Below are 111,862 nucleotides of genomic sequence, written 5' to 3'. Positions count from 1 at the left end.
CGTCGCCGCGATGCGCGATGTTGTAGTGGTTCTGCACGCAGACGATGTCGCAGATCCGCCGGCCTTCCGTGACCTGCGCGGGCGTGACGTTGCTCAGGCCGATGTGCCGGACGAGCCCGCGCCGCTGCAGTTCGGCGAGCGTGGCCAGCGGCGCTTCGATCGATCCTTCTGCCGGCCCGTGCGTGTCGAACATGATGCGCAGGTTGACGACGTCGAGCACGTCGAGCCCCAGGTTGCGCAGGTTGTCGTGTACGGCCCGTTCGAGTTCGTCGGGCGCGAACGCGGGCAGCCACGACGCATCGTCGCCGCGTCGCGCGCCGATCTTGGTGACGATCACGAGATCGTCGCGATACGGATGCAACGCGTCGCGAATCAGTTGGTTCGTGACGTGCGGGCCGTAGAAGTCGCTGGTGTCGAGATGGTCGACGCCGGATTCGACGGCTTCGCGCAAGACGCGCAATGCGGCATCGCGATCTTTCGGCGGGCCGAATACGCCGGGGCCTGCAAGCTGCATCGCGCCGTAGCCGATTCGTTTGACGTGGCGATCGCCGAGCTTGAAGGTGGCGGTGGGACGAATGTCGGGCATGACCGTGCTCCTGTCGATGGGATGAATGCGCTCAGCATAGGGACGAGTCGTCTGCGCGATAAGCCGGCATAATTCGCACGGGTTGTACGAAAAGGCGAACGATGCAAACCGATCTGGGCGATCTGAACGCGTTCATGGCCGTGGCACGCGCCGGCGGATTCCGCGACGCCGCACGCATGACGGGCCTCAGCGCGTCGGGGCTGAGCGAGGCCGTGCGCCGGCTGGAAGCGCGGCTCGGCGTGCGGCTGCTGCACCGCACGACGCGCAGCGTCGTGCCCACCGAAGCCGGCGAGCGCCTGCTTGCGCGCCTCGGGCCCGCGCTGACCGAAGTGGCGGCGGCGCTCGACGATATCGACGAATTCCGGAACCGGCCGGCCGGCACGCTGAAGCTCAACGTGCCGGTCAGCGCATCGCGGCTCGTGTTGCCGGCGATCGTGCCGCGCTTTCTCGACGCGTATCCGGATATCCGGCTGGAAGTGATCGCCGACGAAAATTTCGTCGACGTGCTGGCAGCCGGATGCGACGCGGGTATCCGCTACGACGAACGGCTCGAACAGGACATGATCGCGGTGCCGATCGGCCCGCGCATCCAGCGCTTCGCGACCGCGGCGGCGCCCGGCTATCTCGCCCGGCACGGCCGGCCGCGGCATCCGCGCGATCTGCTCGACCATCGGTGTCTGCGCGGGCGCTTCGCCAGCGGCGCGATGCCGCCGTGGGAGTACGAGCGCGACGGCGAGGTCGTGCGGGTCGAGCCGGCCGTCGGCCCGCTGCTGGTGCAGATCGGCGGCGCGACGGAGCTGCTGGTCGATGCGGCGATCGCCGGTACCGGCATCCTGTATCTGTTCGAAGACTGGGTGCGCCCGCATTTCGACAGCGGCGCGCTCGAACCCGTGCTCGAACCGTGGTGGCGGCCGTTCTCGGGCCCCTTCTTGTACTATCCCGGGCGGCGTCTCGTGCCGCCGGCGCTGCGCGCGTTCATCGATTTCATCAAGGTATCCTGAGCGTCGTCGGTGCGCCGGCGCGTGCGCGTCGAGCCACTGCCGGTGACGCGCGTCGGTCGCATCGTCGGCGGGAAACATGCATTCCATGCGCAATTCCTGCGCGGCCGCGCTTTGCGGCGTGCCGATCGTCGTGACCAGCGAGAAGTCACGCAGCACGACGCGTTCGTGGATGAAGCCGATCGGTACGACCGGCAGCGACGGCGCAGCGGCCGGCGCCGGCAGCGTGTTCCAGTCGCGCGGAAGCGGATTGCGCAAATGATGTCTCCGGGCGACTGGCGCTGCCGGAATGGCGGCGTGCCCCCCGAAGCGTAGAAGCGGGCGTGCCGCGCGCCAATGACATGCGATGTCATCGTTCGACGCGCGGCGAACGCCCGCCGCTCCGTGAATCCGTCAGCCGCCCTGCCTGACCAGCGCCGCCAGCGTCTTCATCGCCTGCAGATACGGATACGGCCCGTGGCTGATGCGCGCCACGCCGTATTCGGCGAGCTCGGCGAGCGTCGGCGTTTCCGCGACGCGCATCACGTTTACCGGCAGCGGCGACGCGGCCGTCAGCGCGCGAATGAGCGCCGGCGAGCGCAAGCCCGGCACGAACAGGCCGTCGGCGCCGGCCGCTGCATACGCGCGGGCGCGCGCCAGCGTCGCGTCGAGCAATCGTTCGTCGTGCGTATCGGCGGCCGCGTTGAAGAACACGTCGGTACGCGCGTTGATGAAGTAGTCGGCGCCCGCGCGATCGGCTGCCTGCCGGGCTGCCGCGAGACGGGCCGCCGCGGCGTCGACGTCGCGCAGCTCGCCCGTCGACGGCACGCTGTCTTCGAGATTGCAGCCGATCGCGCCGGCCCGGATGCTCAGCGCGATCGTCTCGCCGACCTCCTCCGGCCGCTCGCCGTAGCCGCTCTCGAGATCGACGGTGACGGGCAGGTCCGTCGCGCGCACGATCCGCTCCAGCACCTCCATCATCAGTGCGCGCGGCATCTGCTCGCCGTCGACGAAACCGTTGGCGGCCGCGACGGACCAACTGCCGGTGGCCAGCGCGACGGCGCCGGCATCGGCCACCGCGCGCGCACTGCCGGCGTCCCACACGTTGAACAGCGTCAGCGGTTGGCCCGCACGGTGAAGCGACCGGAAAGTCGCGCCTTTCTCGTTGTTGCCCATGCTCGTCTCCTCGTGGATACCGGATTGGTTGTCGTGCCGAGCGATATTGCCACCGAATCGGGCGGTGCGACGGCGGCCGGCAATGTCTGCTGACAGCGCGTGGCAGGAAGTGCGCGCGACCGCCGCGGCGCGGTTCGTGCGCCGGCTCAGTCGCGCGAACCCGGATCGATCGACAGCGTGCGCAACTGGCTGCGCAACTGGTCGACTTCGCCCGGCGCGAACGGCCGCTCGATCTCGGCATGCGTGCGCTGCCACAGCGGAAACGCTTCGGCCAGCAGGTCGTGCCCGGCCGGGGTCAGTTCGAGCAGGCGGCTGCGCCGATCGTCCGGATCCTGCGCGATCGCGACGAGGCCGCGCCGCTCGAGCGGCTTGAGCGCCGCGGTGAGCGTGGTGCGGTCCATCGCAAGCAACGACGCGACCGATTTCATCGGGGCCGGTCGCGGCCGGTTCAACGACATCAGCAGCGAAAACTGGCCGTTGGTGAGATCCAGCGGGCGCAGCACATCGTCGAAGATGCGCGCCAGATTGCGCGCCGCGCGCTGCATGTGCAGGCACAGGCAGCAATCGCGCACCATCAGCGTCGTTTCGAAGGGAAGCTTTTCTTTTCGTGCCATGTTGCAATTGTGTTGATATCAACCTATCTTGTCAAGGTCGAGGCGCGGCAACCCGCTGCGTCCGTCATCGGAGGAGAAGGCATGAGTGCGCAACAACAGGTGTATCTCGCCGTATTTCTCGGGAGCCAGGATAGCCCGGCGATGAAGGCATGGCTCGCGCTGCCCGAGGAAGAGCGGCGCACGCGCGAGCGCGACGGCATCGCCGCATGGCATGCATGGGTCGAGCGCCATCGCGACGCGATCGTCGAGCTGGGCGGGCCGCTCGGCAAGACCAAGACCATCGACGCGGGCGGCATCCGCGACACGGTCAATGCGCTGACCGGCTTTACCGTCGTGCGGGCGGCGTCGCACGACGCGGCCGCCGCGCTGTTCGAAGGTCATCCGCATTTCACGCTGTTCCCGGGCGTGTCGGTCGACGTGATGCCGGTGCTGGCGATTCCCGGCGCGTGAGCGACGCGCGATGCCGGGCGCTGCGTGTCGCCCGGTTCGCTGCGCGTGGCCCGGATACGGGCTTTTTTCCGACGTTCTGGATGGAGATTGGCGATGAAGCTTTACGGATTTGCCGGCACCCGCTCGCAACGGGCGCTGTGGGGGCTGAAGGAACTGGATGCGGATTTCGAATTCGTGTCGGTCAACCTGCTCGAGGGCGAACACAAGCGGCCCGAATTCCTGCGTCTCAATCCGGCCGGCAAGGTGCCCGTGCTGGTGGACGGCGACCTCGTGATTCCCGAATCGGCCGCGATCGTGCTGTATCTCGCGGACAAATACCCGGAGAAGGCGCTGCTGCCCGTCGATCCGGTGCTGCGGGCGCAGGCCTATCGGTGGATCATGTTCGCGGTGACGGAGCTCGAGCAGCCGCTGTGGCGGATCACGCGGCATACGTTCCTCTATCCGCCGGAGAAGCGCTCGCCGGCCGATATCGAACTGGCGCGCGAGGATTTCGCCACGATGGCCGTCATTCTCGACAAGCATCTCGAAGGGCGCGAGTTCATCGTCGGCGATGCGCTGACGGTGGCCGATTGCGTGACGGCCTACCTGATCGACTGGGCGAACGAATGCCACCTGATCGAACCGTTCCCGCAATTGCGCGCGTATCTCGAACGGCTGTATGCGCGACCGAAGGCGCCGCAGCGGATCGCGGAGGCGAGGCAGGCGGCGTGATACGGGTGGCGGGTCATGCGCAGCATCGGCATGACTCGCCGCGTTCGCTTACGAGCGCGACACCGTGTCGGGCCCGCCAAGCGCACGGCACAGCATTGCCAGATCGCGCAACGTGAGATGCGGCGTCGCCGGATGCCGCGGCGCCCGTTCTCCTTCGTCCCGAGGCTCGCGCACGACCCATGCGGCCTGAAGCCCCGCATTCAATGCGCCGACGATATCGAGGTGGAAATCGTCGCCGACATGCAGCAATTCGGCCGGACGGACGTCGAGCGCGGCCGCCGCCGCATGGAAGATCTCGGGTGCCGGCTTGGCGAAGCCGAAGGCACGCGCGCTGAGCGTCGTGCGGAAGAATTCGCCGCCGCCGGTCAGCCGCAGATCCGCGTTGCCGTTGGTGACCGCGATCAACGGAAAGCGGACGCTCAACCACGCCAGCGCCGGCAGCGCGTCTTCGTAGAATTCGACGCGATTGCGCGCCGCGTAGAAGACGTCGTAAGCACGGTCGGTCAGCGAGACGTCTTCGTTCGCGCGTTCCAGCGCGAGCCGGATCGACCCGATTCTCATCGCGCGATAGTCGCCGGCGAGTTCCGGGTATAAACGTTCGTATTCCTCACGTAGCGCACTGAGTGCCTGTTGCGTCGGCAGCACGCTCGCGGTATTGGGCGCGTGCTCGATCAGCCATGCGCGAAGCGTCGCCTCGGCCCGGACGACGGACGGCCCGAACGGCCACAGGGTGTCGTCGAGGTCGAACGAGAGGGCGGAAACTTTGGCGAGACGCATGGCGGCGGAAAGCGGGAAGTCGTTTTACCAGGGCCACGGAACGGAGGTTCCGGTGCCGTGGTCGAGGGCATGCCGATACAGCAAGCGCGCGACGGTCAGATCCTGAAGCGCGAGCCCGGTCATGTCGAAGACGGTGATCTCGTGCGCGGCACGGTCGACCGACGTCGCTCCCGAGAGGATGTCGCCGATTTCCGTGCGCGGCAAATCGGGCGCCCACTGGCACTCGCCGATGCTGCGCGCCTGGTCGTGATCGTCCACGACGATGCGCGCGCGTTGCAGCACGCCCGCGGGAAGTTCGCGCTTGCCCGCGGTATCGGCGCCCACGCAGGTCAGGTGGGTGCCCGGCTGAACCGCATCCGCGTCGAACAACGCGCCGCCGCCGGGCGTGGCCGTGATCACCACGTCGCTATGGGCGACCGCCTCGTTCCGGTCGCGCGCCACGCCGATCTCGCACCGTTCGACGAAGTGCGATTCGAACGCCGGGTCCGGCTCGCCGCTGACGTTCACGTACTGCACCGTGCACCGCCGCGGCAGCAGCCCGAGCGCGTAGTCGAGCTGCACGCGCGCCTGCACGCCGGCGCCGAACACGCAGATCCGCGTGCTGTCGCGGCGCGCGAGCAACTGCAGCCCGAGGCCGCCCGCGGCGCCGGTCCGCGCGGTGGTGATCGCGTTGCCGTCCATGATGCACAGCGGCCTGCCCGTCGCCGGATCGAACAGCGCGACGGTGGCCTGATGCGGCTCGCCGCCGCGTGCCCGGTTGCCCGGCCAGAACCCGGCCGCCTTGAAGCCGAGCAGATCCTGACCGGCGACGTCGCCCGACTTGATGCCGAACACGCCGCCGGTATGCAGCTTCTCGCGCACCACCGGGAATACGCGTCCGGCCCGTTGACCGTGCAGCACGAAGGCTTCGCGGACGGCCGCCATCACTTGCCCGGCCTGCAGGGCGGGCTCGACGGCATCGCGGTCGAGGAGAAGGAGGCGGGCGTCGGTCGGCATGATGGGGGCCTGTTCGGCACGAGACGAATCGATAATTTTTAAATTTTGTCCAGAACTGGACAAACAGTCAATGCCGGATGACACGGCATGGCCGCCGGACTTCGCTCACCAGCCGTAGAAGCGCGGCCACGTCTGCGCGTCGCCGTCGTCGCCGATGGCCTGGTATTCGGGATGTTGCGCACCGGTGGCGCATGCGTGATTCGGCAGGATGCGCAGGCGCGTGCCGATCGGGAACCGCTGCGCGATACCCGTATCCGGCGCGCCCGTGCGCGACACGATCCCGTGTTCCTGGTTGGCGGCGCTCATCAGGTAGTCGCCGAGCACGTCGCCGGTTTCGGTGCAGATCTGCCCGTAGCCGAAATCGCGCGCCTGGCGCTGCGTGCCGCGGTCGCGGCTCATCGCCATCCAGCCCGCGTCGACGATCGCCCAGCCTTTCTCTTCCTGATGGCCGATGACGGTCGTCAGCACCGACAGCGCGATGTCGGACAGTGCGCACACGCCGATGTTGTGCATCACGAGGTCGAACATCACGTACACGCCGGCGCGCACTTCGGTCACGCCGTCGAGCCGTTGCGCCGCCAGCGCGGTGGGCGTCGATCCGATACTCACGACCGGGCACGGCAAGCCGGCGGCCCTCAGGCGCTCCGCGGCCCGCACGGTGCGGCTGCGCTCCTGTTCGGCGAGCGCGACCAGCGCCTCGTGCGTGTCGTATTCGTAGCTGGAGCCCGCGTGGGCCAGCACGCCGCCGAGCAGCATGCCGCCGTCGGTCAGCGTGCGGCCGACGTCGATCAGCCGGTCGGATTCGGGCGGGATGCCCGAGCGGTGGCCGTCGACGTCGACCTCGATCCACACGTCGAAACGTTCGCCGTGCTCGCGCCCGAAGGCGGCGATCGCGTGCGCGGCCGGCAGGCTGTCGGCGACGATCTTCAGGTCGCAGCCCTGCCGGCGCAGCGCAAGCGCCTGGCCGAGCCTGGCGGGCACCATGCCGACCGCATAGACGATGTCGCGGATGCCGTCGGCGAAGAACTGCTCGGCTTCCTTGAGCGTCGACACCGTGATGCCTTGCGCGCCCGCCGCGAGCTGCGCGTCGACGACGTGCCGGCATTTGGTGGTCTTGACGTGCGGCCGGAACCGGACGCCGAGTGCGTCGAGATGCGTCTGCATGCGCGCGATGTTGCGACGCATGCGGCCGACATCGATCAATGCGGCCGGGGTATTGAGCGTGTGAAGGTCCACGATAGGTCCGATTGCGAGGTTGTCGAGGTGGACACTGTAGGGCAGTCGGCCCGTATCGTGCTTAATGCAGGACTAATCTGCCATTAAGCCGGATTTAATGGGCTGAATCTCGCGGATCGCGCCCCCGGCTCACGCCTTGCCGCGCCACGGCGGCGGATCGAGAAACCGCCGCGCGGCGTCGAGAAACACGCGCTGCCGCGCGGAGCGGCCGGTACGCGACGGCAACAGCGCCGTCACCGGCGCGGGCGGCAGGTTCCAGCCGGGCAGCAACCGGACGAGCTTGCCGTTCGCGAGCAGCGGCGCGACGTCCCACTCGGAGCGTTCGACGATACCGAGCCCGGCGAGCGCCCATTCGGTGATGACGGTGCCGTCGTTCGACGACAGCGCGCCGGTGACGCGGATGACGGCGGACCGCCGCGATTCGCCCTTGACGCCGCTGCCGGGCGAGAAGCGCCAGCGCGGGATGTCTTCGTCGTTCTCGCGCAGGCACAGGCAGTCGTATCGCGCCAGATCGGACGGATGGTTCAGGTCCTCGATGCGGCGCGCGTACGCGGGGCTCGCGCACAGGAAGCGCTCGTTGGGCGCGAGCGGATAGCCGATCCACGACGACGACTTGAGGCTGCCGACATGGACGACCACGTCGGCCCCCGCCGCGCTGGTCAACGGGCTTTCCGACAGGTGGAGCGAGATGTCGAGTTTCGGATGCGCACGGTGCAGGTCGCGCACGATCCGGGCGACGTACTTGCGGCCGAAGCCGAGCGGGGCGACGACGCGCAGCGTGCCCTGCACGTCGCCGTGGTCGCCCGCGATGCCGACCGGCAGCGCCTCCACGCGCTCGAGAATGCCGACGGCTTCCTGATACAGCCGCTGCCCTTCGTCGGTGAGCGCGATGCCTTTCGGCTGCCGCACGGCGAGCCTGGCGGACAGGCGCGCCTCCATCCGCTGCAGGCGGATCGTGACCGCGGGCGGCGTGAGATCGAGCAGGCGGGCGGCGGCGGCCAGCGAGCGCGACGTGCCGATCGCGCGGACGAGTCGAAGGTCGTCGAGGTCGAGCATTTCATGGCTCTTGATGCGGATGATGGCGAGCATTAAACAGCACATCGCGCGGCGAAGCCATCGGCGTGGCACGGGACGACGCCGACGAGGACCACCCGAACGCGTCTGTCACGTTCGTCCGATACATTGAGTTTTCCGAATCGATCGTGACGCCGCGCTTACCGCACCCGCCTACGCGTCCAGCCCGAAAATCAGCGACCGGTGTGCGCCCACGCCGGCCGCCACGCCCGATGCCGAGGCGAACGTCGCATTGGTCATCAGGCTCGATGCGTCGCCGGCCGCATACACGCCGGCGACGCTCGTCTGCTTCCACGTATCGACGCGAATCGCGGGGCCGAGCGGCCCTTCGTCGAACGCGCAGCCGAGCTGTTGCGCGAGGTCGCTCGCCATGGTCGTGCGCGCGCCGATGAACAGCGCGTCGATCGGCACGACCTGACCGTCGGCGAGCCGCAGCGCGTCGATACGCGGCGCATCGCCGAGGATCTCGACGACCGGCGAGCGCTCGATGCGCACGCCGCGCGCAGCGAGCAACGCGGCCTCCTCTTCATTTGCTTCGACCACGCCCTGCGTGAACCATGTCGTCGGGCCCCAGTCCGGAATCAGGATCGCCTGATGGACCGACAGCGGATGCGTGGCGAGCACGCCGAGCCGCTGGCCGCCGACCTCGTACCCGTGGCAGTACGGGCAGTGCAGCACGCTGATGCCCCAGCGTTCGGCGAGCCCGGGCAGCGCCGGCAGTTCGTCGCGGATGCCGGTCGCGAGAATCAGCCGGTCCGCGCTCGCGTGGCGGCCGTCGGCCAGCGTCACGTCGAAGCGCCCGTCCGCGCCGCGTTCGGCGGTGCGGACCTCGCCGTCGACGCGCTGCACGGTCGGATACGCGGCGAGCTGCGCGCTTGCTTCGGCGACGATCTGTGCGGGCGGCTTGCCGTCCTGCCCGAAGAAGCCATGCGCGTGTTCCGCAAAGCGGTTGCGCGGCCGGCCGGCGTCGATCACGAGCACGCGGCGGCGTGCCCGCGCCAGTTGCATCGCGGCCGACAACCCGGCAAAGCTGCCGCCGATCACGATCACTTCATGATGGGAATGCATGCATCGACTCCTTTCTGAACTTGCGTGAATGACCACGTGCTCCGCTGGCGCGGTAACTCATGAAACACGAGAAGTTGCATGATAGGGCGATGATATCATTCACGCAACTTCAGAAGTTTCGAGAAAAGGGAGACCCGCCCGTGAGATCCGACAGCCGTTTGTCGCGCATGCTGCATGCGCTGATCCACATGGACCAGGCCGACGGCCCGCTGACGTCGGAGACGATCGCGACGATGCTGTGCACGAACCCGGTCGTCGTGCGGCGCCTGCTCGGCGGGTTGCGCGATTGCGGGTACGTGCAGTCGGAGAAGGGGCACGGCGGCGGCTGGGCGCTGAGCGTCGCGCTCGACGACATCACGCTGCTCGATGTCTATCGCGCGGTGGGCGAGCCGCCGCTGTTTTCCGACCTGGTGTCCGAGGATGCGCCCGAGTGCCTGGTCGAGCAGGCCGTCAACGCGCATCTGACGGTGACACTGAAGGAGGCCGAAGCCTCGCTGCTCGCGCGCTTCGGCGAAGTCACGCTCGGCATGCTGTCGCGCGATTTCGAAGCGAAGGCGGCCCGGCGGCGCAAGCCGCGCTGACGCGTCGCAGCATCGCGCTCGGGGCGCGCCCGACTGGCGATCCGGCGCGGCCGAAACTGCCGCGCCGCGGTGTTCTGTCCCCCGACTTCTGCCCGGTTCGCCCGCCACAGGGCAAAATACGGGTTTTCCGCACCCGCGAGGGCGCGTTCGAATCACGCGCCGGGCGGCGGCAGTGCGCATTCCGCACGTTGCCGCCGGGCGCCCAGGCAAGATCGCTCGCCGTGCTGCGAGCCCACAGGAGTCCAGACCCCATGCCCGAATCCAACCTGTCCTTCTTCGGCCGGCTGTCGCTGGCCGTCGGCACGTTCTTCTCCGTGCTCGGCAACCGCGAGTTCGCGGCCGAAGTGCTGCGCGTGCGCGACGGCGTCCCGGCGGCGGCGCCGGTTGCCCCGGCCCCGGCAGCGCCGGCACCCGCTGCTGCGCCGGCACCGGCCGCGGCGCCCGTGAAGGCGCCGGCCCCCGAGCTGCGCGAAGCGAGCCCGCAAGCCGCCCTGCAACTGCTCGGCCTGCTGCAACGCGATGCGCGCTTCATCGATTTCGTCGAGGAAGACATCGCCGGCTACGCGGACGCCGACATCGGCGCCGCCGCGCGCCTCGTACACGACGGCTGCCGCGCCGCGCTGCGCGAACACTTCACGATCGTGCCGGTGCGCGACGAAGCCGAAGGCAGCCGCGTGACGCTGCCGGCCGGTTTCGACGCGACGGCCGTGCGCGTGACGGGTAACGTGGTCGGCGCCGCGCCGTTCACCGGCACCGTCAGCCATCGCGGCTGGCGCGTGTCCGACGTGCGCCTGCCGAAGCTGACGGGCAGCCACGACGCCTCGGTGATCGCGCCGGCGGAGGTGGAACTGTGAGCGATCCGCGCTATTCGATCGGCATCGACCTCGGGACGACCCACTGCGCGCTGTCGTACGTCGACAGCAGCACGAGCGACGGCGAAAAGATCGTGCAGCAGGTGCTGCCGATCGCGCAGCTCACCGCGCCCGGCGCGCTGGAATCGCGCGACCTGCTGCCGTCGTTCCTTTACCTGCCGCATGAAAGCGAGCTGACGCAGGGCGACCTGACGCTGCCGTGGACGGCTTCGCGTGCGTTCGCGGTCGGCGAAATGGCGCGCACGCGCGGCGCCGGCACGCCGATCCGCCTCGTGTCGAGCGCGAAGAGCTGGCTGTGCCACCCGGGCGTCGACCGTCGCGCGGCGATCCTGCCGAGCGATGCGCCGCCGGAAGTGGCGCGCGTGTCGCCGCTGGAAAGCTCGATTCGCTACCTGACGCACCTGCGCGAGGCGTGGGACCACGCGCATCCCGACGCGCCGTTCGCCGACCAGGACGTGACGGTCACGATCCCCGCATCGTTCGATCCGGCCGCGCGCGAACTGACGGCGGAAGCCGCGCGGGCCGCCGGCTATTCGCGGATGACGCTGCTGGAAGAGCCGCAAGCGGCGCTCTACAGCTGGATCCAGAAGAGCGAAGGCGGCTGGCGCAAGCAGGTGCAGGTCGGCGACCTGATCCTGTGCGTCGACGTCGGCGGCGGCACGACCGACCTGTCGCTGATCGCGGTGGTCGAGCGCGACGGCAACCTCGAACTGCATCGCGTGGCCGTCGGCGAGCACATCCTGCTCGGCGGCGACAACATGGACCTCGCGCTCGCGCACGTGGTCGCGCGCAAGCTCGCGCAGCAGGGCACGCAGGCCGATCCGTGGCAACTGCGCGCGCTGACCTACGCGTGCCGCTCGGCCAAGGAAACGCTGCTGTCGGACCCGACCACCGACACGGTGCCGCTCGTCGTGCCGAGCCGCGGCTCGAAGCTGATCGGCGGCTCGATCCGCACCGAGCTGACGCGCGCGGAACTCACGCAGACGATCCTCGAAGGCTTCTTCCCGCAAGTCGACGCCGCCGCGCGCCCGGTGAGCCGCGCGCGCGTCGGCCTGACGCAGCTCGGTCTGCCGTATGCGCAGGACGCCGGCATCACGCGCCATCTCGCGGCGTTCCTCGGCCGCCAGGTCGCGGCGCTCGACACGCTCGAAGGCGTCCAGCGCACGCTGCCGCCCGGCGCGACGTTTCTGCATCCGACCGCCGTGCTGTTCAACGGCGGCGTGTTCAAGTCGACGCTGCTCACGCAGCGCGTGCTCGACACGCTCAACGGCTGGCTCGCCGCCGAAGGCGCGCCGCCCGCACGCCTGCTCGAAGGCGCCGATCTCGATCTCGCGGTCGCGCGCGGCGCGGCGTATTACGGCTACGTGAAGCGCGGCCGTGGCGTGCGCATTCGGGGCGGCACGGCGCGCGCGTACTACGTCGCGATCGAATCGGCGATGCCCGCGGTGCCGGGGCTCGAGCCGCCGGTGCAGGCGCTGTGCGTCGCGCCGTTCGGGATGGAGGAAGGCTCGGACGCGGCGCTGCCGCCGCAGGAGTTCGGCCTCGTCGTCGGCGAACCGGTGCAGTTCCGCTTCTTCGGTTCGTCGGTGCGCCGTCAGGATCAGGTCGGCACGCTGCTCGACTACTGGTCGCCGGACGAACTGCAGGAACTGGAAGAAATCCAGGCGACGCTGCCCGCCGAAGGGCGTACGGTCGGCGAAGTCGTGCCGGTGAAGCTGCATGCGCGCGTGACCGAAGCCGGCACGCTCGAACTCGAGGCGATCCCGAGCGGCACGAACGAGCGCTGGAAGGTCGAGTTCGACGTGCGCGGCGCCGCCTGAGCACGATGAAGCGTTATACGGTCGGCATCGACCTCGGTACGAGCAACACCGTCGTCGCATACGTCGAGGCCGGTTCCGACGCGATCCGCGTGTTCGACGTCGAGCAACTGGTCGGGCCGGGCGCGGTGGCCGCGCAGCCGCTGTTGCCGTCGGTGCGCTATCACCCGGCGGCCGGCGAGTTGCCGCCGGACGCGCTGCGCTTGCCGTGGCAGGCGGCCGGCGCGCGCGGCGCGCTCGCCCATTCGGGCGGCGGCCGTGACGGCGGTGCGGACGACGCGCCGCCGGCCGTGATCGGCCGTTACGCGCGCACGCTTGGTGCGCAGGTGCCGGGCCGGCTCGTGTCGAGCGCGAAGAGCTGGCTGTCGCACGCGTCGGTCGACCGGCTCGCGGCGATCCTGCCGTGGGGCGCGGCCGACGGCGTCGACAAGGTGTCGCCGGTCGATGCGAGCGCGAGCTATCTCGCGCATGTGCGCGACGCGTGGGACGCGCACTTTCCCGATGCGCCGCTCGCGAAGCAGGACGTGATCCTGACGGTGCCCGCGTCGTTCGACGACGGCGCGCGCGCGTTGACCGTCGAGGCCGCGCGACGCGCGAAGCTGCCGGCGCTGCGATTGCTGGAAGAGCCGCAGGCCGCGTTCTACGACTGGCTGTACGGCCAGCGCGACACGTTGCGCGACACCTTCGCCGCCGCGCGGCGCGTGCTGATCTGCGACGTCGGCGGCGGCACGACCGACCTCACGCTCGTCGACGTCGCGCCGGGCGACGATGGCGAGCCGACCTTCACGCGCGTCGGCGTCGGCAACCATCTGATGCTCGGCGGCGACAACATGGACCTCGCGCTCGCGCGCCTGATCGAGACGCGGCTGACCGAGCCCGGTACGCGGCTGTCGGCCGCGAGCCTGTCGCAGCTCGTCGAGCGCTGCCGCGCGGCGAAGGAGCGGCTGCTCGGCGACGACGCGCCGGCGTCCGTCACCGTCACGCTGCTCGGCGCGGGCAGCAAGCTCGTCGGCGGCGCGCGCTCGGCCGAACTGACACGGCAGGAAGTCGAGCGGATCGTCGTCGACGGGTTCTTTCCGCAGGTCGATGCCGGCGAACTGCCGCGCCGTGCTCGCGCGGCGATCGTCGAATTCGGCTTGCCGTATGCGAGCGACGCGGCCGTCACGCGTCACATCGCCGCATTCCTGACGCGTCATGCGGAAGGCCCGCTGCCGGACACGCTGCTGCTCAACGGCGGCGTGTTCCGCGCGGGCGCGCTCGCCGACCGTCTCGCGCAGACGCTCGGCGCGTGGCGCGGCGCGCCGCTCGACGTACTGCACAACGCGCATCCCGACGTGGCCGTCGCGCGCGGCGCGGTGGCCTACGGGCTCGCGCGTGCCGGTCATGCGCCGCGCATCGGCGGCGGCTCCGCGCGCAGCTATTTCCTCGTGCTCGACGATGGCGCGGACGATTCGGCCGCACGCGGCGTCTGCCTGCTGCCGCGCGGCGCGGAGGAGGGCCGCGAGATCCGGCTCGACGATCGCACGTTCGCGCTGCAGCTCGGGCAGCCGGTGCGTTTTCACCTCGTGTCGACGGTGGCCGACCCGCAATATCGACCCGGCGATCTCGTCGATCTCGACGGCGGCGATTTCGTGCGGCTGCCGCCGATCGCGACGGTCGTCGACGCGAAGGCGGGCAGCGACGCACGCGCCACGCCGGTGAAGCTCACCGCGTCGCTGACCGAGGTCGGCACGCTCGAAATGCATTGCATCGCGACCGACGACGCGGCGCGCCGCTGGCGGCTCGAATTCCAGTTGCGCGGCGATGCGCCGGTTCACGGCGACGATGCCGCGGCCACGCGGCATCCGCGTCTCGACCAGGCGATCGCGTTGATCGAGCGCTCGTTCGGCAGCAAGGCCGCAGGCGTGACGCCGAAGGACACGCGCCGGTTGCGCGCGCAACTCGAACAGGTGCTCGGCGCGCGCGAAGACTGGGACGTCGCGCTCGCACGCGAACTGTTCGACGCCTTGCTTGCGCGGGCGCGGCGGCGGCGTCGCTCGGCCGATCACGAGCGCGCCTGGCTGAATCTTGCCGGGTATTGCCTGCGTCCGGGTTTCGGCCATCCGCTCGACGCGTGGCGCATCGAGCAGCTGTGGCCGCTGTTCGACGACGGCATTCAATACGTGACCGACGCCCAGGTGTGGTCCGAGTGGTGGACGCTGTGGCGGCGCGTGGCCGGCGGCCTCGACGACGCCGCGCAGACGCAGGTGCGCGACGCGATCGCGTTCCTCGAACCGTCCGACGACAAGCGGCGCAAGCTGCCGTTCGATCCGGCCAAGGTCGGTCCGGCCGACATGACGCGGCTGTCCGCGTCGCTCGAGCGGCTGCCCGTCGAGCGCAAGGTCGAACTCGCCGAGCGCCTGATCGCGCAATTGCAGAAGCCGGCCGAACGTGCGTTGTGTGCGTGGGCGCTCGGGCGGATCGGTGCGCGTCGGCCGTTCTACGGCAGCGCGCACGGCGTCGTGCCGCCGGAAATCGTCATCGGCTGGCTCGATGCGCTGTTCGCGCTCGACTGGAAGCAGGTCGAGCCCGCGGCGTTCGCGGCGGCACAGATCGCGCGGATGACGGGCGACCGCTCGCGCGACCTGCCGGACGACACGCGTGAGGCCGTCGTCAAGCGCCTGGCGGCCGCGAATGCATCGGCGACGTGGATCGACATGGTTCGTGAAGCAATCGCGTTCGACGAAGCCGACACGGTGCGCGTATTCGGCGAGACGTTGCCGGCAGGGTTGAAGCTGCTGGCCGATTGAAAGCGCGACAGGGTGCTTCGATCTCATTCGGAGACCGAAGCATCACGTCAACCGCCAAGCGCCAAGCGCCAAGCGCCAAGCGCCAAGCGCCAACCGCCAACCGCCAACCGCCAACCGCCAACCGCCAACCGCCAACCGCCAACCGCCAACCGCCAACCGCCAACCGCGGCGCGATGCCGGAGCCTCGCTTCGTTCAGGCGTGCGGCACCGCATCGTGCCGCTTTTCCGCCGGTTCGACTGCGACGCCGTCACGCGCCGCCGTCGAACGCCGCGCCAGATGAATCCCCGCGAGCATGCAGCGCACCGACCCGCCGGCCAGTTCGATCGTCGGCACGTCGAGCGGCAGCAATCGCGCGGAGCGCTCGATCGTCGCACGCTGCGCCGGCGCGAGGCAATCGTATGCGCGCCGCGACAATGCGAGCACGCGGCCATCCTTCCCCGACAATTCCAGCGTATTGCCCGCGAAATTCGCGATCTGCGCGTGATCGAGCGCGATCACCGCGCGCCCCGTTTCGGTCAGGCGTTGCGCGATCTCGCCGCGGCGGCGGCTGTCGGCGATCAGGTCGAGGCCTACCATCGCGAACTCGGTGGCGATGCTCATCATCACGTTCGTGTGATAGATCGGCTTGCCGTTCGCATCGGCCGTGTCGAAGCAGATCGGCTCGAAGTTGAAATTCGTGCAGAAGCGTTCGAGCGCGACCGGATCGGCACGGCGCGAGCGTGCGGCGTACGCGATTCGCGCGACGTGGTCGAGCACCATCGCGCCGGTGCCTTCCAGGAACACGTCGTCGTATTCGAGGCCCGAGTAGTCGATCACGTCCTGCACGCGATACTCGGCCTTCAGCATCTCGATCACGTCCGCGCGCCGCTCGCGGCGGCGGTTCGGGCTGTGCATCGGATACAGCGCGACATGGCCGCCCGGGTGCGTCGAGAACCAGTTGTTCGGGAACACGGAGTCGGGCGTGTCGCGCTCGCCGTGGTCGTCGAACACGTGCACGCGCACGCCAGCATCGGCGAGCGTTTGCGCGGCGGCCGTGACTTCGTCGCGCGCGGCGGCCGACACCGCCGACGTGTCGCCCGCGCCGCCGCCGGCCGTGCGCTGGAACGCATTGTCGGCCGCGGTCTGCGGGTTCGGCAGGAAGCGGTGCGGCCGGATCATCACGACGGCGGACGGCGCCTGGATCGATACGAGATTCATGAAGGGCGGGAGCGAAGAGCAGGAAAACGGGCGGCGCACGGGCCGCCCGCGCGGAACGGTCAGCGCGCGAACGCGGCGACGGCTTCGGTCACGAACGCCGCGTGACCGTGCGCGATCGCGGCCGGATCGTCGATCAGCGCGAACAGGTTCTTCGGATCGACGGCCGGCGGAATCAGCGCGATCTCGACGCCCGCGTTGTGCTGCTGCGCGAGCGCATACAGGTAGCGCAGCGCCGAGTAATCCTCGAGCGCGAACCCGACCGAGTCGAACACCGTGACCTCGCTCGCGCGCTCGCGGCCGGCCGTCTCGCCTTGCAGCACGCGCCACAACTCGACGACGGGGAAGTCGCCCGGCATCTGCTGGATCTCGCCCTCGATGCGCGATTGCGGTTCGAATTCGACGAATACGCGGCCCGCGTTCAGCACGCCCGCCTCGAGCTCGGTCTTGCCCGGGCAATCGCCGCCGACGGCGTTCAGATGCATGCCGGGCTCGATCATGTCGGCCGTGACGATCGTCGCGTACGCCTTGTCGGCGGTGACGGTCGTCACGATGTCGGCGCCGCGCACGGCGTCGGCGGTCGATGCCGCGCGCACGACGCGCAACTTCGGATACGCGGCGAGGTTCTGCACGAGCTTGTCGGTCGCGCGCGGATCGACGTCGAACACGCGGATTTCGTCGATGTCGAGCAGCGTGTGGAACGCGATCGCCTGGAATTCGCTCTGCGCGCCGTTGCCGATCAGCGCCATCGTGCGCGAATCGGGCCGGGCGAGCGCCTGCGCGGCGAGGACCGACGTCGCGGCCGTGCGCAGCGCGGTGGTGAGCGTGAGTTCGGCGAGCAGCAGCGGGTAGCCGGTATCGACTTCGGCGAGCGCGCCGAACGCCATCACCGTGTGCATGCCGCGCGCCGCATTGACGGGGTGGCCGTTCACGTACTTGAACGCGAACAACGACGCGTTCGCGACGGGCATCAGTTCGATCACGCCGTCGCGCGAGTGGCACGCGACGCGCGGCGACTTGTCGAAATCGGCCCAGTGCAGGTAATCGGCGCGCAGCGTGTCGACGAGTTCGCGCAAGAACGTCGTGACGCCGGTTCGGGCGACCAGGCGGGCGGTGGCGGGAACGTCGAGGAAGCGAGTCATCGGTCTGTCTCCATGTTCGGTGCCGGTACGGGTGTCCGAGCGTTCGGGTCGGCCGGGCAGGGCGTCGGCGCGAATCCGGGCTTGCCGAAAAAAGCGGCGGCGCGGCGCGTCGGCCAGTCGATGGAGTCATTATTTCCGCGAGTCGAGCCAACAAAAAGACGGCAAAAGTGGCAGATTCCTCGGTAGACTTTGCACATTGCCAACCCATTCCGGCAGTTTGACCAGTTTGCGCGGGCCGCAACAGGCCGCCTTCGGCGCGCTGGCGGCCGGTTCACGCTCAACAGGAAGGCCGTTCATGATCACGCTCGACGACGTCGACCGTCAGCTCATCGCGCTGCTGCGCGACAACGCGCGACTGCCCGTCGTCGCGTTGGCGAAGGCATTGCGCGTGGCGCGCGCGACCGTGCAGAACCGGCTCACGCGGCTCGAGAAGAACGGCGTGATCGTCGGCTACACGGTGCGGCTCAAGCCGGCGGCCGACCGGCACCGGATCCGCGCGCTGATGTCGATCGCGGTGCAGGGCAATCGCGGCGCGGAAGTGGTGAAGGTGCTGCGCGGGCACCCGAACGTCGCGTCGATCCACAGCACGAACGGGCGCTGGGATCTCGTCGCCGAGTTGCATGCCGATTCGCTCGAGCACTTCGATCGCGTGCTCGGCGCGATCCGGTTGATCGACGGGATCGCGAATACCGAGACGAGTATTTTGTTGTCGACGCACAAGGCGTGACGCGGCCCCGGCCCGCGCCACGTCCTTCCGTGCGCTCAGCCATTGGCCGCCGGTGCCGGGAACACCGGCTCGCCGAGCGTCAGCATCAACCGGTTCGCCCACGCGAAGATCGCGATGGCGTGCGACAGGTCGAGAATCTCCTCGTGCGTCAACCCTTCGGCTTCGAGCGCCGCGATGTCGTGCTCGTCGATCGCATCGGGCCGTTCGGTCAACGCGATCGCATAGTGGACGATCGCGCGTTCGCGCGCCGTCGTGCCGGCCGTTGCCGGATCGTCGAACACCTGTTCGATCGCATCGGTGCGTTTCGCGAGCTGCGCGAAGCGCTGCGCATGCACCGACGCGCAGTACACACAGCCGTTCACGCGCGATACGGCCGTGCTCGCCAGTTCACGCTCCGCGCGCGACAACCCGCCGGGGCCGTACATGATCGCGTTGAACACGGCCGAGCGCTGCCGCAGGATCTCGGGAAGATGGACGAGCAGCAGGTAATAGTCGGACGTTTTCGCTTGCGGATGGCTCGCTTCGAGCACCGCGAGCTGATCGGGCGTCGCCGCGTCGAGCGACACCGTGTCGAGCCAGGCGCGCCAGCCGAGCGTATCGGACGTGAAGCCGTGGGCGGCAGTCGTCATGCGGCCTCCTTCGCGGTACGTGCCTGAAGCGCCCGCGCGGCAGCGGCGACGCGCAACTGATACGCGACGAACGCGACGAGCTGCGACAGCGCGACGATCGCGGGCGTCGTGAGTCCGGCCGACTTCAACGCGTCGAGGTCGGATGCGCGCGCGTCGGCCGGCGCGTGCGTCAGGCGTTTCGCGTGCAAGAGGATTGCGCCGAGGCGTCGAGGTAGCGCGTCGAACGCATCGGCATCCGCCCGTTCGATGTCGTCGAGCGTACCGCCTGCGTCGAGCAGCCGGGCGCGATAGATGTCGGCCAGCGCGTGCGCATTCGACTGCCGCGCGACATACCGCGCCGCATGCAGCCGTTCGATCGGCGAAAGATCGGGCAACGCGGGATCGAACAGCGCGGCTTCGCTCAGTTGCGTCGGCAACCGCACCTTGTCGCGGGCGCGGCGCAGCGTGGCGACGGCGTCGCCTTCGCGCAGGCCGGCTGCCGCGTCGATCGTATCCGGCACGACGGCCGGCGTGATGGAGTCAGTCATCGTTTCGGTTTTCCTTCGTCGTCAAAGTGATCGAGGGCATCGGCGTCGCGCCATTCGTCGCCCTGCAACTCCGCGTTCGCGTAGGCGACGAGTGCGTCGTAGTGGCGCTCGCGATCGGCATCGAACAAGCGGCTCGCGATGCCGCGTGCCAGCCGCTGCGCACCCGCGCTGATGGCCGGGATATCGCCGGACAGCTTGCCGTGGCTCAGGCTCGCCGCATGGTTGAAGCAATGGATTCGCGTGACGGCCGGGCAGGCGCCGCGCTCGCGCTCCTGGAACGCGAACGCGGGGCCGAGATCGGGCGACTCGGCCAGCTCGTCGAGCCACAGCGCCGGTTCCGGCCGATAGCGATCCTTCCAGCGCCGCACGTGTGCGCCGAACGACGCGAATTCCTCGCGCGTGGCCCAGTCCGAATGAAACCCCGTCGCGAAGATCAGGAAGTCGACCGTGTAGCGGCCGCGCGGTGTCGTCACTTCCAGCCCGTCCGCACGGTCGGCGAGCGTGTCGATCGGGCTGCCCGCATGGAAATGCGCATGGCCGTGGCGCGACACGCGCAGCACGCTGTCGCGCGGCGGTGGCGTTTGCGACGTCAGCGCGTAGTGCATGAAGCGCCACTTCGTCGCGTCGTCGAGATCCGCGTAGCCGTGCACGAGCCCCGGGCTGCCGATGCCCGTCAGCTTGTTGATGCGCGGAATGTCCGCGCGGCGGAAGAACAGGTCGACGCGGGCGGCGCCGGCTTCGAGCGCGGTGCCCGCGTTGTCGAACGCGGACGCGCCCGCGCCGACCACGCCGACGCGCTTGCCCGCGAGCGCGGCGAAGTCGATCGGCTCGGACGAATGGGCCCAGCGCATGCGCGGCGCGCGTTGCGCGACGGGCGGCACGTACGGACCGCCGAGCCCGTCGCGGCCGGTCGCGAGCACGACGTGCCGCGCGAGCAGCGTCCGCGCTTCGCCGTTGCCGCGCACGTCGAGCGCGAGCAGCCCGTCGTCGCGCGGGCGCAGCGCGACGAGCGCCGTGTCGTTGCGCACCTGCAGGTCGAGCACGCGCCGATACCAGCGCAGGTAGTCCATCCATTGCGGGCGCGGAATCTTGTAGAGCGCGTCCCATGCGTCGTGGCCGTATTGCGCTTCGAACCATGCGCGGAACGTCAGCGCGGGCAGGCCGAGCGCGGGGCCCGCAAGCTGCTTCGGAGAGCGAAGCGTCTCCATTCGCGCGAACGTGACCCACGGGCCTTCGTAGCCGGCCGGCGCGCGGTCGATCACGCACTGGTTGTCGATGCCGAGCAGGCGCAGCTCGGCGGAGGCCGCGAGCCCGGCCATGCCGCCGCCGACGATCGCGACGTCGAGCACGCGCGCGCCGTCCGCTTCGCGCGGCGGCACCCACGACGGCGCGGGCAGGTCGAGCCAGCGCAGGTCCTGCGCGAGCCGCGCTTCGAGTGCGTCGAGCGGGGTTGTCATGCGGCCTCCGGGCGCGCGCGGCGAGTCCGTGCCGGGCGAGGCGGGCGCGTCGCGCGATCGGTGCGCAGCCGGTCGCCGCGCAGCAGCGCGTCGTGCGCGGCGGCGTCGTGAAAGATCACGTCGTCGAGCAGCGCGCGCGTCGTGCGATGCAGCGCATCGAGCAGCGCATCGACGGCCGCCGTGCGTGCCTTGCCGGCCGGTGTTGCGACGCCGAATGCGAACGGGATGTCGACGTCGAGCGGGCGTGCGACGACGCCGTCCACCGGCAGCGCGACGCCCGTGGCCGGATCGACGATGCCGATCCCGATGCCCGCGCGCGCGGCCATGACCGCATTCAGCGACGCGTTGGTTTCGATGAATACGCGCGCTTCTACGCGCGCGGCGGCGAACGCCGCGTCGATCCGCTGGCGCAACCGGTGCCGGTTCGCGACCGTCACGATGCGGCGCCGCGCGAGGTCTCGCAGCGCGATGCGCGGCTTTGCCGCGAGCGGGTCGCCGGCGGGCAGCACGGCCACGCACGGCGTCTGCGCGATCCACTGCACGTCGAGCCCGGCATGCGCCATCGGCAGCGTGAGCACGCCGACATCGGCCGTGCCGGCCAGCACCTCGTGCACGACATGCTCGGCCGATTCGCTGCGCAATTGATAGTGCGGCGCATGCGCACCGTCGGGCAGCGCGGCGAGCGCGGCCGGTACGAGCGTGGCCGCGAGCGACGGCGTGGCCGCGATGCGCACGGGTTCGGCGCTTTCGTCGCCGAGCGCGCGCGCCCGCGCCTCGATCGCGCGCAGGCCGACCAGCGAGCGTTCGACTTCCTCGTACAGCAGGAACGCGCGTCGCGTCGGCGTGACGCGCGGGCCATGCCGGTCGAACAGCGCGTAGCCGAGATCGGCTTCGAGTTCCTGGATCTGCCGCGTGACGGCCGGTTGCGAGCGGCCGAGCAGTTCGCCCGCGCCGGTCACGCTGCCGGCCGACATGACCGCGGAAAAGGCTTCGAGTTGATGCAGCTCCATGACGCGTTCCGATGATGCAATTTGCGCATTGTAGGAGTGCGAGCATGCGCGATTCATATAATGATTTTTGCTATCGACAGCGGGAAAACTGCGAAGCGCGCGATTGCCGCGGCGGCCGGTCGGATGCGCATGCGCGCCGGTTGCACGGGGTGACGAGAACGAAACGTCAATCGAATCAACGCGATGCGGTGGGTGTTGGCACGTCGCTCGACGTGCGACGGATGGGCGGCCGTTCACGAGCGTCGCCTGCTTCGCGCCGCGTGCGATATCGATATGCGCAAAACTTCGTTGGATCGTCCTGAACCGGATGGTTACATGCCCTCACTCTTTTCGACTGACTGACGTTGGGGGACGCATGAACGTTTCGGGGAACGACGCGCGCGGCGCATGGCGACGCGTGCTGGGCACGGTGGCGGCGCTCGCTGCCGCATGGGGCTTGTCGACGGGCGGCGCGCTCGCGGCCGGCGTATCGGGCGAGCCGGTGGTGATCGGCGTGAGCGGGCCGCTCACGGGCCAGGACGCGCAATACGGCGAGCAGTGGAAGCGCGGCTTCGATCTCGCGCTCGACGAGATCAACAGCAGCGGCGGCATTCACGGCCGGCCGCTCGCGATCGACTTCCAGGACAGCCGCAGCGACCCGCGCCAGGCGGTGGCGATCGCGCAGAAGTTCGTCGCCGATCCGCGCATCGCGATCGAGCTCGGCGATTTCTCGAGCGCGACGTCGATGGCCGCGTCGCCGATCTACCAGCGCGGCCAGCTGGTGCAGTTCGGCTTCACGAATTCGCATCCGGATTTCACGAAGGGCGGCGATTATCTGTGGAGCACCGCGTTGAGCCAGGCCGAGGAGCAGCCGCTGCTCGCGCGCTACGCGGTGAAGGCGCTCGGCTTCAAGCGGATCGCGGTGCTGTATCTGAATACCGACTGGGGCCGCACCAGCAAGGACATCTTCGCGAAGGCCGTGACCGGGCTCGGCGCGCAGGTCGTGGCGGCCGAAGGCTACCAGCCGACGGAGAAGGATTTCCGCTCGACGCTCGTGCGGATCGGCGCGTCGCAGCCCGATTCGATCGTGCTGATCTCGTACTACGCGGACGGCGCGCAGATCGTGCGCCAGGCGCGCACGTCGGGCGTCGCGCTGCCGATCGCGGCGGTGGGCTCCGTGTATTCGCCGAAGTTCCTCGAACTGGGCGGCACGGCCGTCGAAGGCGTCTATACGGAATCGAACTTCTTTCCGGCCGAACCGCGCCCCGAGGTGCAGGCGTTCGTGCAGCGCTATCGTGCGAAATTCCACGCGGATCCCGATTCGTTCGTGGCGCGCGCCTACGATGCGCTGATCCTGTCGGCGGAAGTGCTGCGCCGCTACGGCACGACGCGCCAGGCCGCGCACGACGGTTTCGCGAAGGTCGCCGACGTGCCGAGCGTGATCTTCGGCAAGGTGCGCTTCGATCCGCAGACGCGCCGCGTCGCGGGCGCGCGCACCGTGTATCTGGTCGTGAAGCAGGGGCAGTGGGCGCTGTGGGACGGCGCGAAGCCGCAGCTCGCGGCGCGCTGAGCCCGACATGAACCGCCTGCACCTGACGGACGCATCGTGATGGCTTCCTGGCTCGACTACACGCTCAACGGCCTCATCGTCGGCAACATCTACGCGCTGCTCGCGGTCGGGCTCGCGCTGATCTTCGGCGTGTCGCACCTGATCAACTTCGCGCACGGCTCGGTGTACATGGTCGGCGCATTCATCGGCTGGCTCTGCCTGACGCGCTTCGGGCTGCCGCTGCCGCTTGCGCTCGCGGCGGTGGTCGTCGGCTGCGGCGCGCTCGGCATCGCGATCGAGCGGATCGGGCTGCGGCCGCTGCGCCATGCCGCGCGCATCGCGCCGCTGCTCGCGACGATCGGCATCAGCTTCATCCTCGACCAGCTCGCGCAACTCGCGTTCGGCGCGGACCCGCGCGCGGTGCCGACTCCGCTGCCCGACTGGCACGTGCGGATCGCCGGCGCGACGCTCGGCTCGCTCGACCTGCTGATCGCGGGCATCGGCCTCGCGGCGGCTGCGCTGCTGTACGGCTTCCTGCGCTTCACGCGGCTCGGCTGGGCCGTGCGCGCGACCGCGCAGGATCGCGACGCGGCGCTGCAGATGGGCGTCGACGTCGACCGCGTGAACCAGACCGTGTTCGCGATCGCGTGCGCGCTCGGCGGCGTGAGCGGGCTGCTGGTCGGCATGTACTACAACAGCATCGATCCGGCGATGGGCTTCCAGGCGACGCTGAAGGGCGTCGTCGCGCTGCTGATCGGCGGGCTCGGCAACGTGCCCGGCGCGATCGCCGGCAGCCTGCTGCTCGGTCTCGTCGAAAGCTACGGCGTCGCGCTGTTCGGCACCAGCTATCGCGACCTGTTCGCGTTCGGGCTGCTGATCGTGTTCCTCGTGTGGCGGCCGAACGGCTTGTTCAGCGCGAACCGCGCGCTGCCGCCGGAGCCGATGACCGGCACCTTCCTCGCCGCCGCGAAAGCCGTGCGCGTGCCGCGCCCGGTGCTCGTCGTGCTGATCGCGGCGGCGGCCGTGCTGCCGTGGCTCGGCGCATCGCCTTACGTGCTGCAGACGCTGACCAACGCGTGGCTGTACGGGTTGCTCGCGCTGAGCCTCACGCTCGTCGCGGGCACGGTCGGGCAGATCTCGCTCGGCCACGCCGCGCTGCTCGTGATCGGCGCGTATGCGTCGGCGCTGCTGTCGTCGGATCTCGGCTGGTCGCCCGCCGTGACGATTCCGTGCGCAGGCGCGGTCACGGCCGTGCTCGGCACGCTGCTCGTCTATCCGGCATTCCGGCTGCGCGGGCATTACGTGTCGATCGCGACGCTCGGCATCGGCGAAGTGGTGAGCCTCGTGATCCTGAACTGGGACGGCCTGACGCGCGGCCCGCTCGGCATCACCGGCATCGCGCCGCTGCCGTGGGCGACGACCGCGCGCGCCGCGTACTGGTTCACGCTCGCGGTGCTCGTCGTGTTCGCGCTCGTGCAGGTGCGGCTGCTGCGTTCGCATCTGGGCCGCACGCTGCGCGCGGTGCGCGAGGACGACGTCGCCGCGCGTGCGCACGGCATCGCGCCGAACCGCTACAAGGCGATCGCGTTCGCGGTCGGCGGCGTCGCGGCGGGCGTGAGCGGCGGGATCGCCGCGCACCTGTACAGCTACATCAATCACCAGACCTTCGATTCGCAGGTGTCGATCCTCGCGTTGACGATGGTGATCCTCGGCGGGCTCGGCAACGTGCTCGGCGGCATCGTCGGCGCGATCGCGCTGATCGGGCTGCCCGAGCTGTTCCGTTGGGCGGCCGACTACCGGATGCTGATCTACGGCCTCGTGCTGCTGCTGCTGGTCCGGTTCCGGCCGCAGGGCCTGCTCGGCACGGTGTGAGGAGGAATGCGATGACGACCACTCGACCCCTGCTCGACGTGCAAGGCCTGACACGCCGCTTCGACGGCGTGACCGCGCTCGACGGCGCGAGCCTGACCCTCGCGGACGGCGAACTGCTGAGCGTGATCGGCCCGAACGGCGCGGGCAAGTCGACGCTGTTCAACCTGATCGCGGGCGCCGACCGGCCCGATGCCGGCCGCGTGACGTTCGACGGCCGGGACATCACCGGCACCGCGCCCGAACGACTCGCGGCGCTCGGTATCGCGCGCACGTTCCAGCATGGCCGCGTGTTCGGCAACCTGAGCGTGCTGGACAACGTGCTGATCGGCGCGCATGCGCGGCTGCGTGCGGCGCGGCCGGGCTGGCCCGCGCTCGGCGCGGCTGCCGAAGTGCTGCGCGCGCTCGTGCGGCCGGCCTCGGTGCGGCGCGAGGAGGCCGAACTGCGCGAAGAGGCGCGCGCGATCGTCGCCGGGTTCGGCGAACGGCTCGCGCCGCGCATCGATCATCCGGCACACAGCCTGTCGTATGCGAACCGGCGGCGCGTGGAGATCGGCCGCGCGCTCGCGCTGCATCCGCGCCTGCTGCTGCTCGACGAGCCGACGGCCGGGATGAACGAGACGGAGACCGCCGAGATGCTGCAACTGATCCAGTCGCTGAAGGCGCGCGGCCTGACGATCCTGCTGATCGAGCACAAGCTCGAACTCGTGATGCGCGTGTCCGACCGCGTGATGGTGCTCGACAACGGCGTGAAGATCGCCGAAGGCGCGCCGCGCGACGTGCGGCACGATCCGCGCGTGATCGAGGCCTATCTCGGCCGCCGTCATGCGGGCGGCCCGTCGGCCGGTCGTGCCGTGCAGGCGGCCGCATGAGCGTATTTTCTTCGAGACCCGATACGACCATGACGGACGCACTGCTGAAACTCGAACACCTCGACACGTTCTATGGGCCCGTGCAGGTGCATTTCGACGTGAACGTCGAAGTCGGCCGCGGGCAGATCGTCAGCCTGCTCGGCGGCAACGCGAGCGGCAAGTCGACGACGATGAAGCTGATTCTCGGGTTGATGCGGCCGAAGCGCGGCGTCGTGCGTTTCGACGGCGACGACGTGACGGCGCTCGCGACGCCGCAGCGCGTGCGGCGCGGGATCGCGGCCGTGCCGGAGGCGCGGCGGCTGTTCGGCGACATGAGCGTGCGCGAGAACCTGCTGATGGGCGCTTACACGCGCGGCGATCGCGCGGCGGTGACCGACGACTACGAACGCGTGCTCGATCTGTTTCCGCGCGTACGCGAGCGGCTCGCGCAGCGCGCGGGCACGCTGTCGGGTGGCGAGCAGCAGATGCTCGCGATGGCGCGCGCATTGATGGCGCGGCCGAAACTGATCTGCATGGACGAGCCGACGATGGGGTTGTCGCCGCTCTACGTCGACAAGGTGCTCGAACTGATCGACGCGATCAACCGGCAGGGCGTGACGGTGTTCATGGTCGAGCAGAACGCGAGCCTCGCGCTGGAGATCGCGCACTACGGATACGTGCTGCAGACGGGCCGCGTCGTGCTGGAAGGGCCGGCGAAGGCGTTGCTCGACGACGAGCGCGTGCGCGATGCGTATCTCGGTGGGGAGGCGGTGGCGGTGTAGGGGGCCTTCACTTTACGCGTGATTCGCGTGCGTCTCCGCCGCGCGCGGAAACGTCAACACCACCGCGAACCCGCCCGCATCGGGAAACGCGAACCCGACGCGCCCGCCATGCGCCTTCATCACTTCCTGCACGATCGCGAGCCCGAGTCCCGACCCCGTGCGGCGCTCGCTGCCGTCCGGCGCTATCCGCACGAACGGTTGCAAGGCCGCGTCCCAGTGCTCGCGCGGCATCCCGCGCCCGTTGTCGGTGACGGTCAGCGTCACCGCCCGATCCGCGTTGCCTCGGGTTGCGACCGACACGACGATGTCGTCCGCATGGCCGTGCAGCAACGCGTTGTGTAGCACGTTCGACAGCGCTTCCTGAAGGCTGATCGCATCGCCGTCGATCCATGCCTGCGGCGCGTCGCTCGCGAACGCAACGGCCACGTCGCGCTCGCCGGCGAGCGGAATCGTGCGGCCCAGCACCTCTTTCGCGAGCGCGACGAGTTCGACGGGTTGCAGCGGCACGGCCTCGGTGCGATGAATCACCATCGCATGATTGAGCAACTGGCCGGTGAGCCGGCCGACGTCCGCACAGGTCGCGCGCAGCGCATCGAGCCGCGCCGCACGGCGCGCGGGGTCGGCCTCGCCGTCGAGCAGCTCGATCTGCGCGTCGAGCCGCGCGAGCGGCGTGCGCATCTGGTGGGCGGCGTCGGCGATGAAGCGCTGCATTGCGTTGATCCGCTCCGCGAGCCGTCGCATCAGCCCGTTGATCGACCCGATGATCGCGTCGATCTCGCTCGGCGTATCGACGGCCACAGGCCGCAGGTCGGCCGGGTCGCGCGCGGCGATGATCGTGCCGATCCGCGCGAGCGGGCGCAGGCCGCGCCGGATCGCGAGGCCGCTCGCGCCGATCGCGAGCACGCTCATCAGCAGGATCAGCGTCCACACCTTGATGCTCATGTCGTTCGTCAGCTGCTGACGCGCATTGGTTGTCTGCGCAACCGTCACGAGCGCCCAGCCCGGCGTGCTTTCCTCGGGCATGTAGCGGGCGATCGTCGCGGTGCGGATCGGGTGCCCCTGGTAGACGGCATTCGCGAACGCGGGGCCCTGCTTCGCGGCGGCGAGTGTCGCGGCGCTCGCGAGATCGTTGTAGCCGGCCACGACCACGCCGCGCGAATCGACGACCTTGTAGTAGACGAGGTCGTAGCGCGACAGCGTCGACAGCGCGGCGACCGGCGGATTCAGCGCGAGCACGCCGCCTTGCACGTAGAGGTTTTCGGCGACCTGGATCGACGCGCCCGCCAGCAACTGGTCGTACGCGCGTTCGGCCGCGACGCCCGCGTAGTAGCGCGCGATCGCCGCGAGCGCGAGCGCGCCGGTCGCGACGACGAGCGCGATGAACAGCAGCGTGCGCCCGAACAGCGTCTTCGGGAACCAGTCAATGCGCGGCAATCTGATACCCCATTCCGCGCGCGGTACGGATCTCGACGGAGCTGCCCTGCAGCTTCCGGCGCACGCGCGTCACGTATTGCTCGACCGCGTTCGCGGTCGGCTCGTTGCCGAAGCTGAACAACTGATTCAGCAGTTCTTCCTTCGAGAAGATGCGTTGCGGGCGGCTCGCGAGGATTTCGAGCAGCGCGAATTCCTGGCGCGACAGCGACAGCGGCTGGCCGTCGAGTTCCGCGAGGCGGCTGCTGCGGTCGATCACGAGGCCGCCGAGCGTCAGCACGTCGTTCGCGTGACCGCTGTTGCGGCGCAGGAGCGCCTGCACGCGCGCGTCGAGTTCGCGATAGTCGAACGGCTTCACGAGGTAGTCGTCGGCGCCGAGGCCGAGGCCGCTCACGCGGTCGTCGATCGCCGAGCGGGCGGTGACGAGCAGCACGGGCGTCGTGCTGCCGGACGCGCGCAGGTTGCGCAGCACGGTGAAGCCATCCATGCCGGGCAGGTTCGCATCGAGCACGACGAGATCGAAGCGCTCGACGCGCAGCAGCCCGTGCGCGGTCGCGCCGTCGGTTTCGAGATCGACGGCGTGGCCGAGCCGGGCCAGGCGGCTGCGGATCGCCGCGCCGATTTCCGCATCGTCCTCCACGACGAGAATGCGCATGATGCCGTTTGCAGGTAGGTGGACTAGGGGTTTTCCCGGGGCCGGGATGTCAGCATTTTCTCAGACTCGGTCGATAACCTGTGTCGAGCCGGAAGCAGGGTCAAGGACGGCATTAATACCAGAAATATTCAAGGAGACGGCAACATGCAGCATGTCACGGGCACGACGAACGCGCGCCGCGGCGCCACGCCGGCCTGCGCGTGGCCGCTGGCCGCCCGCCGCACGGCGGCGTGCGCATGACGATGTCGCCGCGCCGCCGCGCGCTGATCGCCGCCGGGCTCGGCGTGCTCGCCGCGCCGGCGCGGGTGCGGGCGACGCCGCGCACGGTGCGGATCTCGAAAGGCTATGGCGTGCTGTACCTGCCGCTGCTCGTGATGGAGAAGCAGCGACTGTTCGAGCGGCATGCGGCGCGCCACGGCGTGCGCGACGTCGCGGTCGAATGGGTGCTGCTCGACGGCGGCAATTCCGTCAACGACGCGATGATGGCCGGCACGCTCGACTTCGCGGGCGCCGGCGCGCCGGGGTTCATCGAACTGTGGGCGCGGGCGCGCGGCATTCCGAACGTCGAGGTGATCGGCATCAGCGGGCTGTCGACCACGTCGCTGTCGCTGAACGCGAACCGGCCGGGCCTCGTGTCGCTGCGCGAGTTCACGCCGTCCGACCGGATCGCGGTGCCGGGCATCCGCACGTCGCTGTCGGCAGTCGTGCTGCAGATGGTCGCGAGCCGGCAGCTCGGCGCCAGGCATTTCGCGCAGCTCGATTCGATCACCGTGAACCTGCCGCATCCGCAGGCGATGCAGGCGCTGATCCGCCGCGAGAACGGCGTGACCGCGCATTTCACGTCGCCGCCGTTCTCGACGCTCGAATTGCGGCAGCCGGGCATCCATCGCGTCGTGAGTTCGGTCGACGTGCTCGGCCCGCTGACGCTCGACGTCGTGTTCGCGCCGAAGCGGCTCGTCGATGCGCAGCCTGAGCTGGCCGTCGCGTTTCTCGGCGCGCTCGACGAAGCGAACCGCCTGATCGCGCAGGACCCGCGCGCGGCGGCCGCGCTCTACGCGTCGTCGTCGGGCGTCGGCGTGTCGCACGACGACGTGATGCGGATGCTCGCCGCGCCCGACACGCGTTTCTCGGTGCTGCCGAACCAGTTGATGGACTACGTCGAATTCCTGTATCTGGCCGGCACGATCAAGGCGAAGCCGCGCGCGTGGCACGAGATGTTCGCGCCGATGCTCGACGACTACCGGTCGGGTTGAGCCGCGTCCGCCGCGATCCGGATCCATTCACCGAACCACCTGACGCCGGCGCGTTCGTCACGCGCGGTGCCGTTTCAACCGATATGCAACCGACACGCAACCGATTCACGCAAGGAGCCTGAAGTGAACGCTACCGATACCCTGGACCCCGCGTCCGCCGAAGAACGGCGCATCATGTCGAAGATGGCGCGGCGCCTGATGCCCATCCTCGTCGTGATGTTCCTGATCGCATTCATCGACCGGCAGAACGTCGGTTTCGCGAAACTGCAGATGGTGCACAGCCTCGGCATGACGGAAGCCGCGTTCGGGCTCGCGTCGTCGCTGTTCTTCATCGGCTACCTGCTGTTCGAGGTACCGAGCACGCTCGCGCTGCATCGCTACGGCGCACGCGTGTGGCTCGCGCGGATCATGCTGACGTGGGGGCTCATCACGGTGCTGATGGGCTTCACGACGTCGATGCCCGTGTTCTGCTCGCTGCGCTTCCTGCTCGGCATCGCCGAGGCCGGCTTCTATCCGGGCGTGATCTATTACCTGACGCTGTGGTTTCCGCAGAGCTACCGCGCGAAGGTGCTCGGCATCTTCACGCTCGGCAGCGCGCTCGCGAACATGCTCGGCTCGCTGGTCGGCGGCGTGCTGCTGAGCCTGAACGGCCTGTGGGGGCTGGCGGGCTGGCAGTGGGTGTTCGTCGCGACGGGCATCCCGGCGGTGATCGTCGCGATCGTCGTGTTTCGCGTGCTGCCCGCCTCGTTCCGCGAAGCGCCGTTCCTCGACGAGCGCGAGAAGCAGATCGTCGCGGCCGCGCTGGAGCGCGAGAAGCCGGCGCAGGCCGAGCACGGCCAGCCGTGGAAGGCGCTGCTCGATCCGCGCGTGATGCTGTTCGCGGCGACCTACATGCTGATGTCGACGTCGCTGTACGGCGTCACGTACTGGCTGCCGACGCTCGTGAAATCGTTCGGCGTGTCGAGCACGACCAACGGGTTCCTGAGCATGCTGCCGTGGGCGCTCGCGGTGGTGCTGCTGCTGTGGCTGCCGGCGAAGCTGCGTCGCGCGAAGAGCATCCTGCGTACGATCGCGATCGTCGCGGCGCTGGGCGCGCTCGGCTTCCTGCTGAGCCTCGTGTTGCCGTCGACGCCGCTGCGCTTCGTCGCGCTCGTGCTCGGCGGCGCGTGCATTCCGCTGCTGTATCCGTGCTTCTGGTCGATGCCGCCGCGCTATTTCACCGGCGCGCGCGCGGCCGCGAGCGTCGCGGCGATCAACTCGATCGGCAACCTCGGCGGCTTCTTCAGCCAGAACCTGATGCCGTTCGCGGGCAAGATGACGGGCACCGCGTTCGGGCCGATGATCGTGCCGATCGTGTGCCTCGCGCTGCTCGGCATCGGCGCGCTGGTCGCGTGGACGCGCTCGGAGCGGGGGATGGTGGCGGCGCGGGCGTGATGGCGTGCGTCGCTGTCGCAGCGTCGGCCGGTTTCCGATGATGCTGAAACTGGACGACGCATGCCGGTTCGACGGCAAGTACGCCAGCGCGCTACCATGCGATGCACATGCGACGAATGGAGCAGGAAATGAAGAAAGCGACGACGATGAACATGTCTTGCGATGACGTTGCGCGCCCCGCGCCGCGCGAGTTCGTCGCACGTGGACTGGCATCGCGCGACGAGGCGCGGCGGACCGGCGAATACATCGATGCGGTAAACGTCCGCGCGGAACTCGAGCGCATGCTGAAAGCGGCGCGCTCGATGAAGGCGGTCGGCTAAGTCACCGTCGTGCGGGGGCTTTCGCCGCCCTGATCTACCGCGGCGAAGCCCCGAGCTCGCCATGCCCGACCGGCGCCGGCGACAGCGGAATCTCGACCTCGACCGTCGTGCCTTCGCCGAGCGTCGTCGCGATCCGCAGCGTGCCGCCGACCAGGTACGCACGCTCGCGCAACCCCACCAGCCCGAACGAACCCGACTTGCGCGGCACCGCGGGATCGAATCCCGCGCCGTCGTCGCGTATCGTCAGCACGATCGCTTCGCTGCCGGACACGAGTTCGACGCTCGCGTGCGACGCGGCCGCGTGCCGGGCGACGTTCGCGAGCGCTTCCTGCGCGATGCGGAACACGGCCGTCGCGTACGGCTCGTCGAGTTGCAGTTCGGGCGGCTCGACGTGCAGCGAACAGGCAATCCCGTGACGGTGCCGGAAATCCTCCACGAGCCATTGCATCGCCGCCGCGAAGCCGAGATCGTCGAGCATCAGCGGGCGCAGGTCCGACGCGATGCGGCGCGTCGCGGCCACCGCGCCGCGCGCAAGCGCATGCATCGCCGCGATCTTGCGCGCGAGCGAGGCGTCGTCCTGCGGCACGTGGTCGATCAGCCATTCGAGATCGTTCTTCAGCGTCGCGAGCGTCTGCGCCAGTTCGTCGTGCAGTTCGCGCGCGATGCGGCGCTGCTCGGCTTCGCGCGCGCTGGCGCTGATCGCGGCGATCTCGCGCAGTTCCTCGCGCGACGCCTGCAGCGCCCGTTCCGCGCGCACGCGCTCCTCGACTTCGCGCCGCAGGTCGCGGTTCGACGCGCTCAGTTGCGCGGTGCGCGCGGCGACGCGCTGTTCGAGCCGTTCGTTCGCATCGTTCAACTGCGCGCTTTTCTGCGCGACGAGCAGATGCTGGTAGCGCGCGCCGGCCAGCGCGCGCACCGTTTGCGCATGCAGCCGGCCGTTCTCGAACAGCATCGCGAACAGCACGACGCCGGACGCGACGAGACCGTACGCGCGCCCCGCATAGAAGCCGAGGTCGAAGCGGCCGTGATTCAGCATCGACGACAGCGCGATGTCGAACAGCCACGCGACGAGCACCGTCATCACCCACAGGTCGAGCACCGAATGGCGGCGCCGCTGCCGCCACATCAGCATCAGCGCGACGAGGTTCAGCCCCCAGACGACCGTGATCGCGTTCGTCATCGTCGCGGTCATCCGGTTGCCGCTCATGATGCGCGGCAGCAGGTCGTGGCCGGAGGTCGCGAACAGCGCGAGCGCGACGGTCGCGCCGACCGCGGCCGCGATGCAGAGGACGACCGGAATCGCCGCGCGCCGCTGCGGGGCCGGGGCCGGGCGCCCGCGCGACGTCGCGCGCAGCAGCGCGTACGCGGCGACCGACAGCGGAAAGCCGCCATGCCAGAACAGGTACAGCCATGCGGTGGTCTGTTCGCCGGCGCCGAGCAGGCCGGTCGGCGCGAACAGGCCGGGGAAGGTCAGCATGTGCGTGCCGGCCATGAACGCCGTGAACAGGTAGCCGCCCGCCAGCACGAGCAGCGGCTTCTCGCGCAGGATCGCGTACTGGCCGAGCAGCAGGCCGGCCGTCACCATGTCGTTGACGACGATCGCCGACTGGTACACGGGAATGAACGCGCCGCCCGGCGCGAGCGGCAGGGCCGCGAACGGCGCGAGCGCGGCGAAGATCGCGGCCGAGACGAGTACCGTCGCGAGCGCGAGCCGCCGCTCGCGCCGGCCCGGCGGCAGCGACGACATGAACAGGCGCGACGTGTCCGGATCGTCGTCGTCCGGCGGCGGCGGTGCGGGCGGGAGGCGGAAGGTGGCCGTCATGCGTCGTCGGCGTCGAAGTCGAGATCGTGCCGCACCGCGTAGCGGATCAGTGCGGCTTCGTGCGGCAGCGCCATCTTCTCGAGAATCCGCGTCTTGTACGTGCTGACCGTCTTCGCGCTCAGCGCGAGTTCGGACGCGATCTGCGTGACGGTCCGGCCCGCGACGATACGGTGCATCACGTCGAGCTCGCGCGCGGACAGTCGCTCGTGCGGCAGCGCCTGAGCCGGCTCGCGCAGCGTGTGAGCGAGGCTTTCGGCCGCGGACGGGCTCACGTAGACGCCGCCCGCCGCCACCCTGCCGACGGCCTCGACGAGCTCGGCGGTCGCACTGTCTTTCGTCAGGTAGCCGGTGGCGCCGGCCTTGAACGCGCGCGCCGCGTACTGGGTTTCCGCGTGCATCGTCAACACCAGCGTGCGCAGCGACGGCGCATGACGCCTGACCAGCCGGATCAGCTCGATGCCGGTCGGTGCGGGCATCGACAGGTCGAGCAGCAGCACGTCGGCGGCGGCGCGCTCGGCCAGCGCGAGCGTGCCCGCGCCGTCGCTCGCCTCGCCGACGATCTCGAAACCGCCGGCCTGCTCCAGGATGTGACGCAGCCCGTCCCGCATGACTGCGTGATCGTCAGCCAGAATTACCCTGATCATCTTCCAGCGATCCTCTTCGGGATGACGCCGCGAATTGCTGTTCGGGTTGTCGCCGCGGCCGTTCTTCCGATCAATATATTCCCCCGAACCCGAAAACGGTACGCGTTCGCGAAATTTTCGGGATGGTTGATCGCGGACTGTGCACCGCGGCGAAATAATTCACGGGAAAGCATACCGTGCGCAGCCCATGCGAATCAGGGTATTCCCGGTGGTCGTTGCAGCCCACGCGGGCTTGCGCGGCAGCGCCGGAACCACCCCGCGAACCGTTCCGAATCGGGACTAAACTGGTGCCCGATGCCACCCGCGCGAACCGAGGAGCCCCTGCGATGATCGACCTTGCCGATATCCTGCCGTCCGCATTGCCCGCCGCCGTCGCGTGGGCCGAAGCGGAGGCGGTGCGCGGGCTCGCGCTGGGGGCGCCGCTGACGCCGGCGCAAGCGGACGACGCGCGCACGGTGGGCGTCGTGCAACCGGACCGGATCCGCGTGGTGGCGGTCGACCGCATGCCGTTTCCCGACACGCCGACGCTCGCGGCGATCGCCCGCGACACGGGGCTGCTGTCGCCCGGGACGATCGGCCTCACGCTCGGTCACGCGGTCTACGTGCTGCGCGGGCAGGACACACGCCGCCTGCTGACGCACGAATTCCGGCATGTGCATCAATACGAGGCCGCCGGCTCGATCGGCGCGTTTCTTGCGCGCTATCTGCACGAGATCGCGACGGTCGGCTACCGCGACGCACCGCTCGAGGCCGACGCGCGGCACCACGAGTTCGATTGATCCCTGACCCCGCCACCGGCGAGCGTGCGCATGTCGCGATGAACGTATCCGATCCCCCTGCCGGCCCGCCGTTCGCGCACCGGGCCGCCCCGTCCGGGAGTGTGCGATGAGCGACACGATCCACGCGTGGATCGGCGCGATCGGCGCGCATCCGCTGCTCGTGCTGGCGATCGTGTTCGTGGCCGCCTGCGCCGAGGCGATCGCGCTGATCGGCACGATCGTGCCGGCCGGCGCCGTGATGTTCGCGGCCGGTGCGTTGATCGGCGCGGGCGCGCTCGACGCATGGGCGACGATCGGCGTCGCGGCCGTCGGCGCGGTGATCGGCGACGGGATCAGCTACGAACTCGGGCGGCGTTACCGCGGGATGATCCGCAACGCGTGGACGCGCTTCGGCTATGCGAGCGCCTACGCGCGCGGCGAGGAGTTCGTGCTGCGTCACGGGACGAAGAGCATCGTGCTCGCGCGCTTTCTCGCGCCGGTGCGTGCGGTCGTGCCGGTCGTCGTCGGCTGCGCGACGCTGCCGCGCCGGTCGTTCTATCCGGTCAACGTGATCTCGGCGCTCGTGTGGGCGCCTGTCCACATCGCACCCGGCATCCTGTTCGGCGCGTCGGCCGCGCTCGCCGCAGCGATCAGCGTGCGGGTCGCCGCGATCCTGCTGGTCGTGGCCGCGCTGGTCGCGCTCGTGTGGATCGGCGTGCGCGTCGCGCTGCGGCGCGGCTGGCCGTTGTTGCGCCGCGCGCTCGCCGAAGCCGTGCATGCATGCGCGCGCCGCTGGCCGCGGTTCGGCGCGCGGCTGCACGACGGCATCGCGTACCTGCGCGGGTTGCCGGGCGCGGTGCCCGTGCTCGCGCTGTTGTTCATCGGCTGCGTGTGGCTGTTCGCGGGGATCGTGCAGGACGTCGTCGCGAACGATCCGCTGATGCATGCGGACATCGCGCTGTATGCGTTCCTGCAGAACCTGCGCACGCCGCCCGCGGACGCCGCGATGAGTGCGCTCGCCATCCTGCATGGACACGACACGGGGCTGATCGTCGCGGCCGCGTTGCTCGTCTGGCTGATGATCCATCGCTGCTGGCTGACGGCCGCATGGTGGCTCGCGACGGTTGGCGTCGCCGTCGTGCTCGTGCCGGCATTCGGCGCGGGCGTGCCCGGCGCGACGCCCGCGAGCCTGCCGCCCGGTGCGCTGCACGTGCCGCTGCCCGATGCCGACGCCGCCTTCGCGATCCTCGCGAGCAGTGGCCTCGGCTGGCTGCTCACGCGCGACCGGCCCGCGCTGTGGCGCATTCCGGTCGTGACGGCGGTCGTGCTGTGGATCGTGCTCGGCGGCTTCGCGCGGCTGTACGTCGGCGATACCTGGCTGTCGGGCCTGCTGGGCGGATGGAGCCTCGGGCTCGCGTGGTTCGCGTTGCTCGCCGGCGCCTATGCGTACTGGCGCGTGCGCGAGCACGTGCAGCCGCGCGGCGCGCTCGTCGCGGTCGTCGTCGTGCTCGCGACGGCCGGCGTATGGACGGTGCCCGCGCAATGGCAGCGCGATCGCGCGGCGCGTCCGCATGTCGGCGATGTGGTCGCGATGACCGTCGACCAGTGGCTGCGCGGCGGGTGGCAACGCGTACCGACGCGGCGCACCGAGATCGGCGGCGATCGCGAGGAATATTTGCCGCTGCAATGGAGCGCGACGTCGGACACGCTCGTCCGTCATCTCGCGCAGGCCGGCTGGCAGCGCGCGACGCCATGGTCGCCGGCCACCGCGCTGCGCTGGCTGGCGCCGCAGGCGCCCGTCGACACGCTGCCCGTGCTGCCGCGCTACACGCATGGAGAAAGCACGCGGCGCGTGTTCGTCCGCGTCGATCCGGCCCACCCGGAAAGCCGCTTCGTGCTGCGGTTGTGGCGTTATCCGTACGTGTTGCAGGATGCGCTCGGCATGCGGCCGCTGTGGTACGGCGCGCTGTATCGCGAAACGCTGCGCCGGCCGGCGCGGCTGATGACGCTCGTGCACACGACGACGATCGACGATGCGGCGGCGATTGCGCACGCGCTGGCGGTCGAGCCGACGATCGCACATCGGCCGGCGGGGACGACGGCCGGGCCGGACGAGATGTTGCTGGTTTGGATGGTGACGCCGTGAATGGGCAGGGCGTGACGTACGCCTCTTACGCGTGCGACGGCTGCGCGGGCACGACGGACAGGCGCAGGCCGACGGTCTTGAGCACCGCGAGCAGGGTTTTCAGCGTCGGGTTGCCGCTCGGGGACAGCGTGCGATACAGCGATTCGCGGCTGATGCCGGCCTCGGCCGCGACGGCGCCGAGCCCGCCGTACGCTTCCGCGACCGTGCGCAGCGCGAGCAGGCCGGCCGCGCGGTTCTCCGGATCGTCGAGCGATTCCATCGCGACGCGCAGATAGGCGACCGCGAGCTCGCGATCGGCGCCGAGTTCGGCGACTTCCGCGTCGTGGTGCGATACCGCGCCTTTGAGCTTGTTCATGTTTGCCTCCGTTTCCAGTTCGACCAGTGTTCCTTCGCGCGCCTGATGTCGTCGGACTGACCGGCCTTGTCGCCGCCGGACAGCAGCAACACCAAGGCGCCGCCGTGCCGACCGAAATACACGCGGTAGCCGGCGCCGACATGGACGCGCAGTTCGATCACGCCTTCGCCGACCGGCTCGCAGTCGCCGAAATTGCCGGCCTGCACACGGCGCAGGCGCTCGCGGATTCGTGCCTGCGCGAGCTTGTCGCGCACGGCGTTCAGCCTTTCGGTGAAAGGCTCGCGACCGTCGTCGCGCTGATAGCGAAGCAGTTCGAACCTGGAGGGTATTGTAACTTATAAACTACAAAGAAGTAAATGGAGCGAGACGGTTCGCATCGCAATGGCTGGGTGGCCGACGCGCATGCGGCGTCGCCGTGGCTCGGGATGTCAGGGCATGGCGCTCGCTTCCCGGCCGACGATCATTTTTTCATCCGGTATGGCGTGTGACGATTCGGCCAAACGGCCGGTATCGATGGGGCGATGAAGGGGCGCGCGCCGTGGCCGAGCGGCTCGGCTTCGGCTGTCCGTCCAGCTTCTCGCAGGCGTCCACGCGTTGACGCGGCGTGCCGCAGTGCGGTGCGGCAAGCAGGCGACCCGCGACGAATCGCGGTACGATCGCTCGTTTGCCCGTCTTGCCTGTCTACATCACCGTCACGAGAGCCCCCGCATGATCACGATCCGCCCGATGACCGACGACGATTTCGCGCGCTTCTGGCCGACCTATCGCGCCATCGTCATTGCTCAGGAAACCTATGCATTCGATCCCGACCCGACGCCGGAAGCGGCGCGCGCACTGTGGCTCGACGCGCCGCTCTGCACGTGGATCGCCGAGGAGGACGGCGTGGTGCTCGGCTCGTATTACCTGAAGGCGAACGCGGCCGGCCCCGGCAAGCACGTGAGCAACTGCGGCTACATGGTGAGCGAGGCCGCGCGCGGACGCGGCGTCGCGCGCCTGATGTGCGAGCACTCGCAGCAAGTGGCGCGCGAGCGCGGTTTTCTCGCGATGCAGTTCAATTCGGTGGTCGCGACGAACGAGGTCGCGGTCGCGCTGTGGCAGAAGCTGGGATTCGAGATCGTCGGCCGGCTGCCGCACGCATACCGTCACGCGCGGCTCGGCTTCGTCGACTGCTTCGTGATGTTCAAGTGGCTCGGCGACGCGGCGGCCGCCGAAGCCTGAGCAATCCGCCGCTGCGTCAGACGGCGAACGCGCCGTCGAACACGATCCGTTCGTCGAATGCGAGCGTGCCGCGCGCGAAGATCAGGTCGAGATGGTGGCTGCCGTTTTCGCCGCCGCCGAGCCCCAGATGCAGCCCCGGATGGCGTTCCTCGAACCCCGCGTTGCGGCCGTACAGGCCGCGTATGCCGAGGTTCGTGCCGATGCCGAATTCCTCGATCCGCCGGTGATTCGCGTGCCGGTCGAGATAGGTCGAGAAATCGCGCCGGAAGCCCGCATCGTCGGTGTCGAAATCGACGATCGTGCTGTGTTCGACATGCAGCGTCGCGAGCCGCTCGGCCACCTTGTACTTGATCGCGAACGGCACGGTGCCGAGAAACGTGCCGCTGAACACGACCGAGCCGTTGAGGTCGGTCACGTGCGTCGCGATCTCGCCGGGCACGACGTCGAGGTTGCCCATGCCGTCCACGCTCGTCCATTTCTGGTCGGGCGCGAGCGAGCCCGTCAGCGCGTTGCCGGCTTCGTCGACGAAGCGGATCTGCGACGCGCGTGCGGCGGCCTCGATCAGCCGGCCGTTGCGTGCGGCGATGTCGTCGAGCGATTCGGCGAACGCCTCGTCGAGATGCGGGCCGTAATCCTTGAACAAAACCGACTTGCTCCAGTGCTCGACGATCGCGGGGCGGATCGCGGCGAGGAACGGCGGCCCGCTCGGCGACGGCGTCGGCAGGCACGACGAGTCGTACAGCAGCACGAACAGGTCGGCGTCGACGAGCGCGGCGGCGATGTCGGCGGGCGGGGTGCTTTCGAGGCAGAGGGTGGTCGCGGCGAGTGAGTCGGGCAGGGCGGAAAAGGCGCGCAACGCGACGTCGCGATTGCGGGTGTCGTAGCCGACCAGCAGTTTTCCCGATTCGCCGCGTGCCAGCTTGTCGCGCAGCGCCGGGTGAAAGCCGAGCGCGCGGTGCAGGTTCAGCATGCGTATCTCCGGAAGCGGCGGAAGGGCCGCGGCCCTTCCGCGAGAACGGGTGGCCCGCTCAGACCGGCCAGAGCGCGGTGCCGAACGGCACCACGGCGTCCTCGACCATCATGTCGACGGCCTCGGGGTGCGTGTCTTCCTGCATCCAGTCAAGCAATTCGATCTGCCGAGTTTCCTGCATGTCAATTCTCCTGTGGTGAACATGAGTGATTCAACATGAAAGCGCGGCAAAAATATTGCCGCTCCTCGTTCCGGATTTTGTGAATACCGGACGAGTGGCGTCGATATTAGTCTGGTGAATTTGCGAATGCAATGTGCTGCAATGTTTTTAGCCATGACGTGCTAAACACGAGTCAATGGCGGTTCACATATTGGAAAAACCGGATAAAACGAGCGACGGATCGCGCATCATTTTTTTATTTGAAGAAATCCGGATCGACGAAATCAATCAGGTTATTTTTAATTTGAATTCAATTGCCAGGATTGCTGCGCTTTATGTCATTCGAGAAAAACGCGTGCGCGATCGCCTCGCGCTCGAACCGGTCCGCCGATTCATGTGTCACGCAGCCGATCCGCACGTCATCCCAGCAACGCCTTTCCGATCGCCTTGGTCGGTTCGGAGCGCAGCACCAGCGAAGTCGTGACCGCGCCGAAGCGGGCAATCGCGTCGATGAGGGTTTCGAGTTGGCCCGGTGTCGGCACCAGCACCTTCAGCAGAAAGCAGTCGTCGCCGGTCATGCGATGGACTTCGATGACGTGCGGCATCTCGGCGAACGTGCGCAGCGCCGGCTTGATGTGTTCGTGAGTCGTTTTGAGCCGGACGATGGCCGTCATGCCCAACCCCAGCGCCGCCGGATCGATCCGTGCGCCGTAGCCGGCGATGATGCCGCGTTCTTCCAGCCGCTTGACGCGCTCCGAGGTCGCGGGCTGCGACAGCCCGATGCGCCTGCCCACTTCCGATAGCGGCGTTCGCGCGTTCTCCTGCAGCGCTTCGAGGATCGCAAGATCCAGGCGATCCAGTGCTTCGTCCGGCATGACGGTCCTCCGGTACCGTTGATTCATCGGCATTTTGTCTCAATAACCGATGACTTGCCATTCCGCGCCGGCCGGCGCGTGGTCACACTCGGGCTTTTCGTTGACGGAGAGCGTGATGGATCAGGCGATCGTGATCGTGCCGGGTATCGGCAATTCGGGACCGGATCATTGGCAGAGTCATTGGGAGACGATGTTTCCCGGCGCCGCGCGCATCGCGCCGGCTTCGTGGGATGCGCCCGACCTGGCCGACTGGACGGCGGCGCTGGACGCGGCCGTGGCGAGCGCGGCGACGCCCCCGCTCGTGATCGGTCATTCGCTGGGCTGCTTGTTGTTCGCGCATTGGCATGCGGTGTCGGCGCGCGCGGTGCGCGGCGCGTTTCTCGTGGCCGTGCCCGATCCGGCAGGGCCGCGCTTTCCGGTTGCCGCCGCCGCGTTCGCGAACCTGCCGAGCGGTCGGTTCGGACGCGCGCCGGTGCTGGCGATCGCAAGCGCGGACGATCCGTACGATCCGTCGGGGCGCGCGCTGGAATGGGTCGCGGAACGGGGCGCGACGCCGCTTCTGCTTGGCGCACGCGGCCATCTGAACGCGGCGTCGGGGTTGGGCGGATGACCCGAAGGGCGCGCGCTGCTCGCGGCGTTCGTGGCCGGACTCGGGCGATAGTGCGTGCCAGTGTCGGCTGACGGTTTTCTGCCGGCAGCGCGCGCCGGTTTCACGGCGGCTCAAGTATGATCGACCGACGGCGGCGAAAGCCCCGGAATCGAACAACGATGGAGACACTCCCGATGCGCGCAGTGCCGCAACCGGAGCGTGCCGGCCGCTCGCGGCCGGACGCCGGCGCAACCGATCCCGGCCGTATGGCCGCGTGGCGGCTCGCAATCCGTCTGTCGCTCGGCAGCGCGATCGCGCTCGGCCTCGCACGCTTTTCGTATGCGCTGCTGCTGCCGCCGATGAAGGCCGATCTCGGCTGGACGTTCGCGCAGGCCGGCGCGCTGAACACGGCGAACGCGGCCGGCTACCTGATCGGTGCGCTTGCCTTTCCGCTGCTGTCGCGGCGCTGGCGCGCGGGCACGCTGCTCGCGGCCGGCTGCGCGCTGACCGCCGTACTGATGGCCGCGAGCGGGCTCACGTCGGACATGCACGCGCTGCTCGCGCAGCGGCTGGCGACGGGTATCGGCAGCGCGTCGATCTTCATCAGCGGCGGCGTGCTGGCCGCGCGGCTCGCGTCCGCCGCGCCGCGCGACGCGGGGCTGCTGCTCGGCCTCTATTACGGCGGCACCGGATGGGGCATCGTCGCGTCGTCGCTGCTCGTGCCGGCGACGCTCGTGCATCGCGTACACGGCTGGCAGCCGGCTTGGTTCGCACTCGCGGTCGCGTGCGTGCTGTTCTCGGCGGTGGCCGTGTCGGCTGCGCGTCGCATCGAGCGCGTGCACGCGGCGCCGGTCGCACCGGCCGACGGCGCGAAACCGGCAGCGACCGCGAGCCCCGCCCGCTTCGCACTCGCGCTGGCCGGCTACGGCCTGTTCGGCGTCGGCTATATCGGCTACATGACGTTCATCGTCGCGCTGCTGCGCGGCGCGGGGATGAGCGGCACGGTCGTCGCCGCGTTCTACGTGATGCTCGGCGTCGCGACCGTCGTGTCGGCGCGGCTGTGGTCGGGGCTGCTCGACCGGATGCGCGGCGGCCAGGCGCTCGCCGTGCTCAACGCGCTGCTCGGCGTCGCGACGCTGATGCCCGCGCTGTTCGTGCATCCGGCTGCCGCGTTCACGTCGGGCTTGCTGTTCGGCGCGACGTTCCTGTCGGCGGTTGCCTCCACGACGGCCTTCGTGCGGCACAACCTGCCGCCCGACGGCTGGGCGAAGGGCATCAGCGCATTCACGACGGTCTTCGCGTTCGGGCAGATCGCGGGGCCGGTCGCGATCGGCTGGGTGTCGGACAGTGCGGGGCTCGCGCGCGGGCTCGTGTATTCCGCGCTGACGCTGTTCGCGGGCGCTGCACTGGCGGCCGGGCAGCGCGCACTGCGGGCGTCCGCGTAGTCCGCTCGAACGCGCATGCCGCGCCGCGTGCCGGCATCGTTACCGCACGCAAGCGGTGCGCGATACGCGATGAAACGCGCGGCTGAAGTAGATGAGGCTGTCGCCGTCGTCGCGCACGCGGATCGACGTCGCCTCGATGAACATCACCGAATGCGAGCCGACTTCCTTCATCTCCGCGATCGTGCCCTGCAGGCTCGCGAGCGCATCGCGCAGCACCGGCACGTCCCGTTCGCCGCGATCCCACACGGGTAGCTCGAAGCGCTGTTCCATCGGCAGGTCGGTGAGCCCCGCGAAGTGTCGCGCGAGCAGCTCGTGCTCGGCCGGCAGCACGTTGATGCAGACCTGACGGTTGCGCGCGAAGGCCGCATGCATCGCACTCGACCGGTTCAGGCACACGAGCAGCGTCGGCGGCGCATCGGTGACGGAGCACACGGCGCTCGCGGTGATCCCGCAGCGGCCGTGCGGCCCCGCGGTGGTGATCACGTTGACGGCCGCGCCGAGGTGGGCCATCGCCTGGCGGAAGGCCTTCTGCGCGTCGGTCGGTTCGACGCGCGCCGGGCGCGGGATATCGGTCGTGGAAGACATGGGCGCTCCTGAGTGGACGAAAGCGGCGAGCGGCGCAGCGCGGCGAGCGCAGCGACGGATCGCCGACGATGACCCAAGCGTACGTCGCGAAAATGCGGTCGACCATTCGCACGATTGACGATCGGGGGGGCGTTCCTGCCAACGCATCTAAAGGTTCTACCTAGCTGCGCGTCGCCGCGCGCGAAAAAAACCGCGATGGCGCGTTCGTGCGGCACGTGCAGGGGTTTTCAGCGGGTTTTCGGCTCGTTATGATGTGCCGCACATCCCCCACGCGAACGACGCGCGCGACACGCCGGCCACCGGCCTTCCGTGCGGCGCGTGCGATACCGATACCGATATTCAGCGAGACCCCCGCGATGACGTCACCCGCACCGATCGTATACATCGTCGACGACGACGGCGGCATGCGGACGTCGCTCGCGTGGTTGCTCGAATCGGTCGGCATCGCGTCCGAGGGCTTCGCGAACGCCGCCGACTTTCTCGCACGCTTCGACGTGAATCTGCCCGCCTGCCTCGTGCTCGACGTGCGCATGCCCGAGAAAAGCGGCTTCGACGTGCAGGCCGAACTGAATGCGCGCGGCGCGACGCTGCCGGTGATCTTCGTCAGCGGGCACGGCGACATTCCGATGTCGGTGCGCGCGCTGCAGAACGGGGCGATCGATTTCGTCGAGAAGCCGTACAACTCGCAGCAGATGCTCGAGCGCGTGCAGCGTGCGCTGCGGCTCGCGCAGCAGCGGCACGCGGTGAGCCAGCGCCACCGCGAGCTGCGTCAGCGGCTCGATGCGTTGACCGCGCGCGAGAAGGAAGTGCTGCGCGGCGTCGTGGACGGCAAGGGCAGCAAGCAGATCGCCTCGGATCTGTCGATCAGTGTGAAGACCGTCGACGTGCATCGCGCGAGCATCAAGGAGAAGCTCGGCGCGACGTCGATCGCCGCGCTGGTGCGCGACGTGATGGTCGTGTGGGGCGACGACGCGGAATCGTCGCGATGAGGTTCGGCGCGTTCAGCGCATGTACAGCCCGCCGTTGATGTCCCAGCATGCGCCGTTCGCGAAATGCGCGTCGCCCGACGCGAGCAGCACGGCGGCATCCGCGACGAAACCGGCCGACCCGAGCTTGCCGCCCGGCAGGCTCGCGAGCACCTGGCGCAGTTTGTCGGGCGCGACGCTTTCGTACACGATCGGCAGATCGAGCGGCCCCGGCGAGATCGCGTTGACGGTGACGCCGTGCGCGGCGAGATCGCGTGCGAACACCTTGGTCAGCGTCAGCGTGCCGCCTTTCGCGGCCGCATAGTGCGCACCCGTCGCCGAGCCGCCGTTCTGCCCGGCGAGCGACGCGATGTTGACGATGCGGCCCGCGCCGCGCTGCGCGAAGTACTGGCCGAACACCTGGCAGCCGAACAGCACGCTGCGCAGGTTCACGTCGATCACCTGGTCGAACTGTTCGGCGGTGATTTCCATCGCCGGCACGACCTTCGATGCGCCCGCGTTGTTGACGAGCACGTCGACCATGCCCCAGCGCGAGACGAGCGCATCGCGCGCCGCTTCGAAATCGCGTTTCGACGTGACGTCGAGCGGCCACGCGATCGCGCGTTCGCCGCTCGGATCGAGTTCGCGCGCATGCGCGTGAATGGCGTCGGCGGCGATGTCGGCCAGCGCGACGCGATAGCCGGCCGCATGGAAGCGTTCGGCGATGACGGCGCCGAGCCCGCGCGCGGCGCCGGTGACGAGGACGACTCGGTGTGACATGGTGTGGGTCCTGTGGTTCGAGGGCGCACGCCGGCGAAAGCGGCGCCCGTATCGTGGTTCATGCGGCCAGTGCCGCTTCGAAGTGTGCCGCGATCGCGCAGACCCTTTCATCCGCGCCCTTGCGCCCGACGATCTGCAAGCCGGCCTTCAACGGCGAACCGGCGAGCGGCAGCGGCAGGCTGAGCGCCGGATGGCCGCTGAGGTTGAACGGCCGGATCAGCGACGACATCGCGATGACCGATACGCCGTCGCGCGCCTGCTGCAGCGTGATCGGCAACGCGGGCAGCGTCGGCAGCACCAGCACGTCCGCGTGTTCGAGCGCGGCATCGACCTGCGCGGTGAAGCGTGCGCGCACGGCTTCGGCTTCCGCGAGCGCGGCCGGTGTCGTCGTCGCGGCCGTGCGCAGTCGCGCGTCGAGATCGGCGCCGAGCCGGCCCGTTTCGACCAGATGGCCGAACGCGCGCGACGTTTCCGCGTTGATCACGGTGAGTCCCGCCGCGAACGCGGCCGGCATTTCATCGAGCACGATCGTGTGCGAACGCAGGCCCGACGCGCGAACGGCCGCGTCGAGCGCGGCGGCGATCGCCGGATCGGCTTCGACGGCGAGTTGCGCGACCGTGCAGCCGGCTGCGCAAGCCGCCGCTTGTACACGGTCGAAGTCGGGCGTGATCGCGGCCATCGCCGCGATGAGCGTGCGGATCTCGCGGGCGAACGGTCCGACGCAATCGAGCGTCGTGTCGGCGGGCGCGACGCCGCGCCGCGAGACGCGGCCGAACGTCGGTTTCAGCCCGGCCACGCCGCAGCACGCGGCCGGCCCGCGAATCGAGCCACCGGTGTCGGTGCCGAGCGCCGCGTCGACGGCGCCGAGCCCGACGAGCGATGCGGAGCCGCTCGACGAGCCGCCCGGAATGCGCGTGGCGTCCTGCGGATTGACGGGCGTGCCCGTGTAGTCGTTGATGCCGGTCATGCCGAATGCGAGTTCGTGCATGTTCGCCTTGCCGGCGATCTGCCAGCCGGCGTCGAGCAGCAGGCGGACCACGTCCGCGTGTCGTCCGGCCGGCGGCGCGTCGGCGAGCGCGCGGCTCGCCGCGCGGGTCGGATGGCCGGCGATGTCGATCGTGTCCTTGATCGCGATCGTCGGGCCGGGGCCGCCGAGCGTGAAGGTGTCGATGAAGCCTGTCATGGTCGGTATCGTGCGAAAGCAGCGGGAAACATCAGGGCCGTGGCGCGGCGGCGAGCGGCCACGGGCCGTCGAGCACGCGTTCGGTGCGGAAATGGCGGATCAGCCAGGCGGCGCCGTCGGCGGCCGGCGCGAAATCGACGGTCAGCCGCGCGGCGATCAGTTCGGCCGAGCCGTCCGCATAGCGCGACGCCTGCAGCATGATCCAGCGGCCGCGCGCGCTTGCGTGGCCGGCGCCGATCTCGATCGACTCCGACGTCAGGAAGTGCAGGTTCGCCGCGAAATGCGGATCGGGCGGCAGATAGCGGCCGAGCATCGCGACGATCGCGGCGGGGCCTTCGACGCGGCCGAACTTCCGCGCGTACTGCGTGCCGACGCCTTCCCACACGGCGTCGGCCGTGAACAGCTCGGCCAGCGACGGGCCGGCGCCGGCCTCTTCGGGCACGTCGCACAGCGCCATGTAGCGCGCGAGCGTCGCACGCACCGCGCGCTCGGCGTCGAGCGCCGCGACGCGCCGTGCGAGCGCGTCGATCGCGGCAGGTGACGGATCGGTCATCGCGCGCCTCACGCCGCGGGCTGCGCGGCCGGCGGCACGGTCAGCGCGCGGCCCACGCGTGCCTCGATCTTGCCGTAGCGCCACAGGTTGTATTCGCCGACGGGCGTCGTGCGGTACAGGTTGCACACGGCGACCGTCGTGTCGAAATCGGCGACGTCGGCCATGATGTAGAAGGTCCACGGCGCGCCGTCGGCCTGGCCGACCACGAGGCGGTCGTCGTCCATCACGCCGAGCACGCGCACGCCGGGCATCGCTTCGACGGCCGCGAGCATCGCGCCGTACGCCTGCCACACTTCGCCGATCCGCTCGCGCGGCAGGTCGAAGAAATTCTGCGACACGCCGCAGCAGAACAGCACGCGCAGCGGCAGCGGATTCGAATCGGACATATCGGGTTCTCCAGAAGAATCGGTCGGGTGCTTGAACCGGCCGGCGACGGCGCGTCGGGTCCGGCTTCATGCGCATTCGTCAAAGGCGTCGGTCGATGCGGGTCACAGATAGCCGGGAAACGGCGTGACGCCGGTAAACACCGCGCCCGCGCCGTCGAAGTTGCCTTCGGCGAGGAACGCATGCTGCGTGACGACCATCGCATCGCGCAGCAGCCGCTGCAGCGGATGCGTGCGATAGATCGCCGCCGTGCCGCCGAGGCGGTACGCGCGCTCGACGACGCTCGCGCCTTCGCGGGCGATCTGCGTGGCCGCGAGCCGCAGCAGGCTGACCTGGTCGGGCGTCACCGGATTGCCGGCGAGGATCGATTGCCAGACCGAGTCGGTCGCGTCGTAGAAGAACGCGCGCGCCGAGCGCAGTTGCGCCTCGGCCTTCGCGAGCTCGATGCGGAAATACGCGCGATCGGCGAGACGCGGCGCGCCGGTCGTCGTCTGGCGGCCGCCGGACATGCGGTTCACGACGTCGAGCGCCGCGCGTGCGAGGCCGAGATTGACGACGGCCAGCACCTGCGCCGCATACGCGACGGTCGGGTAGCGGTACAGCGGCTCGTCGACGGTCGGCTCGCCGCCGCGCACGAAGGTCCACGCTTCGGGCACGAAGCGGTCGTTCACGCGCAGGTCGTGGCTGCCGGTGCCCTGCATGCCGACCACGCTCCAGTTCTCGATGATCTCGACGTCGGCGGCGCGGAACACGGCCGTGCGCGGCTTGTTCGGTGCGGCGTCCTGCGCGCCCGGCACGGCGATGCCGACGCCGAGCCAGTCGGCGCCCTTGCAGCCGCTCGCGAATTTCCACGTGCCGTTCACGCGCCAGCCGCCCGGCGCGGCCAGCGCGGGCTGCACCGGGAACAGGCCGCCCGCGAACACCTGGTCGGGGCCGCTCGCGTACAGCTCGGCCTGGGTCGCGAGCGGCAGCGCGGCGAGGTAGACGTTCGCGGAGCCGAAGCTCGCGACCCACGCGGCCGAGCCGTCGGCGGTCGCGATCCGTTCGATCGTGTCGAGGAACGCAGTCGGCGCGAGCGCGTCGCCGCCGAAGCGGCGCGGCGTGCCCGCGCGATAGATGCCGGCCTGCTTGAACAGCGCGATGACGTCGCGCGGCACGTGCGACAGCCGCTCGAATTCCTCGCGGCGCGCGGCGACGGTTTCGATCACCGCATCGAGCGGCGACGACTGCCCGAGCGCGGGACTTGCCGCGGGCGGCGAGGCCGGTGCGGATTCGATGGCGAGGGCGGCTTGCGGCATGAAAGTCTCCTGGGAGTGGGGCGATTTCGGGCATTCGCATGTGCGTTTCATATGCAAACAGACCCCAGTCTAGAAACGCCGAAAACACGCAGCAATTGGTGCGTTGGGCCGCGCGACTGGTGACGCTCCGTGCCGGCCTAAAGAAATCTTCAGATGCGATCGGCGCGCGCCGGTGCTATGTTGGGTTTCCGGCCGCGCGACGACGCCGCGCACCTTCCTCCGAATCCGATCATGAGTTTTCCCGACGAAGACGATTTCCACCGGCTGCTCGACGCGCTGACCACGTGCGTGCTGCTGCACGACGCGCGCACCCGGGCGATCGTGTGGGCGAATCGCGCGGCGTGCATCGCGCTCGGCTTTTCCGTCGAGGAACTGCTGCCGCTGAAGGCGCCGGACATGACGCGCCCCGAGCCGAAGTACCGGCGCGAGATCGCGGTGAGCGCATGGGATCGTGCGCGCGCGGACGGGCCGCAGGTGTACGAATGGTGCTATCGATCGCGCACGGGCGTCGACATGCTGTCCGAGGCCACCGCGACCTACGTGCCGCTGCGCGGGCGCGACGTCGTGATGGTGCAGTTTCGCGACATCAGCGCGGAGGAGGCGGTTCGCCAGCAGTTGCGCCGCTACGAGGCGCGGCTGCGCGAGTTCATGCAGGATCTCGACGAAGGCATCGCGGTCGTGACGCCGCACGGCGGCGTGCAGTTCATCAGCGAGTCGGGCCGCCGCGTGCTCGGCCTCGCGCCCGACGAGCCGCTCGGCGAGGTGCTCGACTACTGCTGCGCGGCCGATCGCGACCGGCTCGTCGCGCAGTTGCGCGATGCGCCGTCGGCGCATCCGTCCGCGCCGCAGCGCTACCGGATCGTGCGGCGCGACGGCTCGGCGTGCTGGCTGCGCATCCTGTGCCGGCAGGTCGAGATCGAAGACGATCTCGACGGGCTGCTCGTGCAGTTCCGCGACGTGAGCGACGAAGTCGCGATCGAGGACGCGCGTCGCGCCGAAGCGCGGATGCTCGAATACGCGGGCCGCTACAACGCGATGGGCGAGATGGCGACCGTGATCGCGCACGAACTGAGCCAGCCGCTCGCGGCCGTGCGTAATTTCATCGAAGGCGCGGTGCGGCGGCTGAACGGCAACGGCGCCGTCGACGACGCGATCTGGGGGCTGCGCAGCGCGGACCGGCAGGCCGAGCATGCGGCGCTGATCATCAAGAGCGTGCGCGAATTCATCGTGAAGCGCGAGCCGGTCGTCGTGCGGGCCGACCTGCGCGACATCCTCGCGGATGTCGCGTACTTCATCGAGCTGCGCGCGAAGGAGGCCGGCGTGACGGTCGCGATCGTGCAGGCCGACGCGCCGCTGCCGATCCGCTGCGAGCGCGTGCTGATCGGGCAGGTGATCCTGAATCTCGCGTTCAATGCGATCGAGGCGTTCGCCAGTTGCGAGCGTGTGCCGCGCACGCTGACGCTCGGCACCGCGAACGTGGCCGGCCACGCGGAATTGCGGGCGATCGACAATGGCCCGGGCATCGAAGCCGGCGCGCACGACCGGCTGTTCGACGGCTTCTCGTCGTCGAAGGTCGGCGGCAACGGCATCGGGTTGTCGCTGTGCAAGAGCATCGTCGCGCGCCACGGCGGGCGGATCGCCGCGAGCCCGGCCGCGGGCGGCGGGCTCGACTGCCGCGTGACGCTGCCGCTCGCCGACGCGCCCGCCTAGCGGCTGCGTCGCATCACGGCGGGGCGGCGATGCGCGGCGCATGGTCAGCGCCCCAGCGCCCGCGCGGTCTGGCCGCCGATGCCGAAGTCCGTGTTCGGAATGTCCTTGACGATCACGCGCGTCGCGTGCAGCGGCGCGTCGAGCACGGTCGCGCCCGCGTCGGACAGCGCGGCGATCAGCGCGCGTTTCTGTTCGTCGGTGCGGCCGGCGATCAGGATCGCGACGATCACCGGCAGCGATGGCGGCGCGCCGTCCGCGGCGCTGCGGCCGCCGAGGCCGATATGCGTCGCGGGCAGCTCGGTGAGCAGCACGCGCACCGATTCGATCGGTGCGCCGATTGCGTCGACGGTCGCGTTGCTGAGTCGGGCGATCAGTTCGGCCTTGCGCGCGTCGTCGTGGCCGGCCGGCAGGAAAACTTCGAGTGTGGGCATGGTCGTCCGGAAAGGTGAAGGTGACCGGTTCACCTTTGCGCGGGCGACGGCGAACCGCCGGCCGCTCACAGGTGAAGGTGACCGGCTCACCGTTGCGTCGGCGACGGCGAACCGGCCGCGGCTTACAGCAGGAAGCCGATCGCGCTGAGCGCTTCGGTCGAGTCGATCAGGCGCACGACTTTCTCGGCGATCCGCATCTCGCCGTCGGCATCGACGTGCAGCTTGTGCGTGACGTCGGCTGCGAACAGCGTCGCGACGCCGCGCTTGTACGCGACGACGACCTGCGCCGATTTCAGCTCGACGGTGTCGGCGCCGCTGCTTTCCAGCGTGAAGCGCGACACGGTGCGCACCGTGCGCGCCGCATCGGCGGCCGATGCCGAATAGCCGGACATCATCCGCTGCACGCGCTTCTCGCGCATGTCGCGGTCGTCGAACACGTAGTTCAGCGTCGCCGCGAAATCGGTCGTGTCGGGATCGATCGGCACCACGTAGTGGCCGGCCGGATCCCACAGGTCGAGCCACGCGCGGTAGTCGCGGCGGTCGAGCATCTCCGCTTCGCGCCACACGAATTCGACTGCGCGGGCGAAGGTCTGCTCGGAGAAAAGGGCGTTGCGGTCGTCCATCATTGCTGCTCCATCATGTTGCGCCATTGCCGGTAGGCCTCGCGCATGCCGGTCTCGTCGGTCGCATGCGCGGTCTTTTCGCCGTTCGCGGCGGTCGTCTCGCGGTTCAGCCCGCGATTCACGAGGATCGGCACGTCGGGGCCTGCGTGCGCGCCGCGCTGCACGCGCTCCCACGCTTCCGCATCGTCGGGGCTGCCGAAGCCGAACGGGCCCTGGAAGTGCTCGTGAATGCGCAGCCGCTCGCGGTTCGCTTCGTCGGGGCCGCCGTCCATCGCGAGCGCGACGTGGCGGATCTCGGTCTCGTGCGCGGAGATCGGCCGCAGCACGCGGAAGAACGCCATCGACAGCGCGAGATTCGGGAACAGGTTCAGGTTGAAGCCGACGCCCATCAGCGAGCGCACGATGCGACGCACTTCGTCCGGCGCATGGCGCTCGGCGAGCGTCGCGGCGAGCGATGCGAAGCGCTCGGGCAGCGGCGCGCCGTCGTCCTCGTCGAGATCGATCAGCTCGGGCATCAGCACCGCGAGGCTGTGGCCGTTGCCGAGCGCGCGGCAGAACGCGTCCTCGCTCGTCATGAAGCTCGTGATCGCGGCGGCCGTCTCGTCGTCGATCGATTTCATCCACGACTTGTGCACGACCGGGAAGTGGTAGAGGTCGGTGGTGTTCTCGAGCTGGATCTTCCAGTTGCCCTTGAACTTGAACTTGTGCTCGCCGTTCGCCTTGATCGGGTAGCCGGCGCCCTGTTTCATGAACAGGTCGATCCACGGCTTCGCGCCGCCGAGGAAATCCTCGAGCGGTTCGATCGCGTCGTTGAAGCTCGCGAAGATCAGCCCCTGGTACACGCCGACGCGCAGCTTCACGAGCGGCAGGTCGGCTTTGTCGCACACGCCTTCGTAGCCGTCGCCGTACGGCAGCGCGCGCAGCGTGCCGTCGAGCGCATACGACCAGCTGTGATACGGGCACGTGAAGCCCTTCGCGTTGCCCTTGTGCGCTTCGCACACGGTCGCGCCGCGATGGCGGCAGCGGTTCTGCAGCACGTTGATGTCGCCGGTCTTGTCGCGCACGACGATCACCGGCTGGCGGCCGATCGTCGTCGTGACGAAGTCGCCCGGATTCGGCAGCTCGCTCTCGTGGGCGACCCAGATCCAGGTGCGGTAGAAGATGCGGTCGAGTTCGGCTTCGAACAGCGCGGGGTCGTGATACATCGCGGGCGCGATGCGGTCGGGCTGCGCGAGACCATGCAACGCGCGGGTGTCGATCGTCTGGTAGGGAATGTCGCTCATCGTCGTCGTGGGGAAAGAGTCGCGAGGAAGTGCAAGGCCCGATCGGGCGGACCTCGTGCGGCTGGCAGAACCAGTTTCGTCGTCGCGATTTCATCCGTCAAATTGATCTAAAAAAGGCAATCAAATAAGCCTTATGGATAATTAGACGGGCGCGTCACGATTCGGCGTGCGCATGCATGTCATTCATGGGCGCCATTTTTGGCGGGAATTTGACCGCATCCGGCCACGCTCTTATCGTGATTCGGACGCAGTGAACAGATTCGATCGCGGACCTGCCGCCGGATACCGGACAGGCAGGACAACTGAACTTATTACCGGCTCCCCATGAACTCACCAGCGCCCCTGTCAGCGGTTACGTTGCCCGTTTCTCGCAGCACCAGTTCGGTCCGACGTGCGGTCGCGACCGCCGTGCTCGGACAGGCACTCGAATGGTACGACTTCTTCCTGTACGGGACGGCCGCCGCGCTGCTGTTCGGCAAGCTGTTCTTTCCGGTCGGCAGCGATCCGCTGACCGGCACGATCGCCGCGTTCGGCGGCTTCACGGTGGGCTTCGTCGCGCGTCCGATCGGCGGCCTGCTGTGCGGGCACATCGGCGATCGATACGGCCGCAAGACCGTGATGATGCTAACCATGTTGACGATGGGTGCGGCGACCGTCGGGATGGGGCTGTTGCCGACCTATCGCGAGATCGGCATCGCCGCGCCCGTTGCGCTCGTGCTGCTGCGCGTGCTGCAGGGGCTCGCGGCCGGCGGCGAATGGAGCGGCAGCATCCTGCTGATTCACGAGAACGCGCCGGTCGGCCGGCGCGGTGCGCTGGCCGCGTGGAGTCCGTGCGGCGCGGCGTTCGGCTTCGTGTTGTCGACCGCGGCGTTCCTGCTCGTGCAGCAGTTGCCGGCGGCGGACCTCGAACGCTGGGGCTGGCGCATCCCGTTTCTCGCGAGCGTCGTGCTGGTGGGGTTCGGCCTGTGGATGCGCCGTTCGATCGGCGAAAGCGCGGCGTTCGCCGAAGCGCGCTCGACGCAGCAGGCCAGCGCGACGCCGCTCGTCGACGTGTTGCGCGAATGCCCGCGCGCAGTGCTGACCGTATTCGGGTTGCGCTTCGGCGAAGGCGCGGTGTCGTACCTGTTCTTCGCATTCTCGCTCGCGTACGGCAAGTTCATCGGCCTCGACGCATCGTGGCTGCTGAGCGGGCTCGTGATATCGATGCTGCTGATGATCCCGGTGACGCTGCTCGCGGGCCGCCTGACCGACCGGGTCGGCCGCAAGCCCGTCTATCTGCTCGGCGCCGTCGCCGTGGTGCTGATCGCGTATCCGTATTTCACGCTGCTGCAGTCGCACACGTTCTCGCACGTGATCGTCGCGCTGATCCTGGCCAACAGCGTCGCGATCGGCATCCTCGAAGGCGCGCAGCCGGCGTTCATCAGCGAGCTGCTGCCGGTGCACCTGCGCTTTTCCGGGCTCGGCATCGGCCGCGAGATCGCGTCGGTCCTCGGCGGCGGACTGTCGCCGATGATCGCGACCGCGCTGCTCGCGCATTACCGCAGCGCGACGCCGATCGTCATCTATCTCGTGATCCTCGGCGCGATCACGGTCGTCGCGACCTGCATCGCGCCCGAAACCCATCCGAAGGCGATGCGCGATGCGGCCTGATCGCGCTGACCGCCGCCCGTCTTTGCTCCAGACCCTTCGTCCTTTCAGGAAGTCACCATGCAAGCCAATTCCGCCATCCGCGCCGTCGTGTCCGACGACGCGCCCGTTCCGTCGCAACCTGCCGACGGTGCACCGCTGCCGCTCGATGCGGTGATCGCCGAGGTCGAGCGCCGGCGCGACGAATTCGACCGGCTGTCGCACGTGCCGCGCGACGTGATCGCGATGATGAAGCGCGCGGGCATCTTTCGCGCCGGTACGCCGGCGCGCTTCGGCGGCGACGCGCTGCCGCCGCACGTATTCCTCGCGATGCTCGAACGGATCGCGATCGCCGACGGATCGGCCGCGTGGGTCGCGGCGTTCGGCTCGGCCAATACCTATCTCGCCGCGCTGCCGCTCGACACGCAGCGCACGATCTACGCGGACGGCCCCGACCAGGTGTTCGCGGGCGGGCTTTATCCGCTGCAACCGGCGCGGCGCGCGCCGGGCGGTTACCGCGTGACGGGCCGCTGGCGCTTCGCGAGCGGCTGCAAGGGCGCGGACTGGATCGGCGTCGGCATCGGCGGTGCGCCGGCCGACGGCGGCGCGCCGGGCAAGCCGTTCACGGCGGTGTTTCGGGCCGCCGACGTCGAGATCGTCGAGAACTGGCGCGTGGTCGGCATGCAGGGCACCGGCAGCCACGATCTCGCGCTCGACGACCGGTTCGTCGCCGAAGCGTGGACCTTCGTGCGCGGCGGCGAGCCGACCGTCGACGAGCCGTTGTACCGCTATCCGGCCGTCGCATACCAGGCGCAGGTGCACGCGGCCGTGAACGTCGGCATCGCGCGGGCCGCGCTCGACCTGCTCACCGCGATGTCGGGCACGACGAAGACGACCACCGGTGCGCCGCGCCTCGCCGATCGCCCGTACTACCGCGAAGGGCTCGCGAAGGCCGAGGCCGACTGGCGCAGCGCGCGCGCGTTTTTCTACGAGACGGCGGAGGCGGCGTGGGCGTCGCTGGCCGCCGGCCAGCCGGTTTCGACGCAGCAGACGAACCTGTTGCGGCTGAGCGCGACACATGCCGCGCAGGTCTGCGCGAAGGTCGTGATGCACGCGTACCAGTTGGCGGGGACGGCCGCGATCTATCGAGAGAACCGTCTGCAGCAACTGGTGCGCGATTCGATCGTGGTCACGCAGCACGCGTTTCTCGGCGAAGCGACCTACGACGGCTCCGGCGCCGTGTTCGCCGGCATCGCACCCGTCACGCCGTATCCGTGATCGGCCGCCACCCCGATTCCTTGCAGCAGGAGCATGAGATGAACGATGCAACGATTCACGACGACGTCCGCCGGGATTTTCGCGAGGCGATGTCGCGCCTGCCGGCCGGCGTCAACGTCATTACCACCGACGGCACGCATGGCCGCTGGGGCATCACCGCGAGCGCCGTCTGCTCCGTGACTGACACGCCGCCGACGATGCTGGTGTGCATCAATCGCGGCAGCCGCGCGCACGACATCATGCGCGGCAACGGGCGCGTCGCGATCAACCTGTTGCCGTCCGCGTGCCAGGAAGTCGCGACGACGTTCGCCGGCATGACGCCGGCGCCGGGCGACGCACGCTTCGACGACACGCGCTGGCGGGACGGCAAGACCGGCGTGCCGGTGCTGGCCGACGCGAACGTCAGCCTCGAAGGGCGCATCGTCGACAGCAAGTCGGTCGGCTCGCATTCGGTGATGTTCGTCGAGGTCGACCACATCGCGCTGCATGCGGCCGCCGACGGGCTGATCTATTTCGGTCGCGCGTTCCATCGGCTCGCGCATCCGCTGGCCGCGCAGGCGGGGTGACGGATGGAAGTCTGCCTGTTTCTGATCGTCGATCGTGGCGACGCCGACAATGCGGACGGACCGCTACCCCGTATCGACGAGGCGGTGGCGGTGCTGCGTCGGGCGCCCGGTCTGACGCGGCTGGTCGTGCATCGGCCGGTCGCGGCGGCGGCCGACCACGCCGATCCCGTCGCCCGCCCGCCATCTCCCGCATGCGTGCTGCAAGGCTATTTCCGCGAACTCGACACGCTCGAAGCGATGCTCGCGCCGACGGGCGCCGCGCCCGCATGCGTGAGGCGATGGCAGGCGGCGGGGCGGCGTGTCGCGCAGCAGGCGATGGCCGTGCGCCGGATTCCGCTGCCCGGTGCCGGCGCGGCCGCAGCTGCGCGAAGCTGCACCTACCTCGTCAGCTACGAAGGTAACGCCGAGGACCCGAACGCATGGCTGTCGCATTACCTCGATCGTCATCCGCCGCTGATGGCGCAATTGCCGGGCGTCCGCGCGATCGAGATCTACACGCGCGTCGATTACCGGAGCGCGCTGCCGGCGCCGCGTGCGGACGCGATGCAGCGCAACAAGGTCGTGTTCGACGATGTCGATGCCCTGGCGCGCGCGCTGGCGTCGCCGGTCCGCTTGCGGATGCGCGCCGATTTCGACGCGCTGCCGCCGTTCACAGGCGCCACGCCGCATTTCCCGATGGCCAGCGAAAGTTTTGAGATAACATCGGCCGAGTAGTCTGCGCCGCGTCGCGCGACCGCTCGCCGGTCGGGTCGACGCGCCCCCGCCGCGGCTCACGAGCGCCATGACCAAATCCCATCCGGTCGTTACCGACCTCAACCTGTTGCGGGTGTTCCTCGCGATCTCGGAACTGCGCAGCCTGACCGCGGCCGGCGAGCGGCTCGGGCTCACGCAGCCGGCCGTCAGCCATGCATTGCGGCGCCTGCGCAACCTGTTCGACGATCCGCTGTTCGTGCGAACGCCCGCCGGCATGGCGCCGACCGATGCCGCCCGCCAGTTGCATGGTCCGCTGACGCGCGCGTTCGGCATCATCGATCTCGCGGTGCAGCAGGTCGCGCATTTCGATCCGGCTACCGCGAGCCGCACGTTTCGCCTGTCGATGTCCGACATGTCGGAGTTCTATTTCCTGCCGCCGTTGCTCGCGAAACTCGCGCAAGCCGCGCCGGGCATTCGCGTCGACATCGCAAGCGCGGCGGTCGATGCCGTCGGCGCCGCGATGCGCAGCGGCGAGATCGATCTCGCGCTCGGCTACGTACCCGACCCGGGCCCCGGCTGCGTGAGCGAAACGCTGTTCTCCGACGAGCACGTGTGCATGGTGCGGGCCGGCCATCCGCTGCGCAAACGCGCGCCGACGCAGGAAGACCTGACCGCGCTGCGCTACGTCTATGCGAGCAGCAACGCGACCGGCCACCGGATGGTCGAGAAGTGGCTCGACGAGCTGCACGTCGAGCGCACCGTCGTGCTGCGCCTGCCGCATTTCATCGTCGCGCCGGAGATCGTGCAGCGCACCGATCTGGCGATCATCTTTCCGCGCAGCGTCGCCGAGCGTTTCAATCGCGGCCGCGCGTTCCGGATCTTTCCGCTGCCGTTCGTGCTGCCGCCGATCGAAATCCAGATGCACACGCACGTGCAGTTCGCGGCGGACCCGGGCATCGCATGGCTGCGCGGCGTGATCCACGAGATGTTCCATCGGCCGGAAGCGTGACGGCAAGACGCCAGGTGCGTGCATAAGAATCCGCTTCACTGATTTAGAATGCGTTCACGCATCAATTCGACGAATAGTGGAGGCGGTGATGACGTCGGTCGATCATCTCGATCTGAACCTGTTGCGCGTGTTCCAGGCGATCGTCGAGGAACGCAGCCTGACGAAGGCCGGCGAGCGGCTCGCGCTGTCGCAGCCGGCCGTCAGCTATTCGCTCGGCCGGCTGCGCACGCTGTTCGACGATCCGCTGTTCGTGCGGACGCGTTCGGGCATGCAGCCGACGCCGGTCGCGCTCGAACTCGCGGGCATCGTCGGCAAGGCGCTCGACATGGTGCGCGTCGCGTTGCGCTATGCGGAGCGCTTCGATCCGGCCACCAGCACGCGCACGTTCCGGCTGTCGTTGTCGGATGCGGGCGAGATGGCGTATCTGCCGGCGATCTGCCAGGCGCTGCGCGACCGTGCGCCGCGCGTGACGCTGAGCGTGCAGCCGTTGCCGGTGGAGGAGATCGAGGAAGCGCTGCGCGCGAGCCGGCTCGATTTCGCGATCGGCAACCTGCCGGAGCTGATGCCGCGCACGCGCCACCAGGTGCTGTTCGAGGAAACCTACGTATGCATGACGGGGCGCCGGCGCGGGCTGCCGACGGCGGTCGCGCTGAGCCTCGAGCAGTTCGTGCGCGCCGCGCACGTCAACGTGAAATCGGTCGAGCACAGCCACCACGCGCTCGACGATGCGTTGCGCGCGCAGGGCGTGGGCCGCAACATCGCGCTCGAGGTGCCGCACTTCGTCGCGTTGCCGAGCGTGCTGTCGGTCACCGATCTGTATGCGACGCTGCCGAAGCGGCTCGCGCAGATCCTGAACCGCGACAACGCATTCCGCCTGTACGAGCTGCCGGTCACGCTGCCGCCCGCACCGGTGACGATGCACTGGCACGAGCACTTCCACGAGGACGAGGGCAACGCGTGGATGCGCGCGCTGCTCGCCGAGATCGTCGAGCGCTTCGACGAATGACGCTCGGGCGGGGCGCGACGGGCGGCCGATGGAGGTCGCCGGCGCCGGCCTGCACCGGTCTCCGGCGCATGGGTCGATCGCCAGGTCGGCGCCGCCGCATGTCGACGCACTCGGCTTATCAGAGATCGAGTACCAGCACGGCGGAACGCGCGCGCGACACGCAGCAGCAGATCACCGCATTGCTCGCGCGCTCGGCCTTGCTCAGGCAGTGGTCGCGGTGATCGGGCTCGCCGTCGACGACGGGCACCATGCAGGTGCCGCACACGCCTTCGCCGCATGACGTATCGACTTCGACGCCGATGCGCGCGAGCGCGTCGACGATCGACGTGTCGGGCGTCACGCGCACCGATTGCCCGCTGCGCCGCAGGCGCACTTCGAAGCCGTCGGCAGCGCCGGTGTCGGCTGCGGCGTGGCCCGTATCCGCGGCGACGGGGTCCGCCGCGAAGCGTTCGAGATGGATCGCCTCGTCGGGAACCCGCGTGGCGGCCGCGGCGACGACCGCATCCATGAACGGCCCCGGGCCGCACGTATAGACATGTGCGTGTGCATCGATCGACGCGACGCAGCCGCGGAGCTCGGCCGCGAGCGCATCGGGCTCGACGCCGTAATGGAACGTCACGTGCGATGCGAACGGCTCGGCCGACAGTTCGTCGACGAAGGCGGCGTGCTCGCGGCTGCGCGCGAAGTAATGCAACCGGTAGCGCGCGCCGCGCCGGTTCAGCGCGTACGCCATCGACAGCAGCGGCGTGATGCCGATGCCGGCCGCGACGAGCACGTGCTCGCTCGCGTCATCCGTCAGACGAAACAGGTTGCGCGGCGTGCCGATCGACAATTCGGTGCCGACGCGCACGTCGTCGTGCAGCGAACGCGAGCCGCCGCGCGAGCGCGTTTCCTTCTTCACCGCGAACAGATAACTGCCGCGCTCGTCGGGGTCGCCGCACAGCGAATATTGCCGCGTGATGCCGGACGGCGCGGTGACGTCGATATGGGCGCCCGGCTCGTACGCGTCGAACGGCTGGCCGTCGACGCGCGAGACCCGGAAACAGCGGATGTCCTGTGCCGCGTCGATCAGCGCGTCGATCCGGACCTGGTGGCGGTTCGCTTGCATGGGAAATTCCGTGGGGTAGAGGAAAGCGGCGCGGCAGCGCGCCGGGCCGTCATGCGATCGAGAATAGGGACGGGCATCGCATAAATCAAATCGATTAAAAAGCGATGCCTGAATCAGTGGGATGGATGATTCGTGGGCGCGCTCAGGTGTCCGGCGTGTCAGCGGACGGCGATCGCGTCGCCTGCGCCGGCCGCCTGCGGCGCCGCGGCCGACGCGTGACCGCGTTCGCGATCGAGGCTGCGGCGATAGTGGCGGCAGCCGACGGCGAGCAGCAGCGCGGCCAGCGTGGCCGCCGCGACGTTGACGATCGACATCGAATGACCGACCGCGGCCGGCGCCCCGAACACGCGATCGGTGAACAGCGCGACGACGGTCGTGCCGATCCCGAGCGCGATCAGGTTCGACACGAGCAGGAACAGCGCGGAGATCTGCGCGCGCATCTGGTTCGGCGCGAGCGTCTGCATCGCGGCGGTCGACGTCGGCATCGGGAACGACGCGAAGAACATCGCGACGACCAGCATCGCGAGCGACGCCGGCAGGCTGTCGAGCTGCGTGAACAGCGTCGCGGGGATCGCCATGCAGGCGGCGCCGATCGCGCCGGCGCGCATCGGCGCATCGCCGCGGCCGCGCCGCAGCAGCCAGTCGTTGAGCCAGCCGCCGCAGAACACGCCGGCCGTGTTGGCGGCGAGCAGCACGATGCCGAGCGTGTAGCCGGCTTCGACGGCCGTCATCCCGAAGCGGCGGATATAGAACGCAGGCGTCCAGCTCAGCAGGCAGTACAGCGTCATCGCGTAGAACGAGAAGCCGAGGTAGTGGCACGAGAAGGTCGCGCGGTGGGCGCCGACGAAGCGCAGCGAATCGCGCATCGACACGCGCCGCACGGCGCCCGAGCGATCCTGCGCGAGCCCCTTGCGCTGAGGATCGCGCACGGTCGCGGCGAACAGCAGCGCAACGAGGATCCCCGGCAGCCCGACGATCAGGAACGTGACCTGCCACGCATGCACCTGCCCGACGACCGGCAGCGTGAAGGCGCTCGCATGCTTGAGCAGCGCGATCACGTAACCGCCGATCAGGAACGCGATGCCGCCGCCGATGAACGAGCCGAGCGAATACACGGCGATCGCGCGTCCGAGCTTCTCCTTCGGGAAGTAGTCGGCGAGCATCGAATACGCGCCGGGCGACAGCGCGGCCTCGCCGACGCCGACGCCCATCCGCGCGACGAACATCTGCACGAAATGCTGGCTGAGCCCGCACGCGGCGGTGGCGACGCTCCACAGCGCGATGCCGAGCGAGATGATGCGCGGGCGCGCATAGCGATCGGCGAGATACGCGACGGGCAGGCCCATCACCGCGTAGAACAGCGAAAACGCGAAGCCGTTGAGCAGGCTGAACTGCGTATCGGACAGGTGCAGGTCGCGCTTGATCGGTTCGATCATCAGCACGAGGACCTGGCGGTCGACGAACGAAAAGACGTACGCGAGCATGCAGATGACGACGACATACCATTCGTACGTATAGCGCTTGCCGTCGGCAGCGCGGGCCGTGGATGCGGACATGCGGGTTCTCCAGGAGCGGGCGGTGGAAAAGCGCGGCATCGGCCCGGCGGGCCGGGCGCCGTCGCGGCGCGAAAGCGTGCGGGTGACACGATCGGAGACGCAGCGTAGTCGGCCAAATTCGGCCGCCATAGCCGGAGTGACAGCCGCGCCACACGGACATTTACCGACCCGGATAAAGAAAACACCGAGGCCGTGCGCGCGCCCCGCCGCGCCGCGCGCGTGCGGCGGGGCGCCCGCGCTTCATGCGGCGCATCTATAAGCGTTATAGAGCGCATTGCGTCGACGTCCGAAATTGTCGTTCCTAGACTCGGCCCGTTTTTTATCGGCAGCGTTGGCCGTTCGCGGCGAACGCGCTTCACACCACGCGGCGCGAGGCCGACCGGCGCCGGCACTTCCACGGGACGACGAACATGAACCAACCGAACGGGCGGGCCGACCGGCTTGCCGTACCGCTTGCCGCGCTGCTCGCGTGCACGGCGCTGCCTGCCGTCGCGCAATCGAGCGTGACGCTCTACGGCCGCATCGACACCGCGATCGAATACGCGAACGCCGGGCCGAACCACGTGGCGCGCATGGGCAGCGGCAACCTGTGGGCGTCGCAGTGGGGGCTGAAGGGCGTCGAGGATCTCGGCGGCGGCTACGCGACGATCTTCAAGCTCGAGGACGGTTTCAACGCGGCGAGCGGCGCACTGGCGAACGGTAGCGCGCTGTTCGGCCGCGAAGCGTGGGTCGGCATCACGGGGCCGTTCGGCGGCGTGCAGTTCGGCGAGCTCTACACGATCCTGCATACGACGCTCGTCACGTACAGCCTGCCAGGCCTCGGCGCGGGGCTCGCATGGGGCAACGCGACCAACAACTTCGTCGGGCCCGCGTTCCTGCGCGTACGCAACGCGATGCGCTACACGTCGCCGCGCTACGCGGGCTTCATGCTGCGCGCGATGGCCGCGCGCGGCACGAACGGCGCGGCCGGGCAACCGGCGACGCTGGGCGACACGTACGGCGCGGGGCTCAACTACGTGCACGGCGGCCTGTCGGTCGACGTCGACTACATGCAGCAGAAGTTCAGCCCGGTTGCGTCGTCCACGCTCGGCGCCACGAGCACGGCCGCGAACGGCAACTACACGCTCGGTGCGATTTCGTACGACCTCAACGTCGTGAAGGTGGCCGCGCTGTACCTGCGTCATCGCGGCGGTCCCGATGTGGCGACCGCGATCGACAGCCAGAGCGCTTATCCGCACAGCGACATCATGGAACTCAGCGCGACGGTGCCGATCGGGCGCGCGTCGCTGCTGCTGAGCGTCGGCCATTACCGGAAGGTGGCCGACAGCGACGGCAACGCCGATTCGTACGGCATCCGCTTCGACTATCCGCTGTCGAAGCGCACGGTGCTGTACACGGGCGCCGCGATGGTGCGCAACGGCGCGCACGCGCGCTTCGTCGTCAACGGCGCGGCCGGCGGCGGCGTCGCGGTGGCGAAACCGGGCGCGACCGCCAGCTCGCTCGTCGCGGGCATCCTCACGTCGTTCTGACGGTGTCGGCGAGCCCGCTTGCGCCGCTACGCGCACGCGGGCGGCTGCGGGGCGAGCCATGCGTCGAACGGTGCCTGCTCGCCGATATTGAACAGTTCGAGCAGCAGCGCACGCATCCAGCGATGACCGGGATCCGCATCGAAGCGGCGATGCCAGTACGCGTTGACGGCCCATTCGCCGGCGCCGGCGATTTCGTACAGCACGCACGGCTGGCGTGCCGCGAACGTGATCGCGATCGTCTCCGGCAGGATCAGCGCGTAATCGCCGTCCCGCAGCAATGCCGGCACCACCATGAAATCGGGCAGCGCCGCGCGCACGCGCGGCATCAGTTCGTGCCGTTCGAGCAACTGCATCGATTGCGGATGCGACGTGACCGCGACGAAGCGCAGCGTGTCGGGCGCCGTGCCGTCGAGCACGAAATCGTCGGGCAACCCGGCGCGCTGCGCGGTGCGGCGCGGCATCAGCAGCACGCAGCGCTCGTGCAGCAGCGCGGTGCGCTGGAAGTGGCTCGACGCATCGGCGAAATGCCCGAGCGCGAAGTCGATGCGGCCCGATTCGAGCGCGACGTTGAGCTGGCATTCGTCGACGTGCAGCGTCTCGATCACGGCGCCCGGCGCGCGCCGGTCGAACGCGGCGAGCAGCGTCGGCAGGAATGCGCTCGCCGCGAAATCGCTCATGTGCAGGCGGAACACGCGCTGCGTGCTGTCGGGCGCGAAGCGCGAGCCTTCGTCGAGCACGTCCTGCAGGATCGCGAGCGCCTTGTCGACCGAGATCGCGAGCCGTTGCGCACGCGGGGTCGGCTCGACGCCGGTGCCGGTGCGCACGAACAGCGCGTCGCGAAACATCAGCCGCAGCCGGCCGAGCGCGTAGCTGACGGACGGCTGCGTGACGCCGAGCCGCAGCGCTGCGCGGCCGACGTGCCGCTCTTCATACACCGCGCGAAACGTCTTCAACAGGTTGAGATCGAGATCCTGCACGCGCAGGCCGTCGGATGCGTCCGCGTCGTGCGGCGCGGGATCGGAGCGGGCCGGCGGCCGGCCGGGGGCGGAGTGCGTCATCGTGCTTGCCTCGCGGTGACCGAAGGCGCGTGGCCGTAACGTCGCGCATACGCCTTCGCGAAATGGCCGAAGCCATGGATGCCGTGCGCGATCAGCACGTCGGTCACGCTGTGCGCGTCGCCGCGTTGCAGCGCCGCGTGCACGGCGGCGAGCCGACGCTCGCGCACGTACGCGGCCGGCGTGGTGTGCAGGAATGCGCGGAACGCATGCTGCAGCGTGCGCGGCGCGACCCCGGCGACGGCAGCCAGCACGGCGAGCGCGAGCGGTTCGCCGAGGTGCGCATCGATGTGCGCGCAGGCACGCCGCACGTAGGCGGGCAGCGGCGGCGTGCCGCGCAGCAGCGCGTCGCTGTACGCGTGCGGCAGGTGCGTGAGCAGCAGCGACATCAGCCACGCGGTGAGGTCGGCGCCGAACGCCGGCGACGCCGCGCCGAGGTCCGGCTGCGCGCCGAGCCGGCACAGGTACTCGAAGGTCGGCAGCACGAGCGCCGCGCCCATGCCCTTGCCGGCACGGCCGGCCGCGAGGTCGAATTGCAGCGGCCGCGTGAGCGTGACCTGCAGCATGTCCTGCAACTTGCGTTCGAGCGCGCCGCGTTCGAGCCGCAGCACGAGATTGCGGCAATCGCGGCTCGTGCGCAGGCGGCTCGCGAGCGCGGGCGACGACACGGTCAGCTCGCCGGGGCCGGCGCGCGCGACGACGCTGCCGGCCTGCAACTCGCACGCGCCGGCGAGCGTCAGCCGGAACAGGAAGTGATCGGCGTCGTCGCCGAAATCGATGCGCGTTTCGCGGCCGTAGCAGAGTTCGAGCAGCGCGCCGTGATGCAGCGGCACCTCGTACAGCTCCGCATGAAACGGATCGTGGCCGGACGCGGCCATCCGGTGCGGCCCGAGCCGGTGCGCGACCGCGCGTTCGACTTCGTCGGGCGCCTGCAGCAGGTCGAGCCGGTTCGGCGCATGGCGGGAAAGGGCGATGTGCATGCGTGGACCTCGTGGCGGATGCGGGGGCGCGGCGGTATGCGCAGCTTCGCGAATGCGTTGCGCGAACGGGCGCGTCGTTGCGCGTTTCGAAGCGACGCGGCGCGGGCGGCCGCGTAGTCTCGGACAAACTCGATCACCGGGAGAAGACGATGAAGGTATGTGTTCTGGGCGGCGGCCACGGCTGCCATGCGGCGGCCATCGACCTGCTCGAAAAAGGCCACGACGTGACATGGTGGCGGCGCGATCGCGAGCCGCATGCGCGGCTGCGCGCGCTTGGCGTGCTGAACGTCACCGACTATCGCGGCAAGCGCGCGGTGCCGCTCGGCGATGGACCGGGCGCGATCCGTCCGACCGACGATCTCGCCGCTGCACTGCATGGCGTACGGCTCGTCGTGGTGCCGCTGCCGGCCACGTCGCACGACGCGCTCGCCACGCAGGTCGCGCCGCTGCTGGAGGACGGCCAGGTCGTGTTCCTGCCGCCCGGCACGTTCGGCAGCGCCGTGTTCGCGCGTGCGGCGGCCGACGCCGGCAACCGTTCGCGCGTCGCGTTCGCCGAAACGGGCACGCTGCCGTACCTGGTGCGCAAGCATGGCGACAACGATGTCGTGATCAGCGCGTACGCGACGCGCCTGCCGACCGGCGTATGGCCGGCGAACGCGGCCGGCTGGGCGTTCGACGTGCTGCGGGCGGGTTATCCGTCGGTCGAGCCGGTGGAGGATGCGTTGTCCGGCGCGCTGATGAACGCGGGCCCGGTGATTCACCCGCCGCTGATCCTGATGAACGCCGGGCCGCTCGAACACTTCGACGCGTGGGACATCCACAACGAAGGCACGCAGCCGTCGATCCGCCGCGTGACGAACGCGCTCGACGCCGAACGCGTCGCGGTGCGCGAAGCGCTCGGCTACCGCGCGCCGCATTTCCCGCTCGCCGATCACTATGCGACCGACGGCGACGAGTGGATGTACGGGCGCGGCGCGCACGGCAAGCTGACCGATAGCGGCGACTGGCGCGAGAAGATCGATCTGCGCACGCATCGCTACATGCTCGAAGACACCCGGCTCGGGCTGTCGTTCATCGTGTCGTGCGGGCGCTGGGCCGGCGTGCCGACGCCCGTCGCGCAGGGGCTGCTGAGCATCGCGAGTGCGGTCGCGGTGCGCGACTTGTATGCGGAAGGCCGCACGCTGGAGCGGCTCGGGCTCGCGGCGCTGTCGAAGGACGCGCTGCGCGCGCTGCTCGACGCGGGGTACGCGGCATGAAGGCGGCCGCCGATGTGACGCGCATCCACGTGCTCGGCGCGGGACGCATGGGGCAGGGCATCGCGCTCGCGTTCGCGTTCGCGGGCCTCGACGTGACGCTGATCGACTTCAAGCCGCGCGATGCGGCCGGCTTGCGCGCGTTCGACGAACGCACGCGCGGCGAGCTCGCCCGGCCCGTGCAGGCGCAGGTCGCACTGGGCCGCATCGATGCCGCGCAGGCCGACGCCGTCGTCGCGCGCATCGCGCCCGTGGCGCGCGACGGCGCGGCGGACGCGGTGCGCGACGCCGATATCGTGTTCGAAGCGCTGCCCGAAGTGCTCGATGCCAAGGCCGACGCGCTGCGCTGGCTCGGCGAGCACGTCGATGCGCACGCAACGATCGCGTCGACCACGTCGACGTTCGTCGTCACCGAATTGCAGCGCCATGTCGCGCACCCGGCGCGGATGCTGAACGCGCACTGGCTGAATCCCGCGCTGCTGATGCCGCTCGTCGAGGTCAGCCGCAGCGATGCGACCGACCGAGCCGTCGTCGACGGGCTCGCGGCGCTGCTCGAGCGCGTGGGCAAGAAGCCGGTGATCTGCGGGCCGGCGCCCGGCTATATCGTGCCGCGCATCCAGGCGCTCGCGATGAACGAGGCCGCGCGGATGGTCGAGGAGGGCGTGGCGAGCGCCGAGGACATCGACACGGCGATTCGCACCGGCTTCGGCCCGCGCTTCGCGGTGCTCGGGCTGCTCGAATTCATCGACTGGGGCGGCTGCGACATCCTTTACTACGCGTCGACGTATCTGGCCGGCGAGATCGGCCCGCGCTTCGCCCCGGCCGCGAGCGTCGTGCGCAACATGGAAGCCGGACGCGACGGCGTACGCACGGGTGCCGGCTTCCACGACTATGCAGCGGTCGACGTGCCGGCGTACATGCGGCAGCGGCTCGGCGAATTCGCGCGGCTGCTCGATCATCTCGGGCTGGCGCCGGCATTCGACGGCGCGCGGCGCGACGCCGGGCGCTGAGCGTCGCGCGTTCATGCCGAGTGGTCGCGCGAACCGTCGGCGGGCGCGATGCGCGTCTCGCGCATCGCGCACAGCGTCGCGACGGTCACGAGGCCGAGCGCAACGAGGAACAGCGACACCGGCCACGACGCGTGATAGCGCGCGAGCAGCGCGGTCGCGATCAACGGCGACATCCCGCCCGCGAAGATCGATGCGACTTCGTGGCCGAGCGCGACGCCCGAGTAACGCACCTCGGTGCTGAACAGCTCGCCGACGAGCGCGGGCAGCGTACCGATCATCGCGCCGTGGCTCACCGCCGTGCCGACCGTGAGCGCGAGCCACACGAGCGGCGTCGCGCGCGTGTCGAGCAGCCAGAAGAACGGAAACGCGCACGCGACGAGGCTCAGCGCGCCGATCAGGTACACGGGCTTGCGGCCGATCCGGTCGGACAGGCGGCCCCATGCGAGCATCGCGCCCATCTCGACGATCATCGCGATCATCACGCCGGTCAGCATCGTGCCGTTCGGGATGCCGACGTATTTGCCGTAGACGAGCGAGAACGCGAGGAAGATGTACGCGCCGCCGTTTTCGGCCACACGCAGCCCCATCGCGAGCAGGATTTCCTTCGGATGGCGGCGGATGCACTCGACGATCGGCAAATGCGTGTGCGCGCCGCGCTTGCCGGCCTGCTCGAAGTCGCGGCTTTCCGGCAGATGGCGACGAATATAGATGCCGATCGCGAAGATCGCGACGCTCGCGAGGAACGGCAGCCGCCAGCCCCACGTGCGGAACATGTCGTCCGGCAGCGCCTGCGCGGCGAGAAACGCGGCCGACGACAGCACGAAGCCGCCGCCCACGCCGAGCTGGCTCCACGCCGCGTAATAGCCGCGCTGCTCGGGCGGCGCGTTCTCGCTGATCATCAGTACGCCGCCGCCCCATTCGCCGCCGGACGCGATGCCCTGCAGCAGGCGCAGCACGACGAGCGCGGCCGGCGCCCACAGGCCGACCTGCGCATAGGTCGGCAGCAGGCCGATCGCGAAGGTCGATGCGCCCATGATCAGCAGCGTCCACACGAGCGACGCCTTGCGCCCGTAACGGTCGCCGACGTGGCCGAACACGATCCCGCCGAGCGGGCGTGCGACGAAGCCGAGCGCGAACGCCGCGAACGCGGCGAGGCTCCCGGCGAGCGGCGATGCGCCGGGCGGAAAGAACACGTGGCCGAATACCAGCGCCGCGGCGGTGCCGTACACGAAGAAGTCGTACCACTCCATCGCGTTGCCGGCGACGGAGGCGATGACGATCCGGCGCAGTTGCCGGTCGGCGAGCGGCCGGGCGGCGCTCGGGGATTGCACGGTGTCGGTCGGGTACATGGCGGGCTCTGATGGGGGGGCGGGTGCGTGCCGTCTTGTGCGGCACTGCGGGCTAGTGTTGTCGGCCCGGCTCTCCCGGTCAAATCCACAGAAAAAGGGAAGTGTCATCACTCCCGCAAATGATGGTCGCGGCGCGCGTGGCCGTGCCCGTGCGCGCTGGCGCCCGTCACCGCTCGATCTGCCGGTTCCGGCGCGTGTCCCCGTTCGTCGGCGCGGATCGAGGGCGGCTTGCGTCATGCGGTCGACGAACCGAAGACGCCGTCACTGGCTGCCTGTATTCGTTTGCGCCGCGTCGAAGCGATGCCGACGGGAGCGAACGGTCAGCGGCGGTAGATGAACTCCAGATCGGTCGATTCGCCGACCTTGAAATCGTACGTACCGACACGCTTGAAGCCTGCCTTCTCGTAGAACGCGATGGCCTTCGCGTTGCCCGACCACACGCCTAGCCATACCGGGCCGGGGCGCGTCGCGGCGAGATACTGGAGCGCGGCGTCGAACAACGCCCGTCCGGCGCCGGTTCCCTGCGTGCCGCGTCGAAGATAGATCTGATGGATCTCGCCCGCACCGTCCGTCACGTCCGGGTGCGGAAGCTTGCACGGCCCCGCATGCGCGTATCCGACCAGCGTGCCGTCGTCGCCTTCCGCGACCCACGTCCGGCACTGCGGGTCGCCGAGCTGCTCGGCGATCGCCGCAACCGAGTACGTCCGGGCTTCGTACTCGGCCAGATCGTCCGGCGGATAGTCGATGCCGAACCCGTCCTGCAGAAAGGTTTCGCGAAACGTATCGCGCTTCAATTCGGCGAGCGGGACGGCATCGGCCAGTGTCGCAACGCGGATCAACATCGAGCATCTCCAGGTTCGGTGTCGGGCCGACAGTTTATCCCGGACGAGTTCGGGCAGATGCGTCGTCTGCTAGCCCGCGACCGTCGCGGTCGGACGCACGACGATCTCGTTCACGTCGACATCGGCCGGCTGCGCGATCGCATACGCGATGGCCGCCGCGATCGCGTCGGGTTCGAGCGCGATGCTGCGGTATCGCGTCATCGCTTCGGCGGCGACCGGATCGGTAATCGTGTCGGCCAGCTCGGACGTGACGACACCCGGGCAGATGCTCGTGACGCGCAGCTTGTCGTTCTCCTGCCGCAAGCCGTCGGAGATCGCGCGTACCGCGTATTTCGTCGCGCAATAGACGGCGGCCGTCGGCGATACGCGCAATCCGCCGATCGACGACACGTTGACGATCTGGCCGAAACCCTGCCGATTCATCACCGGCAGGACGGCCGCGATGCCGTACAGCACGCCCTTGATGTTGACGTCGACCATGCGGTCCCACTCGTCGACCTTCAGCGACGCCATCGGAGACAGCGGCATGACGCCCGCGTTGTTGACGATGACGTCGATCTGCCCGTACTCGGCGAGCGCGGCGTCGACGAAGGCGACGCTGTCGTCGCGTCGCGTGACGTCGAGCGCGCGCCAGGCCGCGGTGCCGCCCTCGGCGCGAATGTCGTCGGCGAGCGCGGCGAGGCGTTCGGTACGGCGTGCGCCGAGCATCAGGCGCGCGCCGCGCGCGCCCAGATAGCGGGCGGTGGCCTCGCCGATGCCGCTGCTCGCGCCGGTGATCAGGATCACTTTCCGTTCGATGTTGTGGCCGGTCATGTCCGTTCCTCGGAGGGAGATGAAGAACCGACAGCATCGCGCGGAAGCATGCGTGACCGTTATTCCGCAAGTCCGCATTTCTTGCACGATTCTCCGAGAATGCGTGGGGCACGATCCGGCGCACGGTGGCGCCAGCGGCTTCCCGATCCGGGAAACGCGCCGATTTTGCAGCGCAGCGAAAGGCGGCGACGCTTCCGCGGCCGGCCCTCCGTAACCCGCCGGAACCCCGGCACGGCAATCATGCGGATGCCGATGGTTGACCGCCCGCGGACATGCTAGGATTTCCGACAAACAACTCCGGAGACTGCGATGCCGTTCATCTGCGAAAACGTCGAATGTCGTGCCGTGCTGGCTCGCGGGCAGGTCAGGCACCATCAGGAGGACGCGGGCTGGTGCTTCTACTGCCCCGACTGCAACGCCAGAAACGAGTTGATGAATATCGGCACGGTCAGCGGCCCTGTCGAGCTGGTTCAGCCGGAGCGGGCCAGCCCGCCGCACAAGGTCGTCGCGACGGCCCGGCCGCTGGACGACGGCCGATACGCGGCGCAATTGAGCGTCCAGCGGGCGCTCGCCGTGAAAGGCACCTACGCGGCCGAAGAGCACTGGGATCAGCTCGGCGTATTCGGCGACGCGCAGGAAGCCGTCGCGCATGCGAAGTCTTTCGCGACGGACCTGCTGCAGCGCGCGGCATAGTCGGCACTTTTCCGTGAATGAACCAGGGGCGTCGCGCGTTCAGCGCGCGACGCCCCTTTGCGTTTTCCGCGTACGTTCGTCAGTGGTCGATATCGAACGGGGCACATACTGCTTCGCGATTCGTCGATTCGTCGATTCGTCGATTCGTCGATTCGTCGATCCGTGTCGTGCGGAATCACGCTCCCGGGAAAGCCGTGCGCGGTCACACGGCCGGCGCTTGCGCCGTGCTGCGTGCCTGTTCGCGGGCCGCGACGAGCGCCCGGATCCGCTCGCGGTCGGCCGGCGTCGCCGGCGTGAAGATCACGAGGCTCAGGTCCGGGCGGCCGGTGACCGTGAACGCCGAATATTCGAACGCGATCCGGCCTGCCTGCGGATGGCGGATCTCTTTCGTGCCTTCGTGCTGCGAATGGATTGCGTGGTCGCGCCACATCGCGTCGAATTCGGCGCTCGTCGCGCGCATCTCGTCGACGAACGCCTGCACGGCCTGCGTCGCGCCGCTGCGCGCGACGTCCGCACGAAATGCCCCGACCGCGAACCGCGCGATGCGCTCCCAGTTCGGCTGCACGGCGCGCACGCGTGCGTCGACGAAGATCAGCCGCAGGATGTTGCGCGCGGCCGGCGGCAGGGTCGCGTAGTCGGTCAGCGTCGCGGCCGCCGCGTCGTTCCACGCGACGACGTCCCACGTCGCCGTGCGGATGATCGCCGGGCTCGCGTCGAGCGAATCGAGCACGTGCTGCAGGCGCGGCGTCACGCTGGCCGGCGCGTGATAGCGCACCTCGGGCGGGTGGCCGACGCCGAGCAGGAACAGGTGCTCGCGTTCGGCCTCGTTGAGCATCAGCGCGCGGGCGAGCCGGTCGAGCACGTCGGCCGACGGCGCGCCGCCGCGCCCCTGTTCGAGCCACGTGTACCACGCGGCGCTCACGTGCGCGCGCTGCGCGACTTCCTCGCGCCGCAGGCCCGGCGTGCGCCGGCGCGTGGCCGGCAGCCCGAGCGCGGCCGGGTCGAGTTTCTCGCGGCGGTCCCGCAGGTACGCGCCGAGCAGGTTGTCGGGGGCGTCAGCCATATCCTGTTAGTTCGTTTACCGGTAAACCGTCACGACTTCACCGCGAGCGGCGATCCGCACATAGTAAGCCTCCATTTCATCCGGAGGTGCTGAACATGCGTGTCTTTGTTACGGGAGCATCGGGATTCGTCGGCTCGGCCGTCGTGGCCGAACTCGTGGCGGCCGGGCACTCGGTGCTCGGGCTCGCGCGGTCCGATGCGGCCGCGGCGTCGGTCGCCGCGGCCGGCGCCGACGTCCATCGCGGGTCGCTGGAGGATCTCGACAGCCTGACGCGCGGCGCCGAGGCCGCCGATGCGGTGATCCACACGGGATTCAATCACGACTTCTCGCGCTTCGCGCAGAACTGCGAACTCGATCGCCGCGCGATCGAGACGATCGGCGCGGCGCTCGCCGGCTCGGCGCGGCCGCTGGTCGTCACGTCGGGCCTCGCGCTCGTCGCGCCCGGCCGCGCGGCGACGGAGGACGATCCGCACGTGCCGGTGTCGGCGAGCTATCCGCGTGCGTCCGAAGCGACCGCGGTCGCGCTGGAAGCGCGCGGCGTGCACGCGTCGGTCGTTCGCCTGCCGCCGTCCGTGCACGGCGACGGCGATCACGCGTTCGTGCCGCGCCTGATCGCGTTCGCGCGGGAGAAGGGCGTATCGGCGTTCGTCGGCGACGGCGAGAACCGCTGGCCGGCCGTGCACCGGCTCGACGCGGCGCGTGTGTACCGGCTCGCGATCGAACGCGGCGCGGCCGGCGCGCGTTATCACGCGGTCGACGATACGGGCGTGCCGTTCCGCGAGATCGCCGAGGTGATCGGCCGGCGGCTGAACGTGCCGGTCGTCGCGAAGTCGGCGGCGGAAGCCGGCGAGCACTTCGGCTGGTTCGCGATGTTTGCGGGGATGGATGCGCCCGCAACCAGCGAGCGCACACGGGCATCGCTCGGCTGGGCGCCGACGCAGCCGGGGTTGCTGGCCGATATCGACCGGCCGCGGTATTTCGAAAGCTGACGAGCGGCGCGCGCCGCTCGCCATGGGCGCGGCTCAGACCGTGACGACGATCTTGCCGACCTGCGCGCCGGCTTCCATGTAGCGATGCGCGTCCGCGATGTCGTCGAACGCGAACGTGCGATCGATTCGCGGCTTCAGCGTGCCGGCCGCGAGCCCGTCGACGATGAAGCGCTTCGCGCGTTCGAGCCGTTGCGCGCTGCCGGTGATCTCGAACAGCTCGTAGCCGCGCAGCGTCAGGTGGCGCGCGAGCAGGTCCATCACCGGCACCGGGATGTCGCGCGGGTCGAGCGCGCCGTACTGGAAGAACGTGCCGCCGGTGGCCAGCGCGCGCAGCAGGTTCGCCGCGTCGGGGCCGCCGACCGGGTCGAACACGAGACGCGCGCCGATGCCGCCCGTGATTTCTGCCACCTGTTGAGGCAGGTCGGCGGGGCTGCCGACGATCACGTGCTTCGCGCCTGCATCGAGCAGCGCCCGACGTTTCGATTCGCCGCGCGTCAGCGCGATCGGCACCGCGCCGATCTGGTTCGCGACCTGGATCGCGGCCTGCCCGACGCTGCTCGACGCGGCGCCGACCAGCACCGCATCGCCGCGCTGGAGCCCGCCGAGTTCGATCAGCGCGCCGTAGGCCGTCACGAACATCATCCACGTCGCGGCCGCTTCCTCGAACGACAGGCTGTCCGGATGCCTGACCACCGCATGCGCGGGCACGTTGACCACGTCGCCGTACATCCCGTAGTCGGCGAACGAGAATGCGGGCACGACGCTCACCGCGTCGCCTTCGGCGAACGCCGTCACGTTGCGGCCGACCGCCGCGACCACGCCCGACGCCTCGTAGCCGAGCGACGCCGGAAAGCGCGGCATGAACGTGTATTCGCCGCGACGGAACATGATTTCCGCGCGATTGAGGCCGATCGCCTTCACGCGTAGCTGGATGTCGTCGGGGCCCGGCGCGGGCACGTCGACGGTGTCGATCTGCAGTACGTCGGGGCCGCCGACGCGGTGGAAACGAACGATGCGGGCCATGGAGCGCTCCTTCGATGAACGGGTGTCGATGAAGCAGCATCGTAGGCGGGCGCCCGCGCCGGATAAACGCGCGGCCCGATCATTGATTGTTATTCGACGAATAACAATCGACGCGAACCCGCGCTACGCCGGATAACGCCGCGCGAACAGCTCGGTCAGCCAGTCGATGAACGCGCGTACCTTGTCGGGCAGATGCGCGCGGTTCGGGTACAGCACCGACACCGGCTTCGGCACGGCCGGCACGCCGGGCAGCAGCTCGATCAACCGGCCCGCGTCGATGCTCGGCTGCAGCGCGGGCCGCAACGCATGCACGATGCCGAGGCCGGCGAGCCCGCACGACAGCAGCGCTTCCGAGTTGTCGGTGAGCAGGCTGCTCGCGAGTTTCACCGCGACGGTTTCGCCGTGCGGGCGGAACGTCCATTCGAGCACGCGGCGATTGCGGCCGGTGAAGAAGTTGACCGCGCGATGCGTACGCAGCTCGTCGAGCGTGCGCGGCAAGCCATGGCGTGCGATATAGGCCGGCGACGCGCACGTGGCCATGTGCACCGCGCCCACGGTGCGCGCGACCATGCTCGAATCCTTCAGCGTCCCGACCCGCACCACGCAGTCGATGCCTTCGCCGATCAAATCGGCCGGCTGGTCGCTCGTGCCGAGCACGAGTTCGATCTGCGGATAGCGTTGCTGGAAATCGGGCAGCGCCGGAATCACGACCGTCTTCGCGAGCGCGAGCGCGATGTCGATCCGCAGCCGACCCTTCGGCACCGCGCGTTGCCTGGGGAACGACGCGAATGCCTCGTCGATGCTGCCGAGCAGCTGCACGCAGCGCGCATGGAACGCCTCGCCCTCGGCCGTCACGCTGACGCGGCGCGTGCTGCGGTTCAGCAGCCGGACGCCGAGCGCCTGTTCGAGCTGCTGCACCGCTTTCGTGACGGCCGGCCGATGCAGTTGCAGCGCATCGGCGGCCTGCGTGAAGTTGCCGCGTTCGACGATCTGTACGTAGATCTGCATCGCTTGCAGACGGTCCATGGCGTTCCCGGATGGCGTGGCGAGCGGCCATCTTCGCATACCGCCGGCGCGCGGTGCGCGGCCGCCCGCCTGCCGTGCGTCAGTCGATCGGATGCAGGTCCTGCAGCAGCGTCGGCACGAGCTCCGACACGGTCGGGTGGATATGCATCGCCCGGCTGATCGTCGTGTACGGCGCGCCGGCGGTCATCACGTCGAGCATGCCGTGCACCACTTCGTCGCCGGTCACGCCGAGGATCGACGCGCCGAGGATCGCGTGGCTGTCCGCGTCGACGATCACCTTCATGAAGCCCTGGCTTTCGCCTTTCTCGACCGCCCGGCCGACGCGCGTCATCGGACGCGTGCCGACCAGCAGCCGGCGGCCCGTCTGCTTCGCTTGCGCGAGCGTCATGCCGACGCGGCCGAGCGGCGGATCGATGTACATCGCGTAGGCCGCGATGCGGTCGGACACCCTGCGCGGGTCGTCGTCGAGCAGGTTGGCCGCGACGATCTCGTAGTCGTTGTACGCGGTGTGCGTGAACGCGCCGCGCCCGTTGCAGTCGCCGAGCGCCCAGATGCCGGGCACGTTGGTGCGCAACTGGTCGTCGACGGTGATGTAGCCGCGCGCGTCGGTGTCGACGCCCGCGCGGTCGAGCCCCAGATCGTCGGTGTTCGGCACGCGCCCGACCGCGAGCAGCAGGTGCGAGCCCGCGACCTCGCGGCCGCCGCCCGTGCAGTCGAGGCCGACCACGATGCCGTCGCCGTCGCGGCGCGCGCTCAGGCAGTTCGCGTCGAGCTGCACGTCGATCCCTTCGTTTTCGAGGATCTCGCGCACGGCCTGCGACACGTCTTCGTCCTCGCGTTGGACGAGGCGCGCGCCTTTCTCGACGATCGTGACCCGCGAGCCGAAGCGGCGGTACATCTGGCCGAATTCGAGGCCGACGTAGCTGCCGCCGACGATCACGAGATGGTCGGGCAGGAAGTCGACGTCCATCATCGTCGAGTTGGTCAGGTACGGCACCGAGTCGAGGCCCGGCATCGCGGGCACCTGCGCGCGTCCGCCGACGTTGATGAAGATGCGTTCGGCCTCGAGCAGTTCATCGCCCACGCGCACCGCGTTCGCGCGCTCGAATCGGGCATGACCCTGAAAGACGGTCGTGTTGTCGAGGCCGCGCACCCATTGCTCGACGCCGTGGTTCGAGCGGCCGGAGATCTGGTCCTTGCGGGCCTTCACCGCTTTCATGTCGACGGTGACGGGGCCGCCGACCGACACGCCGTACTCGCCGGCGCGCCGTGCGAGCTGCGCGGCGTACGCGCTCGCGATCAGCGTCTTGGTCGGGATGCAGCCGGTGTTCACGCAGGTGCCGCCGAAGCGGCCGCGCTCGACGATCGCGACTTTCATGCCGGCGCCGGCGAGCCGCGCGGCGAGCGGCGGCCCGGCCTGGCCGGTGCCGATGACGATTGCATCGAAGTGTTGCGTCATGACGTCCTCCTGTGCGGGGGCAACGAGGAAAGGGGCAGGCGCAAGCCGCATGCCGTGCCGGCGGTCGCCCACGGGCAACGAGCGCCTATGGTAGACCCGTTGGCCGGGTGTCGCGAGCGGCGCGCGCTCGACGTGCCGGATTGAAAAACGGCGCCGCCGCGGCGCGGGTGCGTACCGGGAGGCTAGTCCTTGCGCTTCCATTGCCCGAACGACACCGGACGGTGCGCGTCGGCGCGCGTGACGGTGACGTGGTCGGGCTTGTCGTCGAGCGGAAACGATTCGGTGACGATCTGGCTCGAAAACAGCCAGCCGTGCGTGCGCGGGTCGTAGCGGAACGTGACGTAGTCGGTCCAGTGCTGCCCGCACGCGACGGCATTCTGCACGGTGAAATAGCGGCCCTTCACCGAAAGGCCGTTGTCGGCCGCATCTGCGGGATCGAACGGATCGCACTGGCCGCCTTCGTTCGCGCGCAGCACGACCTGGTCGTTGCGCGTGGCGAGCCGGTAGGTGTGATCGGCCTGTTCCTCGTAGATCAGCAGCGGGCGCGGCGACGGCTGTTCGCGCGTATCGACCGCGCGATGCACGACGACGAGAAAGCTGTGCCGCCCATCGTCGAGACCGGGGCCGGCTTGCGCGAGCAGCGGCTGATAGCCGGGCGGCAGTTGCGCGGCGATCGACGCCGGCAGGCCGTCGGCGCGGGCTCCGGGCGGGAATGCGGCGAGGAGCGGCAGCAGCAGGGCGGAAAGGCGAAGAGCGCGCATGGCGGGCGGTCCGATCGAAAGGAGAAAAGGGGCGGTCGCGCGGCGTTACAAATCGCGCCCGGGAAGCGCGGTGCCGGGTGTCGGATTGCCGGGCGCGTCGTCGTCGAATGGGAGGTCGACCGTCGGCCGCGCGACGTCCGCGCGAAAGATCGCTTCGACGGCGGCGGCATCGTCGGGATGGCGGGCGACGCGGATCTCGATCATGGGGCGGCGCGGAATGACGGGAAAGAGGGCCAGCATAGCAGCGCACAGCCGCTTTCGGCCACGCGCGAAGCATGCCAGAATCGACGGCCTCACCCGTCGGAAACGACACGCAGGCGCCGGCGCAGCGGCGTCGCTGACCAAGGAGACGTCGATGACCGCATCGGCTGCCGTACTCGCCATCCTCGCTGCGCTGTTTCTCGGCGCGATGATCCCGGGCCCGAGCTTCGTGCTGGTGGCCCGCAATTCGATCGGGCTGTCGCGTCGCGACGGGCTCGCCACCGCGCTCGGCATGGGCATCGGCGGCATCGTGTTCGGCGGCGTCGCGCTGGCCGGGCTCTACACGCTGCTGCAGGCCGTCGAATGGCTGTACGTGGGTCTCAAGCTGGCGGGCGGCGTTTACCTGATTTACATGGCGTCGAAGATCTGGCGCGGCGCCGATCGGCCGATCGCGATGGACGATCCGCGGGCGATGGCCGGCGGCAGCGCGCGCAAGTCGTTCTGGACCGGCCTCACGACCCAGCTCAGCAACCCGAAGACGGCGATCTGGTACGGCAGCATCTTCGCGGCGCTGCTTCCGCAGCATCCGCCGCTGTGGTGTTACCTCGTGCTGCCGCCGCTCGTGTTCGCGGTCGAATTCGGCTGGTACACGCTCGTCGCGCTGTGCTTCTCGACGCGTCGGCCGCGCGAACTTTACCTGCGCGCGAAGAAATGGGTCGACCGCATCGCGGCCGGCGCGATCGCGCTGCTCGGGCTGCGGCTGATCCTGAATGCACCGAAAGCGGGGATCTGAGCGCAGCTTCGTCAGCGCGTGGCAGCGGCCGGCCATGGCCGTTGCCGATTAGCGGCGGGAACCGGCCGGGCCGCTCGCCCGAACGCCCGAACGCGCGTCGGTGTGTCGCGAACGCATCGCGTCCCGATGGCGCGGCCGCCCACCGGCCGCCGCCGAGCCTGTTTTCCGCCCGTTGCCGCTGCCCGCCGAGCCTTGCGCGACGGGCGTCCGCGCGGGGCGCACGACGCGCCGAACCGCACCGCTTCCCCGATTCCGGCGGTCGACTGCCCGACGACGTGTAAACTGCTGCCTTTTTTGACGGTTTGCAGCATGGTGCAAGCATCTCCGCGCCCGGCGTTGAGCGGTCCGACGCTCGTCCGGCTGCTCGCGCGCCTGGCCGATGCCGACGTCGCGGAATCCCGGCAGACGCTGTCCGACCGGCTGAGCCAGTGGCTCGGCTGGACCGACGCGATCACGCTGTCGTCCGCGCTGAACGCGAGCCCGCCGGGCATTGCGGCCGGCGTGCGCGGCTACGACGCCGAGCGCGACTGCGCGCGCGTGCGCCACGACCTCGCGCAGGCGATCGCGGCCAGCCACCGGCCGCGCGCGCGTCGGCGGCCGGGCGACCCGCCGCCGCCGGCCGCCGACACGGCCGATTTCGCGGACTTCCGCCAGCGTTATCTGACCCTGCAGCAGGACATGGAAACGGCGATCGGCCAATTGCGCGGCCGCCTGCGGGTCGCGCTCGCCGCGCGCTCGTCCGGGATGGCGCGGCTCGCGACGCTCGACACGATCATGGAGCGCGTGCTCGGCGCGCGCGAGCGCAGCCTGCTGTCGGCCGTGCCCGCGCTGCTCGGCACGCGCTTCGCGCGGTTGCGCGACGCGGAGCGGCAGGCGCTGGCCGAGGCCGAATCCGCGGCCGCGACGGCCGCCGGTCGCGATGCGCCCGACGCATCCGCGCCTGCCGCCGAAGGCACGGCGGCCGACAGCGCGACCGTCGCGGCGATCGTGCCCGGCGCATGGCTCGATACGTTTCGCGACGAGATGCAAAGCATCCTCCTTGCCGAACTCGAAGTCCGGTTTCAAACGGTAGACGGGCTGCTCGCGGCCCTTCGCACCTGCTAATCAACACGCTATGTCCAGAATTCGCCTTGATCTCGTTGTCTTCGTCGCCGGTCTGCTCGCAGTGGGCTGGATCGGCGCCGGCTATGTCGCGTCGAACCCGCTGGCGTCGGCCGTCACGCTGCTGATCGGCGCGTGCTACGTCGCCGGCGCATGGGAGCTGCTGCGCTACCGGCAGGCGACCGCCACGCTGTCGCACGCGGTCGCCGGCCTGACCGAGCCGCCCGCGAAACTCGACACGTGGCTCGATACGCTGCATCCGGGCCTGCGCGGCGCGGTGCGCGCACGGGTCGAAGGCGCGCGCGTCGCGCTGCCGGGCCCGGCGCTCACGCCTTATCTCGTCGGCCTGTTGGTGCTGCTCGGCATGCTCGGCACGCTGCTCGGGATGGTCGTCACGCTGAAGGGCACGGGCGCCGCGCTCGAGAGCGCGACCGATCTCGACGCGATCCGCGCGTCGCTGATCGCGCCGGTGAAGGGGCTCGGGTTCGCGTTCGGCACGTCGATCGCCGGGGTGGCCACGTCCGCGATGCTTGGGCTGTTGTCCGCGCTCGTGCGCCGCGAGCGGATCGATGCGGCCCAGCAGCTCGATGCGAAGATCGCGACGACGTTGCGCGTGCATTCGTCCGCGCATCAGCGCGACGAATCGTTCCGGCTGCTGCAGCGCCAGGCCGACGTGATGCCGGCGCTGGTCGACCGGCTGCAGACGATGATGACGACGCTCGAGGCGCGCAGCGTCGCGCTGCACGATCGCCAGCTCGAAAGTCAGCAGGCGTTTTTCGAGCGGACCGAGCGCGCGTACGCGGGCCTTGCGTCGAACGTCGGCGACGCGCTGAAGGAAAGCGCCGCCGAAAGCGCGCGCGTGGCCGGTGCGGCGCTGCAGCCGGTCGTCGCCGCGACGATGACGGGGCTCGCGCAGGAGATGGCCGCGCTGCGCGACACCGTGACGGGCGCGGTGCAGCGGCAGCTCGACGGGCTGACGGACGGCTTCGAGAAGACCGCCGGCAACGTGACGGCCGTGTGGAACCGCGCGCTCGACGAACAGCGCCGCGCGAGCGATGCCGTCGCGCAGCAGTTGCAGACGACGCTCGGCCAGTTCGCCGACACGTTCGCGCAGCGTTCGTCGGATCTGCTCGACGGCGTCGCGACGCGCCTCGAATCGACCGAAGGCCGCCTGTCGGACGCATGGCGCGAGGCGCTGTCGCGCCAGGAGCAGGCCGGCGAGACGCTGGCCGGCCAGCATGCGCGCGCGCTGGGCGAAGCCGCCGCGACGTTCGAACGCCATTCGGCCGCGACGCTCGCCGCGATGCGCGAGTCGCACGCGGGTTTGCAGACGCAACTGGCGGCGCGCGACGAAGCACGTCTGTCGGCCTGGAACGATTCGCTCGCGGCGATGGCCGCGAAGCTCGGCGACGAATGGCAGCGTGCGGGCGCGCACAGTGCGGGCCGTCAGCAGGAAATTTGCGACGCACTCGCGCAAACGACACGCGATCTCGCCGCACAGGCGTCGACGTTCGAGCAACGCTCGAACGACCTGCTGTCGACGATTCGCGACTCGCACGCTGGTCTGCAATCGCAACTGGCTGCGCGCGATGAAGAGCGTCTGTCGGCCTGGAACGATTCGCTCGCGGCGATGGCCGCGAAGCTCGGCGACGAATGGCAGCGTGCGGGCGCGCACAGTGCGGGCCGTCAGCAGGAAATTTGCGACGCACTCGCGCAAACGACACGCGATCTCGCCGCACAGGCGTCGACGTTCGAGCAACGCTCGAACGACCTGCTGTCGACGATTCGCGACTCGCACGCTGGTCTGCAATCGCAACTGGCTGCGCGCGATGAAGAGCGTCTGTCGGCCTGGAACGATTCGCTCGCCGCGATGGCCGCGAAGCTCGGCGACGAATGGCAGCGTGCGGGCGCGCACAGTGCGGGCCGTCAGCAGGAAATCTGCGACGCACTCGCGCAAACGACGCGCGACCTGGCCGCACAGGCGTCGACGTTCGAACAACGCTCGAACGATCTGCTGTCGACGATTCGCGAATCGCACGCTGGCCTGCAATCGCAACTGGCTGCGCGCGACGAAGAACGCCTGTCGGCCTGGAACGATTCGCTCGCCGCGATGGCCGCGAAGCTCGGCGAAGAATGGCAGCGCGCAGGCGTGCACAGCGCCGGCCGTCAGCAGGAAATCTGCGACGCACTCGCGCAAACGACGCGTGACTTGACAGCACAGGCGTCGACGTTCGAACAACGCTCGAACGATCTGCTGTCGACGATCCGCGAATCGCACACCGGCCTGCAATCGCAACTGGCTGCGCGCGATGAAGAGCGCCTGGCTGCCTGGAGCGATTCGCTCGCGGCGATGGCGGCCGCGCTGCGCGACGAATGGGCGCAGACGAGTGCGCAGGCCGCGGCGCGCCAGCAGGACATTTGCGACACGCTGGCCCGCACCGCGAACGACATCACCGCGCAGGCGCAGGTTCACGCGAGCGACACGATCAACGAAATCTCGCGCCTCGTGCAGGCCGCGTCGGAGGCGCCGAAGGCTGCGGCCGACGTCGTCGCCGAGCTGCGCCAGCGCCTGTCCGACAGCATGGTGCGCGACACCGCGACGCTCGAGGAGCGCAGCCGCCTGCTCGCGACGCTGGAGACGCTGCTCGGCGCGGTCAACCACGCGTCGACCGAACAGCGCGCCGCGATCGACGCGCTCGTCAGCACGTCGGCCGACCTGCTCGATCGCGTCGGCGCGCGCTTCAACGACACCGTCGACGCCGAGACGCGCAAGCTCGATTCGGTAGCCGCGCAGGTCACGGCAGGCGCCGTCGAAGTGGCGAGCCTCGGCGACGCGTTCGGGATGGCCGTGCAGGTGTTCGGCGAATCGAACGACAAGTTGCTGACCCATCTGCAGCGTATCGAAGCCGCGCTCGAGAAATCGCTCGCACGCAGCGACGAACAGCTCGAGTACTACGTCGCGCAGGCGCGCGAGGTGATCGACCTGAGCGTGATGTCGCAGAAGCAGATCGTCGAAGACCTGCAGCAGCTCGCCGGCCGGCGGGCGCCCGTCGGAGCGTAACGCATGCACGACGAAATCGACGGCGGCGCGCAATCGGCGCCGGTGTGGCCCGCGTTCGCCGACCTGATGTCGGTGCTGCTCGGCGCGTTCGTGCTGATCCTCGTCGGCGTGATCGGCATGCAGCTTCAGCTCACGGCGAAGCTCGAGGAAGCGGTGCGTGCACGCCAGCTCGAGGCGCAGCAGCGCAAGTCGCTCGAACAGGCCCTCGCCGGGCCGCTCGCGGCCGGCCGCGTGACGCTCGTGAACGGACGCATCGGCATCAGCGGCAACGTGCTGTTCGCGCTGAACTCCGACCAGTTGCAGCCCGCGGGCCGCGACCTGCTGAAGACGTTGGCCAGCCCGCTGGCCACGTACCTGAAGACGCGCGACGAGATCCTGATGGTCAGCGGCTTCGCCGACGACCAGCAGGTGCACGCCGGCAACCGCCTGTTCGCGGACAACTGGGAACTGTCGGCCAAGCGCGCGTTGACGGTCACGCGCGCGCTGATCGATGCCGGCGTGCCGGCCTCGTCGGTGTTCGCGGCCGCGTTCGGTTCCGAACAGCCGGTCAGCTCGAATGCGGACGACGAAGGCCGCGCGAAGAACCGCCGCGTGGAAATCGCGCCGGTGCCGCGCAAGTCGGCGTCGAACGGAGGAAAGGCAAAGTGACGGGCGATGCGATGCACGTCCGCGCGACGCTCGACGCATGGCGCGAGCAGGGCGCCGATCGGCTCGATCCCGTGCGCTTTCACCGGATCGACGCGCTCGAACGGCGCGCGGCCGTGCTCGACGGCGCCGCACGCGCGCTGGTCGATGCGCGGCTGGCGACGCTGCTCGAAGGGTTCGCGGCGCTCGTCGGGCGCGGCAATGACGCCGACACCCCGCGCGAGACGGGGAAAGCCGCTGCGGAGGCGCCCGCGCGCGGCGCGCTTGCCGCGCTCGTCGAAGGGCTCGCGCGCGATGCGCAGGCCGACCGGCGCGGGCTCGATCCCGAACTCATCGACTACTTCCGCGCAACGTGGTCGAAAGTCCGCACGGAACAGCAATACCGGCAGTCGCTCGACCAGGTGCCGCGCAACGCGGGGCCGCTCAATTCGAACAGCCTCGTGCACCGCTCGCTCGCGACGATGCGCGAGCTGTCGCCGGACTACCTGCAGCAGTTCCTGTCGTACGTCGATGCGCTCGCATGGCTCGAGGATCTCGTCGGCGGCGGCGCGCAGCCCGAGAAGGAAGCGCCGCGCGCGAAAGCGGCCAAACCGGCGAGAAAGACGACGCGCGCGAAGGCGCGATAACGCTACGCCGCACGCGTTCGGCGCGTGGATCGCCTACTGGCCGGCGCTCGTGTCGTCGATCGCCGCGCGCAGCGCGTGCAATGCGTCGACGAGCGCCGACGCGAACGACGGATGCGCGGCGATGCCCGCCGCATCGAGCCGGCTCCCGAGGATCGGCAGCGCGATCGACGCGGGCTCGACGATGCGCGCCGACATCACCGACAGCGTTTCGCGCAGCGCCGCGTCCGCATGCGTCGCGCGCGGCGACGCGTTCAACACGGCCACGGGCTTGTACACGACGGCCTCGCATCCCACGACCCAGTCCAGCGCGTTCTTCATCACGCCGGTGACGCCGTGCGCGTATTCCGGGCTGGCGATCAGCACGCCGTCGGCCGCGTTCAGGCGGTCGATCAGATCGCGCACCGCGGCGGGCGTCGGGTATTCGGCGTCGGGATTGAACAGCGGGAATTCGCCGAGACGATCGAAGCGCGCGATGCGCATGCCGGGCGGGGCGACGCGCGCGGCTGCGTCGAGCAGCGCCGCGTTGTACGACTGCGCGCGCAGGCTGCCGCACAGCGCGACGATGTCGATGCGGCGGCGGGGAGCGATGGCCATCGGCGAGGGTCCGGGAATGCGATACGTGGGGGCGGACGCATTATCGCACCGTGCGCGCGATCGCCGGCCGATCCGATCGCAGGCACTACAATCACGGTCTGCTTTTCGTCGGCCCGGAAATCTTTTTTTGCGGAATGATTCGCTCATGAAGCGCTGGAATGCTCTGATTCTCGTTGCCGCCACCGTGCTGGCCAGCGCTTGTGCCGGTCGTTCGTCCACGCGTGACGATGTCGCGCGCCCATCCGACGATCGAAACGTGCAGACTGCGCTCGACAGGATCGCGGCTTCCGCGAACCAACCGGTCTGCGATCCGGCGCATTTGAAAATGGAGATCGCAGAAGCGACCCGGATGATTCAGCAACAGGCAAACCAGGATGCGTTCGTCAAATCCGAGCGTCTTGCCGCGTCGTTCGCATTTTGCGGGCCGAAAAGAAACTGGGGAATGGCCACGACGGCTGAATTTGTCGGCAGCCAACTTGCTTTTGCTGTCCTGTTGCAATCGAGAATGCCGGAGCAGCAGCGAAATCTCGATGCGATCGAGCGGGATGCGCGCTGGGCCGACCTGCTTTTGCAATACGCGCGCAGGTTCCCCGGCGAACGATCGGCGGCCGAGCAGGATTGGCAGATTCTCGAACGCGGTCGCCAGGCGCTTCAGCGCGCAAGTCAGTAACGCACTCGCGCGACCATGCGCGATGGCTGGCCGCGACGGCTGCACGGTCGTCGGATCGATCGTCTTCCGGTACGTGCGGCGCGTGTCCCTGGCAAATCGTGACGACCATCGTCCCGATCAGGCGCCTGCATGGCCGCGTGGGTCCGACGATACCGGCCATCGCATCGTGCCGGATGCCACGCCGGCCATCCCGGCCGCCTGCGCGAATTCGCCGATGCCCCACCCGCGCCCGAGCAACAGCCGCCGCGTATGCAGCGCACCGTGCACGTCGTCGGCAACGGTTTCGCCGAGATAGCGCAGCGCGCGGCCTTCTACATCGACGAAGCCATGCCGGTAATCTTGCGCGAGCGCCGTCCACAACTGCGCGGCGCCGACCGACTGGCGCGCGCCGCTGATCAGGCACAGGCCCGCGTCGAGCCCCCAGCGATACAGCGTCGTCGCGAGGCCCTTGCGTTGCGCCGAGCCGCGCAGCCGCGTATGCGGCGCGCGCAGGTAGCGGTCGGCGCGGCGCGGCAGTTCGGGCAGGCGGTTGAACACCGTATAGCCGGCGAGCTGGCGCGCGGCCGGATCCTCGACATACAGGAAGTATTCGCCGTCCGCTTCGCGGTGGCGGACGATCAGGCCCGAGTGGCCGAGCGCGACGGCCGGCAGTCCGTGCAGGCGATGGCTCGGCTGGTGCAGACGTTCATGAAGGGTGTCGAGTTCGTCGTCGATGTCGTGCTGGGAATGCTGTACGTCGATACGCATGGCAAAAGCCGCCCGTCCCGGGCGGTTCGGGAAAGAGGTTCATCGCAAAAGGGAACGGAAGCGGGTGCGGCCCCCGGGCTCGGCGAAGCGAGCCGGGGCCGCGAATCAGCTGGGGATGTGCTGGAAACCGGCGGCGATCGCGGCGAGGCCCGCGATGCAGAGTGCGAACAGGATCAGGACTTTGTGGATCACGCCTCTTTCCTCATGAACGCGCGGCGCCGGCAGGCGGCGTCGCGGAGACGGTGAGCGGCGGGCACGGCCCGCACGGCCGTCGTGCGGAACGACGGTCGGGTGTCCGGCGACGGATCGTACGCGGACGGCCAGCACCATACGCGACGCGTCGGAGCCGGGCAATCGGACTGACGGAGAAAGGCGACGAAAAGCGGAGAATCGCGGCGTTTCGCGACAATTGGCCGCATGGGGCGCGCCGACACGTTCGGGAGTTATACGCGAAAGCGCATCGTCGAGCGCTGGAGGGCATGCGCGAAAAAGTGTCGTTGCGGGTGCGAAGCCTGCGACAGGTAAGCCGACGCCCATGCGAGGGACGGGAGCGGCACGGAGGCCGCCCCCGGTCGCGCCGTCACACCGCCTGCCGCGCGCCGAATGCCTGCCTGATCCGCGCGAACAGCCCGTGCTGCGCGATCCATTCGGCATACGCGCGATAGTCGGGATCGCGCATCAGATGACGCTCTTCCGTCTTCGCCCGCACGTAGTAGATCAGGTTGACCGCGACGAGCCCCGCGCAGTGCATGAGCCCGACCTGCCAGCCGAGCGGCTCGACGAACGGCACCGACACCATCCAGTACGACAGGTTCTTCGTGATGTACGCCGGATGCTTCGTGAAGCGGTACGGGCCCGACGTGATGATCCCGCGGTTGGTGAGGTTCGAGAACCGCAGCCCGAACGAGATCGTGCACAGCGCGTAGGTCAGCAGCAGCAGGATGATCGTCGCGCCCCAGATCACGCGCAGCGTCGGCGCCGACAGCAGCCAGTTGTCCCAGAACATCGAGCCTTCGTAGCGGATGTAGTTGTTCGAGATCAGCGACCAGAACGGCTGATAGCAGATCAGCGCGGCCACCCAGCCGAGCGTCGTCGGCTCGACGGTGCGCACGTGGCTGTCGAGGATGCGGAACGTGCACAGATAGCCGACGGTGCCGAACATCAGATCCATCGTGAACGACAGGTCGTACATGAACACGAAGGTCGCGATCGTCATCGGCGCATGCATCGCGTTCGCGAGCGACGCGCTCAGGTGATCGGCGTCCTTCGACAGGTAGACGGTCATCAGCGGCAGGAAGAACGCCTTTACGCCCCAGCCGGCCAGCATCTCGCGCACCGGCTTCCAGCTCGCGGGCTGCTCGCGGCGGAACAGGAAGCGGCCCCACAGCAGATACGCGTCGTCGGTCTCGCGCTGGTGGCGGTCCATCCACGCGAAGTAGAACGGCGCGGCGACGATCACGTACGGCGCGAGCGAGCGCAGCAGCGACCAGAACGGCAGGTAGAACGCGCCGTGGTATTCGGGCAGCAGCCAGTAGATCGCGCCGATGCCCGCGTAGACCGACGCCAGCGCGCCGAGCCGCGTCGCCACGCGCGCGATGCCGAGCGGCCGGACGGCCTGCCGCGACAGCCCCGCGCTCGGACGCAGGTAGACGCGCGAGACGAAGAGTTCGTGCAGCGCGATCGTGCCGATGATCGCGAGGCTCGCGATGACCGCGCGGGTGGCCGCGTCGAGGGCCGGGTGGTCGCGCGTCACCCACAGCGCGAAGAGTCCGGCCGTGATGCCGAGCAGGCCGGCGCGTAACGGCGTGGCGGAGCGGGGTGGGTGGTCCGGGGCAGCGACGACGCCGTCGAGCGTGGAGTTCATGATCGGATCCTCGTGGGTGTGAGGGCCGGCGCCCCCGCTGGGCGGGTGACGCCGGCCGTCGGCCGGGCTGTTTATGGATGCGCGCCCGGCCATTGGCCTGTCGTTCTGATACGTGATGCGTTGCCGCTTACTTCTTGGTGCCGCCGCCCAGCAGACCGCCGAGCAGGTTGGTCACCGGCGACAGCAGGTTGCCGGTGCCGCCCGCGGCGCCGCCGCTCGTGCTGCCCGTGAGGCCGGTCACCACGGAGCCGCTGCCGCCCGGCGTCGTCACGGTGCCGGCTGCGCCGCCGGGGCTGACCGTGCCGGTGGCGCCGGCCGAGCCGGCCGGCGTTCCCAGCGCGCCCGTGAGCGTGCCGACCGGGCCGCTCGTCAGCACCCCGCCGAGCGTGCCGGACAGGTTGCCGCCCGGCGTCGTGACGGTGCCGGTGAGGCTCGCGCCGAGCGGCGTCAGCGCGTTGACGAGGTTGGTGACCGGCGCCAGCAGGCCGCCGAGGCCTGCGCCACCGGTGCCGCTGGTGCCGCCGGTCCCGCTCGTTCCGCCCGTGCCGCTGGTGCCGCTCGAACCGATGCCGCCGAGTGCGCCCGTCACCGTTCCGAGCAGGCCGGTGATCGGCGCGAGCGGGCCGCCGCCGGTGCCGCTCGTTCCGCTGGTGCCGCCCGAACCGCTCGAGCTGCCGCCGCCGAGGCCGCCCGTCAACGTGCCGAGCAGGCCCGTGATCGGGGCGAGCGGATTGCTGCCGCCCGTGCCGCTGCTGGAACTGCCCGCGTTGTTGGCGTTGACGAGGCCGCCCGTCGACGTCACCGTATTGCCGAGTTGCCCCAGGACGCCGCCGAGGCTCGTGCCGACCGGGTTGTCGGTCGCGCCGCCGACCTTCGTGCCCGCGAGCGCGATGCCGTTGCCGAGCGTGCTCAACAGGCCGTTGAGCGGCGCGCCGAGCAGCGTGACGCCGCCGAGCGTCTGCGTGACGCCCGGCGTCGTGGCGCCGCCGGTCAGCGTATTCGTGATCGGGTTGATGACCTTGCCGAGCTGCGTTTCGAGCTGCTGGACCGGCGAGCTGTTCAGCGCCGTGTTCAGTGCCGATGCGGTCGAATTGACCGCGGTGCCGACCGTGTTGACGAGACTGCCGACCAGGGTCGTCGCCGGCGCGAGCGGCGACAGCGGGCCGGTGCCGAGGCTCGTCACCGCATTGCCGAGGTTGTTGACCGCACCGCCGGCGCCGGTCAGCAGGCCGGTGGTCGACGTCAGCGTCGGCCCGAGCGGGTTCGCCGACACGCCGATCGAACCGAGGCCGGCCGCGATGCCGTTGCCGAGCGATTGCACGCCGTTGCCGAGGCTGCCGACCGCGTTGCCGATGCTGGTGGCCGTCGCCGGGTTCGTGCCGGGAATCTGCACGCTGCCGATCTGACCGCCGCCGTTTACGACCGTCGTGCCGAGCGCCGTCACGAGGTTGCCGGATTTCTGCAGGACGTTGCCGAGAGGGGTGACGCCGGTGCCGGAGGTGCCCGAGGTGCCGGAAGTGCCCGACGTGCCTGAGGTACCGGAGGTACCGGAGGTGCCCGAGGTACCGGAAGTGCCGGACGTGCCCGAGGTACCGGAAGTGCCCGACGTGCCGGAAGTGCCCGACGTACCGGAGGTGCCTGACGTACCGGAAGTGCCCGACGTACCGGAAGTGCCTGAGGTACCGGAGGTGCCCGACGTACCGGAAGTGCCCGACGTACCGGAGGTGCCCGACGTACCGGAGGTGCCCGAGGTACCGGAAGTGCCCGACGTGCCGGAGGTGCCTGAGGTACCGGAGGTGCCTGAGGTACCGGAAGTGCCCGACGTACCGGAAGTGCCCGACGTACCGGAAGTGCCCGACGTACCGGAAGTGCCCGACGTACCGGAAGTGCCTGACGTACCGGAGGTGCCCGAGGTACCGGAGGTGCCCGATGTACCGGAAGTGCCCGAGGTGCCAGAAGTGCCTGACGTACCGGAGGTGCCCGAGGTACCGGACGTACCCGAGGTGCCGGAAGTGCCCGATGTACCGGACGTGCCCGAGGTGCCGGACGTACCCGAGGTACCGGACGTACCCGAGGTACCGGACGTACCCGAGGTACCGGAAGTGCCGGAGGTACCGGACGTGCCTGACGTACCAGAAGTCCCCGACGACCCCGAGCTACCGCCACCCGACGTCCCCGACGAACCGCCGCCCGACGTACCGGAAGTCCCCGACGTGCCGCTCGTCCCGGACGTGCTCGGCTTGATCGTCGGCGGGGTCGTCGGTCCGTCGACCGAGCCGCAGCCGTACAGCGCGAGCAGTGACGAGACGGCCATCGTTACCGTCGTCTTCTTGAAAAGAGTGTGCATGTTGGCCTCGACATTGGAAGTGTGTCGAGGTCTTCACTGCAAATTCCGCGCCATGACAGGTTTCGCGAAACGGTGTCGCGATTTGTTGCGGGAATCGGGAATATCGATGCGATTTAAACGGAGGAATGGCGGTTTCGCGCGACGAGGCGCACGCGGTGCGCGAACGTCGCGGCGACGATGTTCCCGCCAGGCGCCGTAACGCGCGGCCCGATGTTACGTAGCGTTCGACCGTGCGTGCCGCGGACGGGCCGCGAACCGAGCGCCGCGTCTTTGACGAAACCCCGCCGCGCGCACGAACATGGCAGGACATCTCCCGGCTGCCGGCGATGCCGAAGCGGCCCGATCCAACCAGGACACCGACATGAGCGAACAGGACAGGGAATACGGCAAGGCGCGGCGGATCGACGTGATGGGCGAGGCGTTCGTCGAGCGCGCGATGCGCGACCTCGACGGATTTTCGCGTCCGCTGCAGGACTGGCTGAACGAACATGCATGGGGCAGCACGTGGCAGCGGGGCGGGATCGACCTGAAGACGCGCAGCCTGTGCACGTGCGCGATGCTGGCGGCGCTCGGCCGCGGCACGGAGCTGAAGGGCCATATTCGCGGTGCGCTCAACAACGGCGCGAGCCTCGTCGAGATCCGCGAGGTATTGCTGCACAGCGCGCTGTACGCCGGCGCGCCGGCCGCGGTCGAGGCGTTCCGCAGCGCGCGCGAGGTGCTCTCGGATCTCGGGTTGTCGATACCCGACGACGAAGCCTGATTCGATCGCGGCGCCGGCTGCCGGGCACGTAACCCGGCCCCGCTTCGTTGCCGCGATCTACGCGATGCGTACCGGCTGCGCGGTGGCATCGACCGGCGCGGCGGCGACTTCGAGCAGCCAGTCGGCCGTCGCTTCGGGAAGCGTGACCGGCAGCATGTGCCCGCCCTCCACGACCTTCAGCCGCACGCGCGCCGATTTCCGCGCGAGCGCTTCGCCGTGCGCGCGCCAGTTCAGGATCGGATCGGCGTGGCCGTACAGCACGTCGACCGGCAGCGCGAGTTCCGCATAGCGACGCTCCATCGCGGGCAGGTCGACGGGCGCCGACAGCAGGTCCGTCGCCGTCGCGTAGAACACGTGCGGGCGCATCCCGAGCAGGCCGCCGCCCTTGACTGGGAAGTCGCGCGGCACGTCCTCCGGCGCGAACACCTGACGCACGGCATTGCGGCCCGTCAGGATCGTCAGCGGGATCGCGAAGGTCCACGACACGAAACGGCGCACGAGCGGCGACGGCAGCATCAGCGGCTTGAACGGCGCAGGCGGCTCGGTCTGCTCGTGCGACAGCGGCGCGATCAGCGCGAGTCGGCTCACGCGGTCCGCGTGGTTGAGGCCCACCGCGAGCGCGATCGCGCCGCCGAGCGAGTGGCCGACCAGCACCGGCTTGTCGAGCTTCAGCGCGTCGATGAACGCGGCGACCGTGCGGGCCTGCGCGAACACGTTCGCTTGCGACGCCGCGCCGCGCAGCGAGCGGCCGGCGCCCGGCCGGTCGATCAGGATCACGCGATGCCGCTGCGCGAGCCGCGTGAGCGGCAGGTACGCGAAATTGCGCCATTGCCCCGCCAGCCCGTGGACGAACACGATCGGCGGGCCGTTGCCGTATTCGACGTAGTGGATGCGGTCGCCGCCGATGTCGACGAAACGGCCTTCGGGCGGAAACGCGCGCGTCACGCGACGGGCCACGTAACCGGTAAACAGCGCGAGCGCGGCGAGCATCGCGACGACGCCGAGCAGCACGTTCTGGATCAGATGGAGCGTAGGAGTCATGTCGGCCTCAGCGGGTGTCGAGTGCGGGTTCGGCGGCCGGCGCGGCGGCTGCCTGGCCAGTGTTTGCGCGGCGTTCGAAATGCATCGCGGAATCGGCGAGCGGGCTGAACTTCAGCGACGCGAGATCGAGCACGTAGTTCTGGTGGAATTTCCACGGCTTGCGGTGTCCCTGCTTCGGCAGGATGCCGGCCGCGCGCTGGATGTAACCCGAACTCAGGTTGACGGCCGGCACGTCGCCGAGATCGCCTGCGCCGAGCCGCGGCACGCACGTATCGTACCCGTTCGCGCGCATGTGGTTGAGCAGCCGGCACACGTAGCGCGCGATCAGCTCGGCCTTCAGCGTCCACGACGCATTCGTGTAGCCGAACGACGACGCGAGGTTCGGCACGTCGCTGTACATCATCCCCTTGTACGACACCGTCTCCGACAAATCGACCGCGCGGCCGTCGACCGTGACCCGCGCGCCGCCGAGCATCTTTATCTTCAGCCCGGTCGCGGTGACGATCACGTCCGCGTCGAGCTGCTGGCCGCTCTTCAGCTGGAGGCCGGTCGGCGTGAAGCGCTCGATCTCGTCGGTGACGATCGATGCACGGCCCGCGCGAATCGCCTTGAACAGGTCGCCGTTCGGCACGAGACACACGCGCTGGTCCCACGGCATGTAGCGCGGCGTGAGGTGCTTCGCGACGTCGAAGTCGGGGCCGAGCTGCTTGCTCGCCGCGCGGATGATGAACCGCTTCGTCCGGTCGGGCTTGCGGCGCGACACGTTGTACAGGTATATCGTCAGCAGGACGTTCTTCACGCGCACGAGCCGGTGCGCGAGCCGCGACGGCAGCACGCGGCGCAGCGCGTTCGCGATCTTGTCGCGCGCGGGCAGCGACACGATGTAGGTCGGCGAGCGCTGCAGCATCGTCACGTGCCGCGCATCGGCCGCCATCGACGGCACGAGCGTGACGGCCGTCGCGCCGCTGCCGATCACGACCACGCGCCGGTTCGCGTACGACAGATCCTTCGGCCAGTGCTGCGGATGCACGAGCTGGCCCTCGAACGTGTCCATGCCTGCCCAGTCGGGCAGGTAGCCGGCGTCGTAGTCGTAGTAGCCGCTGCACATGTACAGGAAGCGGCACGTGTAGACGAGCGTGTCGAGCGCGCCGTCGCGCGTGCGTTCGACGCGTACCGTCCAGCGCGCGCGGTTCGAATCCCAGTCGGCCGCGACGACCTTCTGGCCGTAGCGAATCGTCTCGTCGATGCCATACGCGTGCGCGGTGTCGCGGATGTAGTCGAGGATCGTCTGCCCGTCGGAGATCGCCTTGTCGCTGTGCCACGGACGGAAGCTGTAGCCGAGCGTGAACATGTCGGAATCCGAACGAACGCCCGGATAGCGGAACAGGTCCCAAGTGCCACCGATCGCGTCGCGCGCCTCGACGATCGCCACGCTCGCATGCGGGCAGCGTTGCTTCAGGTGATAGGCCGCGCCGATGCCGGACAGGCCGGCGCCGACGATCAGCACGTCGAGGTCGTTGCCGTCACTTCGGTCGCGGCGGGCGTCGGGGGCGGGCGGCGCGGCGCGCCGGTCGGTCGTCGTCGAGCTCATGCGTGGTCCTTCGTCGGTGGGGTGGGGCGCGCGGCGGCGGGCGCGTAGGCGCGTTCTCCCGCGGAGGCTACCTTCGGGCGGAGATTGCGTGCGCGGGCGCGACGCACGTGGCGCAGCATCAGCCACTGATAACCGGCGCCGAGCAGCCGCGCGATCCTGTCGAGCCGGCGCGCGTCGGCGCCGACCAGCACGCGGCGCGCATTGCGCTCGACGCCCGCGAGGATCTGTCGCGCGGCCTCGTCGGCCGTCGTCGCGTTGATCAGGCGGTTGGCCTGGCGGCGATGGGTCGCTTCGTCCTGCCCCGTCAGTGCGTGGATGCTGGCGTCGACGCGGCCCGCGTCGACGATGCTCGTCGCGACGCCGCCCGGATGCACGCAGGTCGCGCTCACCGGCGCGCCGTCGAGTTCGAGTTCCATCCGCAGCGCCTCGGTGAAGCCGCGCACCGCGAACTTGGTCGCGTTGTACGCGCTTTGCGTCGGCATCGCGACGAGCCCGAACAGGCTCGAGGTGTTGACGACGTGCCCGTCGCCCGATGCGCGCAGATGCGGCAGGAACGCCTGCGTGCCGTGCACGACACCCCAGAAATTGATGCCGACGATCCATTCGAGATCGGCGAGGCGGGCGGTCTCGGCGCTGGCGGCCAGCGATACGCCCGCGTTGTTGAAGATCAGATTGACCTTGCCGTGCTCGGCGCGAACGAAATCGGCCCACGCGAACACCGCGTCGCGGTCGGCGACGTCGACCCGGCGCGTGCTCACGCGCACGCCGTGCCACGCGCACGCGGCCGCCGTGCCGGCGAGCCCGGCTTCGCCGACGTCGGCGAGCGCGACCTCGCAGCCGCGCCGCGCGAGCTCGATCGCGAGGCTGCGGCCCATGCCCGAACCGGCGCCCGTGATCGCGGCGACCTTGCCGGAAAATCCCTTCATCCGTCGTTCCTCCCGTTCCGCTTGCGCTGCATCGGCGGCGCGTCTATTGTGGTGTTGTTCGTCACCACTTTAGTTTTCGGGTGTCCTGATGTCAAATAGCGGAATGGAGAAAGCACTCGAAACGGAAAAAAGAGGCCGGTCGTATGGCGGCGTGGCGCCCGAGGTACGGGCCGCCGAGCGGCGCGACGCGTTGATCCGCGCGGCGACGCGCGTATTCGGCACGGTGGGGTTTCGCAAGGCGACCGTGCGGTCGATCTGCCAGGAAGCGAAGCTGAACGATCGCTATTTCTATGCGGCATTCGACAGCACCGAGGATCTGTTGCGCTGCACCTATCTGCATCACGCGCAGCAACTGCACGACGCGGTCGCGCAGGCGGTCGCCGCGCGCGGCGGCGATCTGCGCGCGCGCGTCGACGCGGGGCTAGCCGCGTTCTTCGCGTTTCTGCGCGACCCGTGCGCGGCGCGCGTGCTGCTGCTCGAAGTGATGGGCGTGAGTGCGGATACCGACATGACGTATCAGCGCATGCTGCTCGACTTCGGCAAGCTGATCATGGCGATCGGCGTGCCGCGCGAAGCCGTGACGCCGGCGGAGCGCACCGAGCAGCGGCTGATCGGGCTCGCGCTGGTGGGCGCGATGACGAACGTCGGCGCCGCATGGCTGCTCACCGGCTATCGCGATCCGGAGGCGCAGATGATCGCGAGTTGCAGGAAGGTGCTGTTGGGGACGTTGGGGGAAGCGGGCGGGTAGCGCGTCGGCAACGGTCGGCTATCGCCACCTCGAGAGAGACTGAATTTAGATTTTAATCGGTCCCATCCGGGGCCTGGCAAAGGACGCGTTCCATGAAATTCTCGACTCAAGTCAAGCCGATCAGCTATCTCGAGAGCCACGCGGCCGAGATCGTCAAGGACATCTCGGAGAGCCGGGAGCCGATGCTCATCACCCAGAACGGCGAGGCGAAGCTCGTTGTCATGGACGTCAAGTCGTATGAGGAGCACGAAGAGACGCTCGCGCTGCTGAAGTTGCTTGCGCTGGGCAATCGCGAGATCGACCAGCGTCACTTTCGCCCTGTCGAGGATGTCTTCGCCGACCTCGACAAGGACGACGATCAATGACGTTACGCGTTGTCGCTCTTCGCTCGGCTGAAAAAGATTCGAAGGCGTTGAAGCGTTATCTCCTGTCGAACTTCGGCCCGGAAACCTGGCAAGTCGGCTATCGCCGGATCAAGGACGCCATCGCGTCGATTCGTGCTTTTCCGGCTCAAGGCAGGATTCCCGATGAGCTGGCGCATATCGACCTCAGTCAGTATCGCGAAGTCGTCGCGGGAATGAATCGCATCATCTACGACGTGCGCGGCGACACGGTCCATGTGCATATCGTGTGCGATACGCGCAGGGATCTGAAGTCGTTGCTGATGAGACGGCTCATGCAGGCGTATTGAGCGCCGACCTTCGCGTTTCTTCACTTTCCCGCTAGTTCGAACGTGAGCGCCTCGTCGTGGGCGCGACCGGCGTCTGCCCGAGCCGCGCCTTCATCGCATCGATGAACGCCCGCACCTTCGGCGACGGCAGCCGCGTGGACGGATACACCGCATGAATCCCGGCCGGCGCCGTGCGCCAACCCGGCAGCAGCCGCACGAGCCGGCCGGCCGCGACGTCGTCCGCGGTCGAGAAATCCGTCAGCAGCCCGAAACCGCCGCCCGCGAGCACAATCGCGCGGCACGCGGTCGCGGTGTTCGACACCACCGGCGCGACGCAGCGCACCGACGCGTGGCCGCCGCGCGCATCGTCGAGGTCGAGCGTATGCGGGCGCGGCAGCGACGACAACATCACGAACGGCAGCGCGGCGAGCGCATCCGGATCGCGCGGCAACCCGTGGCGCGCAACGAACGCCGGGCTCGCGACCAGCCATTTCTCGTAGGTGCCGAGCTGCACCGCGCGATGGTTCGAATCGGCGAGGCGGCCGATGCGGATCGCGACGTCGAGGTTGTCCGCGACGAGATCGACGACGCGGTCGTTCGCGACGAGTTCGACGGCGAGCGCCGGATGCCGGTCGCGCAGCGCGACGACGGCCGGCGCGACGACCAGCGCGCCATAGTCGATCGGCACGCTCACGCGCAGCGTGCCGCGCAGCGGCCCGGCGTCGGACGACACCGCGTCGAGCGCGGCTTCGGCGGCGCGCACGATGTCGCGGCACGCGTCGTAGAACACGCGCCCGGCATCGGTCACGCTCAGCCGCCGCGTCGTGCGCACCAGCAGGTTCGCGCCGACCTCGGATTCGAGGCGCTGCATGTGCGTGCTGACGACCGTCTTCGCGAGGCCGAGCCGCTCGGCCGCGGCCGTCAGCGAGCCGGCCTCGACCACCGCGACGAAGATCGCCAGCCGGTTCAGGTTCACGTCGCGCAGATCGGCCATCGTCGATTGTCCTATGGAAGCGGATAATGTTTCAGTGATTATCCGTCTTCTGGCGGCGAACCGCGAGCGCTACGCTGGGGCCGTTCGTCGCCGATCCCCGGCGGCGCGAGATGCCGGAGTGTTTCCATGTCTGCCGCCAGCAAGCCTGCTTCGCCGATCCGCGTTTATTCGTTCCTGTTGTCCGGGCACGCGCACCGTGTCCGGTTGTTCCTGTCGCTGCTCGGGCTGCCGTCCACGACCATCGACGTCGATCTCGCGGCCGGCGCGCAGCGCGAACCGGCATTTCTCGCGCTCAATCCGCTCGGGCAGGTGCCGGTGATCGACGACGGCGGCACCGTGATCGCCGATTCGAACGCGATCCTCGTGTACCTCGCGAAGCGCTACGGCGACGCGCACTGGCTGCCCGACGATCCGGTCGGCGCGGCCGTCGTGCAGCGCTGGCTGTCGTACGCGGCCGGCCCGATCGCGTCGGGGCCGGCCGCCGCGCGGCTCGTGACCGTGTTCGGCGCGCAGCTCGACCCGGAAGCGGCCAAGCGCACGGCCGCGAAGGTGCTCGACGCGATCGATCGCGAGCTGGCCGGCAAGCCGTTCGCGGCCGGCGCGCAGCCGACGATCGCGGACATCGCCGCGTACACGTACATCGCGCACGCACCGGAAGGCGGCGTGTCGCTCGAACCGTATCCGCACGTGCGCGCGTGGCTGGCGCGTATCGAGGCGTTACCGGGCTTCGTCGCGATGCCGACGACGCGCGCGGGCCTGCTCGCCGCTTGACGCGCGGTCACCGCACCTGTTCAGGAGAACGTAATGAATGAGCCGGGCGCCGTCGTACCGGGCTGGGAACTCGAGACCACGCCGTTTCACGCGGGCGAGCTCGCCGTGCAGCAGCGCGCAGGCGTGACGGACGCGGCGGGCGTGGCCGGCCGGCGCGGCATCCGGCGTTTCATGCCGGACCAGCACCGGACTTTTTTCGCGCAACTGCCGTTCTTCGTGCTCGGCGGCGTCGATGCGCAGGGCCAGCCATGGGCGACACTGCGGGTCGGCGCGCCGGGCTTCGTCACGTCGCCGGACGCCCGCACGCTGCGCATCGCGGCGCGCGCGCTGCCGGGCGACCCGCTGGCCGGCGCGTGGCAGGCCGGCGCGCCGCTCGGCGGGCTCGGGATCGAATTCGATACGCGGCGGCGCAATCGCGTGAACGGCGTCGTGCGTGCGGTGGACGGCGAGGCGCTGACGATCGCGGTCGAGCAGAGCTTCGGTAATTGCGCGAAGTACATCCAGGGCCGCAAGCCGACCTTCATTGCGCGGGACGTCGACGCATCCGTCGCGCCCGACGTGTCGGACGCGCTGAGCGACGCGGACCGCGCGCTGCTCACGCAGGCCGACACGTTCTTCGTCGCGAGTGCGAACACGTCGCCCGACGCGGGCGCGGCGCGCGGCGCGGACGTGTCGCATCGCGGCGGGATGCCGGGCTTCGTGCGCGTCGACGATGCACGCACGCTGACGACGCCCGATTTCAGCGGCAACCGGTTCTTCAACACGCTCGGCAACCTGCAGCACGATCCGCGCGCGGGGCTGCTGTTCGTCGATTTCGACGGCGGCGATGTGCTGTATGTCGCCGCGCGCGCGGAGATCGTGTGGGACGGGCCGGTCGTCGCGTCGTTCGACGGCGCGCAACGCGTCGTGCGCTTCCATGTGCGGGAAGTGCGGCGCATGCGGGCGGTGCTGCCGTTCCGGTGGTCGGCGGTCGAGCGTGCGCCGCAGTTCGCGGCGATGGCGTCGTCGTCGGGCGGCGCCGCGGCAACGGCCGGGCCCGTGCAGGCCGCGGTCGCGCCGGCATCGGCGCCCGCATGGCGGCCGCTGCGCATCGCGAAGATCGTCGACGAGGCGCGCGCGATCCGGTCGTTCCATTTCGAGCCGGCTGATGGCGGCGCATTGCCTGCGTACGAAGCCGGTCAACACCTGACGCTGCGCATCGCATTGCCGGGCAGCGGCGCGCCGTCGATGCGCAGCTACACGCTGTCCGATGCGCCGGGCGGCACGCATTACCGGATCACCGTGAAGCGCGAGGGGCGCGTATCGGCATGGCTGCACGATCATGCGCGGGTGGGCATCACGCTCGACGCGCAGATGCCGCGCGGCCGCTTCGCGTTCGATCTCGCGAGCCCGCGCCCGGCCGTGCTCGTGTCGGCCGGCATCGGCATCACGCCGATGGTCGCGATGCTGCGCCGGGCACTGGCCGACGACGCGCCGTCGCGCCGCGTCGTGTTCGTGCATGGCGCACGCGAAGCGGCGGACCGGCCGTTTGCTACGGAAGTGGCGCGCATCGCGGCTGCCGATGCGCGCGTGTCGCTTCACTGGTTCGACAGTCATCCTCACGAAGGGGCGGCCGCGAGGGCAGGCCGCATCGACGTCGGACAACTGAAGCGGATCCTGTGGTTCGACGACTACGACTTCTACCTGTGCGGGCCGTCGGCGTTCATGCGCGACCTGTACGACGGGCTGCGCGCGCTGAACGTGCCGGACGAGCGCATCCGTTTCGAGGCGTTCGGGCCATCGAGCGTCTCGCGCAGTGCGACTCGCGCGGCCGCCGCGCCTGCGGCGGCAAGCGTGCCCGTCGTGTTCCGGCGCACGGGGCGCGAAGCCGCATGGACACCCGCCGACGGCACGCTGCTCGAATTCGCGGAAGGGCAGCGCGTGGCCGTGCCGTCCGAATGCCGCGCCGGTTCGTGCGGCACGTGCGCGACGCGCGTGCTGTCGGGCGCGGTCGACTACGCGCAGACGCCCGATGCGCCGGTCGCACCCGGCTGCGCGCTGCCGTGCGTCGCGCGGCCCGTACAAGGGGCCACGGAGCCGCTCGTGCTCGATTGCTGACGCGCTTGCGACAGGCGACCGCGGGCAGCCTGCCGCGCGAAAAGCGCGTGCAACTGCTGCTTTTTCGGATGCCGTCCGGGTCGACGATAGCGTCGACCGATTCGATGAACGAGCCCGTCGAGAAACTGCTCGGCATGGACGGTGACGATGCGGGGGGCTAAAGCGAACGGCTGACGAACCGGTAGCGGGCGGCCCTTCCCGCGCCGGTTCCAGGCGTTCCGCCCGGCGCACGATGACGCCGGTGTCGGGGGCCGGCGCGCGCGACGCGAATCGCGCCCGCATCGTCGCCGCCGTCGCGCCGCCCGAAGCGCGATTCCGGTTGCCGGCTTCTCCGTTTCCCGTTCCGCCCGATTCCTCGGCCCTGGGCCCCGCCCGGGGTAAAATGCGCGCCACGCCGCGATGTCGCGCGCCGGGCAGGCCGCCGTTCCGACGAACGGCCGGCGCGAGTGCCCGCCGCCCGCACCGGGGCGTTCGAAGCGTCCCCCGCATGACACGATCGCGCGAGGCAGCCGGCCGGCCGACAGGCACCCGACGGACCCGTCGGCCGCTGCGTCGTTGCCGGCGCGTCATCGAATCCGATGCCCCATCCTGCGCTGTTCCGACCGGCCGGCCCGCTTGCGCGCCGCATGGTCCGGTTCGTCCGATGAATATCGCGTCGACGCACGCGTCCGGCGACGGGCGCGGCGGCGGGTGCACGCTTCGCAGCTTCCAACGGGTTTCGACAGGGTCGAGTGGCGAGTTTTCCATCCAGAACAATGACGGTGAATAGAACAACAGCGGCGCCCGCACGGCGGCGGCGCACGAAGGTCGGGCTCGGTGTCGGTCTCGGCGTCACGCTTTTCGCGGTGCAGGCTGCCGCCGCACCGGGCGACACGCCCGCGCCGGGCGCCGACGCGACCGGCAGCACGACGCTGCCCGCGATCGCGGTGAGCGGCGAGCGCGGCCGCTCGCTGCGGGCGCGCGAAGCGTCGGTCGCGGGGCTCGACGACGCGCCGCTGCGCGACACGCCGGCGTCGGTGAACGTCGTCACGCGCGCGCTGATCGACGATCAGCAGGCGAAGCGCTTGAGCGACGTCGTGCGCAACGATGCGTCGATCGTCAACGACTATGCGCCGGTCGGCTATTTCGAAGGCTTCGCGATCCGCGGCTTTCCGGTCGATCTCGCGAGCGCGATCCGGATCGACGGGCTGACGGTGTCCGGCGAGCAGAACGTGCCGCTCGAGAACAAGGAGCGCGTCGAGATCCTGAAAGGACTCGCGGGCATCGACGGCGGCGTCGTCGCGCCGGGCGGCGTGATCAACTTCGTGACCAAGCGCTCCGCGAACGTCGCGAGCGTGACGGGCGGCGTCGACAGCCGCGGCTCGACGTCGGCGGCCGTCGATCTCGGCCGCCGCTTCGGCCCCGACCATCAGTTCGGGTTCCGGATCAATGCGGCGAAGGAGAACATGCACTCCTACATCGACGGCACGAACGGGCGGCGCACGTTCGGCTCGATCGCCGCCGACTGGGACATCGGCCCGCGCGCGAGCCTGCAGCTCAATGCCGAATTCCAGCAGTGGATCCAGCGTTCCGCGCCCGGCTACCAGTTGCTCGGCGGCAACGTCGTGCCGTCGGTCAAGACGACGTCGAAGGCGCTCGGCACGCAGCCGTGGGCGAAACCGGTGACGACCGATGCGCTGAACCTGAACGCACGCTTCGACTACCGGTTCAACGACGACTGGAAGGCCTACGTCGCCGCCGGCCGCAGCCGCACGATGATCGACGACAACAGCGCGTTCGCGTACGGCTGCTATTACGCGGCAAGCTGCGCGGCCGGCGCGACGTCGCCGTTCTTCTTCGGCGCGAACGGCGACTACGACGTGTACGACTTCCGCAGTCCCGGCGAATACCGGCGCAACGACGAGCTGCGCGCGGTCACGACGGGCAAGTTCGCGACGGGGCCGCTGCGGCACGAGCTGACGCTCGGCGTGAGCGTGCAGCGCCGCGTCGTGCACATGGCCGACGCCGTGTACGACTACGTGGGCAGCGAGAACGTCTACGGGCCGGACCTGACCTTCTCGCCGTCGCCGAATTCGCCCGGGCCGTCGTATCCGCGCCTCGATGCGTGGCAGTACGGCGTGTTCGGGCTCGACCGCATCGGCATCGGCGAACACTGGCAGGTGCTCGCGGGCGGCAAGGAAGTGCTGCTGCGCCAGCGCAGCTGGAGCAGCCTCGACGGCGATACGACGCATACCGACCGCTCGGTGTTCCTGCCGCAGGTCGCGCTCGTCTACAAGCCGGTGGACGTGCTGTCGCTGTATGCGTCGTACAGCAAGGCGCTGTCGCTCGGCGATCAGGCCCCCGTACGCGCGACCAACGCGTATGCGTTCCTGCCGCCCGTCGAATCGCACCAGTTCGAGCTCGGCGCGAAATACGACTGGCTCGACCGGCTGAGCCTCACGGCCGCCGTGTTCTCGATCAGCAAGCCGTTCCAGTTCGCCGATCCCGACGCATCGGGCACGACCTACACGTTCGTGCAGCGCGGCACGCAGCGGCACCAGGGCATCGAGCTCGGCGCGGCCGGGCGCGTGACCGAGCGGCTGGGGCTGACGGCCAGCGTCGCGGCGATTCGCGCCCGCGCGGTCGATTCGGGGTCGCCGGCGTACGAAGGGCACCAGATCATCAACGTGCCCGCGCTGCGCGCGTCGCTGCATGCGGACTACGCGGTGCCGGGCGTCGCGGGCCTGAACGTGCTCGGCGGCGTGGAATACAGCGCGGCGCGCAACGCGAACGAGGAAGGCACCGCACGCGTGCCGTCGTGGTTCGTGTTCAATCTCGGCGCGCGTTATACGACGAAGATCGGCGGCCATCGCACGGTGTTGCGCGTATCGGTGGACAATCTGTTCGACAAGTTCTACTGGCGCGACGCAGGCGAGCAGCAGGGCGATGCGTACCTGTTCCCGGGTGCGCCGCGCACCGCGCGCGTGTCGTTGACCTATGATTTCTGACCGACCGGAATCGGCCGCGTGACGCGCGGCCCCGGCAGCCCACCAGGAGAGCACAGACGATGTCCCCACTCGAAATCGCCGGCGTGATCGTCAGCGCGCTCGCGATCTGGCTGACCGCGAAACGGCGCATGCTGTGCTGGCCGGTCGGCCTTGCGTCGGTCGCGCTGTACGGCTGGATCTTCTTCGACGCGAAGCTGTATTCCGACATGCTGCTGCAGGGCGCGTTCGCGGTGCTGCAGGTGTACGGCTGGCAGCGCTGGCTCGCGCAGCGCGCGAGCGAGGCCGCCGGCGGTGCCGACGGCCAGGCGGCGCCGGCCGGCGACGTCGCACCCGTGACCGGCGTGCGGCCCCGGCAGATGCTGCCCGACCTGATCGCGGCCGTCGTCGGCAGCGCGCTGCTCGGCGGGATGATGGCGCGCTGGACCGATGCGGCGCTGCCGTTCGTCGATGCGTCGCTGACCGCGTTCAGCCTCGTCGCGCAATACTGGACCGCACGGCGCTACATTGCGTCGTGGGGACTGTGGATCGTCGTGAACGTCGTGTACGTCGGGATGTTCGTGTTCAAGGAACTGTATCTGACGGCCGGACTCTATGCGCTGTTCATCGGCCTGGCCGTCGTCGGCTGGCGCGACTGGAGCCGGACGGCCGCCGCATTGCGCGCGGCCGCCGGCGGCCCGCTCGCATCGGGCGGCGGCGCGCGCTGATCCGCGCACGGATTCAACTACGGAGCAACGCCGTTCATGTCATTCCCCCTCGAGCCGGACGGCCCCCTGTCGCGCGACGTCGCGCCGCCGCAATTCGGCGTGGACGGCGAGCAGGCCGAACGCGACTGGCCGCTGATCACGCACGACGAAGTGGCGGCCGTGCTCGCGCGGATCGACGGCGCGGGCGAACCGGCGCGGCTGACGTGGCACAGCCCGCGGCAGTTCGCTGCCGCCGTGCTGGTGCGGATGGCCGACGGGCGCGGGTTGTTCGTCAAGCGTCATCACGCGAGCCTGCGCGATGTCGCCGGGCTCGAGGAAGAGCATCGCTTCATCGCGCATCTGCGCGCGCGCGGGATGCCGGTGGTGGACGTGCTGGCCGATCGCAGCGGTGCGACCGCGTTCGCGTCCGGCGAATGGACGTACGAGGTGCACGTGCTCGCGCCCGGCGTCGATCCGTATCGCGGCGTGATGTCGTGGCAGCCGTTCACGCATCCATCGCATGCGTATGCGGCCGGCCGCGCGCTGGCCGAGCTACATCGCGCGTCGGCCGGCTACGATGCGCCCGCGCGACCCGTGCGCACGCTGCTGTCGAGCTTTCGCGTGCTGTCGTGCGCCGATCTGGCGGGCGCGCTCGAACGCTGGGTCGACGCGCAGCCGCTGCTCGTGCGTGCGCTCGGCTCGCACGACTGGCGTGGCGACGTGGCCGACGCGATCGGCCCGTATCACGCGCGCCTCGTGCCGCTGCTGCCAGCGTTGCCGCCGCTGTGGACGCACGGCGACTGGCACGCGTCGAACCTGCTGTGGACCGACGCGGGGCCCGGCGCGCAGGTCCGGACCGTGCTTGATTTCGGCTTGTCGGACCGCACCTGCGCGGTCATGGACCTCGCGCTCGCGATCGAGCGCAATACGGTCGACTGGATGGCGCCGGCCGATGCGCGGCGCATCGAATACGACCAGATCGACGCGCTGCTCGACGGCTACGAATCGCTCGAACCGTTGAGCGACGACGCGTATGCGGCGCTGGTCGCGCTGCTGCCGATCGTGCACACGGAGTTCGCGCTGTCGGAAGTCGCGTATTTCGGCTGCATCATCGATGCGCCGGCGATCGTCGACATCGCGTACGACGGCTACCTGATCGGGCACGCGCGCTGGTTCGGCGAACGCGACGGGCGACAACTGCTCGACTGGCTCGTGCAGCGGCGGCGCGCGAAGCAAGGGCTCGCCTGATCCGGGTGCGCGGGCCTGCCGCGTACACCGCACACGCATCGATTCCCCGACGACCTGCAATCTTCCGTGCCGCGCGTCGCGCCGTACGTTCAACCCTTCCTTCCGATCCTCGACGCGGCATGCCGTTCTCGCGGCGCGACGCACGCCGGCGTGCCGCCGCGCCCGACATGACGGAAATATCATCTTCGCCTCATGTTCGCACTGCGGCCGGGCCGTAGCATCGGTCGCGAACCGTTACCGCAGAACCGAACATGCTCAAGCTCAACCTCGTCGCGGCCATCGTCTTCGCGATGGCCGCGGCGGCTCATGCACAGCCATCGCCGACGCCAGGGCCCGCCGCGACCTCGGCCGCCAGCGCGACGCCGATCGGCGCACCGCCGTCCGGCGCGCTGCCTGCGCCGTCGTTGACGCTGTCCGATGCGCTCGCGGTCGCGGCGCGGAACAATCCGGCGTTGCGCGGCGCGCGCGCGGACGTCGACGCGTCGACCGGCGCGCTGATGCAGGCCGGCGCGCGCCCGAATCCCGAAGTGTCGTTTCTGCAGGAAGGCTTCAGCCGCGCCGAACGCACGTCCACCGCGACGATCAGCCAGGCCATCGAACTGGGCGGCAAGCGCCGCGCGCGGCTCGACGTCGCGTCGTACGGCCGCGAGGCGGCGAGCGCGTCGCTCGACGAGCAGGGCGCCGCGGTGCGCGCCGACGTGATCGCCGCGTTCTACGGGCTGCTCGCCGCGCAGCGCCAGCTTCAGGTGACGGAGGAATCGGCCGCGATCGCCGCGCGCTCCGCGGATCTCGCGGGGCGCCGCGCGCAGGCCGGCAAGGTGTCGCCGGTCGAGGCGACCAAGGCGCAGGTCGCGGCGGCCGGCGTGCAGATCGAAGTGGTGACCGCGCGCGGCCGTGTCGAGGTCGCGCGCGAGAAGCTGAACGCCGTGATGGGCGAAGCGCGCGACGACCGGCTCGCGGTGCGCGGCGACCTGGAAAACGTGCCGCCGGTCGAGCCGCTGTCCGCATTGACCGCGCAGCTCGACGACGCGCCGCTCGCGCGCGTCGCGCGCGCCGAGTTGCTGCGCTCGAATGCGGCCGTGTCGCTCGAACGCGCGCGGCGCGTTCCGGACGTGACGGTCAGCGCGGGCGTGAAGCGCGTGACCACGGGCGGCGTGCCCGACAACCAGGCCGTGGTCGGCGTATCGATTCCGATCCCGCTGTTCAACACGAACCGGGGTGCGTTGCTCGAGGCGACGCACAAGGCCGAGCGCGCGAACGCCGATCTCGATCGCGAACGCACGCGTCTGCGGCTGGAACTCACGCAGGCGTACGCGAATTTCGAGGCCGCCGAGCAGGAAGCGCAGCGGCTGAAATCCGACATCCTGCCGGCCGCGCGTCTCGCGCTCGATGCGATGTCGCGCGGCTACGAACTCGGCAAGTTCAGCTTCCTCGACGTGCTCGACGCGCAGCGCACGCTGTTCCTGGGGCAGTCGCAATACGTCCGCGCGCTTGCCGTCGCCCATGCGGCCCGCGCCGATATCGGCCGACTCGTCGGCACGCCGCTCGCGGCCGTCGCGCGCTGAGCGCCGCTCTCACCTGAAGGATCATCATGTCACGCAGCAAAATCTTCGTCATGGCGGCCGCCGTGTTCGGCGGCGCAGGGATCGTGATCGGCGCGCTCGCCGTCGCACGGGGCGGCAGTAGCGCATCGGCGCCGACGGCCGCCGAAGCCGCGCAGCCGGCCGAAGGCGCCGGCGCGCATGGCGGTGTCGTGCTCGAGCGCGGCAAGCTGTCGGTCGAGATCGTGATGACGGAAAAGCCCGGCGACGCACGGCTCGTCGTCTATCCGTTCGTCGACGGCAAGCCGGCGAGCGACGGCGTGACCGTGTCCGGCACGCTGGTGCGGTACGACCGCACGCACGAACCGTTGCGGTTCGACGCAGCCGGCTCGAAGTTCGTGTCGGCGCAGTCGATCGCGAAGCCGCACGTATTCGATGCGACGATCGACGTGAAGGCCGGCAACGATGCCGCGTCGTTCCCGTTCGCGCGCGCCGACGGTGCGATCGCGCTGAGCGACGCGCAACTCGCGACGTCGAGGATCGCGCTTGCGAAGGCCGGCCCCGCGCGGATCGCGACGCCGTTCCAGTTGCCGGGCGAGATCAAGTTCAACGAGGACCGCACCGCGCACGTGGTGCCGCGCGTGGCCGGCATCGTCGAGCAGGTGTCGGTGTCGCTCGGGCAGAACGTCGCGAAGGGGCAGGTGCTCGCCGTGATCGCGAGCACCGACCTGGCCGACCGCCGCAGCGAGTTGCTGACGGCCGAGCGCCGGCTGACGGGGGCGCGCGCGACCTACGAGCGCGAACGCACGCTGTGGAAGGAGCGTATTTCGGCCGAGCAGGATTATCAGCAGGCCCAGGTGCAGTTGCGCGAGGCCGAGATCGCCGTGCAGAACGCGCGGCAGAAGCTCGCCGCGCTGAACGCGCCGGTCGGCGCGGGCGCGCTGAACCGTTATGAACTGCGCGCGCCGTTCGCGGGCACGATCGTCGAGAAGCATGCGACGCCCGGCGAGGCGATCGCCGCCGACGCGAGCATGTTCGTGATTTCCGACCTGTCCACCGTGTGGGCCGAGATGGCGGTGCCCGCGCAGCGGCTCGACGACGTGCGCGTCGGCCGTGACGCGACGGTGATCGCGACCGCGTTCGAATCGCGTTCGAGCGGCCCGATCGCATACGTGGGGTCGCTGCTCGGCGAACAGACGCGCACCGCGCCGGCGCGCGTCGTGCTGCCGAACCCGGACCGCGTGTGGCGCCCGGGGATGTTCGTGAACGTGTCGGTCGATGCGGGCAGGCAGGATGTGCCGCTCGCGGTCGCGAGCGACGCGCTGCAGGACGTCGACGGCGCGCCGTCGGTGTTCGTGCGCTCGCCGAAGGGGTTCGTCGCGCAGCCGGTCGAGACGGGGCGGCGCGACGAACGCGCGATCGAAGTGCTGAAGGGGCTCCAGCCCGGCCAGGAATACGCGGCGTCGAACAGCTTCGTGCTGAAGGCGGAACTCGGCAAGGGGAGCGCGGAACATGAATGAGCGGCACTACGCGAGCGCCGTGGCGCGACTGGCGGCCCTTCATGCGGCCTGCTTTCCGAGCGGTCGGTCGACCGGCCGCGCGGCCCGTCCGGTGAGGACGTCCGTGCTCCGCTTCAAGGAATCCCGACATGTTTGAGCGCCTGATCCGCTTCGCGATTGCGCACCGCTGGCTCGTGATGCTGGCGATCGCGGCTGTGGCCGCGCTGGGCGTATTCAGCTACCAGCGGCTGCCGATCGACGCGGTGCCCGACATCACCAACGTGCAGGTGCAGATCAACACGTCCGCGCCCGGCTACTCGCCGCTCGAGGCCGAGCAGCGCATCACCTATCCGGTCGAGACCGCGATGGCCGGGCTGCCGGGGCTGGAGCAGACGCGCTCGATCTCGCGTTACGGGCTGTCGCAGGTCACCGTGATCTTCAAGGACGGCACCGACATCTACTTCGCGCGGCAGCTCGTCAACGAGCGCATTCAGGAAGCGAAGGACAAGTTGCCGGCCGGCATCGCGCCCGCGATGGGGCCGACGTCGACGGGCCTCGGCGAGATCTACCTGTGGACCGTCGAGGCCGACGCCGGCGCGCGCAAGCCCGACGGCACGCGCTATACGGCGGCCGACCTGCGGGAACTGCAGGACTGGGTCGTGCGGCCGCAGTTGCGCAACGTGCGCGGCGTGACCGAGGTCAACTCGATCGGCGGCTACGTGAAGGAGTACCGCGTCGCGCCGAACCCGGCAAAGCTGATGTCGTACGGGCTGACGCTCGCCGACGTCGTGCGCGCGCTGGAGCGCAACAACGACAACGTCGGCGCCGGCTACATCGAAAAGCGCGGCGAGCAGTATCTGGTGCGCGTGCCGGGCCAGGCGCGCACCGTCGACGACATCGCGAACATCGTGCTGACCAACGTCGGCGGCGTGCCGGTGCGGATGAAGGACATCGGCGCGGTCGATATCGGCCGCGAACTGCGCACCGGCGCCGCGACGTCGAACGGCGAGGAAGTCGTGCTCGGCACGGTGTTCATGCTGATGGGCGAGAACAGCCGGACGGTGTCGAAGGCCGTCGCCGCGAAGATGGAGGATGTGAACCGCACGCTGCCGGCCGGCGTGAAGGCGATTCCGGTGTACGACCGCACGGTGCTCGTCGAGAAGGCCGTCGCGACGGTGAAGAAGAACCTGCTCGAAGGCGCGGTGCTCGTGATTGCCGTGCTGTTCCTGTTCCTCGGCAACATCCGCGCGGCGCTGATCACCGCGCTCGTGATTCCGCTGTCGATGCTGATGACCTTCACCGGGATGGTCAACGCTAAGGTGAGCGCCAACCTGATGAGCCTCGGCGCGCTCGACTTCGGGATCATCGTGGACGGCGCGGTGGTGATCGTCGAGAACTGCGTGCGGCGGCTCGCGCATGCGCAGGCGGCGGCCGGGCGGCCGCTCACGCGCGCCGAGCGTTTTGCCGAAGTGTTCGGCGCATCGCAGGAGGCGCGCCGTGCATTGATATTCGGACAGCTGATCATCATGGTGGTGTACCTGCCGATCTTCGCGCTGACCGGCGTCGAAGGCAAGATGTTCCACCCGATGGCGACGACCGTCGTGATGGCGCTCGCCGCCGCGATGGTGCTGACCGTCACGTTCATTCCGGCGGCCGTCGCGTTGTTCATCGGCGAGCGGGTCGAGGAGAAGGAAAACCGGCTGATGGGCTGGGCGCGGCGCGCGTACGAACCGGTGCTCGCCGCGTTCATGACGCGCCCGGCGCGCGTGATGACCGGGGCGGGCGCGATCGTGCTGGTCACGCTGGGGCTGGCGACGCGCCTCGGCAGCGAGTTCATCCCGAGCCTGAACGAGGGCGATCTGGCCGTATCCGCGCTGCGGATTCCCGGCACGAGCCTGTCGCAGTCGGTCGAGATGCAGAAGTCGATCGAGAAGACGCTGAAGGCGCGCTTCCCCGAGATCGAGCGCGTGTTCGCGCGCACCGGCACGGCCGAGATCGCCGCCGACCCGATGCCGCCGAACCTGTCGGACGGCTACATCATGCTGAAGCCGGCCGACACGTGGCCCGATCCGAAGAAACCGCGCGATCGGCTCGTGCGCGAGATCGAGGACGCGCTCGCCGAGCTGCCGGGCAACGCGTACGAGTTCTCGCAGCCGATCCAGCTGCGCTTCAACGAGCTGATTTCGGGCGTGCGCAGCGACGTCGCCGTGAAGCTCTTCGGCGACGACATGGCCGTGCTGAACCGGACCGGCGAGCAGATCGCCGCTGCATTGCAGAAGGTGCCGGGCGCGTCGGAGGTGAAGGTCGAGCAGACCACGGGCCTGCCGGTGCTGACCGTCAACCTCGACCGCGACAAGCTCGCGCGCTACGGCGTGAGCGTCGCCGACCTGCAGGATTCGGTGGCCGCGGCCGTCGGCGGCCGGAAGGCCGGCACGCTGTTCCAGGGCGACCGCCGCTTCGACATCGTCGTGCGGCTGCCCGACGAACTGCGCTCCGACATCGAGGCGATCAAGCGGCTGCCGATCGCGTTGCCCGCGCCGGCCACGGGCGCCGCCGCGCGGCTCGCGGCAGCCCCGTACGTGCCGCTCGCGGAGCTCGCGACGATCGACGTGGCGCCCGGCCCGAACCAGATCAGCCGCGAGGACGGCAAGCGGCGGGTGGTGGTCAGCGCGAACGTGCGCGGCCGCGACGTCGGCTCGTTCGTCGCCGATGCGCGCGAGCAATTGCAGCAGGACGTGCGCGTGCCGGCCGGTTACTGGGTGTCGTGGGGCGGGCAATTCGAGCAACTGCGGAGCGCGAGCGAGCGCCTGAAGCTCGTCGTGCCGCTCGCGCTGTTCATGGTGTTCGTGTTGCTGTTCGTGATGTTCAACAACGTGAAGGACGGGCTGCTGGTGTTCACCGGCATTCCGTTCGCGCTGAGCGGCGGTGTCGTGTCGCTGTGGCTGCGCGGGATTCCGCTGTCGATCACGGCGGCGGTCGGTTTCATCGCGCTGTCCGGCGTGGCGGTTCTCAACGGGCTCGTGATGATCTCGTTCATCCGCAACCTGCGCGACGAAGGGATGCCGCTCGACGCGGCCGTGCGCGACGGCGCGCTCACGCGGCTGCGGCCCGTGCTGATGACTGCGCTGGTCGCGTCGCTCGGCTTCCTGCCGATGGCGTTCGCGACCGGCACCGGCGCCGAGGTGCAGCGCCCGCTTGCGACGGTCGTGATCGGCGGTATCCTGTCGTCCACGGCGTTGACGCTGCTGGGGCTGCCGGTGCTGTACCGTGTTAGCCATGCGGTGTCGTGGCGCACGGCGTGGCGCGGCGGCGTCGGCGCGCGCGTGCTGCGCCGGCTGGGTTTCTTCAAGGGTAATGCGTGATGCGAATTCTGATTGTCGAGGATGAACCGAAGACGGGCGCGTATCTGCGCAAGGGCCTGACCGAGGCCGGCTACGTCGTCGACTGGGTCGAGGACGGCATCACGGGCCAGCACCAGGCCGAAACGGAGGAGTACGACCTGCTCGTACTCGACGTGATGCTGCCCGGGCAGGACGGCTGGACGTTGCTGCAGAACCTGCGGCGCAGCAAGTCGACGCCCGTGCTGTTCCTCACCGCGCGCGACGACGTCGGCGATCGCGTGAAGGGGCTCGAACTCGGCGCGGACGACTATCTCGCGA

The 111,862-nt window shown here is 69.6% G+C and carries 107 protein-coding genes (2 of these 107 cut by a window edge); 53 read left to right on the top strand and 54 right to left on the bottom strand.

Annotated features, from left to right (window positions below; genetic code table 11):
- A protein-coding gene (locus WT53_RS24365) for an aldo/keto reductase family oxidoreductase (RefSeq protein WP_060261906.1) crosses the window boundary here: on the bottom strand, positions 1–586 show its 5' portion. The gene continues 293 nt to the left of window position 1, outside the view; the window shows 586 of its 879 coding nt (coding positions 1–586); its start codon is at positions 584–586; its stop codon lies beyond the left edge, outside the window.
- A 101-nt stretch (positions 587–687) separates the two neighbouring features.
- Here WT53_RS24365 and WT53_RS24360 point away from each other — a divergent pair, with 101 nt between their 5' ends.
- Together WT53_RS24360 and WT53_RS34445 are read left to right on the top strand one after the other, a co-directional pair.
- Entirely contained in the window at positions 688–1,587 is a 900-nt protein-coding gene (locus tag WT53_RS24360; RefSeq protein WP_034205482.1) for a LysR family transcriptional regulator, read from the top strand.
- 85 nt (positions 1,588–1,672) lie between these two features.
- Positions 1,673–1,846, top strand: coding sequence for a hypothetical protein (locus WT53_RS34445; RefSeq protein WP_156447901.1), 174 nt, complete (start codon positions 1,673–1,675; stop codon positions 1,844–1,846).
- Between the two features lie 131 nt (positions 1,847–1,977).
- Here WT53_RS34445 and WT53_RS24355 read toward each other — a convergent pair whose 3' ends face one another.
- Both WT53_RS24355 and WT53_RS24350 read right to left on the bottom strand, forming a co-directional pair.
- Complete coding sequence (locus WT53_RS24355; protein WP_034205481.1) at positions 1,978–2,739, bottom strand: isocitrate lyase/phosphoenolpyruvate mutase family protein; 762 nt, start codon at positions 2,737–2,739, stop codon at positions 1,978–1,980.
- Positions 2,740–2,885: 146 nt separating this feature from the next.
- Positions 2,886–3,353 carry a MarR family winged helix-turn-helix transcriptional regulator gene (locus WT53_RS24350; protein WP_060261905.1) on the bottom strand — a complete coding sequence of 156 codons (468 nt, stop codon included), beginning with the start codon at positions 3,351–3,353 and terminating at the stop codon, positions 2,886–2,888.
- Positions 3,354–3,434: 81 nt separating this feature from the next.
- Between WT53_RS24350 and WT53_RS24345 the strand changes: the two genes are divergently transcribed.
- Together WT53_RS24345 and WT53_RS24340 are read left to right on the top strand one after the other, a co-directional pair.
- Positions 3,435–3,803 (top strand): hypothetical protein, encoded by a 369-nt coding sequence (locus WT53_RS24345; RefSeq protein ID WP_034205479.1) that lies wholly within the window; start codon positions 3,435–3,437, stop codon positions 3,801–3,803.
- Positions 3,804–3,896: 93 nt separating this feature from the next.
- Positions 3,897–4,514, top strand: a complete 618-nt coding sequence (locus tag WT53_RS24340; protein ID WP_059827990.1) for a glutathione S-transferase family protein — start codon at positions 3,897–3,899, stop codon at positions 4,512–4,514.
- Positions 4,515–4,562: 48 nt separating this feature from the next.
- Here the strand turns inward: WT53_RS24340 and WT53_RS24335 are convergent, their stop codons facing one another.
- From WT53_RS24335 to WT53_RS24315, 5 genes are all read right to left on the bottom strand, one after another.
- Complete coding sequence (locus WT53_RS24335; protein WP_060261903.1) at positions 4,563–5,291, bottom strand: HAD family hydrolase; 729 nt, start codon at positions 5,289–5,291, stop codon at positions 4,563–4,565.
- A gap of 24 nt (positions 5,292–5,315) precedes the next feature.
- Positions 5,316–6,287 carry an ornithine cyclodeaminase family protein gene (locus tag WT53_RS24330; protein ID WP_060261901.1) on the bottom strand — a complete coding sequence of 324 codons (972 nt, stop codon included), beginning with the start codon at positions 6,285–6,287 and terminating at the stop codon, positions 5,316–5,318.
- 105 nt (positions 6,288–6,392) lie between these two features.
- Positions 6,393–7,523 carry a DSD1 family PLP-dependent enzyme gene (locus WT53_RS24325; protein WP_060261897.1) on the bottom strand — a complete coding sequence of 377 codons (1,131 nt, stop codon included), beginning with the start codon at positions 7,521–7,523 and terminating at the stop codon, positions 6,393–6,395.
- Between the two features lie 129 nt (positions 7,524–7,652).
- Complete coding sequence (locus WT53_RS24320) at positions 7,653–8,612, bottom strand: LysR substrate-binding domain-containing protein (protein WP_060261893.1); 960 nt, start codon at positions 8,610–8,612, stop codon at positions 7,653–7,655.
- A gap of 138 nt (positions 8,613–8,750) precedes the next feature.
- The gene (locus tag WT53_RS24315) at positions 8,751–9,665 is read right to left on the bottom strand and encodes an NAD(P)/FAD-dependent oxidoreductase (protein ID WP_060261890.1); all 915 of its coding nucleotides are present in this window, start codon (positions 9,663–9,665) and stop codon (positions 8,751–8,753) included.
- Positions 9,666–9,805: 140 nt separating this feature from the next.
- Here WT53_RS24315 and WT53_RS24310 point away from each other — a divergent pair, with 140 nt between their 5' ends.
- The 4 genes from WT53_RS24310 (at position 9,806) to WT53_RS24295 (ending at position 15,724) form a co-directional block, all read left to right on the top strand.
- Complete coding sequence (locus tag WT53_RS24310) at positions 9,806–10,246, top strand: Rrf2 family transcriptional regulator (RefSeq protein ID WP_034205473.1); 441 nt, start codon at positions 9,806–9,808, stop codon at positions 10,244–10,246.
- Between the two features lie 251 nt (positions 10,247–10,497).
- Positions 10,498–11,100: a DUF2760 domain-containing protein gene (locus WT53_RS24305; RefSeq protein ID WP_059830449.1), complete on the top strand. Its 603-nt coding sequence runs from the start codon at positions 10,498–10,500 to the stop codon at positions 11,098–11,100.
- Positions 11,097–12,938: an Hsp70 family protein gene (locus tag WT53_RS24300; protein WP_060261886.1), complete on the top strand. Its 1,842-nt coding sequence runs from the start codon at positions 11,097–11,099 to the stop codon at positions 12,936–12,938. Before WT53_RS24305 ends, WT53_RS24300 begins: the two co-directional genes overlap by 4 nt.
- 5 nt (positions 12,939–12,943) lie before the next feature.
- Complete coding sequence (locus WT53_RS24295; protein WP_060261882.1) at positions 12,944–15,724, top strand: Hsp70 family protein; 2,781 nt, start codon at positions 12,944–12,946, stop codon at positions 15,722–15,724.
- Positions 15,725–15,917: 193 nt separating this feature from the next.
- Here the strand turns inward: WT53_RS24295 and ctlX are convergent, their stop codons facing one another.
- Both ctlX and WT53_RS24285 read right to left on the bottom strand, forming a co-directional pair.
- Entirely contained in the window at positions 15,918–16,922 is a 1,005-nt protein-coding gene (gene ctlX, locus WT53_RS24290) for a citrulline utilization hydrolase CtlX (RefSeq protein WP_034205469.1), read from the bottom strand.
- Positions 16,923–16,981: 59 nt separating this feature from the next.
- Positions 16,982–18,061 carry an ornithine cyclodeaminase gene (locus tag WT53_RS24285; protein ID WP_034205468.1) on the bottom strand — a complete coding sequence of 360 codons (1,080 nt, stop codon included), beginning with the start codon at positions 18,059–18,061 and terminating at the stop codon, positions 16,982–16,984.
- A 295-nt stretch (positions 18,062–18,356) separates the two neighbouring features.
- On the opposite strand from WT53_RS24285, the gene WT53_RS24280 reads away from it, so the two are divergent.
- Positions 18,357–18,788 (top strand): Lrp/AsnC family transcriptional regulator, encoded by a 432-nt coding sequence (locus tag WT53_RS24280; RefSeq protein ID WP_034205467.1) that lies wholly within the window; start codon positions 18,357–18,359, stop codon positions 18,786–18,788.
- A 35-nt stretch (positions 18,789–18,823) separates the two neighbouring features.
- Here the strand turns inward: WT53_RS24280 and WT53_RS24275 are convergent, their stop codons facing one another.
- The 4 genes from WT53_RS24275 to WT53_RS24260 are packed head-to-tail and all read right to left on the bottom strand — an operon-like array spanning position 18,824 to position 22,411.
- Complete coding sequence (locus WT53_RS24275) at positions 18,824–19,417, bottom strand: peroxidase-related enzyme (protein WP_034205466.1); 594 nt, start codon at positions 19,415–19,417, stop codon at positions 18,824–18,826.
- Positions 19,414–19,944 (bottom strand): CMD domain-containing protein, encoded by a 531-nt coding sequence (locus WT53_RS24270; RefSeq protein ID WP_034205465.1) that lies wholly within the window; start codon positions 19,942–19,944, stop codon positions 19,414–19,416. The genes WT53_RS24275 and WT53_RS24270 overlap by 4 nt, the downstream gene beginning before the upstream one ends.
- On the bottom strand, positions 19,941–21,401 hold the full coding sequence (locus tag WT53_RS24265; protein WP_034205464.1) for an NAD(P)-binding domain-containing protein: 1,461 nt from the start codon (positions 21,399–21,401) through the stop codon (positions 19,941–19,943). Before WT53_RS24265 ends, WT53_RS24270 begins: the two co-directional genes overlap by 4 nt.
- Positions 21,398–22,411: a LysR family transcriptional regulator gene (locus WT53_RS24260; RefSeq protein WP_034205463.1), complete on the bottom strand. Its 1,014-nt coding sequence runs from the start codon at positions 22,409–22,411 to the stop codon at positions 21,398–21,400. The genes WT53_RS24265 and WT53_RS24260 overlap by 4 nt, the downstream gene beginning before the upstream one ends.
- Positions 22,412–22,766: 355 nt before the next feature.
- Between WT53_RS24260 and WT53_RS24255 the strand changes: the two genes are divergently transcribed.
- Genes WT53_RS24255 through WT53_RS24240 form a run of 4 tightly spaced genes read left to right on the top strand, consistent with a single transcriptional unit; the run spans position 22,767 to position 27,441 of the window.
- Positions 22,767–23,960 (top strand): ABC transporter substrate-binding protein, encoded by a 1,194-nt coding sequence (locus WT53_RS24255; protein ID WP_060261879.1) that lies wholly within the window; start codon positions 22,767–22,769, stop codon positions 23,958–23,960.
- A 39-nt stretch (positions 23,961–23,999) separates the two neighbouring features.
- The gene (locus WT53_RS24250) at positions 24,000–25,811 is read left to right on the top strand and encodes an ABC transporter permease (protein ID WP_034205461.1); all 1,812 of its coding nucleotides are present in this window, start codon (positions 24,000–24,002) and stop codon (positions 25,809–25,811) included.
- Positions 25,812–25,822: 11 nt separating this feature from the next.
- Positions 25,823–26,680 (top strand): ABC transporter ATP-binding protein, encoded by an 858-nt coding sequence (locus WT53_RS24245; RefSeq protein WP_034205460.1) that lies wholly within the window; start codon positions 25,823–25,825, stop codon positions 26,678–26,680.
- Complete coding sequence (locus tag WT53_RS24240; RefSeq protein WP_034205459.1) at positions 26,677–27,441, top strand: ABC transporter ATP-binding protein; 765 nt, start codon at positions 26,677–26,679, stop codon at positions 27,439–27,441. Before WT53_RS24245 ends, WT53_RS24240 begins: the two co-directional genes overlap by 4 nt.
- Before the next feature lie 12 nt (positions 27,442–27,453).
- Here the strand turns inward: WT53_RS24240 and WT53_RS24235 are convergent, their stop codons facing one another.
- Entirely contained in the window at positions 27,454–28,875 is a 1,422-nt protein-coding gene (locus WT53_RS24235; protein WP_034205458.1) for a sensor histidine kinase, read from the bottom strand.
- Positions 28,862–29,527: a response regulator transcription factor gene (locus WT53_RS24230; RefSeq protein WP_034205457.1), complete on the bottom strand. Its 666-nt coding sequence runs from the start codon at positions 29,525–29,527 to the stop codon at positions 28,862–28,864. The genes WT53_RS24235 and WT53_RS24230 overlap by 14 nt, the downstream gene beginning before the upstream one ends.
- 236 nt (positions 29,528–29,763) lie before the next feature.
- Here WT53_RS24230 and WT53_RS24225 point away from each other — a divergent pair, with 236 nt between their 5' ends.
- The 3 genes from WT53_RS24225 (at position 29,764) to WT53_RS24215 (ending at position 32,534) form a co-directional block, all read left to right on the top strand.
- Positions 29,764–30,780: an ABC transporter substrate-binding protein gene (locus tag WT53_RS24225; protein WP_034205456.1), complete on the top strand. Its 1,017-nt coding sequence runs from the start codon at positions 29,764–29,766 to the stop codon at positions 30,778–30,780.
- Between the two features lie 123 nt (positions 30,781–30,903).
- Entirely contained in the window at positions 30,904–32,214 is a 1,311-nt protein-coding gene (locus WT53_RS24220) for an MFS transporter (RefSeq protein WP_034205455.1), read from the top strand.
- A gap of 128 nt (positions 32,215–32,342) precedes the next feature.
- Entirely contained in the window at positions 32,343–32,534 is a 192-nt protein-coding gene (locus WT53_RS24215) for a hypothetical protein (RefSeq protein WP_230624819.1), read from the top strand.
- A 34-nt stretch (positions 32,535–32,568) separates the two neighbouring features.
- On the opposite strand, the gene WT53_RS24210 is transcribed toward WT53_RS24215, so the two are convergent.
- Both WT53_RS24210 and WT53_RS24205 read right to left on the bottom strand, forming a co-directional pair.
- Positions 32,569–34,356 (bottom strand): sensor histidine kinase, encoded by a 1,788-nt coding sequence (locus WT53_RS24210; protein WP_034205454.1) that lies wholly within the window; start codon positions 34,354–34,356, stop codon positions 32,569–32,571.
- Positions 34,353–35,000, bottom strand: a complete 648-nt coding sequence (locus tag WT53_RS24205) for a response regulator transcription factor (RefSeq protein ID WP_034205453.1) — start codon at positions 34,998–35,000, stop codon at positions 34,353–34,355. The genes WT53_RS24210 and WT53_RS24205 overlap by 4 nt, the downstream gene beginning before the upstream one ends.
- Before the next feature lie 326 nt (positions 35,001–35,326).
- On the opposite strand from WT53_RS24205, the gene WT53_RS24200 reads away from it, so the two are divergent.
- Entirely contained in the window at positions 35,327–35,779 is a 453-nt protein-coding gene (locus tag WT53_RS24200) for a hypothetical protein (protein WP_034205452.1), read from the top strand.
- A gap of 106 nt (positions 35,780–35,885) precedes the next feature.
- Positions 35,886–37,904 carry a VTT domain-containing protein gene (locus WT53_RS24195; RefSeq protein WP_034205451.1) on the top strand — a complete coding sequence of 673 codons (2,019 nt, stop codon included), beginning with the start codon at positions 35,886–35,888 and terminating at the stop codon, positions 37,902–37,904.
- A gap of 25 nt (positions 37,905–37,929) precedes the next feature.
- Here WT53_RS24195 and WT53_RS24190 read toward each other — a convergent pair whose 3' ends face one another.
- Together WT53_RS24190 and WT53_RS24185 are read right to left on the bottom strand one after the other, a co-directional pair.
- Positions 37,930–38,259: a DNA-binding protein gene (locus WT53_RS24190; protein ID WP_034205450.1), complete on the bottom strand. Its 330-nt coding sequence runs from the start codon at positions 38,257–38,259 to the stop codon at positions 37,930–37,932.
- A complete protein-coding gene (locus tag WT53_RS24185) occupies positions 38,256–38,588 on the bottom strand; it encodes a type II toxin-antitoxin system RelE/ParE family toxin (RefSeq protein ID WP_034205449.1) in 333 nt (110 codons plus the stop codon). The genes WT53_RS24190 and WT53_RS24185 overlap by 4 nt, the downstream gene beginning before the upstream one ends.
- A 379-nt stretch (positions 38,589–38,967) precedes the next feature.
- Between WT53_RS24185 and WT53_RS24180 the strand changes: the two genes are divergently transcribed.
- Positions 38,968–39,477 (top strand): GNAT family N-acetyltransferase, encoded by a 510-nt coding sequence (locus WT53_RS24180; protein ID WP_034205448.1) that lies wholly within the window; start codon positions 38,968–38,970, stop codon positions 39,475–39,477.
- A 16-nt stretch (positions 39,478–39,493) separates the two neighbouring features.
- On the opposite strand, the gene WT53_RS24175 is transcribed toward WT53_RS24180, so the two are convergent.
- The 3 genes from WT53_RS24175 to WT53_RS24165 all read right to left on the bottom strand — a co-directional run bounded on the left by WT53_RS24175 (position 39,494) and on the right by WT53_RS24165 (position 41,482).
- A complete protein-coding gene (locus tag WT53_RS24175; protein WP_034205447.1) occupies positions 39,494–40,447 on the bottom strand; it encodes a leucyl aminopeptidase (aminopeptidase T) in 954 nt (317 codons plus the stop codon).
- Between the two features lie 58 nt (positions 40,448–40,505).
- On the bottom strand, positions 40,506–40,628 hold the full coding sequence (locus WT53_RS34230; protein ID WP_006752127.1) for a hypothetical protein: 123 nt from the start codon (positions 40,626–40,628) through the stop codon (positions 40,506–40,508).
- A 398-nt stretch (positions 40,629–41,026) separates the two neighbouring features.
- Positions 41,027–41,482: an Lrp/AsnC family transcriptional regulator gene (locus tag WT53_RS24165; RefSeq protein ID WP_034205446.1), complete on the bottom strand. Its 456-nt coding sequence runs from the start codon at positions 41,480–41,482 to the stop codon at positions 41,027–41,029.
- Between the two features lie 115 nt (positions 41,483–41,597).
- Here WT53_RS24165 and WT53_RS24160 point away from each other — a divergent pair, with 115 nt between their 5' ends.
- Complete coding sequence (locus WT53_RS24160) at positions 41,598–42,092, top strand: alpha/beta hydrolase (protein WP_052100138.1); 495 nt, start codon at positions 41,598–41,600, stop codon at positions 42,090–42,092.
- 173 nt (positions 42,093–42,265) lie between these two features.
- The gene (locus WT53_RS24155; RefSeq protein ID WP_034205445.1) at positions 42,266–43,516 is read left to right on the top strand and encodes a YbfB/YjiJ family MFS transporter; all 1,251 of its coding nucleotides are present in this window, start codon (positions 42,266–42,268) and stop codon (positions 43,514–43,516) included.
- A gap of 39 nt (positions 43,517–43,555) precedes the next feature.
- Here WT53_RS24155 and hpaC read toward each other — a convergent pair whose 3' ends face one another.
- Entirely contained in the window at positions 43,556–44,101 is a 546-nt protein-coding gene (hpaC, locus tag WT53_RS24150) for a 4-hydroxyphenylacetate 3-monooxygenase, reductase component (RefSeq protein ID WP_034205444.1), read from the bottom strand.
- Positions 44,102–44,457: 356 nt separating this feature from the next.
- Here hpaC and WT53_RS24145 point away from each other — a divergent pair, with 356 nt between their 5' ends.
- Complete coding sequence (locus WT53_RS24145) at positions 44,458–45,090, top strand: response regulator transcription factor (protein WP_034205443.1); 633 nt, start codon at positions 44,458–44,460, stop codon at positions 45,088–45,090.
- A 12-nt stretch (positions 45,091–45,102) separates the two neighbouring features.
- On the opposite strand, the gene WT53_RS24140 is transcribed toward WT53_RS24145, so the two are convergent.
- The 5 genes from WT53_RS24140 to WT53_RS24120 form a co-directional block, all read right to left on the bottom strand.
- On the bottom strand, positions 45,103–45,846 hold the full coding sequence (locus tag WT53_RS24140) for an SDR family NAD(P)-dependent oxidoreductase (RefSeq protein ID WP_034205442.1): 744 nt from the start codon (positions 45,844–45,846) through the stop codon (positions 45,103–45,105).
- Between the two features lie 58 nt (positions 45,847–45,904).
- On the bottom strand, positions 45,905–47,029 hold the full coding sequence (locus WT53_RS24135; RefSeq protein WP_034205441.1) for an amidase: 1,125 nt from the start codon (positions 47,027–47,029) through the stop codon (positions 45,905–45,907).
- 31 nt (positions 47,030–47,060) lie between these two features.
- A complete protein-coding gene (locus tag WT53_RS24130; protein ID WP_034205440.1) occupies positions 47,061–47,582 on the bottom strand; it encodes a nuclear transport factor 2 family protein in 522 nt (173 codons plus the stop codon).
- Positions 47,583–47,590: 8 nt separating this feature from the next.
- Positions 47,591–47,968, bottom strand: coding sequence for a hypothetical protein (locus WT53_RS24125; protein WP_034205439.1), 378 nt, complete (start codon positions 47,966–47,968; stop codon positions 47,591–47,593).
- 102 nt (positions 47,969–48,070) lie between these two features.
- Positions 48,071–49,264 carry an acyl-CoA dehydrogenase family protein gene (locus WT53_RS24120; RefSeq protein ID WP_060261876.1) on the bottom strand — a complete coding sequence of 398 codons (1,194 nt, stop codon included), beginning with the start codon at positions 49,262–49,264 and terminating at the stop codon, positions 48,071–48,073.
- Between the two features lie 153 nt (positions 49,265–49,417).
- Here WT53_RS24120 and WT53_RS24115 point away from each other — a divergent pair, with 153 nt between their 5' ends.
- Positions 49,418–50,974, top strand: a complete 1,557-nt coding sequence (locus tag WT53_RS24115) for a sensor histidine kinase (protein WP_060261872.1) — start codon at positions 49,418–49,420, stop codon at positions 50,972–50,974.
- Positions 50,975–51,018: 44 nt separating this feature from the next.
- On the opposite strand, the gene WT53_RS24110 is transcribed toward WT53_RS24115, so the two are convergent.
- From WT53_RS24110 to WT53_RS24100, 3 genes are all read right to left on the bottom strand, one after another.
- Positions 51,019–51,405: a tautomerase family protein gene (locus tag WT53_RS24110; protein ID WP_059784481.1), complete on the bottom strand. Its 387-nt coding sequence runs from the start codon at positions 51,403–51,405 to the stop codon at positions 51,019–51,021.
- Positions 51,406–51,527: 122 nt separating this feature from the next.
- Positions 51,528–52,031 (bottom strand): aromatic-ring-hydroxylating dioxygenase subunit beta, encoded by a 504-nt coding sequence (locus WT53_RS24105; RefSeq protein WP_059784478.1) that lies wholly within the window; start codon positions 52,029–52,031, stop codon positions 51,528–51,530.
- Complete coding sequence (locus WT53_RS24100; protein WP_060261869.1) at positions 52,028–53,311, bottom strand: Rieske 2Fe-2S domain-containing protein; 1,284 nt, start codon at positions 53,309–53,311, stop codon at positions 52,028–52,030. Before WT53_RS24100 ends, WT53_RS24105 begins: the two co-directional genes overlap by 4 nt.
- A gap of 324 nt (positions 53,312–53,635) precedes the next feature.
- Here WT53_RS24100 and WT53_RS24095 point away from each other — a divergent pair, with 324 nt between their 5' ends.
- The 6 genes from WT53_RS24095 (at position 53,636) to WT53_RS24070 (ending at position 59,489) form a co-directional block, all read left to right on the top strand.
- Positions 53,636–54,961 carry an MFS transporter gene (locus WT53_RS24095; protein WP_060261866.1) on the top strand — a complete coding sequence of 442 codons (1,326 nt, stop codon included), beginning with the start codon at positions 53,636–53,638 and terminating at the stop codon, positions 54,959–54,961.
- 57 nt (positions 54,962–55,018) lie between these two features.
- Positions 55,019–56,215 carry an acyl-CoA dehydrogenase family protein gene (locus tag WT53_RS24090; RefSeq protein ID WP_082727521.1) on the top strand — a complete coding sequence of 399 codons (1,197 nt, stop codon included), beginning with the start codon at positions 55,019–55,021 and terminating at the stop codon, positions 56,213–56,215.
- A gap of 38 nt (positions 56,216–56,253) precedes the next feature.
- Entirely contained in the window at positions 56,254–56,781 is a 528-nt protein-coding gene (locus WT53_RS24085; RefSeq protein WP_059830546.1) for a flavin reductase, read from the top strand.
- A 3-nt stretch (positions 56,782–56,784) separates the two neighbouring features.
- Positions 56,785–57,495 carry an EthD family reductase gene (locus tag WT53_RS24080; protein WP_060261864.1) on the top strand — a complete coding sequence of 237 codons (711 nt, stop codon included), beginning with the start codon at positions 56,785–56,787 and terminating at the stop codon, positions 57,493–57,495.
- A gap of 67 nt (positions 57,496–57,562) precedes the next feature.
- Complete coding sequence (locus WT53_RS24075) at positions 57,563–58,483, top strand: LysR family transcriptional regulator (RefSeq protein ID WP_059830550.1); 921 nt, start codon at positions 57,563–57,565, stop codon at positions 58,481–58,483.
- Positions 58,484–58,571: 88 nt separating this feature from the next.
- Entirely contained in the window at positions 58,572–59,489 is a 918-nt protein-coding gene (locus tag WT53_RS24070; RefSeq protein WP_034206245.1) for a LysR family transcriptional regulator, read from the top strand.
- Between the two features lie 118 nt (positions 59,490–59,607).
- Here WT53_RS24070 and WT53_RS24065 read toward each other — a convergent pair whose 3' ends face one another.
- Positions 59,608–60,597, bottom strand: coding sequence for a PDR/VanB family oxidoreductase (locus tag WT53_RS24065; protein ID WP_060261861.1), 990 nt, complete (start codon positions 60,595–60,597; stop codon positions 59,608–59,610).
- A 158-nt stretch (positions 60,598–60,755) separates the two neighbouring features.
- A complete protein-coding gene (locus tag WT53_RS24060; protein ID WP_034205432.1) occupies positions 60,756–62,153 on the bottom strand; it encodes an MFS transporter in 1,398 nt (465 codons plus the stop codon).
- A gap of 410 nt (positions 62,154–62,563) precedes the next feature.
- Between WT53_RS24060 and WT53_RS24055 the strand changes: the two genes are divergently transcribed.
- Complete coding sequence (locus WT53_RS24055) at positions 62,564–63,682, top strand: porin (RefSeq protein ID WP_060261858.1); 1,119 nt, start codon at positions 62,564–62,566, stop codon at positions 63,680–63,682.
- A 26-nt stretch (positions 63,683–63,708) separates the two neighbouring features.
- On the opposite strand, the gene WT53_RS24050 is transcribed toward WT53_RS24055, so the two are convergent.
- Positions 63,709–64,740 carry a LysR family transcriptional regulator gene (locus WT53_RS24050; protein ID WP_060261855.1) on the bottom strand — a complete coding sequence of 344 codons (1,032 nt, stop codon included), beginning with the start codon at positions 64,738–64,740 and terminating at the stop codon, positions 63,709–63,711.
- Positions 64,737–65,717, bottom strand: coding sequence for an AraC family transcriptional regulator (locus tag WT53_RS24045; protein ID WP_060261852.1), 981 nt, complete (start codon positions 65,715–65,717; stop codon positions 64,737–64,739). Before WT53_RS24045 ends, WT53_RS24050 begins: the two co-directional genes overlap by 4 nt.
- A gap of 149 nt (positions 65,718–65,866) precedes the next feature.
- Between WT53_RS24045 and WT53_RS24040 the strand changes: the two genes are divergently transcribed.
- On the top strand, positions 65,867–66,973 hold the full coding sequence (locus WT53_RS24040; protein WP_060262140.1) for an NAD/NADP-dependent octopine/nopaline dehydrogenase family protein: 1,107 nt from the start codon (positions 65,867–65,869) through the stop codon (positions 66,971–66,973).
- Positions 66,970–67,980, top strand: a complete 1,011-nt coding sequence (locus WT53_RS24035) for a 3-hydroxybutyryl-CoA dehydrogenase (protein ID WP_060261849.1) — start codon at positions 66,970–66,972, stop codon at positions 67,978–67,980. The genes WT53_RS24040 and WT53_RS24035 overlap by 4 nt, the downstream gene beginning before the upstream one ends.
- Positions 67,981–67,991: 11 nt before the next feature.
- Here the strand turns inward: WT53_RS24035 and WT53_RS24030 are convergent, their stop codons facing one another.
- From WT53_RS24030 to WT53_RS24020, 3 genes are all read right to left on the bottom strand, one after another.
- Positions 67,992–69,329, bottom strand: a complete 1,338-nt coding sequence (locus tag WT53_RS24030) for an MFS transporter (RefSeq protein WP_060261846.1) — start codon at positions 69,327–69,329, stop codon at positions 67,992–67,994.
- A 320-nt stretch (positions 69,330–69,649) separates the two neighbouring features.
- On the bottom strand, positions 69,650–70,171 hold the full coding sequence (locus tag WT53_RS24025) for a GNAT family N-acetyltransferase (protein WP_034205426.1): 522 nt from the start codon (positions 70,169–70,171) through the stop codon (positions 69,650–69,652).
- 69 nt (positions 70,172–70,240) lie between these two features.
- On the bottom strand, positions 70,241–70,984 hold the full coding sequence (locus WT53_RS24020; protein ID WP_034205425.1) for an SDR family oxidoreductase: 744 nt from the start codon (positions 70,982–70,984) through the stop codon (positions 70,241–70,243).
- A gap of 309 nt (positions 70,985–71,293) precedes the next feature.
- On the opposite strand from WT53_RS24020, the gene WT53_RS24015 reads away from it, so the two are divergent.
- Positions 71,294–71,677, top strand: a complete 384-nt coding sequence (locus WT53_RS24015) for a hypothetical protein (RefSeq protein ID WP_059784449.1) — start codon at positions 71,294–71,296, stop codon at positions 71,675–71,677.
- Positions 71,678–71,879: 202 nt separating this feature from the next.
- Here WT53_RS24015 and WT53_RS24010 read toward each other — a convergent pair whose 3' ends face one another.
- Positions 71,880–72,740, bottom strand: coding sequence for a helix-turn-helix transcriptional regulator (locus WT53_RS24010; protein ID WP_060261842.1), 861 nt, complete (start codon positions 72,738–72,740; stop codon positions 71,880–71,882).
- A gap of 95 nt (positions 72,741–72,835) precedes the next feature.
- On the opposite strand from WT53_RS24010, the gene WT53_RS24005 reads away from it, so the two are divergent.
- Positions 72,836–73,729 (top strand): SDR family oxidoreductase, encoded by an 894-nt coding sequence (locus WT53_RS24005; protein WP_060262137.1) that lies wholly within the window; start codon positions 72,836–72,838, stop codon positions 73,727–73,729.
- A 33-nt stretch (positions 73,730–73,762) separates the two neighbouring features.
- On the opposite strand, the gene WT53_RS24000 is transcribed toward WT53_RS24005, so the two are convergent.
- The 5 genes from WT53_RS24000 to WT53_RS34225 form a co-directional block, all read right to left on the bottom strand.
- Positions 73,763–74,752: a zinc-dependent alcohol dehydrogenase family protein gene (locus WT53_RS24000; RefSeq protein WP_060261839.1), complete on the bottom strand. Its 990-nt coding sequence runs from the start codon at positions 74,750–74,752 to the stop codon at positions 73,763–73,765.
- 123 nt (positions 74,753–74,875) lie between these two features.
- Positions 74,876–75,778, bottom strand: coding sequence for a LysR family transcriptional regulator (locus tag WT53_RS23995; RefSeq protein WP_034205420.1), 903 nt, complete (start codon positions 75,776–75,778; stop codon positions 74,876–74,878).
- A gap of 79 nt (positions 75,779–75,857) precedes the next feature.
- The gene (locus WT53_RS23990) at positions 75,858–77,237 is read right to left on the bottom strand and encodes an FAD-containing oxidoreductase (RefSeq protein ID WP_060261834.1); all 1,380 of its coding nucleotides are present in this window, start codon (positions 77,235–77,237) and stop codon (positions 75,858–75,860) included.
- Between the two features lie 182 nt (positions 77,238–77,419).
- Complete coding sequence (locus WT53_RS23985) at positions 77,420–77,998, bottom strand: hypothetical protein (protein ID WP_060261831.1); 579 nt, start codon at positions 77,996–77,998, stop codon at positions 77,420–77,422.
- 45 nt (positions 77,999–78,043) lie between these two features.
- Entirely contained in the window at positions 78,044–78,238 is a 195-nt protein-coding gene (locus WT53_RS34225) for a hypothetical protein (RefSeq protein ID WP_257127864.1), read from the bottom strand.
- A gap of 115 nt (positions 78,239–78,353) precedes the next feature.
- Here WT53_RS34225 and WT53_RS23980 point away from each other — a divergent pair, with 115 nt between their 5' ends.
- The 5 genes from WT53_RS23980 (at position 78,354) to WT53_RS23960 (ending at position 84,425) form a co-directional block, all read left to right on the top strand.
- Positions 78,354–78,992 carry a LysE family translocator gene (locus WT53_RS23980; protein ID WP_060261828.1) on the top strand — a complete coding sequence of 213 codons (639 nt, stop codon included), beginning with the start codon at positions 78,354–78,356 and terminating at the stop codon, positions 78,990–78,992.
- Positions 78,993–79,301: 309 nt separating this feature from the next.
- Positions 79,302–80,096, top strand: coding sequence for a DUF3348 domain-containing protein (locus WT53_RS23975; protein WP_034205415.1), 795 nt, complete (start codon positions 79,302–79,304; stop codon positions 80,094–80,096).
- Positions 80,097–80,106: 10 nt separating this feature from the next.
- The gene (locus WT53_RS23970; RefSeq protein ID WP_060261825.1) at positions 80,107–83,154 is read left to right on the top strand and encodes a DUF802 domain-containing protein; all 3,048 of its coding nucleotides are present in this window, start codon (positions 80,107–80,109) and stop codon (positions 83,152–83,154) included.
- Positions 83,155–83,157: 3 nt separating this feature from the next.
- A complete protein-coding gene (locus WT53_RS23965) occupies positions 83,158–83,802 on the top strand; it encodes an OmpA family protein (protein ID WP_034205413.1) in 645 nt (214 codons plus the stop codon).
- The gene (locus tag WT53_RS23960) at positions 83,799–84,425 is read left to right on the top strand and encodes a DUF2894 domain-containing protein (RefSeq protein ID WP_034205412.1); all 627 of its coding nucleotides are present in this window, start codon (positions 83,799–83,801) and stop codon (positions 84,423–84,425) included. Before WT53_RS23965 ends, WT53_RS23960 begins: the two co-directional genes overlap by 4 nt.
- A 33-nt stretch (positions 84,426–84,458) precedes the next feature.
- On the opposite strand, the gene WT53_RS23955 is transcribed toward WT53_RS23960, so the two are convergent.
- Complete coding sequence (locus WT53_RS23955) at positions 84,459–85,019, bottom strand: NADPH-dependent FMN reductase (RefSeq protein ID WP_034205411.1); 561 nt, start codon at positions 85,017–85,019, stop codon at positions 84,459–84,461.
- A gap of 145 nt (positions 85,020–85,164) precedes the next feature.
- Between WT53_RS23955 and WT53_RS23950 the strand changes: the two genes are divergently transcribed.
- Positions 85,165–85,689, top strand: a complete 525-nt coding sequence (locus tag WT53_RS23950; protein ID WP_034205410.1) for a hypothetical protein — start codon at positions 85,165–85,167, stop codon at positions 85,687–85,689.
- 117 nt (positions 85,690–85,806) lie between these two features.
- Here the strand turns inward: WT53_RS23950 and WT53_RS23945 are convergent, their stop codons facing one another.
- The 4 genes from WT53_RS23945 to WT53_RS34220 form a co-directional block, all read right to left on the bottom strand.
- On the bottom strand, positions 85,807–86,436 hold the full coding sequence (locus WT53_RS23945; RefSeq protein WP_052100136.1) for a hypothetical protein: 630 nt from the start codon (positions 86,434–86,436) through the stop codon (positions 85,807–85,809).
- Positions 86,437–86,541: 105 nt separating this feature from the next.
- Entirely contained in the window at positions 86,542–86,766 is a 225-nt protein-coding gene (locus tag WT53_RS33645; protein ID WP_155294390.1) for a hypothetical protein, read from the bottom strand.
- Positions 86,767–87,016: 250 nt separating this feature from the next.
- The gene (locus tag WT53_RS23940) at positions 87,017–88,300 is read right to left on the bottom strand and encodes an isoprenylcysteine carboxylmethyltransferase family protein (RefSeq protein ID WP_034205409.1); all 1,284 of its coding nucleotides are present in this window, start codon (positions 88,298–88,300) and stop codon (positions 87,017–87,019) included.
- Positions 88,301–88,427: 127 nt separating this feature from the next.
- Complete coding sequence (locus WT53_RS34220) at positions 88,428–90,647, bottom strand: collagen-like triple helix repeat-containing protein (protein WP_257127863.1); 2,220 nt, start codon at positions 90,645–90,647, stop codon at positions 88,428–88,430.
- A gap of 361 nt (positions 90,648–91,008) precedes the next feature.
- Between WT53_RS34220 and WT53_RS23930 the strand changes: the two genes are divergently transcribed.
- Complete coding sequence (locus tag WT53_RS23930; protein WP_027782376.1) at positions 91,009–91,407, top strand: carboxymuconolactone decarboxylase family protein; 399 nt, start codon at positions 91,009–91,011, stop codon at positions 91,405–91,407.
- A 57-nt stretch (positions 91,408–91,464) separates the two neighbouring features.
- Here the strand turns inward: WT53_RS23930 and WT53_RS23925 are convergent, their stop codons facing one another.
- From WT53_RS23925 to WT53_RS23915, 3 genes are read right to left on the bottom strand one after another with little or no spacing between them, the layout of a single operon-like run.
- On the bottom strand, positions 91,465–92,448 hold the full coding sequence (locus WT53_RS23925; protein ID WP_060261820.1) for an alpha/beta fold hydrolase: 984 nt from the start codon (positions 92,446–92,448) through the stop codon (positions 91,465–91,467).
- Positions 92,449–92,455: 7 nt separating this feature from the next.
- Positions 92,456–94,039 carry an NAD(P)/FAD-dependent oxidoreductase gene (locus WT53_RS23920; protein WP_034205406.1) on the bottom strand — a complete coding sequence of 528 codons (1,584 nt, stop codon included), beginning with the start codon at positions 94,037–94,039 and terminating at the stop codon, positions 92,456–92,458.
- A complete protein-coding gene (locus tag WT53_RS23915) occupies positions 94,036–94,965 on the bottom strand; it encodes an SDR family oxidoreductase (RefSeq protein ID WP_034205405.1) in 930 nt (309 codons plus the stop codon). Before WT53_RS23915 ends, WT53_RS23920 begins: the two co-directional genes overlap by 4 nt.
- A gap of 88 nt (positions 94,966–95,053) precedes the next feature.
- Here WT53_RS23915 and WT53_RS23910 point away from each other — a divergent pair, with 88 nt between their 5' ends.
- The 3 genes from WT53_RS23910 to WT53_RS23900 all read left to right on the top strand — a co-directional run bounded on the left by WT53_RS23910 (position 95,054) and on the right by WT53_RS23900 (position 96,404).
- Positions 95,054–95,713, top strand: coding sequence for a TetR/AcrR family transcriptional regulator (locus WT53_RS23910; protein ID WP_034205404.1), 660 nt, complete (start codon positions 95,054–95,056; stop codon positions 95,711–95,713).
- Between the two features lie 92 nt (positions 95,714–95,805).
- The gene (locus WT53_RS23905) at positions 95,806–96,078 is read left to right on the top strand and encodes a type II toxin-antitoxin system Phd/YefM family antitoxin (protein ID WP_034205403.1); all 273 of its coding nucleotides are present in this window, start codon (positions 95,806–95,808) and stop codon (positions 96,076–96,078) included.
- Positions 96,075–96,404, top strand: a complete 330-nt coding sequence (locus tag WT53_RS23900) for a type II toxin-antitoxin system RelE/ParE family toxin (protein WP_034205402.1) — start codon at positions 96,075–96,077, stop codon at positions 96,402–96,404. Before WT53_RS23905 ends, WT53_RS23900 begins: the two co-directional genes overlap by 4 nt.
- 31 nt (positions 96,405–96,435) lie before the next feature.
- On the opposite strand, the gene WT53_RS23895 is transcribed toward WT53_RS23900, so the two are convergent.
- A complete protein-coding gene (locus WT53_RS23895; RefSeq protein ID WP_034205401.1) occupies positions 96,436–97,377 on the bottom strand; it encodes a LysR family transcriptional regulator in 942 nt (313 codons plus the stop codon).
- Positions 97,378–97,503: 126 nt separating this feature from the next.
- On the opposite strand from WT53_RS23895, the gene WT53_RS23890 reads away from it, so the two are divergent.
- The 9 genes from WT53_RS23890 to irlR form a co-directional block, all read left to right on the top strand.
- The gene (locus WT53_RS23890; protein ID WP_034205400.1) at positions 97,504–98,148 is read left to right on the top strand and encodes a glutathione S-transferase family protein; all 645 of its coding nucleotides are present in this window, start codon (positions 97,504–97,506) and stop codon (positions 98,146–98,148) included.
- A gap of 33 nt (positions 98,149–98,181) precedes the next feature.
- Positions 98,182–100,245 (top strand): pyridoxamine 5'-phosphate oxidase family protein, encoded by a 2,064-nt coding sequence (locus WT53_RS23885; RefSeq protein WP_034205399.1) that lies wholly within the window; start codon positions 98,182–98,184, stop codon positions 100,243–100,245.
- A gap of 755 nt (positions 100,246–101,000) precedes the next feature.
- Positions 101,001–103,232: a TonB-dependent siderophore receptor gene (locus WT53_RS23880; RefSeq protein WP_034205398.1), complete on the top strand. Its 2,232-nt coding sequence runs from the start codon at positions 101,001–101,003 to the stop codon at positions 103,230–103,232.
- A gap of 59 nt (positions 103,233–103,291) precedes the next feature.
- Positions 103,292–103,936 carry a nicotinamide riboside transporter PnuC gene (gene pnuC / locus WT53_RS23875; protein ID WP_034205397.1) on the top strand — a complete coding sequence of 215 codons (645 nt, stop codon included), beginning with the start codon at positions 103,292–103,294 and terminating at the stop codon, positions 103,934–103,936.
- A gap of 36 nt (positions 103,937–103,972) precedes the next feature.
- Complete coding sequence (locus WT53_RS23870; RefSeq protein ID WP_034205396.1) at positions 103,973–105,163, top strand: phosphotransferase enzyme family protein; 1,191 nt, start codon at positions 103,973–103,975, stop codon at positions 105,161–105,163.
- Between the two features lie 251 nt (positions 105,164–105,414).
- Positions 105,415–106,728: a TolC family protein gene (locus WT53_RS23865; protein ID WP_034205395.1), complete on the top strand. Its 1,314-nt coding sequence runs from the start codon at positions 105,415–105,417 to the stop codon at positions 106,726–106,728.
- A gap of 26 nt (positions 106,729–106,754) precedes the next feature.
- On the top strand, positions 106,755–108,224 hold the full coding sequence (locus WT53_RS23860) for an efflux RND transporter periplasmic adaptor subunit (RefSeq protein ID WP_034205394.1): 1,470 nt from the start codon (positions 106,755–106,757) through the stop codon (positions 108,222–108,224).
- Positions 108,225–108,352: 128 nt separating this feature from the next.
- Positions 108,353–111,565 carry an efflux RND transporter permease subunit gene (locus tag WT53_RS23855; protein WP_034205393.1) on the top strand — a complete coding sequence of 1,071 codons (3,213 nt, stop codon included), beginning with the start codon at positions 108,353–108,355 and terminating at the stop codon, positions 111,563–111,565.
- Positions 111,565–111,862, top strand: partial view of a heavy metal response regulator transcription factor IrlR gene (gene irlR / locus WT53_RS23850; protein WP_034205392.1) — the 5' end (the start) only. It continues 386 nt past the right edge of the window; 298 of the gene's 684 nt are visible here — the first part of the coding sequence; the start codon lies at positions 111,565–111,567; its stop codon lies beyond the right edge, outside the window. Before WT53_RS23855 ends, irlR begins: the two co-directional genes overlap by 1 nt.

The organism is Burkholderia sp. MSMB2157WGS (assembly GCF_001532755.1).
In the GTDB taxonomy this organism is placed as follows: domain Bacteria; phylum Pseudomonadota; class Gammaproteobacteria; order Burkholderiales; family Burkholderiaceae; genus Burkholderia.
Note: the sequence above shows the minus strand (reverse complement) of the source record. Positions and strands in the feature narration are given on the sequence as shown.

Coding starts and splice junctions, on each gene's coding strand:
- WT53_RS24050 (WP_060261855.1), bottom strand. CDS start 64,740: ATGACGCACTCCGCCCCCGGCCGGCCGCCGGCCCGCTCCGATCCCGCG.
- WT53_RS23910 (WP_034205404.1), top strand. CDS start 95,054: ATGTCAAATAGCGGAATGGAGAAAGCACTCGAAACGGAAAAAAGAGGC.
- WT53_RS24255 (WP_060261879.1), top strand. CDS start 22,767: ATGAACGTTTCGGGGAACGACGCGCGCGGCGCATGGCGACGCGTGCTG.
- WT53_RS23905 (WP_034205403.1), top strand. CDS start 95,806: ATGAAATTCTCGACTCAAGTCAAGCCGATCAGCTATCTCGAGAGCCAC.
- WT53_RS24230 (WP_034205457.1), bottom strand. CDS start 29,527: ATGCGCATTCTCGTCGTGGAGGACGATGCGGAAATCGGCGCGGCGATC.
- WT53_RS24245 (WP_034205460.1), top strand. CDS start 25,823: ATGACGACCACTCGACCCCTGCTCGACGTGCAAGGCCTGACACGCCGC.
- WT53_RS24180 (WP_034205448.1), top strand. CDS start 38,968: ATGATCACGATCCGCCCGATGACCGACGACGATTTCGCGCGCTTCTGG.
- WT53_RS23930 (WP_027782376.1), top strand. CDS start 91,009: ATGAGCGAACAGGACAGGGAATACGGCAAGGCGCGGCGGATCGACGTG.
- WT53_RS24105 (WP_059784478.1), bottom strand. CDS start 52,031: ATGATGGACGACCGCAACGCCCTTTTCTCCGAGCAGACCTTCGCCCGC.
- WT53_RS24090 (WP_082727521.1), top strand. CDS start 55,019: ATGCAAGCCAATTCCGCCATCCGCGCCGTCGTGTCCGACGACGCGCCC.
- WT53_RS24260 (WP_034205463.1), bottom strand. CDS start 22,411: ATGGAGCTGCATCAACTCGAAGCCTTTTCCGCGGTCATGTCGGCCGGC.
- WT53_RS23900 (WP_034205402.1), top strand. CDS start 96,075: ATGACGTTACGCGTTGTCGCTCTTCGCTCGGCTGAAAAAGATTCGAAG.
- WT53_RS24070 (WP_034206245.1), top strand. CDS start 58,572: ATGACGTCGGTCGATCATCTCGATCTGAACCTGTTGCGCGTGTTCCAG.
- WT53_RS24085 (WP_059830546.1), top strand. CDS start 56,254: ATGAACGATGCAACGATTCACGACGACGTCCGCCGGGATTTTCGCGAG.
- WT53_RS23890 (WP_034205400.1), top strand. CDS start 97,504: ATGTCTGCCGCCAGCAAGCCTGCTTCGCCGATCCGCGTTTATTCGTTC.
- pnuC (WP_034205397.1), top strand. CDS start 103,292: ATGTCCCCACTCGAAATCGCCGGCGTGATCGTCAGCGCGCTCGCGATC.
- WT53_RS24360 (WP_034205482.1), top strand. CDS start 688: ATGCAAACCGATCTGGGCGATCTGAACGCGTTCATGGCCGTGGCACGC.
- WT53_RS24130 (WP_034205440.1), bottom strand. CDS start 47,582: ATGACCGATCCGTCACCTGCCGCGATCGACGCGCTCGCACGGCGCGTC.
- WT53_RS24330 (WP_060261901.1), bottom strand. CDS start 6,287: ATGCCGACCGACGCCCGCCTCCTTCTCCTCGACCGCGATGCCGTCGAG.
- WT53_RS24240 (WP_034205459.1), top strand. CDS start 26,677: ATGAGCGTATTTTCTTCGAGACCCGATACGACCATGACGGACGCACTG.
- WT53_RS24340 (WP_059827990.1), top strand. CDS start 3,897: ATGAAGCTTTACGGATTTGCCGGCACCCGCTCGCAACGGGCGCTGTGG.
- WT53_RS24140 (WP_034205442.1), bottom strand. CDS start 45,846: ATGTCACACCGAGTCGTCCTCGTCACCGGCGCCGCGCGCGGGCTCGGC.
- WT53_RS24040 (WP_060262140.1), top strand. CDS start 65,867: ATGAAGGTATGTGTTCTGGGCGGCGGCCACGGCTGCCATGCGGCGGCC.
- WT53_RS23990 (WP_060261834.1), bottom strand. CDS start 77,237: ATGACGCAACACTTCGATGCAATCGTCATCGGCACCGGCCAGGCCGGG.
- WT53_RS23855 (WP_034205393.1), top strand. CDS start 108,353: ATGTTTGAGCGCCTGATCCGCTTCGCGATTGCGCACCGCTGGCTCGTG.
- WT53_RS23915 (WP_034205405.1), bottom strand. CDS start 94,965: ATGAAGGGATTTTCCGGCAAGGTCGCCGCGATCACGGGCGCCGGTTCG.
- ctlX (WP_034205469.1), bottom strand. CDS start 16,922: ATGAATCTCGTATCGATCCAGGCGCCGTCCGCCGTCGTGATGATCCGG.
- WT53_RS24305 (WP_059830449.1), top strand. CDS start 10,498: ATGCCCGAATCCAACCTGTCCTTCTTCGGCCGGCTGTCGCTGGCCGTC.
- WT53_RS24095 (WP_060261866.1), top strand. CDS start 53,636: ATGAACTCACCAGCGCCCCTGTCAGCGGTTACGTTGCCCGTTTCTCGC.
- WT53_RS23925 (WP_060261820.1), bottom strand. CDS start 92,448: ATGACTCCTACGCTCCATCTGATCCAGAACGTGCTGCTCGGCGTCGTC.
- WT53_RS24155 (WP_034205445.1), top strand. CDS start 42,266: ATGCGCGCAGTGCCGCAACCGGAGCGTGCCGGCCGCTCGCGGCCGGAC.
- WT53_RS24100 (WP_060261869.1), bottom strand. CDS start 53,311: ATGAGCGACATTCCCTACCAGACGATCGACACCCGCGCGTTGCATGGT.
- hpaC (WP_034205444.1), bottom strand. CDS start 44,101: ATGTCTTCCACGACCGATATCCCGCGCCCGGCGCGCGTCGAACCGACC.
- WT53_RS23965 (WP_034205413.1), top strand. CDS start 83,158: ATGCACGACGAAATCGACGGCGGCGCGCAATCGGCGCCGGTGTGGCCC.
- WT53_RS23865 (WP_034205395.1), top strand. CDS start 105,415: ATGCTCAAGCTCAACCTCGTCGCGGCCATCGTCTTCGCGATGGCCGCG.
- WT53_RS24075 (WP_059830550.1), top strand. CDS start 57,563: ATGACCAAATCCCATCCGGTCGTTACCGACCTCAACCTGTTGCGGGTG.
- WT53_RS24320 (WP_060261893.1), bottom strand. CDS start 8,612: ATGCTCGCCATCATCCGCATCAAGAGCCATGAAATGCTCGACCTCGAC.
- WT53_RS24195 (WP_034205451.1), top strand. CDS start 35,886: ATGAGCGACACGATCCACGCGTGGATCGGCGCGATCGGCGCGCATCCG.
- WT53_RS24065 (WP_060261861.1), bottom strand. CDS start 60,597: ATGCAAGCGAACCGCCACCAGGTCCGGATCGACGCGCTGATCGACGCG.
- WT53_RS23995 (WP_034205420.1), bottom strand. CDS start 75,778: ATGGACCGTCTGCAAGCGATGCAGATCTACGTACAGATCGTCGAACGC.
- WT53_RS23885 (WP_034205399.1), top strand. CDS start 98,182: ATGAATGAGCCGGGCGCCGTCGTACCGGGCTGGGAACTCGAGACCACG.
- WT53_RS24355 (WP_034205481.1), bottom strand. CDS start 2,739: ATGGGCAACAACGAGAAAGGCGCGACTTTCCGGTCGCTTCACCGTGCG.
- WT53_RS24190 (WP_034205450.1), bottom strand. CDS start 38,259: ATGAACAAGCTCAAAGGCGCGGTATCGCACCACGACGCGGAAGTCGCC.
- WT53_RS24015 (WP_059784449.1), top strand. CDS start 71,294: ATGCCGTTCATCTGCGAAAACGTCGAATGTCGTGCCGTGCTGGCTCGC.
- WT53_RS33645 (WP_155294390.1), bottom strand. CDS start 86,766: ATGGTGCTGGCCGTCCGCGTACGATCCGTCGCCGGACACCCGACCGTC.
- WT53_RS24200 (WP_034205452.1), top strand. CDS start 35,327: ATGATCGACCTTGCCGATATCCTGCCGTCCGCATTGCCCGCCGCCGTC.
- WT53_RS23920 (WP_034205406.1), bottom strand. CDS start 94,039: ATGAGCTCGACGACGACCGACCGGCGCGCCGCGCCGCCCGCCCCCGAC.
- WT53_RS23940 (WP_034205409.1), bottom strand. CDS start 88,300: ATGAACTCCACGCTCGACGGCGTCGTCGCTGCCCCGGACCACCCACCC.
- WT53_RS23955 (WP_034205411.1), bottom strand. CDS start 85,019: ATGGCCATCGCTCCCCGCCGCCGCATCGACATCGTCGCGCTGTGCGGC.
- WT53_RS24210 (WP_034205454.1), bottom strand. CDS start 34,356: ATGACGGCCACCTTCCGCCTCCCGCCCGCACCGCCGCCGCCGGACGAC.
- WT53_RS24035 (WP_060261849.1), top strand. CDS start 66,970: ATGAAGGCGGCCGCCGATGTGACGCGCATCCACGTGCTCGGCGCGGGA.
- WT53_RS24120 (WP_060261876.1), bottom strand. CDS start 49,264: ATGCCGCAAGCCGCCCTCGCCATCGAATCCGCACCGGCCTCGCCGCCC.
- WT53_RS24005 (WP_060262137.1), top strand. CDS start 72,836: ATGCGTGTCTTTGTTACGGGAGCATCGGGATTCGTCGGCTCGGCCGTC.
- WT53_RS24060 (WP_034205432.1), bottom strand. CDS start 62,153: ATGTCCGCATCCACGGCCCGCGCTGCCGACGGCAAGCGCTATACGTAC.
- WT53_RS23945 (WP_052100136.1), bottom strand. CDS start 86,436: ATGCGTATCGACGTACAGCATTCCCAGCACGACATCGACGACGAACTC.
- WT53_RS24055 (WP_060261858.1), top strand. CDS start 62,564: ATGAACCAACCGAACGGGCGGGCCGACCGGCTTGCCGTACCGCTTGCC.
- WT53_RS23970 (WP_060261825.1), top strand. CDS start 80,107: ATGTCCAGAATTCGCCTTGATCTCGTTGTCTTCGTCGCCGGTCTGCTC.
- WT53_RS24145 (WP_034205443.1), top strand. CDS start 44,458: ATGACGTCACCCGCACCGATCGTATACATCGTCGACGACGACGGCGGC.
- WT53_RS24285 (WP_034205468.1), bottom strand. CDS start 18,061: ATGACTCGCTTCCTCGACGTTCCCGCCACCGCCCGCCTGGTCGCCCGA.
- WT53_RS24010 (WP_060261842.1), bottom strand. CDS start 72,740: ATGGCTGACGCCCCCGACAACCTGCTCGGCGCGTACCTGCGGGACCGC.
- WT53_RS24020 (WP_034205425.1), bottom strand. CDS start 70,984: ATGACCGGCCACAACATCGAACGGAAAGTGATCCTGATCACCGGCGCG.
- WT53_RS24045 (WP_060261852.1), bottom strand. CDS start 65,717: ATGCACATCGCCCTTTCCCGCCATGCGCCGAACCGGCTCGACCTGCTG.
- WT53_RS24250 (WP_034205461.1), top strand. CDS start 24,000: ATGGCTTCCTGGCTCGACTACACGCTCAACGGCCTCATCGTCGGCAAC.
- WT53_RS34230 (WP_006752127.1), bottom strand. CDS start 40,628: ATGCAGGAAACTCGGCAGATCGAATTGCTTGACTGGATGCAGGAAGAC.
- WT53_RS24135 (WP_034205441.1), bottom strand. CDS start 47,029: ATGACAGGCTTCATCGACACCTTCACGCTCGGCGGCCCCGGCCCGACG.
- WT53_RS24030 (WP_060261846.1), bottom strand. CDS start 69,329: ATGTACCCGACCGACACCGTGCAATCCCCGAGCGCCGCCCGGCCGCTC.
- WT53_RS24115 (WP_060261872.1), top strand. CDS start 49,418: ATGCGATCGGCGCGCGCCGGTGCTATGTTGGGTTTCCGGCCGCGCGAC.
- WT53_RS24270 (WP_034205465.1), bottom strand. CDS start 19,944: ATGACTGACTCCATCACGCCGGCCGTCGTGCCGGATACGATCGACGCG.
- WT53_RS24280 (WP_034205467.1), top strand. CDS start 18,357: ATGATCACGCTCGACGACGTCGACCGTCAGCTCATCGCGCTGCTGCGC.
- WT53_RS23860 (WP_034205394.1), top strand. CDS start 106,755: ATGTCACGCAGCAAAATCTTCGTCATGGCGGCCGCCGTGTTCGGCGGC.
- WT53_RS34225 (WP_257127864.1), bottom strand. CDS start 78,238: ATGCTGGCCCTCTTTCCCGTCATTCCGCGCCGCCCCATGATCGAGATC.
- WT53_RS23950 (WP_034205410.1), top strand. CDS start 85,165: ATGAAGCGCTGGAATGCTCTGATTCTCGTTGCCGCCACCGTGCTGGCC.
- WT53_RS24335 (WP_060261903.1), bottom strand. CDS start 5,291: ATGCGTCTCGCCAAAGTTTCCGCCCTCTCGTTCGACCTCGACGACACC.
- WT53_RS34445 (WP_156447901.1), top strand. CDS start 1,673: ATGCGCAATTCCTGCGCGGCCGCGCTTTGCGGCGTGCCGATCGTCGTG.
- WT53_RS24315 (WP_060261890.1), bottom strand. CDS start 9,665: ATGCATTCCCATCATGAAGTGATCGTGATCGGCGGCAGCTTTGCCGGG.
- WT53_RS34220 (WP_257127863.1), bottom strand. CDS start 90,647: ATGCACACTCTTTTCAAGAAGACGACGGTAACGATGGCCGTCTCGTCA.
- WT53_RS24000 (WP_060261839.1), bottom strand. CDS start 74,752: ATGGCCCGCATCGTTCGTTTCCACCGCGTCGGCGGCCCCGACGTACTG.
- WT53_RS24125 (WP_034205439.1), bottom strand. CDS start 47,968: ATGTCCGATTCGAATCCGCTGCCGCTGCGCGTGCTGTTCTGCTGCGGC.
- WT53_RS24275 (WP_034205466.1), bottom strand. CDS start 19,417: ATGACGACTGCCGCCCACGGCTTCACGTCCGATACGCTCGGCTGGCGC.
- WT53_RS24110 (WP_059784481.1), bottom strand. CDS start 51,405: ATGCCCACACTCGAAGTTTTCCTGCCGGCCGGCCACGACGACGCGCGC.
- WT53_RS24175 (WP_034205447.1), bottom strand. CDS start 40,447: ATGCTGAACCTGCACCGCGCGCTCGGCTTTCACCCGGCGCTGCGCGAC.
- WT53_RS24225 (WP_034205456.1), top strand. CDS start 29,764: ATGACGATGTCGCCGCGCCGCCGCGCGCTGATCGCCGCCGGGCTCGGC.
- WT53_RS24345 (WP_034205479.1), top strand. CDS start 3,435: ATGAGTGCGCAACAACAGGTGTATCTCGCCGTATTTCTCGGGAGCCAG.
- WT53_RS24350 (WP_060261905.1), bottom strand. CDS start 3,353: ATGGCACGAAAAGAAAAGCTTCCCTTCGAAACGACGCTGATGGTGCGC.
- WT53_RS23985 (WP_060261831.1), bottom strand. CDS start 77,998: ATGCGCGCTCTTCGCCTTTCCGCCCTGCTGCTGCCGCTCCTCGCCGCA.
- WT53_RS24215 (WP_230624819.1), top strand. CDS start 32,343: ATGAAGAAAGCGACGACGATGAACATGTCTTGCGATGACGTTGCGCGC.
- WT53_RS24295 (WP_060261882.1), top strand. CDS start 12,944: ATGAAGCGTTATACGGTCGGCATCGACCTCGGTACGAGCAACACCGTC.
- WT53_RS23870 (WP_034205396.1), top strand. CDS start 103,973: ATGTCATTCCCCCTCGAGCCGGACGGCCCCCTGTCGCGCGACGTCGCG.
- WT53_RS24165 (WP_034205446.1), bottom strand. CDS start 41,482: ATGCCGGACGAAGCACTGGATCGCCTGGATCTTGCGATCCTCGAAGCG.
- WT53_RS24025 (WP_034205426.1), bottom strand. CDS start 70,171: ATGTTGATCCGCGTTGCGACACTGGCCGATGCCGTCCCGCTCGCCGAA.
- WT53_RS23895 (WP_034205401.1), bottom strand. CDS start 97,377: ATGGCCGATCTGCGCGACGTGAACCTGAACCGGCTGGCGATCTTCGTC.
- WT53_RS24080 (WP_060261864.1), top strand. CDS start 56,785: ATGGAAGTCTGCCTGTTTCTGATCGTCGATCGTGGCGACGCCGACAAT.
- WT53_RS23975 (WP_034205415.1), top strand. CDS start 79,302: ATGGTGCAAGCATCTCCGCGCCCGGCGTTGAGCGGTCCGACGCTCGTC.
- WT53_RS23980 (WP_060261828.1), top strand. CDS start 78,354: ATGACCGCATCGGCTGCCGTACTCGCCATCCTCGCTGCGCTGTTTCTC.
- WT53_RS24265 (WP_034205464.1), bottom strand. CDS start 21,401: ATGACAACCCCGCTCGACGCACTCGAAGCGCGGCTCGCGCAGGACCTG.
- WT53_RS24160 (WP_052100138.1), top strand. CDS start 41,598: ATGGATCAGGCGATCGTGATCGTGCCGGGTATCGGCAATTCGGGACCG.
- WT53_RS23880 (WP_034205398.1), top strand. CDS start 101,001: ATGACGGTGAATAGAACAACAGCGGCGCCCGCACGGCGGCGGCGCACG.
- WT53_RS24205 (WP_034205453.1), bottom strand. CDS start 35,000: ATGATCAGGGTAATTCTGGCTGACGATCACGCAGTCATGCGGGACGGG.